Source organism: Caldiplasma sukawensis (assembly GCF_052315375.1).
Classification (GTDB): Archaea; Thermoplasmatota; Thermoplasmata; order Thermoplasmatales; family Thermoplasmataceae; genus Cuniculiplasma.
In genome coordinates this window covers 1-115,065 of the sequence record NZ_JBLSDG010000002.1, presented here as the reverse complement: position 1 = coordinate 115,065, position 115,065 = coordinate 1, and the positions used below count along the sequence as shown (strand labels likewise).

119 protein-coding genes, 4 tRNA genes and 1 other RNA gene (1 of these 124 only partly in view) are annotated in these 115,065 nt (G+C 36.8%); 60 read left to right on the top strand and 64 right to left on the bottom strand.

Annotated features, from left to right (window positions below; all coding sequences use genetic code 11):
• On the bottom strand, positions 1 to 581 hold the beginning of the coding sequence (locus ACNF4Z_RS01860) for a DEAD/DEAH box helicase (RefSeq protein WP_458327540.1). Its footprint begins 1,474 nt before the window's first position; the window shows 581 of its 2,055 coding nt (coding positions 1–581); its start codon is at positions 579 to 581; the stop codon falls past the left edge of the window.
• A gap of 75 nt (positions 582 to 656) precedes the next feature.
• On the opposite strand from ACNF4Z_RS01860, the gene ACNF4Z_RS01855 reads away from it, so the two are divergent.
• The 4 genes from ACNF4Z_RS01855 to ACNF4Z_RS01840 all read left to right on the top strand — a co-directional run bounded on the left by ACNF4Z_RS01855 (position 657) and on the right by ACNF4Z_RS01840 (position 4,077).
• Positions 657 to 1,103: an HPP family protein gene (locus tag ACNF4Z_RS01855; protein ID WP_458327539.1), complete on the top strand. Its 447-nt coding sequence runs from the start codon at positions 657 to 659 to the stop codon at positions 1,101 to 1,103.
• A gap of 96 nt (positions 1,104 to 1,199) precedes the next feature.
• On the top strand, positions 1,200 to 2,180 hold the full coding sequence (locus ACNF4Z_RS01850; RefSeq protein ID WP_458327538.1) for a sulfite exporter TauE/SafE family protein: 981 nt from the start codon (positions 1,200 to 1,202) through the stop codon (positions 2,178 to 2,180).
• Positions 2,155 to 2,574 (top strand): DUF1634 domain-containing protein, encoded by a 420-nt coding sequence (locus tag ACNF4Z_RS01845; RefSeq protein WP_458327537.1) that lies wholly within the window; start codon positions 2,155 to 2,157, stop codon positions 2,572 to 2,574. The genes ACNF4Z_RS01850 and ACNF4Z_RS01845 overlap by 26 nt, the downstream gene beginning before the upstream one ends.
• A 48-nt stretch (positions 2,575 to 2,622) precedes the next feature.
• Positions 2,623 to 4,077: an NAD(P)-dependent oxidoreductase gene (locus tag ACNF4Z_RS01840; protein WP_458327536.1), complete on the top strand. Its 1,455-nt coding sequence runs from the start codon at positions 2,623 to 2,625 to the stop codon at positions 4,075 to 4,077.
• Between the two features lie 3 nt (positions 4,078 to 4,080).
• Here the strand turns inward: ACNF4Z_RS01840 and serS are convergent, their stop codons facing one another.
• From serS to ACNF4Z_RS01795, 9 genes are all read right to left on the bottom strand, one after another.
• Positions 4,081 to 5,397, bottom strand: a complete 1,317-nt coding sequence (gene serS, locus ACNF4Z_RS01835; RefSeq protein ID WP_458327535.1) for a serine--tRNA ligase — start codon at positions 5,395 to 5,397, stop codon at positions 4,081 to 4,083.
• A gap of 39 nt (positions 5,398 to 5,436) precedes the next feature.
• Entirely contained in the window at positions 5,437 to 6,093 is a 657-nt protein-coding gene (locus tag ACNF4Z_RS01830) for a hypothetical protein (RefSeq protein ID WP_458327534.1), read from the bottom strand.
• Between the two features lie 101 nt (positions 6,094 to 6,194).
• Positions 6,195 to 7,412 carry a 2,3-bisphosphoglycerate-independent phosphoglycerate mutase gene (gene apgM / locus ACNF4Z_RS01825; RefSeq protein WP_458327533.1) on the bottom strand — a complete coding sequence of 406 codons (1,218 nt, stop codon included), beginning with the start codon at positions 7,410 to 7,412 and terminating at the stop codon, positions 6,195 to 6,197.
• The gene (locus tag ACNF4Z_RS01820) at positions 7,412 to 8,641 is read right to left on the bottom strand and encodes an adenosylhomocysteinase (RefSeq protein WP_458327532.1); all 1,230 of its coding nucleotides are present in this window, start codon (positions 8,639 to 8,641) and stop codon (positions 7,412 to 7,414) included. The genes apgM and ACNF4Z_RS01820 overlap by 1 nt, the downstream gene beginning before the upstream one ends.
• A gap of 4 nt (positions 8,642 to 8,645) precedes the next feature.
• Positions 8,646 to 9,257, bottom strand: a complete 612-nt coding sequence (locus tag ACNF4Z_RS01815; RefSeq protein ID WP_458327531.1) for a RibD family protein — start codon at positions 9,255 to 9,257, stop codon at positions 8,646 to 8,648.
• Positions 9,258 to 9,280: 23 nt separating this feature from the next.
• Positions 9,281 to 10,195 (bottom strand): ABC transporter ATP-binding protein, encoded by a 915-nt coding sequence (locus ACNF4Z_RS01810; protein WP_458327530.1) that lies wholly within the window; start codon positions 10,193 to 10,195, stop codon positions 9,281 to 9,283.
• Entirely contained in the window at positions 10,192 to 11,040 is an 849-nt protein-coding gene (locus tag ACNF4Z_RS01805; protein WP_458327529.1) for an ABC transporter permease, read from the bottom strand. Before ACNF4Z_RS01805 ends, ACNF4Z_RS01810 begins: the two co-directional genes overlap by 4 nt.
• 45 nt (positions 11,041 to 11,085) lie before the next feature.
• Positions 11,086 to 12,645 (bottom strand): ABC1 kinase family protein, encoded by a 1,560-nt coding sequence (locus ACNF4Z_RS01800; protein WP_458327528.1) that lies wholly within the window; start codon positions 12,643 to 12,645, stop codon positions 11,086 to 11,088.
• A 40-nt stretch (positions 12,646 to 12,685) separates the two neighbouring features.
• Positions 12,686 to 13,180 carry a hypothetical protein gene (locus ACNF4Z_RS01795; RefSeq protein WP_458327527.1) on the bottom strand — a complete coding sequence of 165 codons (495 nt, stop codon included), beginning with the start codon at positions 13,178 to 13,180 and terminating at the stop codon, positions 12,686 to 12,688.
• Between the two features lie 211 nt (positions 13,181 to 13,391).
• Between ACNF4Z_RS01795 and ACNF4Z_RS01790 the strand changes: the two genes are divergently transcribed.
• Positions 13,392 to 13,931 carry a cob(I)yrinic acid a,c-diamide adenosyltransferase gene (locus tag ACNF4Z_RS01790; protein WP_458327526.1) on the top strand — a complete coding sequence of 180 codons (540 nt, stop codon included), beginning with the start codon at positions 13,392 to 13,394 and terminating at the stop codon, positions 13,929 to 13,931.
• On the opposite strand, the gene ACNF4Z_RS01785 is transcribed toward ACNF4Z_RS01790, so the two are convergent.
• On the bottom strand, positions 13,920 to 14,594 hold the full coding sequence (locus ACNF4Z_RS01785) for an MBL fold metallo-hydrolase (protein ID WP_458327525.1): 675 nt from the start codon (positions 14,592 to 14,594) through the stop codon (positions 13,920 to 13,922). The two genes, ACNF4Z_RS01790 and ACNF4Z_RS01785, sit on opposite strands and share 12 nt — an antisense overlap.
• 101 nt (positions 14,595 to 14,695) lie before the next feature.
• On the opposite strand from ACNF4Z_RS01785, the gene pdo reads away from it, so the two are divergent.
• From pdo to ACNF4Z_RS01765, 4 genes are all read left to right on the top strand, one after another.
• Positions 14,696 to 15,388 (top strand): protein disulfide oxidoreductase, encoded by a 693-nt coding sequence (gene pdo / locus ACNF4Z_RS01780; RefSeq protein WP_458327524.1) that lies wholly within the window; start codon positions 14,696 to 14,698, stop codon positions 15,386 to 15,388.
• 72 nt (positions 15,389 to 15,460) lie between these two features.
• Positions 15,461 to 15,796 carry an SCP2 sterol-binding domain-containing protein gene (locus ACNF4Z_RS01775; RefSeq protein WP_458327523.1) on the top strand — a complete coding sequence of 112 codons (336 nt, stop codon included), beginning with the start codon at positions 15,461 to 15,463 and terminating at the stop codon, positions 15,794 to 15,796.
• Positions 15,797 to 17,797 (top strand): 3-hydroxyacyl-CoA dehydrogenase NAD-binding domain-containing protein, encoded by a 2,001-nt coding sequence (locus ACNF4Z_RS01770; RefSeq protein WP_458327522.1) that lies wholly within the window; start codon positions 15,797 to 15,799, stop codon positions 17,795 to 17,797.
• Positions 17,798 to 17,838: 41 nt separating this feature from the next.
• Positions 17,839 to 19,128, top strand: a complete 1,290-nt coding sequence (locus tag ACNF4Z_RS01765) for an APC family permease (RefSeq protein WP_458327521.1) — start codon at positions 17,839 to 17,841, stop codon at positions 19,126 to 19,128.
• Position 19,129: 1 nt separating this feature from the next.
• Here ACNF4Z_RS01765 and ACNF4Z_RS01760 read toward each other — a convergent pair whose 3' ends face one another.
• Genes ACNF4Z_RS01760 through ACNF4Z_RS01730 form a run of 7 tightly spaced genes read right to left on the bottom strand, consistent with a single transcriptional unit; the run spans position 19,130 to position 25,998 of the window.
• Positions 19,130 to 20,293 carry a PLP-dependent transferase gene (locus ACNF4Z_RS01760; RefSeq protein ID WP_458327520.1) on the bottom strand — a complete coding sequence of 388 codons (1,164 nt, stop codon included), beginning with the start codon at positions 20,291 to 20,293 and terminating at the stop codon, positions 19,130 to 19,132.
• A 48-nt stretch (positions 20,294 to 20,341) separates the two neighbouring features.
• Positions 20,342 to 21,787 (bottom strand): FAD-dependent oxidoreductase, encoded by a 1,446-nt coding sequence (locus tag ACNF4Z_RS01755; protein ID WP_458327519.1) that lies wholly within the window; start codon positions 21,785 to 21,787, stop codon positions 20,342 to 20,344.
• A gap of 15 nt (positions 21,788 to 21,802) precedes the next feature.
• Positions 21,803 to 22,141, bottom strand: coding sequence for a divalent-cation tolerance protein CutA (gene cutA, locus ACNF4Z_RS01750; protein WP_458327518.1), 339 nt, complete (start codon positions 22,139 to 22,141; stop codon positions 21,803 to 21,805).
• On the bottom strand, positions 22,138 to 22,434 hold the full coding sequence (locus ACNF4Z_RS01745) for a hypothetical protein (protein WP_458327517.1): 297 nt from the start codon (positions 22,432 to 22,434) through the stop codon (positions 22,138 to 22,140). Before ACNF4Z_RS01745 ends, cutA begins: the two co-directional genes overlap by 4 nt.
• 48 nt (positions 22,435 to 22,482) lie before the next feature.
• Positions 22,483 to 23,424 carry a deoxyhypusine synthase gene (locus tag ACNF4Z_RS01740; protein ID WP_458327516.1) on the bottom strand — a complete coding sequence of 314 codons (942 nt, stop codon included), beginning with the start codon at positions 23,422 to 23,424 and terminating at the stop codon, positions 22,483 to 22,485.
• A gap of 33 nt (positions 23,425 to 23,457) precedes the next feature.
• Entirely contained in the window at positions 23,458 to 24,588 is a 1,131-nt protein-coding gene (locus ACNF4Z_RS01735) for an amidohydrolase family protein (RefSeq protein WP_458327515.1), read from the bottom strand.
• 30 nt (positions 24,589 to 24,618) lie between these two features.
• A complete protein-coding gene (locus ACNF4Z_RS01730) occupies positions 24,619 to 25,998 on the bottom strand; it encodes an aspartate ammonia-lyase (protein WP_458327514.1) in 1,380 nt (459 codons plus the stop codon).
• 149 nt (positions 25,999 to 26,147) lie between these two features.
• On the opposite strand from ACNF4Z_RS01730, the gene ACNF4Z_RS01725 reads away from it, so the two are divergent.
• The 3 genes from ACNF4Z_RS01725 to ACNF4Z_RS01715 are packed head-to-tail and all read left to right on the top strand — an operon-like array spanning position 26,148 to position 30,047.
• Positions 26,148 to 27,884, top strand: a complete 1,737-nt coding sequence (locus ACNF4Z_RS01725) for a 2-oxoacid:acceptor oxidoreductase subunit alpha (RefSeq protein ID WP_458327513.1) — start codon at positions 26,148 to 26,150, stop codon at positions 27,882 to 27,884.
• Positions 27,885 to 27,889: 5 nt separating this feature from the next.
• Positions 27,890 to 28,741, top strand: a complete 852-nt coding sequence (locus ACNF4Z_RS01720; protein ID WP_458327512.1) for a thiamine pyrophosphate-dependent enzyme — start codon at positions 27,890 to 27,892, stop codon at positions 28,739 to 28,741.
• A gap of 52 nt (positions 28,742 to 28,793) precedes the next feature.
• Positions 28,794 to 30,047 carry a hypothetical protein gene (locus tag ACNF4Z_RS01715; protein ID WP_458327511.1) on the top strand — a complete coding sequence of 418 codons (1,254 nt, stop codon included), beginning with the start codon at positions 28,794 to 28,796 and terminating at the stop codon, positions 30,045 to 30,047.
• A gap of 4 nt (positions 30,048 to 30,051) precedes the next feature.
• Here ACNF4Z_RS01715 and ACNF4Z_RS01710 read toward each other — a convergent pair whose 3' ends face one another.
• Positions 30,052 to 31,299: an MFS transporter gene (locus tag ACNF4Z_RS01710; RefSeq protein ID WP_458327658.1), complete on the bottom strand. Its 1,248-nt coding sequence runs from the start codon at positions 31,297 to 31,299 to the stop codon at positions 30,052 to 30,054.
• A gap of 139 nt (positions 31,300 to 31,438) precedes the next feature.
• Between ACNF4Z_RS01710 and ACNF4Z_RS01705 the strand changes: the two genes are divergently transcribed.
• Both ACNF4Z_RS01705 and ACNF4Z_RS01700 read left to right on the top strand, forming a co-directional pair.
• A complete protein-coding gene (locus ACNF4Z_RS01705; protein WP_458327510.1) occupies positions 31,439 to 31,867 on the top strand; it encodes a 30S ribosomal protein S12 in 429 nt (142 codons plus the stop codon).
• Positions 31,867 to 32,430, top strand: a complete 564-nt coding sequence (locus tag ACNF4Z_RS01700; RefSeq protein WP_458327509.1) for a 30S ribosomal protein S7 — start codon at positions 31,867 to 31,869, stop codon at positions 32,428 to 32,430. The genes ACNF4Z_RS01705 and ACNF4Z_RS01700 overlap by 1 nt, the downstream gene beginning before the upstream one ends.
• 46 nt (positions 32,431 to 32,476) lie before the next feature.
• On the opposite strand, the gene ACNF4Z_RS01695 is transcribed toward ACNF4Z_RS01700, so the two are convergent.
• From ACNF4Z_RS01695 to ACNF4Z_RS01680, 4 genes are read right to left on the bottom strand one after another with little or no spacing between them, the layout of a single operon-like run.
• A complete protein-coding gene (locus ACNF4Z_RS01695; protein WP_458327508.1) occupies positions 32,477 to 32,971 on the bottom strand; it encodes a CopD family protein in 495 nt (164 codons plus the stop codon).
• Positions 32,972 to 32,985: 14 nt separating this feature from the next.
• Positions 32,986 to 33,483 carry a PadR family transcriptional regulator gene (locus tag ACNF4Z_RS01690; RefSeq protein WP_458327507.1) on the bottom strand — a complete coding sequence of 166 codons (498 nt, stop codon included), beginning with the start codon at positions 33,481 to 33,483 and terminating at the stop codon, positions 32,986 to 32,988.
• A gap of 38 nt (positions 33,484 to 33,521) precedes the next feature.
• Positions 33,522 to 34,964: a hypothetical protein gene (locus ACNF4Z_RS01685; protein ID WP_458327506.1), complete on the bottom strand. Its 1,443-nt coding sequence runs from the start codon at positions 34,962 to 34,964 to the stop codon at positions 33,522 to 33,524.
• Positions 34,954 to 35,685, bottom strand: coding sequence for an ABC transporter ATP-binding protein (locus ACNF4Z_RS01680; RefSeq protein WP_458327505.1), 732 nt, complete (start codon positions 35,683 to 35,685; stop codon positions 34,954 to 34,956). The genes ACNF4Z_RS01685 and ACNF4Z_RS01680 overlap by 11 nt, the downstream gene beginning before the upstream one ends.
• A 187-nt stretch (positions 35,686 to 35,872) precedes the next feature.
• Here ACNF4Z_RS01680 and ACNF4Z_RS01675 point away from each other — a divergent pair, with 187 nt between their 5' ends.
• From ACNF4Z_RS01675 to ACNF4Z_RS01660, 4 genes are all read left to right on the top strand, one after another.
• A complete protein-coding gene (locus ACNF4Z_RS01675) occupies positions 35,873 to 37,081 on the top strand; it encodes an aminotransferase-like domain-containing protein (protein WP_458327504.1) in 1,209 nt (402 codons plus the stop codon).
• Positions 37,082 to 37,086: 5 nt separating this feature from the next.
• Positions 37,087 to 37,986: a phosphopantetheine adenylyltransferase gene (locus tag ACNF4Z_RS01670; RefSeq protein WP_458327657.1), complete on the top strand. Its 900-nt coding sequence runs from the start codon at positions 37,087 to 37,089 to the stop codon at positions 37,984 to 37,986.
• Between the two features lie 37 nt (positions 37,987 to 38,023).
• Complete coding sequence (locus ACNF4Z_RS01665) at positions 38,024 to 38,332, top strand: metal-sulfur cluster assembly factor (RefSeq protein ID WP_458327503.1); 309 nt, start codon at positions 38,024 to 38,026, stop codon at positions 38,330 to 38,332.
• Between the two features lie 69 nt (positions 38,333 to 38,401).
• Positions 38,402 to 38,956, top strand: coding sequence for a TATA-box-binding protein (locus ACNF4Z_RS01660; RefSeq protein WP_458327502.1), 555 nt, complete (start codon positions 38,402 to 38,404; stop codon positions 38,954 to 38,956).
• On the opposite strand, the gene truD is transcribed toward ACNF4Z_RS01660, so the two are convergent.
• The 4 genes from truD to ACNF4Z_RS01640 all read right to left on the bottom strand — a co-directional run bounded on the left by truD (position 38,949) and on the right by ACNF4Z_RS01640 (position 43,210).
• Positions 38,949 to 40,127: a tRNA pseudouridine(13) synthase TruD gene (gene truD / locus ACNF4Z_RS01655; protein WP_458327501.1), complete on the bottom strand. Its 1,179-nt coding sequence runs from the start codon at positions 40,125 to 40,127 to the stop codon at positions 38,949 to 38,951. The genes ACNF4Z_RS01660 and truD overlap by 8 nt on opposite strands.
• 1 nt (position 40,128) lies before the next feature.
• On the bottom strand, positions 40,129 to 41,235 hold the full coding sequence (mqnC, locus tag ACNF4Z_RS01650) for a cyclic dehypoxanthinyl futalosine synthase (protein WP_458327500.1): 1,107 nt from the start codon (positions 41,233 to 41,235) through the stop codon (positions 40,129 to 40,131).
• A 54-nt stretch (positions 41,236 to 41,289) separates the two neighbouring features.
• Positions 41,290 to 42,381, bottom strand: a complete 1,092-nt coding sequence (locus ACNF4Z_RS01645) for a site-2 protease family protein (protein WP_458327499.1) — start codon at positions 42,379 to 42,381, stop codon at positions 41,290 to 41,292.
• Positions 42,382 to 42,604: 223 nt separating this feature from the next.
• Positions 42,605 to 43,210 carry a HemK2/MTQ2 family protein methyltransferase gene (locus ACNF4Z_RS01640; RefSeq protein ID WP_458327498.1) on the bottom strand — a complete coding sequence of 202 codons (606 nt, stop codon included), beginning with the start codon at positions 43,208 to 43,210 and terminating at the stop codon, positions 42,605 to 42,607.
• An 88-nt stretch (positions 43,211 to 43,298) separates the two neighbouring features.
• On the opposite strand from ACNF4Z_RS01640, the gene ACNF4Z_RS01635 reads away from it, so the two are divergent.
• The 9 genes from ACNF4Z_RS01635 to ACNF4Z_RS01595 are packed head-to-tail and all read left to right on the top strand — an operon-like array spanning position 43,299 to position 54,434.
• On the top strand, positions 43,299 to 45,278 hold the full coding sequence (locus tag ACNF4Z_RS01635; RefSeq protein ID WP_458327497.1) for a heterodisulfide reductase-related iron-sulfur binding cluster: 1,980 nt from the start codon (positions 43,299 to 43,301) through the stop codon (positions 45,276 to 45,278).
• Between the two features lie 36 nt (positions 45,279 to 45,314).
• A complete protein-coding gene (locus ACNF4Z_RS01630; RefSeq protein WP_458327496.1) occupies positions 45,315 to 46,214 on the top strand; it encodes an ornithine cyclodeaminase in 900 nt (299 codons plus the stop codon).
• Positions 46,211 to 47,497, top strand: coding sequence for a tryptophan--tRNA ligase (locus tag ACNF4Z_RS01625; protein WP_458327495.1), 1,287 nt, complete (start codon positions 46,211 to 46,213; stop codon positions 47,495 to 47,497). The genes ACNF4Z_RS01630 and ACNF4Z_RS01625 overlap by 4 nt, the downstream gene beginning before the upstream one ends.
• Positions 47,498 to 47,503: 6 nt before the next feature.
• Positions 47,504 to 48,436 (top strand): TIGR00269 family protein, encoded by a 933-nt coding sequence (locus tag ACNF4Z_RS01620; protein WP_458327494.1) that lies wholly within the window; start codon positions 47,504 to 47,506, stop codon positions 48,434 to 48,436.
• A 36-nt stretch (positions 48,437 to 48,472) separates the two neighbouring features.
• A complete protein-coding gene (locus ACNF4Z_RS01615) occupies positions 48,473 to 49,501 on the top strand; it encodes an ABC transporter permease subunit (RefSeq protein WP_458327493.1) in 1,029 nt (342 codons plus the stop codon).
• Positions 49,502 to 49,510: 9 nt separating this feature from the next.
• Positions 49,511 to 50,509, top strand: a complete 999-nt coding sequence (locus tag ACNF4Z_RS01610) for an ABC transporter permease (RefSeq protein ID WP_458327492.1) — start codon at positions 49,511 to 49,513, stop codon at positions 50,507 to 50,509.
• 1 nt (position 50,510) lies between these two features.
• Positions 50,511 to 52,076, top strand: coding sequence for an oligopeptide/dipeptide ABC transporter ATP-binding protein (locus ACNF4Z_RS01605; RefSeq protein WP_458327491.1), 1,566 nt, complete (start codon positions 50,511 to 50,513; stop codon positions 52,074 to 52,076).
• Positions 52,077 to 52,080: 4 nt separating this feature from the next.
• Entirely contained in the window at positions 52,081 to 53,484 is a 1,404-nt protein-coding gene (locus ACNF4Z_RS01600; RefSeq protein ID WP_458327490.1) for an oligopeptide/dipeptide ABC transporter ATP-binding protein, read from the top strand.
• 41 nt (positions 53,485 to 53,525) lie between these two features.
• Complete coding sequence (locus tag ACNF4Z_RS01595) at positions 53,526 to 54,434, top strand: hypothetical protein (protein ID WP_458327489.1); 909 nt, start codon at positions 53,526 to 53,528, stop codon at positions 54,432 to 54,434.
• Here ACNF4Z_RS01595 and ACNF4Z_RS01590 read toward each other — a convergent pair.
• The 4 genes from ACNF4Z_RS01590 to ACNF4Z_RS01575 form a co-directional block, all read right to left on the bottom strand.
• Complete coding sequence (locus ACNF4Z_RS01590) at positions 54,411 to 56,372, bottom strand: 4Fe-4S binding protein (RefSeq protein WP_458327488.1); 1,962 nt, start codon at positions 56,370 to 56,372, stop codon at positions 54,411 to 54,413. The two genes, ACNF4Z_RS01595 and ACNF4Z_RS01590, sit on opposite strands and share 24 nt — an antisense overlap.
• A 33-nt stretch (positions 56,373 to 56,405) precedes the next feature.
• Positions 56,406 to 57,698 (bottom strand): ArsB/NhaD family transporter, encoded by a 1,293-nt coding sequence (locus tag ACNF4Z_RS01585; RefSeq protein WP_458327487.1) that lies wholly within the window; start codon positions 57,696 to 57,698, stop codon positions 56,406 to 56,408.
• Positions 57,682 to 58,080 carry an arsenate reductase/protein-tyrosine-phosphatase family protein gene (locus tag ACNF4Z_RS01580; protein ID WP_458327486.1) on the bottom strand — a complete coding sequence of 133 codons (399 nt, stop codon included), beginning with the start codon at positions 58,078 to 58,080 and terminating at the stop codon, positions 57,682 to 57,684. The genes ACNF4Z_RS01585 and ACNF4Z_RS01580 overlap by 17 nt, the downstream gene beginning before the upstream one ends.
• A gap of 105 nt (positions 58,081 to 58,185) precedes the next feature.
• Positions 58,186 to 58,268 (bottom strand) — tRNA-Ser (locus ACNF4Z_RS01575).
• Between the two features lie 111 nt (positions 58,269 to 58,379).
• Here ACNF4Z_RS01575 and ACNF4Z_RS01570 point away from each other — a divergent pair.
• The gene (locus tag ACNF4Z_RS01570) at positions 58,380 to 58,832 is read left to right on the top strand and encodes a universal stress protein (RefSeq protein WP_458327656.1); all 453 of its coding nucleotides are present in this window, start codon (positions 58,380 to 58,382) and stop codon (positions 58,830 to 58,832) included.
• Between the two features lie 5 nt (positions 58,833 to 58,837).
• On the opposite strand, the gene ACNF4Z_RS01565 is transcribed toward ACNF4Z_RS01570, so the two are convergent.
• The 3 genes from ACNF4Z_RS01565 to psmA form a co-directional block, all read right to left on the bottom strand.
• Positions 58,838 to 58,920: transfer RNA gene (locus ACNF4Z_RS01565), tRNA-Ser, on the bottom strand.
• Positions 58,906 to 59,310: a CoA-binding protein gene (locus tag ACNF4Z_RS01560; protein WP_458327485.1), complete on the bottom strand. Its 405-nt coding sequence runs from the start codon at positions 59,308 to 59,310 to the stop codon at positions 58,906 to 58,908. Before ACNF4Z_RS01560 ends, ACNF4Z_RS01565 begins: the two co-directional genes overlap by 15 nt.
• Positions 59,311 to 59,337: 27 nt before the next feature.
• A complete protein-coding gene (psmA, locus tag ACNF4Z_RS01555; RefSeq protein ID WP_458327484.1) occupies positions 59,338 to 60,042 on the bottom strand; it encodes an archaeal proteasome endopeptidase complex subunit alpha in 705 nt (234 codons plus the stop codon).
• Between the two features lie 141 nt (positions 60,043 to 60,183).
• On the opposite strand from psmA, the gene ACNF4Z_RS01550 reads away from it, so the two are divergent.
• Both ACNF4Z_RS01550 and ACNF4Z_RS01545 read left to right on the top strand, forming a co-directional pair.
• On the top strand, positions 60,184 to 60,999 hold the full coding sequence (locus tag ACNF4Z_RS01550; RefSeq protein ID WP_458327483.1) for a TatD family hydrolase: 816 nt from the start codon (positions 60,184 to 60,186) through the stop codon (positions 60,997 to 60,999).
• Positions 61,000 to 61,040: 41 nt separating this feature from the next.
• A complete protein-coding gene (locus ACNF4Z_RS01545; protein ID WP_458327482.1) occupies positions 61,041 to 61,670 on the top strand; it encodes a hypothetical protein in 630 nt (209 codons plus the stop codon).
• 14 nt (positions 61,671 to 61,684) lie between these two features.
• Here the strand turns inward: ACNF4Z_RS01545 and ACNF4Z_RS01540 are convergent, their stop codons facing one another.
• On the bottom strand, positions 61,685 to 63,496 hold the full coding sequence (locus ACNF4Z_RS01540; RefSeq protein WP_458327481.1) for a hypothetical protein: 1,812 nt from the start codon (positions 63,494 to 63,496) through the stop codon (positions 61,685 to 61,687).
• Between the two features lie 100 nt (positions 63,497 to 63,596).
• Here ACNF4Z_RS01540 and rnpB point away from each other — a divergent pair.
• The 3 genes from rnpB to ACNF4Z_RS01525 all read left to right on the top strand — a co-directional run bounded on the left by rnpB (position 63,597) and on the right by ACNF4Z_RS01525 (position 64,933).
• Positions 63,597 to 63,907: RNase P RNA component (rnpB, locus tag ACNF4Z_RS01535), an RNA gene on the top strand.
• A gap of 40 nt (positions 63,908 to 63,947) precedes the next feature.
• Positions 63,948 to 64,139: a hypothetical protein gene (locus tag ACNF4Z_RS01530; protein WP_458327480.1), complete on the top strand. Its 192-nt coding sequence runs from the start codon at positions 63,948 to 63,950 to the stop codon at positions 64,137 to 64,139.
• Positions 64,064 to 64,933, top strand: a complete 870-nt coding sequence (locus tag ACNF4Z_RS01525; RefSeq protein ID WP_458327479.1) for a glycosyltransferase — start codon at positions 64,064 to 64,066, stop codon at positions 64,931 to 64,933. Before ACNF4Z_RS01530 ends, ACNF4Z_RS01525 begins: the two co-directional genes overlap by 76 nt.
• Here ACNF4Z_RS01525 and guaB read toward each other — a convergent pair.
• From guaB to ACNF4Z_RS01510, 3 genes are read right to left on the bottom strand one after another with little or no spacing between them, the layout of a single operon-like run.
• Entirely contained in the window at positions 64,930 to 66,384 is a 1,455-nt protein-coding gene (guaB, locus tag ACNF4Z_RS01520) for an IMP dehydrogenase (protein ID WP_458327478.1), read from the bottom strand. The genes ACNF4Z_RS01525 and guaB overlap by 4 nt on opposite strands.
• 30 nt (positions 66,385 to 66,414) lie before the next feature.
• A complete protein-coding gene (locus ACNF4Z_RS01515; protein WP_458327477.1) occupies positions 66,415 to 67,101 on the bottom strand; it encodes an MqnA/MqnD/SBP family protein in 687 nt (228 codons plus the stop codon).
• 38 nt (positions 67,102 to 67,139) lie between these two features.
• Positions 67,140 to 68,249, bottom strand: coding sequence for a CofH family radical SAM protein (locus tag ACNF4Z_RS01510; RefSeq protein ID WP_458327476.1), 1,110 nt, complete (start codon positions 68,247 to 68,249; stop codon positions 67,140 to 67,142).
• Between the two features lie 85 nt (positions 68,250 to 68,334).
• Here ACNF4Z_RS01510 and ACNF4Z_RS01505 point away from each other — a divergent pair, with 85 nt between their 5' ends.
• The 14 genes from ACNF4Z_RS01505 to ACNF4Z_RS01440 all read left to right on the top strand — a co-directional run bounded on the left by ACNF4Z_RS01505 (position 68,335) and on the right by ACNF4Z_RS01440 (position 79,992).
• Complete coding sequence (locus tag ACNF4Z_RS01505; protein ID WP_458327475.1) at positions 68,335 to 69,033, top strand: DNA/RNA nuclease SfsA; 699 nt, start codon at positions 68,335 to 68,337, stop codon at positions 69,031 to 69,033.
• A gap of 104 nt (positions 69,034 to 69,137) precedes the next feature.
• Positions 69,138 to 70,733 (top strand): ABC transporter permease, encoded by a 1,596-nt coding sequence (locus tag ACNF4Z_RS01500; protein WP_458327474.1) that lies wholly within the window; start codon positions 69,138 to 69,140, stop codon positions 70,731 to 70,733.
• Between the two features lie 83 nt (positions 70,734 to 70,816).
• Positions 70,817 to 71,566 carry a proteasome assembly chaperone family protein gene (locus tag ACNF4Z_RS01495; protein ID WP_458327473.1) on the top strand — a complete coding sequence of 250 codons (750 nt, stop codon included), beginning with the start codon at positions 70,817 to 70,819 and terminating at the stop codon, positions 71,564 to 71,566.
• Between the two features lie 5 nt (positions 71,567 to 71,571).
• Complete coding sequence (locus ACNF4Z_RS01490) at positions 71,572 to 72,585, top strand: type II glyceraldehyde-3-phosphate dehydrogenase (RefSeq protein WP_458327472.1); 1,014 nt, start codon at positions 71,572 to 71,574, stop codon at positions 72,583 to 72,585.
• The gene (radA, locus tag ACNF4Z_RS01485; RefSeq protein ID WP_458327471.1) at positions 72,585 to 73,544 is read left to right on the top strand and encodes a DNA repair and recombination protein RadA; all 960 of its coding nucleotides are present in this window, start codon (positions 72,585 to 72,587) and stop codon (positions 73,542 to 73,544) included. The genes ACNF4Z_RS01490 and radA overlap by 1 nt, the downstream gene beginning before the upstream one ends.
• Before the next feature lie 8 nt (positions 73,545 to 73,552).
• A complete protein-coding gene (locus ACNF4Z_RS01480) occupies positions 73,553 to 74,071 on the top strand; it encodes a regulator (RefSeq protein WP_458327470.1) in 519 nt (172 codons plus the stop codon).
• Between the two features lie 14 nt (positions 74,072 to 74,085).
• Positions 74,086 to 74,433 (top strand): hypothetical protein, encoded by a 348-nt coding sequence (locus ACNF4Z_RS01475; RefSeq protein WP_458327469.1) that lies wholly within the window; start codon positions 74,086 to 74,088, stop codon positions 74,431 to 74,433.
• A 103-nt stretch (positions 74,434 to 74,536) separates the two neighbouring features.
• Positions 74,537 to 75,907: a DNA primase DnaG gene (gene dnaG / locus ACNF4Z_RS01470; protein ID WP_458327468.1), complete on the top strand. Its 1,371-nt coding sequence runs from the start codon at positions 74,537 to 74,539 to the stop codon at positions 75,905 to 75,907.
• 3 nt (positions 75,908 to 75,910) lie between these two features.
• On the top strand, positions 75,911 to 77,389 hold the full coding sequence (locus ACNF4Z_RS01465) for an ATP-binding protein (protein ID WP_458327467.1): 1,479 nt from the start codon (positions 75,911 to 75,913) through the stop codon (positions 77,387 to 77,389).
• Positions 77,390 to 77,481: 92 nt separating this feature from the next.
• Positions 77,482 to 78,093: a peroxiredoxin gene (locus ACNF4Z_RS01460; protein WP_458327466.1), complete on the top strand. Its 612-nt coding sequence runs from the start codon at positions 77,482 to 77,484 to the stop codon at positions 78,091 to 78,093.
• A 6-nt stretch (positions 78,094 to 78,099) separates the two neighbouring features.
• A complete protein-coding gene (locus tag ACNF4Z_RS01455; RefSeq protein ID WP_458327465.1) occupies positions 78,100 to 78,432 on the top strand; it encodes a TA0956 family protein in 333 nt (110 codons plus the stop codon).
• A gap of 41 nt (positions 78,433 to 78,473) precedes the next feature.
• Positions 78,474 to 78,839 carry a heavy metal-binding domain-containing protein gene (locus ACNF4Z_RS01450; protein ID WP_458327464.1) on the top strand — a complete coding sequence of 122 codons (366 nt, stop codon included), beginning with the start codon at positions 78,474 to 78,476 and terminating at the stop codon, positions 78,837 to 78,839.
• 38 nt (positions 78,840 to 78,877) lie between these two features.
• Positions 78,878 to 79,177: a twin-arginine translocase TatA/TatE family subunit gene (locus tag ACNF4Z_RS01445; RefSeq protein WP_458327463.1), complete on the top strand. Its 300-nt coding sequence runs from the start codon at positions 78,878 to 78,880 to the stop codon at positions 79,175 to 79,177.
• Complete coding sequence (locus tag ACNF4Z_RS01440; RefSeq protein ID WP_458327462.1) at positions 79,174 to 79,992, top strand: twin-arginine translocase subunit TatC; 819 nt, start codon at positions 79,174 to 79,176, stop codon at positions 79,990 to 79,992. Before ACNF4Z_RS01445 ends, ACNF4Z_RS01440 begins: the two co-directional genes overlap by 4 nt.
• On the opposite strand, the gene ACNF4Z_RS01435 is transcribed toward ACNF4Z_RS01440, so the two are convergent.
• Genes ACNF4Z_RS01435 through ACNF4Z_RS01345 form a run of 19 tightly spaced genes read right to left on the bottom strand, consistent with a single transcriptional unit; the run spans position 79,964 to position 95,800 of the window.
• Complete coding sequence (locus tag ACNF4Z_RS01435) at positions 79,964 to 80,632, bottom strand: enoyl-CoA hydratase/isomerase family protein (protein ID WP_458327655.1); 669 nt, start codon at positions 80,630 to 80,632, stop codon at positions 79,964 to 79,966. The genes ACNF4Z_RS01440 and ACNF4Z_RS01435 overlap by 29 nt on opposite strands.
• Before the next feature lie 44 nt (positions 80,633 to 80,676).
• Entirely contained in the window at positions 80,677 to 80,952 is a 276-nt protein-coding gene (locus ACNF4Z_RS01430) for a hypothetical protein (RefSeq protein ID WP_458327461.1), read from the bottom strand.
• Positions 80,949 to 81,308 carry a hypothetical protein gene (locus tag ACNF4Z_RS01425; RefSeq protein WP_458327460.1) on the bottom strand — a complete coding sequence of 120 codons (360 nt, stop codon included), beginning with the start codon at positions 81,306 to 81,308 and terminating at the stop codon, positions 80,949 to 80,951. The genes ACNF4Z_RS01430 and ACNF4Z_RS01425 overlap by 4 nt, the downstream gene beginning before the upstream one ends.
• Before the next feature lies 1 nt (position 81,309).
• Positions 81,310 to 82,734 carry an NADH-quinone oxidoreductase subunit NuoN gene (gene nuoN, locus ACNF4Z_RS01420; protein ID WP_458327459.1) on the bottom strand — a complete coding sequence of 475 codons (1,425 nt, stop codon included), beginning with the start codon at positions 82,732 to 82,734 and terminating at the stop codon, positions 81,310 to 81,312.
• Complete coding sequence (locus ACNF4Z_RS01415) at positions 82,731 to 84,221, bottom strand: complex I subunit 4 family protein (protein ID WP_458327458.1); 1,491 nt, start codon at positions 84,219 to 84,221, stop codon at positions 82,731 to 82,733. Before ACNF4Z_RS01415 ends, nuoN begins: the two co-directional genes overlap by 4 nt.
• Before the next feature lie 2 nt (positions 84,222 to 84,223).
• On the bottom strand, positions 84,224 to 86,116 hold the full coding sequence (locus tag ACNF4Z_RS01410; RefSeq protein WP_458327457.1) for an NADH-quinone oxidoreductase subunit 5 family protein: 1,893 nt from the start codon (positions 86,114 to 86,116) through the stop codon (positions 84,224 to 84,226).
• 4 nt (positions 86,117 to 86,120) lie between these two features.
• Positions 86,121 to 86,420: an NADH-quinone oxidoreductase subunit NuoK gene (gene nuoK / locus ACNF4Z_RS01405; RefSeq protein ID WP_458327456.1), complete on the bottom strand. Its 300-nt coding sequence runs from the start codon at positions 86,418 to 86,420 to the stop codon at positions 86,121 to 86,123.
• Positions 86,421 to 86,639, bottom strand: coding sequence for a hypothetical protein (locus ACNF4Z_RS01400; RefSeq protein ID WP_458327455.1), 219 nt, complete (start codon positions 86,637 to 86,639; stop codon positions 86,421 to 86,423).
• On the bottom strand, positions 86,632 to 86,880 hold the full coding sequence (locus ACNF4Z_RS01395) for an NADH-quinone oxidoreductase subunit J (RefSeq protein ID WP_458327454.1): 249 nt from the start codon (positions 86,878 to 86,880) through the stop codon (positions 86,632 to 86,634). Before ACNF4Z_RS01395 ends, ACNF4Z_RS01400 begins: the two co-directional genes overlap by 8 nt.
• Entirely contained in the window at positions 86,877 to 87,317 is a 441-nt protein-coding gene (gene nuoI / locus ACNF4Z_RS01390; RefSeq protein WP_458327453.1) for an NADH-quinone oxidoreductase subunit NuoI, read from the bottom strand. Before nuoI ends, ACNF4Z_RS01395 begins: the two co-directional genes overlap by 4 nt.
• Positions 87,314 to 88,354 carry an NADH-quinone oxidoreductase subunit NuoH gene (gene nuoH, locus ACNF4Z_RS01385; RefSeq protein WP_458327452.1) on the bottom strand — a complete coding sequence of 347 codons (1,041 nt, stop codon included), beginning with the start codon at positions 88,352 to 88,354 and terminating at the stop codon, positions 87,314 to 87,316. Before nuoH ends, nuoI begins: the two co-directional genes overlap by 4 nt.
• A complete protein-coding gene (locus ACNF4Z_RS01380; protein ID WP_458327451.1) occupies positions 88,351 to 89,472 on the bottom strand; it encodes an NADH-quinone oxidoreductase subunit D in 1,122 nt (373 codons plus the stop codon). Before ACNF4Z_RS01380 ends, nuoH begins: the two co-directional genes overlap by 4 nt.
• The gene (locus ACNF4Z_RS01375; RefSeq protein ID WP_458327450.1) at positions 89,472 to 89,930 is read right to left on the bottom strand and encodes an NADH-quinone oxidoreductase subunit C; all 459 of its coding nucleotides are present in this window, start codon (positions 89,928 to 89,930) and stop codon (positions 89,472 to 89,474) included. Before ACNF4Z_RS01375 ends, ACNF4Z_RS01380 begins: the two co-directional genes overlap by 1 nt.
• Positions 89,931 to 89,935: 5 nt before the next feature.
• The gene (locus ACNF4Z_RS01370) at positions 89,936 to 90,400 is read right to left on the bottom strand and encodes an NADH-quinone oxidoreductase subunit B (RefSeq protein ID WP_458327449.1); all 465 of its coding nucleotides are present in this window, start codon (positions 90,398 to 90,400) and stop codon (positions 89,936 to 89,938) included.
• Positions 90,397 to 90,837 carry an NADH-quinone oxidoreductase subunit A gene (ndhC, locus tag ACNF4Z_RS01365; RefSeq protein WP_458327448.1) on the bottom strand — a complete coding sequence of 147 codons (441 nt, stop codon included), beginning with the start codon at positions 90,835 to 90,837 and terminating at the stop codon, positions 90,397 to 90,399. The genes ACNF4Z_RS01370 and ndhC overlap by 4 nt, the downstream gene beginning before the upstream one ends.
• A gap of 44 nt (positions 90,838 to 90,881) precedes the next feature.
• Positions 90,882 to 92,663, bottom strand: coding sequence for a Glu-tRNA(Gln) amidotransferase subunit GatE (gene gatE / locus ACNF4Z_RS01360; protein WP_458327447.1), 1,782 nt, complete (start codon positions 92,661 to 92,663; stop codon positions 90,882 to 90,884).
• On the bottom strand, positions 92,663 to 93,886 hold the full coding sequence (gatD, locus tag ACNF4Z_RS01355) for a Glu-tRNA(Gln) amidotransferase subunit GatD (protein ID WP_458327446.1): 1,224 nt from the start codon (positions 93,884 to 93,886) through the stop codon (positions 92,663 to 92,665). Before gatD ends, gatE begins: the two co-directional genes overlap by 1 nt.
• Before the next feature lie 35 nt (positions 93,887 to 93,921).
• Positions 93,922 to 95,067 (bottom strand): acyl-CoA dehydrogenase family protein, encoded by a 1,146-nt coding sequence (locus ACNF4Z_RS01350; RefSeq protein WP_458327445.1) that lies wholly within the window; start codon positions 95,065 to 95,067, stop codon positions 93,922 to 93,924.
• Between the two features lie 43 nt (positions 95,068 to 95,110).
• Positions 95,111 to 95,800 (bottom strand): ribosome assembly factor SBDS, encoded by a 690-nt coding sequence (locus ACNF4Z_RS01345; protein ID WP_458327444.1) that lies wholly within the window; start codon positions 95,798 to 95,800, stop codon positions 95,111 to 95,113.
• 126 nt (positions 95,801 to 95,926) lie between these two features.
• Between ACNF4Z_RS01345 and ACNF4Z_RS01340 the strand changes: the two genes are divergently transcribed.
• Positions 95,927 to 96,011, top strand: a tRNA-Leu gene (locus ACNF4Z_RS01340).
• A 519-nt stretch (positions 96,012 to 96,530) separates the two neighbouring features.
• Here ACNF4Z_RS01340 and ACNF4Z_RS01335 read toward each other — a convergent pair.
• A complete protein-coding gene (locus tag ACNF4Z_RS01335; RefSeq protein ID WP_458327443.1) occupies positions 96,531 to 97,511 on the bottom strand; it encodes an alpha/beta hydrolase family protein in 981 nt (326 codons plus the stop codon).
• 265 nt (positions 97,512 to 97,776) lie between these two features.
• Between ACNF4Z_RS01335 and ACNF4Z_RS01330 the strand changes: the two genes are divergently transcribed.
• From ACNF4Z_RS01330 to ACNF4Z_RS01320, 3 genes are all read left to right on the top strand, one after another.
• Positions 97,777 to 99,024, top strand: a complete 1,248-nt coding sequence (locus ACNF4Z_RS01330; RefSeq protein WP_458327442.1) for a divalent metal cation transporter — start codon at positions 97,777 to 97,779, stop codon at positions 99,022 to 99,024.
• 90 nt (positions 99,025 to 99,114) lie between these two features.
• Entirely contained in the window at positions 99,115 to 99,426 is a 312-nt protein-coding gene (locus tag ACNF4Z_RS01325) for a transcription factor S (RefSeq protein ID WP_458327441.1), read from the top strand.
• Between the two features lie 3 nt (positions 99,427 to 99,429).
• A complete protein-coding gene (locus ACNF4Z_RS01320) occupies positions 99,430 to 100,797 on the top strand; it encodes a signal recognition particle protein Srp54 (protein WP_458327440.1) in 1,368 nt (455 codons plus the stop codon).
• Here the strand turns inward: ACNF4Z_RS01320 and ACNF4Z_RS01315 are convergent.
• Positions 100,791 to 101,690 (bottom strand): NAD(P)-binding protein, encoded by a 900-nt coding sequence (locus ACNF4Z_RS01315; protein WP_458327439.1) that lies wholly within the window; start codon positions 101,688 to 101,690, stop codon positions 100,791 to 100,793. The two genes, ACNF4Z_RS01320 and ACNF4Z_RS01315, sit on opposite strands and share 7 nt — an antisense overlap.
• A gap of 53 nt (positions 101,691 to 101,743) precedes the next feature.
• Between ACNF4Z_RS01315 and ACNF4Z_RS01310 the strand changes: the two genes are divergently transcribed.
• Together ACNF4Z_RS01310 and ACNF4Z_RS01305 are read left to right on the top strand one after the other, a co-directional pair.
• Entirely contained in the window at positions 101,744 to 102,382 is a 639-nt protein-coding gene (locus ACNF4Z_RS01310) for an endonuclease III domain-containing protein (protein ID WP_458327438.1), read from the top strand.
• Positions 102,383 to 102,411: 29 nt separating this feature from the next.
• On the top strand, positions 102,412 to 103,344 hold the full coding sequence (locus tag ACNF4Z_RS01305) for an NAD-dependent epimerase/dehydratase family protein (protein WP_458327437.1): 933 nt from the start codon (positions 102,412 to 102,414) through the stop codon (positions 103,342 to 103,344).
• Positions 103,345 to 103,347: 3 nt separating this feature from the next.
• Here ACNF4Z_RS01305 and ACNF4Z_RS01300 read toward each other — a convergent pair whose 3' ends face one another.
• Positions 103,348 to 104,004, bottom strand: a complete 657-nt coding sequence (locus tag ACNF4Z_RS01300; RefSeq protein WP_458327436.1) for a helix-turn-helix transcriptional regulator — start codon at positions 104,002 to 104,004, stop codon at positions 103,348 to 103,350.
• 83 nt (positions 104,005 to 104,087) lie between these two features.
• On the opposite strand from ACNF4Z_RS01300, the gene sufC reads away from it, so the two are divergent.
• From sufC to ACNF4Z_RS01270, 6 genes are read left to right on the top strand one after another with little or no spacing between them, the layout of a single operon-like run.
• A complete protein-coding gene (gene sufC, locus ACNF4Z_RS01295; protein WP_458327435.1) occupies positions 104,088 to 104,825 on the top strand; it encodes a Fe-S cluster assembly ATPase SufC in 738 nt (245 codons plus the stop codon).
• 44 nt (positions 104,826 to 104,869) lie between these two features.
• Complete coding sequence (gene sufB / locus ACNF4Z_RS01290) at positions 104,870 to 106,270, top strand: Fe-S cluster assembly protein SufB (RefSeq protein ID WP_458327654.1); 1,401 nt, start codon at positions 104,870 to 104,872, stop codon at positions 106,268 to 106,270.
• On the top strand, positions 106,254 to 107,480 hold the full coding sequence (locus tag ACNF4Z_RS01285) for a SufD family Fe-S cluster assembly protein (protein ID WP_458327434.1): 1,227 nt from the start codon (positions 106,254 to 106,256) through the stop codon (positions 107,478 to 107,480). The genes sufB and ACNF4Z_RS01285 overlap by 17 nt, the downstream gene beginning before the upstream one ends.
• A 4-nt stretch (positions 107,481 to 107,484) precedes the next feature.
• Entirely contained in the window at positions 107,485 to 108,729 is a 1,245-nt protein-coding gene (locus ACNF4Z_RS01280; RefSeq protein ID WP_458327433.1) for a cysteine desulfurase, read from the top strand.
• Entirely contained in the window at positions 108,726 to 109,103 is a 378-nt protein-coding gene (locus ACNF4Z_RS01275) for an iron-sulfur cluster assembly scaffold protein (protein ID WP_458327432.1), read from the top strand. Before ACNF4Z_RS01280 ends, ACNF4Z_RS01275 begins: the two co-directional genes overlap by 4 nt.
• Before the next feature lie 24 nt (positions 109,104 to 109,127).
• Positions 109,128 to 109,424 carry an MTH1187 family thiamine-binding protein gene (locus ACNF4Z_RS01270; protein WP_458327431.1) on the top strand — a complete coding sequence of 99 codons (297 nt, stop codon included), beginning with the start codon at positions 109,128 to 109,130 and terminating at the stop codon, positions 109,422 to 109,424.
• On the opposite strand, the gene gcvPB is transcribed toward ACNF4Z_RS01270, so the two are convergent.
• Complete coding sequence (gene gcvPB, locus ACNF4Z_RS01265) at positions 109,415 to 110,836, bottom strand: aminomethyl-transferring glycine dehydrogenase subunit GcvPB (RefSeq protein WP_458327430.1); 1,422 nt, start codon at positions 110,834 to 110,836, stop codon at positions 109,415 to 109,417. The genes ACNF4Z_RS01270 and gcvPB overlap by 10 nt on opposite strands.
• Positions 110,837 to 112,153, bottom strand: a complete 1,317-nt coding sequence (gene gcvPA, locus ACNF4Z_RS01260; RefSeq protein WP_458327429.1) for an aminomethyl-transferring glycine dehydrogenase subunit GcvPA — start codon at positions 112,151 to 112,153, stop codon at positions 110,837 to 110,839.
• Between the two features lie 135 nt (positions 112,154 to 112,288).
• Between gcvPA and ACNF4Z_RS01255 the strand changes: the two genes are divergently transcribed.
• Positions 112,289 to 113,017, top strand: a complete 729-nt coding sequence (locus tag ACNF4Z_RS01255) for a DNA polymerase sliding clamp (protein ID WP_458327428.1) — start codon at positions 112,289 to 112,291, stop codon at positions 113,015 to 113,017.
• Positions 113,018 to 113,027: 10 nt separating this feature from the next.
• Here the strand turns inward: ACNF4Z_RS01255 and ACNF4Z_RS01250 are convergent.
• Together ACNF4Z_RS01250 and ACNF4Z_RS01245 are read right to left on the bottom strand one after the other, a co-directional pair.
• Positions 113,028 to 113,102: transfer RNA gene (locus tag ACNF4Z_RS01250), tRNA-Arg, on the bottom strand.
• 48 nt (positions 113,103 to 113,150) lie between these two features.
• Positions 113,151 to 114,827, bottom strand: coding sequence for a long-chain-fatty-acid--CoA ligase (locus ACNF4Z_RS01245; protein ID WP_458327427.1), 1,677 nt, complete (start codon positions 114,825 to 114,827; stop codon positions 113,151 to 113,153).
• Between the last annotated feature and the right edge of the window lie 238 nt (positions 114,828 to 115,065).

Sequence of the window (115,065 nt, the reverse complement as noted above, 5' to 3'; positions counted from 1 at the left end):
ACCACAAAAGCATTGAGCCATTCTCCTATTTCCTTATGGTTCTTTATGGTGGCTGAAAGTCCAACTATCTGAATTTCAGGGTTTACTGTCCTGATTGCAGAAACAAGCATTTCAATGATGGGGCCTCTTAGAGGATCGCCAAGGCTATGAATTTCATCAAACACAACTATGCCAACATTTATAAAAAAATCTGGGTCATTGTGAATAATGGAATCTGCCTTTTCATTTGTCATTACAATGACCTGAGAATTCCTAAGATGTTCATCCCTGACAGAAAGATCCCCTGTACTTATTGAAACTTTGTAACGATCTCCACATAATTTCAATAGTTCTTCATATTTTTCACGGGAAAGAGATTTAAGTGGGCAACAGTAAACTGCCCTGTATCCCCTTTCCAGTGTTTTAAGAATTCCATAATATGCTATGAGAGATTTACCTGACGCTGTGGGAACTGATACCAGAATATTTTTCCCATCCTCCAGGGCATCTATTGATATCTCTTGGTGCTCATATAGCCTCACTTCTCTAGAATTTAAATACCTGTCCTTCAGCAGGTTCATTAATCTGTTTCCACTTTCCATTTGCTTATTCCATATCCTCTCTTTATATAATATGATTTTAACGGAATAAATAAATCCATACTGCAATAATGTAAGGTGGACAGATCTGTAAAGCTTCTAAAATACACTGAATTTGCAATAATATTGTTAATTATTGTTTACCTGAATTACAGATTCAGTTATTCACTTTTGCTTTCACCTCCTTTTGCTGTGACAGCTTATCTATCAATCTTTAAAAATAAGGAAAGTTATTCGAAAGCATCCTCAATCATAATTTCATATGTAATTGTTGTACTTTCTACAGAATTGTTCCATATTACCCTTGGTCTTGGCTATCTCTCTCTTACCTTCAATGTTCTGCTCATATCATTTTTTATCACATTCACAGAATTTAACCATCCGCCAGCTATTGCACTGACAATATTTTCTTATATCTCACATTCCCCTGAAAAATTTGTCATTTCATCAATTTCAATCGCACTACTCATTATTGTATGGAAATACATATGCGATTACATCAATGAAAAGAGGGCCATTGATTAGATATGTTTATAAATGTTAGAAGAGATTAAATAGTAAAAATTATAGGTATAAAAATTTTTTCCGTAAATCTCTTTATTTATAATTTAATTCCCTCCCATGTTTGATAATAATGCCCTTCTGGCATTCATTTTAATTGTGGCCGGAGGGTTGATAGCTGGAATTATAGGATCACTTACAGGCCTTGGGGGTGGCTCTGTTCTCGTTCCTGTTTTAACTCTTTTCTATAGTGTTCCAATTGAATTTGCAACAGGGGCAAGTCTTATTTCTACCATAGCAACATCAGCAGGTTCTGCAAGCACATACACCAAAAAAAGGATTGCAAACATAAAGATTGGAGTAGGTCTTGAAGTGGCTACAACACTGGGGGCAATAGTTGGGGCACTAACATTCGATTTCGTAATAAAGGCTCATCTTCAATGGATCCTTTTCACGCTGTTTGGCCTTGTTATACTGATATCAATATTTCCCACTGCAACAAGGGGAAGATATGAGTATCCACCTGAGAGAAAACCTGACTTCACAAGCAGGTTTTTTCAGTTATCAAGCAGATACCATGACGATCATTCAAAGCAGGATGTCAGCTATACAGGTGTGAGATGGTGGCTTGGTGAAATAATCATGTTCTTCGCAGGTCTCCTTTCTGGACTTCTCGGAATAGGCAGTGGAGCCTTGAAAGTTCTTGGAATGGACTGGGCCATGAATCTACCAATGAAGGTAACAACAACCACAAGCAACTTCATGATAGGTATTACGGCTGCAACTGGTAGCAGTATTTACTGGTATGAGGGATATATTAATTTCTTCCTGGCTGCAGCAACAGCAATTGGAGTGCTTGCAGGATCCAGGATAGGTTCTGCAATACTTCTGAGGGTGAGTAACAAAAATATAAGATGGGTGTTCTTTGCCATTCTTTCTTTCCTTGGAGTGGACATGCTTTTCAAAGGTGCAAATTTACTTAACCCTGCAATAAGCCTTGCAACTGGATTTTACATATCAATAGGGGTAGCTGTGGTGCTCATAGCACTTCTTTTCCTGTTCCTCAGAATGGGGGGTGAGAAATCTGGAACAACAGGATAAAATGCAGGATAAACTAGTGGGCATAGTCAGTGAAATTCTAAAATACGCAGTTCTGCTGAGTCTTATATTTATTGTGGTTGGGGTAGGGCTTCTTTTTGCTCACTCTGGTGGAGATGGAGTCTCAATTCAGGATATTTCAAATTACAGGAATGTGAGTTCATTCAACTCATCATCGTTCAATCCATCACAGATGTTTTCAGGTATTATACATCTGGATGGAATAGGATTTATATCATTCGGTCTTTGGGTTCTTATATTCACTCCGGTGACTGTTCTCTTTGCATCACTTGTTGAATATCTTTATGTAAAAAACCATTTATACATTCTTCTCACATTCATTGTTCTCTTCAATCTATTCGTTGCCATATTCCTGAGTCCAATTGCACTGAAGTGAAACTACAAAAACATTAATTATCAATTATAAATTGAGAGATGGTAATAGATGCAGAAGTATGAGAGGGTTCCCATAAGGGAAGAAGATCCGGAAATCAGGAAGTCAACTTTCGGAGTCGAACCTGTAAAGGGATATACCGATGAAGAGGCCACAATAGAGGCGTCAAGATGCCTTGGATGTAACATGTGTTCAAAGGCATGCCCTGCAAGTCTTGATATCGGTGCCTACATAAACAGTACTGCAACGGGGGATCCCGGTCAGACAGTCAGAATCATTTTTGAAACCTTACCATTGCCTGCAATCATTGGGAGAGTATGTACACATAATTGCGAGGATATCTGCGTTATGTATGATACAGGAGGCCCACTGGCAATACGGCATCTTAAGAGATATGCAGCAGATAAGTTTGATGATTATCATGACGTCATAAATGTAAAAAAGAGGAGATTCATTGGCAAAAAGGTGGCTGTAATTGGAGCAGGACCTGCAGGTGTAACAGTGGCATATTATCTTGCAGTCCAGGGTGTACGTGTCACAATATATGAGGCACTTCCTGTTACTGGGGGATTCATGAGGGTTGGCATACCAAGATACAGACTCCCGGATGATGTCATAGATAAAGAGATAGGTTTCATACAAAGTATGGGGGTAAAGATATACCTGAACACAAAAGTTGGCAGAGATATACAGTTCGAAGATATAATGAAAAATTATGATGCAGTTTTTCTTGGGGTGGGTAACCACAAACCGAGGACAACAGGAACACCCGGAAGTGATGCTGAGAATTTCATGCATGCCACTGAATTTCTTAGGAGAGTGGCTCTCGGAGAAAAAATTCCGGTTGGAAAGAGAGTGGCAATCATAGGGGGCGGTTTTACGGCAAATGATGCTGCAAGGTCTTCACTCCGGCTTGGAGCGGAAGATATAAGAATACTTTACAGGAGAAGGGAGATTGACAGACCAGGATATCCATCAATGAATGCTGACGAGGAAATGAGAGAGTCCCTTGACGAATCAGTGAAATACATGTGGGAAATTACTCCATTTGAGTACGAGAAGGAGGGTAACAGAATAGTTAGATTGAAATACTGGCAGAACAAGATGGTGGACGATGGAGGTGGAAGGGCAAAACCAATACCGCAAAAGGAGAAAACTCTACATTTGGACGTTGATTTTGTTATAGAAGCTACAGGGCAGGAAACTGATTATTCATTCCTTGGGGAGAAGTATATGAGAATGCTGCGGTTAAATCCACATGGACAGATAATTGTTGATGAGCATGGAATGACGAGCATACCAGGAGTTTTTTCAGGTGGTGATTCCACAAATTCAACAAGGGATCTGATTTCAGCTGTAAGAGATGGAGACATTGCAACTCTTGGGATAGTGAACTACCTGAATCTTGGAGATCAGGTTACAGAGGAATATCTTCCAAGACTGGACAGATACAAGGATTTTTCTACTACTGCAATAAGGGAAGCTTATGCAGACAGAATAATTTAAAAATTATTTTATTGTGTCAAAACCAGTATAGGGTACAAGAACCTTAGGTATCTTTATTTCATCGTTTTCGTAAAAGTTTTCAATTATTGCTGCAAGTGTCCTTGATGTTGGAATAGCTGTACCATTAAGTGTGTGTACAAATTTTCGTCCATCTGGGCCATTGTATTTTATGTTCAGTGATCTAGCCTGATAATCAGTATCGTTGGAGATGGAGGCAAGTTCCCTGAACGTTCCCTGATTAGGCATCCAGACCTCAATGTCATATTTTTTTGCAGCCAGTGAGCCCAGTTCACCTGAACACACATTTACAACCCTGTAAGCAAATCCAAGGCTTGAGAATAATTTTTCAGTGTTTTCCCTCAACTCCTCAAGAAAATCCCATGAATCCTCCTGCCTGCAGAAAATGAATTGTTCCACCTTTTTGAAATAATGTACCCTGAAAATCCCTTTTGTATCCTTTCCATGGGAACCCGCCTCCTTTCTGAAGCAGGGTGAAAAACCACCAACCCTTATTGGCAATTCTTTTTCCTCTATGTATTCATCTGATAGCATGGCTGCAATGGGGTGCTCAGAGGTTGAAATCAAGTACAGATCCTCACCATCAATTCTGTAAATGGCATCCTGAAAAGTCCCCTCATCTGTGGCCTTCCATACATACTCTCCAGTTATCATTGGTGGGGGTTCCACAACAGAGAAACCTCTTTCAGAGAGAAAATCCACAGCATAATTGATCAATGCCAGTTCAAGCTTTAGGAGTCTGTTCTTGGTTATATAAAATCTTGCTCCTGCTATTTTTGCGGCCCTTTCCATATCAACAAGGTCGTGTTTTTCTATTATGTCGCTATGGCTGTAAGTTTTCTCCACAATCCTGTATTTTCCCTTGTTATTTGTCAATTTAAGAAAATTTTCCAAATCTTCTTTTCTAACCCTGGCCTCACCGGAAAAAGACACAAAAAGATTGTTCTCATCACCCTTTGCAATTGGCACATCTTCATAAAGCAAATTTGGAATGTTTGATACTATTTTATTTCTCTTATCCTCTATTTCCCTGAGTTCGTTCTGAATAATCTTAATCTCTTCGTTTATCTCCCTAACCTTTGATTTCAGTTCTTCAGTTTCATTCTCATCTAAATCTGCCTTTCCAATTATGGCACTAACCTTATTTCTCTCGGATCTCAATCCGTTTACCTTTGAAGTTTTATTTCTCCACTCTGAATCCAGTTCAAGGAATTGATCTACCAGTTCAGGGTTCATAAATCTTTTCTTCATTGTTTCCCTGAACAGTTCTGGGTTTTCTCTCAGGTCCTTTATATCTATCATTGAAAATCCGTATACCTAACTATTTATTAATACTCTCACTCAATCAGTCAGTTCGTCTATATCTTCATCATTGCCTTCCTTGTATATCTGTCCTCCAGAGTATATCCCTATTGTCTGAACACCAGGAACTGTGTTTTGTAATCTTGTACCTTTCTTACTAGGGGCTGCAGCCCTATTATTAATGACACTGTTGAGATCCACCTTGTTTTCAAACTTTCTTGAACTCTCCCTGTCAAGTTGACTCTTGGCCCCTCCAAGGAAACAGCTTGAAAAATAAGTGGTGAGATTGCTTGGAAGTATGACCATCATAGAAATTATAAACCCATAATATGTGTCTGTGTAGAAAAGTATGTTAGATGATGAGACAAATGGTTCCTTTGTAAACGCTACAATTCCGTTTCTTATGTAATCTGCAAGAAATGATGTGGTTTGAAGTTGCATATTTGTAAGCATAAGGAATGCAACAATCATGGTAAATGAGAAGCCTGCTGCAAGTATCAGTGCGTTTTTGATGTTTCCGGAAGCTCTCCCAGAAAGATAACCGGTCATGAATGGACCCACAACGGGAATAAACCATAGAAATATGAGTCCAATAATAGATATGCCTGCTGCCTTCTTCATATCACTGAAGAGTTTTTTCTTATCTCCTGCGTCTTCAGTGTTAATAAGTTTAAGACTCCTGTCTTTAGCAGACATGAATAGCATACGTATTGATGCTATTTAAACATTTTTGTCATACAAATTGAGACAATATATTAAATATTTAAAAATTTTAAAAATTTATTTTCTTCAAGAGCCTATGCTCCATATTTTTCAAGTCTGTCTGTTAATTGTCTGCTGTAATTCATTACATTTCCACTCATTATTGAAAATCCAGTTTTGGATATCCACTTCTCTGTAAATGATTCAGATGGTATTTTATTTGCACCTTCAGTAAAGAACATTATGGGTACAGGATCACCTGTATGTTCTCCGGACACTGAGGAAGTGGAATGATCACCTGTGATTACTATTAGGGCATCATTACCCCTTGATACCAATGGCTCCATGGCCATGTCTATTTTCTCAAGAACTTCTGCTTTCATCTCTGGATTCCTGTCGTGTGCGGCAGCATCAGTTCCCTTGATGTTGCACAAAATGAAATCGTAATCCCCTATGTTCCTGTCAATTGCCTCTATCTTGTTTTTAAAATTAGAATTAACAGATCCAGTAATTCCATTAACCTTGATCTCCTGCATTTTAAGTAACCTTGCCAGGCCCTTTATCATGGGTATTGCAATTACAAATGCAGATGACATTCCATACTTCTCACTGAATGGTTCCATATACGGCATTTTTCCTGGGCCTCTCAGCAGAATCTCATTTGCGGGTAGTTTACCCTCTTCAGATCTCTTTCTGTTAAATGGATGCTGATCAAGAATTTCCCTTGATCTTCTTATAAATTCGTTAAGTATTCTTGAGGTTTCTTCTGCCTCTGGTTTTAAAGGTTTAGAAAATAAAGCATCACCATTTTCATGGTGAGGATCTGTATCAGAGACTGCATCTGAGAGGTTCTCTCCATGCATGACAAGAGCTGCCCTGTGCTCCACACCTGATTTAACCTTAAATGTGACACCATCAATTTCAACACTTAACGCCTCACTTAAAGCCTGGGTATTCTCTTCAATTCTTCCCGCTCTCCTGTCCACAATTTTTCCATCTCTTCTAGTACCATAATTTGCCCTGAAAGCAATGTCCCCAGGATTAACATCCATTCCAAGTCCCAAAGCTTCAAATGGGCCTCTCCCTGTATAGTATCTGGATGGGTCATATCCCAGTAAGGACATATGGGATGTATCTGAACCACATACAAGACCCTGAGATACGGGATAACAAAGACCACTGATGGAATTTCTGGCCATTCTGTTTAAATTTGGGTGGTAGGAAAATTCCAGGGGAGTTCTGTTTCCAAGATTTGGTGATGGCCTGTCTCCTAAGCCATCCATTACAATCAACACTATTGTCTTTTTATTCATTATGTACCCTCCTTCCAGGAATTTTTATACAGTTTCTGCTCCTCCGTCTCACTGTCGATCTCAATTCCTAAAGATTTTAGCCTCAAGCTGGCAACTTCTCTATCAACATCCTCAGGAACGCTGTACACTTTGTTTTCCAATTCCTTATGGTTTTTAACAAGATACTCTGCTGTAAGTGCCTGGATTGAGAAACTCATATCCATAATTTCCACTGGATGGCCTTGTCCAGAAGCTAGATTCACAAGTCTCCCATCACTTATTACATGGACCGTTTTTCCATTTTTAAGTTTGTACATCTTTACCATATCTCGAATCTGCTTTTTTTCTAAACAGTTATTTTCTAGACCCTTTACATCTATTTCGTTATCAAAATGTCCTGCATTTGAAAGTATTATCCCATCCTTTGCATTTAAAATATCCTCATATTTTACAATTCCCTTTACGCCTGTAACTGTCACAACCATGTCTGAAATTTTAAGAGCCTCTGACATTTTCATAACAGAGTGTCCTTCCATAAGGGCTTCATTTGCCTTTACCGGATCTATTTCTGTTACAATGGTTCTTGCCCCCATTCCTTTCATTCTTAATGCAACGCCCTTTCCACAATATCCGTATCCTCCAACAGTCACAGTCTTTCCTGCTATCAATATGTTTGTTGCGGCCATGATGCCGTCCAGTACACTCTGTCCAGTACCATACCTGTTATCAAAAAGATGCTTCATGCTTGCATCATTCACATCAAACATTGGAAATTCAAGGGCTTTTTCTCTTTCCATAACCCTTAGTCTGTTAACACCAGTTGTGGTCTCTTCATTTCCTCCAATTATATTGTCCAGAAGGTCTCTTCTTTCAGTGTGAACTATTTTTACAAGATCTCCACCATCATCGATAATAATGTTGGGTTTTATGTCAAGAACCCTGTTCAGATTCTCATAGTATTCCTTCTCAGTCTCTCCTTTTTTCGCAAACGTTTTTAAACCATGGTCTTTATTGAGTGATTCTGACACGCTGTCATCAGTGCTAAGTGGATTGCACGAAGCCAGCCTTATATCCGCACCCCCCTCTTTTAGCAAAAGTGCAAATATTCCTGTTTTAGCCTCAACGTGTAACGCCATGGATATCCTTAAACCTTTGAAAGGTTGTTCCCTGAGAAATCTCTCTCTTATTTTTCCACTCACAGGCATATTCATTTTTGCCCATTCAAGTCTTAAAAATCCCTTATTTTCCAAATAATCACCTCAGTTTTTCTGGATAAAGCTCTAACAAAACTCCACCCTCAATAAACTTTCTTGTTTTTATAACATTTTTAATTTCATTTTTGAATGATAATCCCCTCACCCCTCCATCAGGAAGCATTATATCTCCAATAAAAAGGTAAAATTTGTCCACTAGCCCCTTTTCAATAAATCCTCTTACTGTTTCGCTACCACCCTCTACCAGTATATTTGAATATCCCACTTCCTTTAAGTTCATAAGTAGAATATCAAGATTGAAAGGTGAACCACAGTTCAATCTCCTTACCTTTGCCCTATTGACATTTATAACATCATTGAATTTTGAATTGCCTATGATCACTTCTCTCACAGTTTTAAAAATATTGAGATTTTCATTCACATCTCCGGAAGGGTCAATAACGCACACAGGCACGTTTTTTTCTGACTGAATGAATGGGTTATCATTAATAAGTGTTCGTTTTCCTATTATTACCACATCTGAATCTTCCCTGAGAGAAAGGAGTCTGCTTCTGTCCTCATCTGATGATATGAATGCCCTTTTTCCACCAGGCAAGGAAATATAGCCATTTATGCTCTGGGCCATATTTACCGTAATGTGAAGACCATCCATTTTTTATCTCTTCCCTTAATATTTTATTCCTTTAACAGGGAAATGAAAGCATCCTCAAGGGACGATCCATGATCCTGGAAAGCATATATCTTTCCTATCCTCAAGGCTTTTTCAAGGATTTCTGCCCTCACCTCAATTTCTCCATTGTAAGAGCAAAGATATGTATTACCCTCAATGTGCTCCACATTTGAAACCAGCTCTCCAAGCTCTCTTTTAAGCTCTGCCTCATCAATTTCCTTGAGGAATTTTATCTCTACTTCTTTGTTTCCGAACTTTGACTGTATATTTTTGGTTGTATCCCTCAGTACCAGCTTTCCATGGTTAAGCATGATGACTTCATCACAAGTTTCTGTAACCTCCGGAAGAAGATGAGAGCTGAGAAAAATAAGTCTTTCTTTTTTCTGTTCCAGTATCACATCCGTAATAATTCTCCTCTCAACAGGATCCATTCCGTTCGTTGGTTCATCAAGGAAAACTATACTTGGATCTCCAAGAAATGCTGCAGCCATCACAACCCTGGCTCTCTGTCCCCTTGACAATTCCTTAATTTTCCTGTCATATGGGGGCATTCTTATTCTTTTCCCAAAGGTTTCCATATGATCAACAACATCTTTTTTGCTTATGTTTTTTAGAATTCCAACTGATAGCATGGCATCTTCAACTGTAAATGCAGGGTAGGGCTCAGGGGTTTCAATCATTGAACCAACCTGAAGAAGGGCTTTAACCCTCTCCTTTCTTATGTCATAATTGTTTATCCTAACCGATCCGCTGGTGGCATTTATCAATCCGGTCATAATTTTGAAGGATGTGGATTTCCCTGCCCCATTTGGGCCAAGATATCCAACAGCCATCATTCCATCAAGCTCAAATGAAATGTTGTCAACAGCTAAAAATTTACCATATTTTTTAGTTATGGAATTTACCTTAAGGTTGTTCACTGAGGACTCACCTCTTTTCTCAGAAAGATTATTGCACTAAGTACCAACCCTATAATTGTATACCCTAGAAGTATAAATGCCGCCTCATGTGGATATGCATTGAATGTTGTTATGGTAATACCTGTATGTCCAATGGCTCTTACACTGACATGAGTGATTGGTTCAAATATATTGGATATAATCTGTAAACCATAAGATATTGAAAACCATGGTTCTATGCTAGTTAAAGATAATGAACCGTCGATAATGGGAAAAACTAGGAGAAGAACTATTATGGATACTATGAGTCCAAGTAAAGGACTTTTTACAAGTGAGCCAAGGAAAAACGAAAAGGCAATTGTTGCAGCAAGTCCAAGAACTGCAAATCCAAAAGATTCAAGTGCCAGAGAGGTTATGTTTCCGTAGAGATACTGTGATAGACCTGCTCCAGTTATATATAATATTGAGATTGAGACAGTCCCAAGTATGAGGGCTGCTATGAACCTTCCAATCAGCATGCTGATTTTATTTACAGGGGTTGTCATCATGAAATAGCCTGCATTTGTTCCTGTATCTAGGCTTACCGCATCCCCCCCGTAAAGTGCTCCTATTAGTGGAACAATCAGAATGGGTAAATTCGAAACAATGGAACTAAAAAGTCCATTGGAATTTACACTTGAAATTTTTATTGTATTCAGGCCTGTATAAAAATCCAAGCCCAAAACTATTGCATCCACCAAAAGGGTTATGATTAATATAAACAGGAATCTAACTGTTCTAACATAATATAGAAGTTGAATTCTTGTCATCTTTTGGATACCTGAAAATACTCCGTATCCTCTATTTTCAATGGCACTCTGATTCATCAGTGGTGTATGATATATTTTCTATTAATCTTTTTTAAATAATTTCTAAATGAGGGAATACACTGAAATTATAAAACCTGCAATAAGCATTATTCCTGATAATAGATCAGGTTTAATTCCGTATTCATAAATACCGCTGAAGATAAGAACGCCTCCAAAAACAGAAAAAGGTGTTTTTTGCCTCTTCTGCCTAATAGGTGCTGTTTCAGTTTCACCCTCAAGTTTCCTCTTAATCAATGGAATCAGTTCAAAAGCATACTGAAATGAATTTATTGCATCTTCCTGAAATTTTTCTATCTGACCTTTGTAAAGTTCCTTGAGCAACCCTTCTTCTTCAAATAATTTTCTTAGCACTCGTACAAATCTGAAATCAGGGTCTAGGGAAAGGCATATGCCCTCCAGAAGGGAACTCATTCTCATATAAAGAACAAGTGAAGTGGGAAGTCTAAATGGAAATTCAAAAACAACACCGTTTGCTATTTCCAAAAGTTCTCTCATTTCGCTGTCGTCTGCCCTTTTAACAGAGAGTCCTGACATGGCCACCTCAATACTTTTCCTTATTACACCTCTGTTTGCTGCCGGAGATAGGGCCTCCATTGCAATCAGGGAATCTATTATTCCCTCTATATCTCTCCTTGTCAGGGAATCATAGAATGATAACAGATTGAATCTTGTTTTTTTGTCAAGGTCACCTACCATTCCAAAATCGTATAGTATTATGGAACCGTCTTCTGCTATGGATATATTTCCAGGATGTGGATCAGCATGAAACATGTCATCCCTGAGCAGCATTCTTAAAAATGATGTATCCACATCATAAGCTATCCTGCTAAGATCCAATTTTTTTTCCCTTAATTTTTCAACATCACTTATCTTGATACCTGGCAGATATTCCATTGTCAGGACACTTCGTGATGACAATTCCCGAATGATACCAGGAATTAGGATTTTTTCCCTTCCCTTTATGTTCTTTCTGATATGCTCTGCATTGTAAGCCTCCTTTCTGTAATCCAGTTCATCAAAAACCCTTTTCCTGAAATCTTTCAAAATATTTTCAATACTTATGTAAAGGAAGTTTTCTATCCTCCCCTTAGCCAGATTCAGAATTCTGGTAAGAATTTCAATATCTTTTTTCAATATCTTTTCTGCATTTGGTCTGTTAACCTTTACAACCACATCCTTACCCTTGTATTTTGCAAGATATACCTGTCCAAGGGATGCTCCAGATATTGCATTTGTGTTAAAATCTTCAAATATATCCTCTATTTTTCCTATCTCCTTCTCAATAATTGGTTTTACTTCTTCAAATGGGGCAGGAGGCACCTGGTCCTGCAACAATTCAAATGCCTTGATATATTCTTTTGGTAGTATATCCGACCTTGCAGACAATATCTGCCCTAGCTTGATAAAAGTGGGGCCTAATTCAATAAATTTCTGAACTGCTATGTATCCATTTCTCTCTCTTTTGTAACTCCATTCCTTCTCGGCAGAATTTTTTGCCTCTCTTCTGTCCTTAAGAAATCTTCTAAAAGAAGGATAAAGAGAAAAAAAAACATGAATTTCTCTTCTTCTTATGCCAGAGAGGTAATCTTCCCACTCTTCCATTGTTGGTTATGCTTTTACTATCAATAAAGATTACCGGATTCTACCATGAATCTCCGTTAATCAATTCCTCATAAATTTCTGTAATTCTGTTTTTTCTTTTCTTTTCGCTTTCCGCCAGATTTTTTAAAAGATCAGAGACATTCTTATCCTCATATTCCTGTGCCATAAGAAGTTCCATTTTGTAAAGGTAGTCTGAAATGGAAATTCTCCATGAAAGGATACTTCTTGGATCGTCAGCCTTAGGTTTTTCTTCTGAATTAATAATATGATCAAGCATCCTGTAATCCTCTTCCCTCCCTTTTCTCTGTGAATACATAATTTCCGGTTTAATTTCTGTTTCACTCAAAATTCTAATGTCATTCGTCTCCATGTTTATGAGATCATCAACTATTTTTATGGAATGATCCATTTTGCTTTTTTCTCTTATCTTTTTATAATCTTCAATGATTGATTTTTTGATCGAAATCAATTTGTTAATAATTTTCTCCATTATTTCCCTTGATTCTTCGTTAATTTCTTCCGATCTGTCTGTCATAAATTAACATGATAATATTTATATTTAAATTATTCGTTTATAAAAATAGTATATCAATTTTAAGGTTTATTTACAATAAATTTTAATTTCACATTTTGAAAAAGTGATACAATTCTGAGGTCATTTCATTTTTTAATGGATATATAATATGAGAAAAAATTTTTAATAATGATGAAAAAAACTTTTTATCCTGTTTAAATTTCCTCAATCCATGTATACCAGAAAAGGGGACACAGGTGAAACGGATACTGGGATGGGTGTCAGGATAAGCAAGGGATCATCAATAATAGATGCTGAGGGCGGTTTTGATGAGTTGAATTCCTTTGTAGGTCATGCAAGGGTGCTTTCAAAATATGATGACATTAAGGAAGATCTTTTGGAGATTCAGAAAGATATATTCACATGTGGAGAACATATTACAGCACAGGGAAAGAGAAGGGTTATAACGGAAGAGAGGGTAAAATGGCTTGAGGATAGAATTACAGTATACAGGAAAGAATTTGGAAAAATTTACCTTTTTGTAATTCCTGGTGGAACTGAGGCCTCAACTTCTCTTCATATCGCAAGAACTGTTTGCAGAAGAGTAGAGAGGAGCCTTGTAAGTGCAAAGAATGAGGGTTTTGATGTGAGTCCAGTGGTTGAACAATATGTGAATAGGCTATCATCAATGTTGTTCTTTCTATCACTGGTTTCAAACAAAAGGGAGGGAATAGAGGAGAAAATATGGCCATTGAGAGAATCACAGGGTTGATTTATATTTTACAAATTTTAAAATAAGATCCCTATCCTTTAAAAAACTATTATTCAGAATTTCGTACCTTACATCTGTGCTATCTCCATGACCCGGATATATCTTTGTATTCTTGTCCAGGTTGGTGTAAAATTTAATGGATGATACAAGTTTTTCAGGATCTCCACCCAGATCGAATCTACCAACAGATAATCTAAATATTGTGTCTCCGGAAAAAATAAAACCATCGCCTTTTATTGATATACTTCCAGGCGTATGTCCTGGAGTTTCAATTATTTCAAGCTTATGCCCTCCTATATCTATGTTTTTAAAATCAATAGGCCTGAATTCATCAGGGATTGAGGTATTGGAATAATTTTTAAGTTGATCCCTGAAACCTTCGTATAATTTTTTATTCTCAAGCAAAACCATTTGATCCAATTTTGACATATAAAAGGGAATTTCATATTTCCTGGATAGATAATCCATACCCATTACATGATCAAAGTGCCCATGGGTGGATATTAACAGTTTAGGCCTTACCTCAAGATTTTCTATTTCTTTTTCAATCTTATCTGTTTCTCCACCAGAGTCAATTATAATACCTTCACCATCACAGTGAACAATGTATGTGTTTGTCATTATGACTCCGTTGATCACTTTTCTTATTTGAAGCGGCCTCATATATGAAATGATAAAATAATAACTATTAAACATTCTTAAAATTGAGATATCACTTCTTGAAAAAATCAATTTTTTAATATACCATTCATAGATAATCAACCATGACTCAAGAGAATTTAAAATCAGAAAAAAATAGGGAAGAAAAGCCAATCATAAACGATGAAATTGCAAAACAGATCAAGGAGAGATTCAATAAAACCTTAAAAAATCCTGTTTACATAGATTTTTATTATGATGAGAGAGATGAATCAGAATACATCCCTGAAATAAAGAAATTATTGAGGGAGATGTCAGAAATAGAGGAGAAAATAAAGGTAAGTGAGCATAATGTTGCAAATGAAAAAGACATTACTGATATAAAAGAAACACCATTGTTAATACTGACATCTGATGATCACAAAGCAAGGAATGTAAGATTCAGGGGGGCACCATTATATTATGAGTTTGCTTCATTCTTAGAATCAATTGAGGCATTGTCAACAGGGAACACAGGTTTAAAAGAAAGCACTGTAAATGCTTTGAAGAATCTGGATGAAGAGGTAGATGTGAAAATATATACCACACTTGAGTGCAAATGGTGCCCAATAGCAGTTGGAACTTTTCACAGATTCGCAGTCGTCTCAGAGAAGATAAGATCAGAGATGGTTGATTCAATAGAATTTCTTGAAGAGGCAGACAGAGTTGGTGTCAACGGAGTTCCACACACAGTTATTAACGGTAAAATTGAACTTGTAGGTGCAAAAAGCGAGGATGAATTCCTGGAAAATGTAATAATGGCTTCAACAAAAGAATGATTTTTCTTTCTTTATATACAAAACGTTATAAAAATACCAATAAGATTTTAACCATTGTTTTACTGAATGTTTATGAGTTCATTCGACACTTTAAATGGAATGATACAGAAGTACGGGGAAAAGGATGTTGTAAAGAAGGAGATCTCAGGTATGAATAACGTCTTCCAGTTTATACCGGAGGATGGAGAACCTTATTTTGTTTCAATTTCCCAGGGTAAAATTGAGATGAAAACTGGTAAAAATGAAAAACCCACCACCACAATAAAGGGTACAGATGAGGTTTTGGAACAGTTGATGACGGGTAAGTTGGATCCGGTTATGGCCTTTATGAGCAGAAAGATATCAGTTAGTGGGGATATTATGAGTGCCACTAAAATAACGGGTGTTATGAAAAAATTAAAGGAGTGAGTGCTTTTGGAAATTAAAAAAATTGCTGTTGTTGGTGCGGGACTAATGGGAAGCGGAATAGCTCAGGTTGTGGCAACAGCTGGTTTTAGTGTTTCTGTTTTTGACAGCTATGAGGAGGCACTGCCAAAAGCAAAGGATATGATAACTCAGAGTCTTGAAAGATTTGTAAAGGCAGGAAGAATAAAAAGTGACGATCTTCAAAAGATAATGGGAAGAATAGAGTTCAGCAAGGACATGAAAAAAGCACTTGATGATAAAGACATTGTAATTGAGGCAGTACCGGAGATACCTGAATTAAAATCTGATGTTTTTAAAAAGATAGAGGATCTTAGCAGGAAGGACACCATATTTGCATCCAATACATCTAACATAAGAATAAGTGAGATTGGAAAATCCTTAAAGGATCCATCACGACTTGTAGGTATGCATTTCTTTAATCCTGCTCAGATTATGAAACTGGTTGAGGTCATCAGAGGAGAAAAAACATCTGATGAAGTTTTTGAAACAGTATTCAATTTTTCAAAATCTATTGGTAAGATTCCTGTAAAAGTTTTGAAAGATAGTGCAGGATTTATTGTGAACAGAATAAGCGCACCTGAATCGCTTTTCTTTGCAGTTCTACTGGATCACAAGGTTGACAAGCCTGAGGCTATAGACGCCTTCGCAAAGAGTCAGGGGTTACCAATGGGGCCATATGAGCTCATGGATTATGTAGGGGTGGACACTGTTTACCACTCCCTGGAATACTATTCAAAGACACTTTCACCGGATTATGGTAAGGAGAAAACAATAAAAGAAATGGTAGAGAAAAATCAGCTTGGAAGAAAAACGGGAAAAGGTTTCTATCAATGGAAAGATGGAAAGGCCATAATCCCAAAATCAGAACCTTCTTCTAAAGTTGATCTCATGGACATCCTATCACTCGAGATAAATGAGGCTGTAAAATTAATTGAAGAAGGTGTTGCATCTCCGGACGATATAGAGGTTGCATTTGTAAACGGCATGAACAGACCATTCGGCCCTATTTCAGCAGCAAAGGGTCTGTCAAATTCTGAAGTCAAGTCAAAGCTTGAAAAAATACACGAAAAGTATGGCCTGAGTGTTTTTGAGCCAGCCAAATCCATAAAAGAAGGAAAGCTAAAGGAAATGATAAATAAAAAGTTGGACCAATCTGATTCAAAGGATAAAAAGTCTGCAATGGAAGTTCAGGGAGAACATCCTTCTTTTAATGGTCAATTTATAGGAATATCTTACAATGAACATGTTGCAATAATGGAGATTGAGAACGGAAGGCACAATCTACTGAACAACAAAGTACTTGAGGAACTGGATAGGGCACTTGACCTGCTTCGTGAAGACAGGGAGTCATACGTTATAATAATAAGAGGGAAGAATGGTGAATTCTCAGCCGGTGCAGAATTAACTCAATTCATACCAGATCATCTTGCATTTATAGAACAATCAAGAATGGGAGAAAGAATATTCAAAAAGATTACTGAAATGCCCCAGATAGTTATTGCGGAAATGTCAAAATATGTACTTGGTGGTGGTTTTGAGTTTTCACTAAACTGTGATATCAGGATATCGCATAGAGAGTGTGTTATAGGTTTTCCAGAGGTAACAATAGGCCTCCTTCCTGGATGGAGTGGATCTCAGAGGCTTTCAAGACTTATAGGTCTCTCCATGGCATCATATCTTGTTCTTACAGGTGAGAGAATTACAGGCGAGGCAGCTCATGAGCTAGGAATAGTTCAGAAGATATTTGAACAGGATAAGCTGAGGGAGGATACATTCAATTTTGCAAGAGATCTTTCTCAAAAGGTTTCTCCTGTTTCAATATCACTAACAAAAAGACTTCTTAACAAGGGTTTTGACATTTCATACGATGCTGGCCTCGAAATGGAATCAATTGCAATGGGTAGCATATATGCATCAAAGGACTTTATGGAAGGAATCTCTGCCTTTGTCCAGAAAAGAAAACCTGAGTTCAGAAACAGATAATAATTAAAACATTTTTTATAAATAAATCCTCTTACATGTTTATGCTCACCAAATGGCAGGCAATATTTATTGGACTTGGAAATATTATTGGTGCAGGCATATTTGTGCTTGCAGGATCTGCAATAAGTGATGCCGGCCCAGGGGCAATAATAGCATTCATAATAACTGCGATTCTTGCACTTACAATTTCACTTAACAGTGCTGAACTCTCTTCAAAAATAATTTCACACGGTGGTCTTTATTCATTTACAAGGGAAACAATGGGAGATGGAGCAGGTTTTATAATGGGGTGGATGCGTTCCATATCCTACGGAATAGCTGCTTCTGCAGTGAGCATTGGTTTCGGATCATACATTTCCGCGTTTATAAAAATACCATACTTTCTAATATTATTCATTGCAGCAATACTCATAGCACTTGGTACTGCCATAGATTACGGGAAGATAAACACGGTGGCTAAAATAGAACATATACTTGTTTACATAACGGTTTCAGGGCTGGTTCTATTTCTCCTAGCTTCTGTATTTTACGGAAAGTGGGTTCCAGCAAGATTTGAGCCATTTCAATTTCACGGATTTACAGGAATCCTGGAAGCAGCTTCCCTGTCATTTTTTGCATATTCCGGTTTCAACACAATTGCTACACTTGGGCCGGAAGTAGAGAATCCTTCAAAAAATCTCCCTGCTGCCATAATCTCAGCTCTGGCAATAAGTACATCACTTTATATGCTAATAGTGCTTGGAATGCTTGCCCTAATGCCATATCAGCTCTATGGGATAAACGGAAATCCAATGTCCATAGCCCTGGAGTATGCACATGTACCTCAATTCATTTCATATTCAGTTGATTTTGTTGCCATTATAGCAACATTTACTGTTACCCTCTCACTTATAGTTGCTGGATCTAGAACACTTCTACAGATGAGTGAAGATAGGCTTCTACCAAAGTTTATACAGGGTAGGCAAAAGGATTCACCTAAGAGAGCAACCATCATAATCGGAGCAGTGGCAGTGGCTTTCCTTTTTGCCGGTAATGTTCAGCTGATTGCATTGGTTTCAAATTTTGGCGTAATCGTTTCCTACGCAGTTACAGGTATTTCAGTTATGATTCTTAGAAAAAGAAAGGTTAAGGGTGATTTCCAGTCTCCTCTATATCCCTACGTTCAGATAGTTTCTGTTATCCTCTCAGCCCTTATCATGCTTACCTTGGGAGTGAAGGCTTTTTACACAGGAACAATCACCATATTCATAGGTGGTATTCTTTATCTTTACGAAAAGGAAAGGAAGAGAGGTTCAAACAGGGATGGCCCTGTTTCATCTCAACCAACCTGAATCAAATCTTACTCAGTGCGTTGTCTATATCTTCTATAAGGTCTTCTGCATCCTCTATTCCCACTGATAATCTAACCAAATCAGGATGAACATCCATTAATTTTCTGGCATTTTCATCAGTGCTTGAATGTGATGTATCAACAGGGAGTGTGGCCAGTGATTCCACCCCTCCCAGGCTGGGGGCAGGGGAAATTATTTTCAAACTTTTCATGAATCTTCTGGCACCCTCCATTCCGCCCTTGACCCTGAAACTTAGCATACCGCCAAACCCCTTGAGATTTCTCTTACCTATGCTGTGGTAACCGTTGCTCTCAAGACCGGGATAGTTGACCTTTATAACATTTTTGTGCTGTTCAAGAAACTTTGCAATTTCCATTCCATTCTTGTTGTGTCTTTCCATTCTCAAACCAAGGGTTTTCATCCCCCTGGCAATTAGATATGCCTGAAATGCATCAAGATTTCCTCCCAGATTCTTTCTCATGTCAAAGGCGGATGAAAGTTCATGATCAGAGCCCAAAAATCCGGACATTGTATCGGAATGGCCATTCAGGTATTTTGTTCCACTGTGGAGTACAAAATCTGCTCCCATTTCAACCGGTCTCTGATTATAGGGTGTGCAAAATGTGGCATCAACAATGAGAAGTTTTTCATTTTCTCTAGAGATCTTACTCAATTGTTCAATGTCTGCCACTTTGATTGAAGGATTTGTAACGCTTTCACAGTAGATTGCGTCAAAATCCTTTATTTTAAAGTCCAATGAATTGAGTTTATCAGTTGTTATGAAATCAACTTCAATCCCATAATTTGGGGCCTTATTTTTAAGAAAACTAAGAGTCTGGCCATATAGATCAATTACAGACAGTATCCTTTTTTTTCCAAGTGAAAGGAGAAGTGAAGTGATAGCGGCCATACCCGTTGAAAATGAAAGTGAATATCTGACATTTTCAAGTGCTGCATATTTTTTTTCAAGAAATGTGACAGTTGTATTTCCCCATCTTGAGTAAATGTAAGAATCTGAGGTGTTTGGATCATTAAGATGATCATTCTCAAAATTAGGATACACATAAGTGGCATTCTCAAATATTGGTGTCACCACATTTCCATATTTTGGATCCTTCAGTTCCCCCTCTCCCACTGCTTTTGTATTGAATCCCTTTTTATTCATGAAGTCCTGAGGGAAAAATATAAGATAAATGTTTCAAGTCTTTAAAAATTAAATTGGGGAGGGGGGGAATCTCTTTTTTATGCTTTCGATCTCCTCCACAACCCTCTTTTTGAAATGTTCGAAATTTTTTGGGTCCTTTGGATAATTCTGATAAAGTTCATTGAATTCTTTCATTTTCTTCACTGTAAAAACAAGGTTACTGAAAGCGTTTACATTTTTAAGACCCTTTATGATCATTTTAGCCTTTTCTGTAAGTGAAAGTTCAGGTATGACACCTAAAGTAAGATCGGATGCCTCTTTTCTGGTCAGAAAAGTTTTCATACCATAATTAAGAATATCGTTGTTCAGGGATTGCAAATAGATTCTGAACGCTTCCATACCTGCCATTTTTGAACCGTAGGCATCATTGAAATCCAGATTGTATTGCCAAAGCCCTTTTACTGAAAAATCTCCATTTTTCACTGCTTTTGCGGCATTTAAACCTGCCAGTGTGCCACCTACAAGGGCAGGCCCTATTCCACCTGCGCTTATGGGGTTGGGCATGGTCATACTGTCCCCAGCACCCATATAACCATTAAACACAAGACTTTCCATCTGCCTTCTCACTGGTACGGACCAAACCCCCTGTCCGTTGTTATCCTGAGGATCAATTTTCAAATTCTTGAATACCGGAAGCCATTTTACATATTGATCAATGAGTTTCTGCAGGTTGTCATTCTTGCCAAGCTTCTTGTTTCTAAGTTCTAAGCTCTTTTTCTGAACACCAAGGCCAATGTTCACCCTGTTTTCACTTTTTGGGAAAACCCATCCGTAGCCTCCTGGTGCAAGCTCATTGTTAAGGTGAATTAGTGCATATTTTTCATCATAGAAATTTTCATCTTCGTGATCCAGTTCAAACTGGTAAATATATCTCCCTGTACCCTCTATATCATCAATATCTACCATCCTGTCTATGAAAATATTTTCAGGCAGTTTTCTTCTTATAATTGTTGAGACTCCAAGTGAATCCACAAGTATCTTTGATCTGTATTCCACCTTCTTGCCATCCATATCCTTTCCAACGATTCCTTTAACAAAATTTTCCTCAACAATAGGGCTTTCCACTTCAAATTTGTACTGATAATCTACACCGGCAGAAAGTGCAAAATCAAGTAGTTTTCTCTCAAATTTCGGTCTGTCAAGAGAATATCCCTCACCATCAAAAGGATATTTTGTGGAGAGATCAGGGGAAAGTGCCATTACTCCATCAACTTTCAGGTCCAGTTCTGGTTTGCCGAAGGTGGTGTTTAGATATTTTTCTATGAATCTTATATGTGATGCTGCCACAGCGTCTCCGCAGGTCCAGCCCCACGCAGTTTTTCTTCCAACATTTATCTTGTCGTTCCTATCCACAAGGAGCACTGATGCCCCTCCCTTTGCAGCCATTGTAGCAGCAAGCATTCCAGCCAAGCCTGAACCTGCCACAATAACATCATAATCTGTCTTACTGCTCATACAGTACTGTATTATTCATGTATTTAAAGAGTTTCTATTTTCACCCCTGTATGTCTCTTCAAGGAACCATTTTGAATATGGTTCATCAAGTATGTTACCTTCAATCTCCAATATTTCTGGAATCTCATAATTGCTGTATTTCTTTATAAGATCAACTATTTTTTCCTTCCCTTCATCAACAGTCTTTATTAGGAGGAGAAATTCATCCTGAACCTCTATTTTGCCCTTCCATCTATAAATGCTGGTGTTGTTTTTTATTATGTTTACACAGGGGGAGTTCCCAATCTCTATGCATTTCTCTGCAATGTTTTTTGCTATTTCTTCCCTGTCCGTTGTTGTTATTATTATTTTCATATGTATTCAAGCCATAACATCACTGGATCATCTTTTCCCTCAAGTTCAGTTTCAGTCTCACCAAAGGCACTGATTGTCCGAAACTTCAGAAAATATATCCTTCCGTCCTGCTTTATACCTGTCATTATATGTTCAACCGGCCTGCCTTCAGGAAAGTGTGATATTGCTTCAGGCATTTCTGGAAAAAAATGAAGCTCTATATTTTCATCGTCTGTCTCGTAAAGCGAATATGACCTGTTATGTACCACATATTCCTTTAGCTTTTTATATTCAATAGATGGCTTGTCCATCATATATGATTATTGAATCATTAATTATACGTTTTTTTAAAAAATTTATTTTTATTTGAAAAAGGGCCCAAGAAGAATTGGAAGTATAACTGTGGCATCTCCATAAACATTGACAAACTTGGCATCTGGTTTAACCTTCTTCCATGATATTGCCTCCTCAAGTTTTGCCCCGGAAAGTGATCCATCATATTCCTGAGCCGTTGTTATATAAACAGAATAATCGAGCCCTCCTCTGAACTGGTTCCACCAGATGGTGTGATGCTTTGAAATTCCACCTCCTATCATAAGTGAACCAGCTTTCTTTGCATCAAAGATAATATCAGATAGCAAATGCTGATCCTTTAGTATATCTATATTGAAGTCTCTTTTCATCTCCCAGAATGACCATAATTGGGATCCGAAGGATCCATCCACTATTCCAGGTACAAAAATTTTTATTCCATTTTTTGCTGCATTATAAATTATGGAATCTTCATTTTTCACCATCAGTCCTATTTCCCTTATAAGGTCTGAGGGTGCCCATACTTTTTCTCTTTCATAGAGTAATTGAAGTTTTTCCATCATGAACTTTTCCATTATTTCTCCATAACTTTCGTCAGGTATTACCACGCTTCCCAATCTATTAATGGAGAGTTCCTTTAATTCTCTGTCATTATAGTCAAAAGATCCACAATAATATTTTTTGAAACTTCTGGCTATATCATGGTCAAGTGTTCCTGTGGTTGTAATTATTACATCCACAAGTTTTCTCTTAACAAGTTCATTTATGACCCCTCTTGTTCCAGTTGATATTATGTCTGCTGGAAAGGAAAGAAATGTAGTATTGTTTTCAGTAAACATTCTTTTTAAAATCTCGTATGCTGTGGCTATTTTTGATGTTGTGAAACCCCCTGAATTTGAAAAGCTTTCCATCAGATCTGAAAGTGTGGTCTTTTCATTTATATTAAGGTCTTCAACAGGTTTTTTTAGAAGGTCCTCCCTTTTTAACGACATAAAAAGGTATTTTGTTTTAATACCTATTCTTTTTCATTCTTCAACTAGAAATTTTCCTTCGCCAACAACAACTTTTGGATAAGAATCAAGCAGGAATGGATCCTTATTCCATATTGAAAAAGATGCAAGTTTTCCTGTTTCTATACTGCCAAGATTATTCAGTCCAAGTATTTCTGCAGGTCTTGATGTGAGGTAAGATATACACTGCTCCTTTGAAGCACCGTATCTCATAAAATGCCTAGTTGTGAGGAAAAGTGTTCTCTGTAGGATCACAGGATGATCACTTATTAATGCAAACTTTATCTTTGATTTTTGAAGTTTTTCCACATTCTTGTAACTCTCATGTTTAAGTTCAACTTTGTATGGATGAGAATCCAGTGGTCCAAAAACCATAGGTACATTTTCTTTCTCAATCTCTCTGTAAATTGTATCCTGATAATAGTCACAGCCATGGTTGATAACAACGTCAAGACCGTAGGTTCTTCTCAGGTCAAGTAGAAACAGTGTGTCATCTTCCTTGTGAACATGGCACATTATTCTTATCTTTCCGCTTATTATATCAATGATTTTCTCAGTTTCTGGATCAACCTCCTCCATTGTCTTCTTGCCAGTTTCGATGAGTTTTTTTGTTTTTGCAGCTTCCATAAATTTCTTTCTAATTAGTGCATAAACTCCCATTCTGGTGGTTGGCCTTGTCCCCTTCCATTCCGTAGTGCTCCTCGGGTTGTATCCAAGAGCCATCTTCATCCCTATATCTTTTATGTATGCCTCCTTTATATTTATACCAAAATTTCTTATAAGTGACCCCATCCCACCCATTATATTTCCACTGCCCGGAAGAACCACAGAATATAGAACATTGTTCTCCACTGATTCCCTGAATGCTGTATCATCCATGTATACTCCATCAACTGCCCTTCCAAGAGGAATAAAAGAATCTAGGCGGTCATTTGCCTCACTCTCCATTCCGGGCTCTCCAGCCCTGTCAAGACCAATATGACTGTGCGGATCTATGAACGCAGGCGTTATTATACCCTCGCCTATGGATTCCCCCTCTGGCTTTTTCTCTCCAACATATGTTATTTTTTCATTTTCAAAACCTATATATACGTTTCTTTTGCTCCCTACACCGTCGTACAATATTTCAGCTTTCGCGTACTTCATCGAACGTAATAAAAAAAAATGGATATAATTTTATTCTTCTTTTTTAAGGTCTCCACTCATTATTTTGTTATACTGATCCTCTGTTAACTTTCCAGTCTTCATTACCAGTTCCTTTATTGATTTGTGTGTTTCCAGAGCCTCTCTTACTATTTTGGCAACTGTATCATAACCAAGATAAGGATTAAGGAGGGCGGCGGATCCAAAGCTCTTTGAAAGGTGTTCTCTGCAGGACTCTTCATTGGCTTTTATCCCATCTATAAGAAGTTCCCTGAACATTCTCATTCCATTTGTCATTATGTCAAGGGACCTTGATAGTTCAAAGTCTATGTTTGGCATCATAACATTCAATTCAAATTGGCCTGCCTGAACTGACATATTGAGGGCCTGCTGTGCCCCAATTGTTGAATGGCAGATCATGTTCATTGCCTCTGCTATTGAAGGGTTTATCTTTCCTGGCATTATTGATGATCCCTGCTGTACGGCCGGAATTATAATTTCATGAAGACCGGTTCCTGGGCCGGAGTACATAAGTCTTATGTCGTTTGAAATTTTGTTTATATCAAGTGCGTTGGCAACAACGGCATTTATGAGCCTGGCAAAATCTGAATTGAACTCCATTATTCCAGGTAAATTATCACTTGGCCTGAACGCAAATCCAGTGAATTCCTTTATTTGGTTTACAACTTCCTTCTGATATCCCTTAGGGGTATTGATTCCTGTTCCCGTGGCAGTCCCACCTATGTTCAGTTCCATAATAAAATCTAATGCGTTCTCGAATTCTTTTAGATTCTTTTTTAATGTGTATGCATATGCAGAAAATTCCATCCCAAGAGTTACAGGTGCGGCATCTTGAAGATGAGTTCTACCTGGTTTTTTAACATTCTTAAATTCTGAAGCCTTATTTTCAAGGGAGATTATTAGTTTTTTAAGTTCATCTATGTACCTCATTGCCTTGTATACTGCCGTTATTCTCATCTGTGTTGGATATGTGTCGTTGGTTGACTGACTCATGTTTACATGATCGTTTGGATGTATGAATGAGTAGTCACCCTTCTTTTTTCCTGATAATTCGTTAGCAAGATTTGCTATAACTTCATTTACATTCATGTTAAATGATGTACCTGCGCCGGCCTGGTAAACATCAATTACAAACTGATCCTTTAATTCACCATTTATTATCCTGTCGCAAGCCTTTACAATATACTCTGCTCTTTTTTCATCAAGGGCACCAAGTTTGTTGTTTGCTATGGCTGCCGATCTTTTTACTATTGTCATTGATTTTACATGATCAAAATCCTCAACTATTCCAGAGATCCTGAAATTTTGCATTGCACGATAAGTGTTGATCCCGTAATATTTATCATCTGATATTTCCACTTCCCCTATTACATCCTTCTCTATCCTTGACATACAGGTGTATTTCTAAAACTTATAAATAATGTTATGAATTTTATTTTCCTTATTTATGTTTTTTAATATGTTGCTATCAGATATTATTTAAGAGGACAGAAATTCTGTTTAAAAAATTTATAGTCATAAGGAATATACATTGGATATTCATGGATAATGAGGAAGCCATAATAAGAGTTGGCGGAGCTGCTGGAGACGGAGTTCAGTCAGCAGGTCTAATAATCGGAAAAGTGTTTTCAAGGAACGGTCTGTACGTTTCAACTTATAATTATTACCAGAGTATAATTAGAGGCGGACAGAGCTGGTATCAGATCCGTGCATCCCATAAAAAGGTTAAAAATCAGGGAGATGGTCTGGACGTTCTGATTGCTCTGAACAAGGATGCACTAGAGCGACATACAAATCCTGAAATAAATGAGGGAGGAGCATCTCCTCTCGAAGGTGTGGCCATTTATGATAAGGGAATAACAGGTTTCAAGAAATTCGACAAGGTTAAATATTGTGAGATGCCCTTAAATGAGATTGCCCAAAAATACAGTAAAAATACACTTCTAAAAAACACAGTGGCAATAGGAGCTATGGTAGGTTATCTGAATTTGAGTTTTGACATACTGGCTGATGTTATTAGGGATCAATTCGGTAACAAAGGGGACATAGCAGAACAGAATGTGAAGGCCGCTAAAGATGGATATGACTACTTTGTAGAAAAATATGGAAAATCATCAAAATCTCTTAAACCACAAAAAAGAAAGTTATATTTGGTATCTGGAGGAGAAATTGCTGGACTCGGCGCAGCAAATGCGGGTTTGAAAGCATATTTCGGTTATCCAATGACCCCTGCATCCTCAATTATACACTATCTGGCATCCCACAGCAAGGAACTGGGAATTTTTGTGAAAATTACAGAGGATGAAATATCAGCAATTAATATGGCTATTGGTGCAAATTATGCCGGCATCAGGGCTATGACAGGTTCATCTGGAGGCGGTTTTGCACTGATGACAGAGGCCGTTGGAATGGCTGGTATGATGGAAGCGCCAGTTGTAATATATGAGGCACAGAGAGCAGGGCCATCAACAGGATTGCCTACAAAAACAGAACAGGGCGATCTATTTCAGGTAATAGGTGCCTCTCAGGGGGATTTCCCAAAGGCTGTATTGGCACCAAGAAACGTTGAAGAAGCATTCTATATGATTGGTGAAGCATTAAACCTGGCGGAAAAGTACCAGATGCCTGTTTTCTTCATGACTGATCTTTATCTGGCAGAACATTATGAAACAATTGAAAATCTAAAATTTGAATATAAGATGGAAAGAGGAAAAATACTTGAAAAAGCAGATGGAGAGTATAAAAGATACGAATTCACGAAAGACGGTATATCATTCAGGGCTTTACCTGGTACACCTGGTCTGATGCATAATGAGGACTCTGATGAACATGATGAAAAGGGTGATGTGGTAAGCGATGCTGTCACTGATCCTGAGATAAGGAAGAAGATTATGGAAAAAAGAATGAGAAAGATGGAGACTCTTATGAAATCACTTCCAAAAACTGAAACATACAGATTCGACGATGCTGAATATGCAGTTATACAGTGGGGTTCAACTCAGGGAGCCGTGGAAGAGGCCATAGATATCTTAAGAGAAAAAGGAATAAAAGTGGGAGCAATAGAAATAAACAGGCCCTATCCTGTAAACCCTGATATTAAGGAACTTGTAAAAGGAAAGAAGAAAATAATATTCGTTGAAAACAATTATACCGGTCAGTTAAGAAGACTTATTTCTTCTGAAATACAGGTCACAGGAGATCTAGTGAGAAAATACGACGGTGAATCTTTTTACCCGGGAAAACTAGCGCAGGAAATAATGGAGAAAATTAAGGAGTGATGAAAATGGTTACAGTAAATGATTATAAGGGAACAGTGAGACCAGACTGGTGTCCAGGCTGTGGAAATTTTGCACAGCTGACTGCCATAACTGGAGCTCTAGTTGAGCTTGGAATAGAACCACATAATGCAGTGGTAGTGTCAGGAATTGGATGCTCAAGTAATTTACCGGAATACATAAGGGCATACGGTTTTCACGGCATTCATGGAAGACTTCTTCCAGTTGCACAGGCAATAAAATGGGCAAACCCAAAGCTTACAGTTATTGGGTATGGTGGAGACGGAGACGGTTTCAATGAGGGAACACAGCATTTCTATCACGTTGCAAGGAGAAATCCTGATATAACATATGTTGTTTCAGATAACCAGATATTTGGGTTAACAACAGGGCAGGCCTCTCCAACATCAATGATAGGCATGAAGACAAAAACAACTCCAGATGGAAACATTGAACCACCACTTAACCCTGTTACAATGGCTCTTGCAGCCGGGGCAACATTTGTTGCAAGGGAATTTTCCGGTGACGTCAGACATATGCAGGAAACAATAAAAAAAGGCATACAGCATAAGGGTTTTGCATTCATAGATGTGTTCAGTCCTTGTGTAACATATAACAAAGATAACACATATGACTTTTTTAGGAAAAGGGTTTACAAACTTGAAGAATCAGGTCACAAAACTGACGATCTTTACGAGGCAATGAAAAAATCAAAGGAATGGGGAGATAAGATACCCATTGGAATATTCTATGAGGGAAAGGAAATAACATATGACGAGAGAGATCCTGTTCTTAAAGAACCATTAATTGAGCAAAAATCAAAAAAGATAACGGAGGAATTTCTAAAAGAATTTTACTGAAATTTTTTTCATATTAAGTAAAGTTTTTTTAACAAAATATATACAGTAATTGTTGTTAAACAAAAACATCTTTTTTCAATCTATTTCATCGGTAGGACCTGCTCTAAATTATTTTGCCCTTTTGCCTGTGATGGCACTTTTTTCTGGTAGATCCCTCCCAACGGCGGTCCTTGTTTCCTTCATTATCTCTTTTGTATCTTTTCTGCCGATCATTATTTTTTCATCCAGAACGAAGGATGAGAGAGGATATTCTGCCTATGCCGAAATTGCCGCCAACAGGATTGTATCAAACTGGGTAGGTTTTAATTACATATGTTATTCAATCTTAGTTCTTCCCAACATAATACTTTTTTCAGTTTCTTTCCTCAATGGAATTTTTGGTTTTTCAAGATCTCTCTACATACCAATTTCGCTATTGCTATTTTTATTGGTAATAGTACCAGTCTGGAAGGGAAAAAGTATACCGATCAAAATAATATTGATACTTTCAGCGCTGGAGATAGGGGGCATTTTATTAATTTCCTTTTCTTTCCTTTTTTTTGGAACCTCAAAATATTCATTCCTGAATGAAAATGGCTTTTGGACATCAGTTCTCATTGGTATTTTGATGTTTTCTGGGTCCGGAAGCGGAATATTTCTTTCAGGGGAAAGCAAAAATCAAATGGAATTACAGACATCTTTAACTCTCTCATACCTGATTTCTGGCATTCTCATGATACTTGCCTCAATTGGCATCGTTCTCTTTCTGCCAAATCTTGCCGATTATTCATCAAATCCATCATATCTCATATTAAATATCAATGCCAAATTTGGAATATATCTTTCTATTTTCATGCTTATCTTATTCTTGTTCAGTGCCTACAATCTTTCTCTCTCATACTATAATGCTTTGAACCACATGAGAGAATCTTTTTTCAAAAAAAATATGCAATTATTAAAAAATCAATCCCTTTATTTCTTTACATTAATTATTTTTGTAAATCTAATAATATTCTTTGCAGGTATGATAACAGGCTATTATCTCCTATTCACATATCTCATAGAATTGGTTAGCCTTCTTTATATAAGTGTCCATTTGATCACAATATATTCATTTCTATTCTATAAACAAAGATCAATCACACTGTTGACTACTTCAATAATATCATTAATAATTTTAGGAATAGTTGCCTATGAGAATTTAATCAGTAATGGTACATATTTTATCTCCCTAGTTATTTGTCTATTCATAATCACCTTTAATTTTCTTCTTTCTCTTTACCTAAATGGTAAAAATAAAAATTATGCTGAAATTTCAGTTTCATAAATATTCATCTCATCTTTATTGTTCCACCTGAGGGGTTTCCAGGTAATTTCTCCCTGTACAGAAGTGATATTATGGGAACCTGTTTTCTTTTCTTCTCTCCAGGCTCTTTCAATTTCAGAAAAAGAAGGGAGGAAATGAATCTTCCTGAAAAAACTATTATATAGGAATATTCAAGAGCTGTTTGAAGTGGAAAATAGGACTGAAAAATTGAGAGCATGTATCCCCCTGTGAGAGCCCCGCATAAATATGCCAGCCCATTAAATCCATTAATTATTGATATGTATTTGGCCCTTCCTCTATTTGGTATGATATCCAGAAGGTAAGCGTTCATCACAACATTTTGTAGCGCCCCCAAAAATCCAGAATAAACTTCAATTATAATGAATAATAAAAAACTGTGAAAGAATCCATAGAAAAGGGGTATTAAGCTCAACATTATTCTATTTAATACGATTAATGGAGGTCTCTCTGTTTTATCCACCATTCTTCCCAATAGATATTGAATCAGTATGGATACGCTAATGGATACCAGGGAGAGAATGTCCACCTGGGTTAGGCTGAAGTTCATTATGGAAACAATTGTGATTGGAAACATTGGCCAGGCCATGGACCAGAAAAATCCCTGCACATTCATAGCCTTAAAATATGGTGAAAACGCTTCATTCTTCAAACTCTCTTTAAACGTTTTAAGTAAAGAATCCCTGAAAACAGGAGTATTCTTCCCCTCATCAAGAAAGAGAAGAAAAACGCTCGAAATAATATAAGTGAGTGCGGCTGTGAAAAATGGGATCTCAATGTCCTTATCCACATTGTTCCCAAAAACAAGAACCATTATGGTAAGCGATATTAGTGTGCCTATTGAGCTCATAATGTTTACAAAAGATAGAAATTTGCCCCTGACACTTGAATCAGAGAGGTTGGCAATGAGTGAGAACCAGTTTACCGTTATGAGGGAACCAAATAATGAGATCAAGGAATAAATTATTATTAAATTTACAGGATTAGAAGAATACGGCATTAGATACCAGAGAAACCCAAGGATCAGACTCCCGGCAACAAGGAATATTTTTTTTCTGCCATGGCTATCACTTAATTTTCCCCAAAGTATCTGAGCACCATTTGTTATGGCATTGGAGCTGGACTGCAACCATCCCATTTCGACTGAGGTTGCACCTATAATTACTGCATAAACTCCAACAAATGTTGATGCAGCAGTGGCACCAAAAGAAGATAAAAAGGATCTTAATGCAATTATGTAATTATTCTTGGTTTTCGTAGAGGGCGTATGCTTTACCCGGATTTAAGGAATTTTAAATGTACAATTCACATAGTTTATATTTCAAATAAGATTACCCATTAACTAAATTCACATCTATTTAACGGGTGATAAATTGGCAAATGGAGAAAATGCAGGATCAAAATTAAGCGAAGACAGATCAAAATACAGGTGGTCAAGTAGCAAATACAAAAGAAGAGTTCTTCAGTTGAAGAAGAAAAGTGATCCACTGGAAGGGGCACCTCAGGCAAGAGGGATAGTGATTGAAAAGGTTGGTATTGAGGCAAAACAGCCAAATTCAGCCATAAGAAAATGCGTGAAGGTTCAGTTAATCAAGAATGGAAGGCAGATAACTGCTTTCGCCCCAGGAGACGGTGCAATTAATTACATTGATGAACATGATGAAGTAACTGTGGAAGGAATTGGGGGAAGAAAAGGGAGAAGTAAAGGTGACATCCCTGGTGTGAGATATAAGGTAGTTGCTGTGAATGGCATATCTCTGAAAGAACTTGTAAAAGGTAAGAAGGAGAAAACGGTGAGATAATGGAACTGAAGATGTTTGGAAAATATGATGTAAATGGTGTGGAGGTACACGACATTGGCCTTTCAAAATACATCAACTTATCCTCTTACATAAATCTTCATACTGGCGGACGATTTTCAAACTATTCAGCGGGAAAGAAAAATATAAACACTGTAGAAAGACTGATTAACAAATTAATGAGAACGGAGAGGTACACGGGAAAGAAATACGGAGCATACAGAATTGTTATGGAAGCATTTACATTAATCGAGAACAAAACTAAACAGAATCCATTACAGATCCTTATAAATGCAATTGAAAATGCTGCCCCAAGAGAAGAAGTTACAAGGTTAAAATACGGAGGTATTGCAGTTCCAAAATCGGTGGATGTCTCCCCTTCAAGAAGGGTGGACATAGCGCTTAGAAATATTGCAATAGGTGCTACAGACGCATCTTATAAAAGCAAAAAACCCATAGAGAACTGTCTTGCTGACGAAATTATGGCTGCGGCAAGAGGAGACCAGAGCAGTCATGCAGTTAGCAGGAAAGAAGAAATTGAAAGAATTGCAGCATCTTCAAGATAATTTTAATAGAAAATTATTTAAACCAGCCTTATAAATATATTTTATTTTAAAAAAATTGTAAGGAAACAGCCAGGAATATTATTAGAACTTCAAGACCCAGTGTTATATATGATAGTAGATGTGAAAATCTTCTTAATCTCCTGAGTTCCTCCATTTTACCCTCCTTTGCAAGTTTCATTATTCTTTTACCATGATAAAGATTGTTACCATACATTATAACAAGCATTATTGCCACAACTATTATTTTTGCAAGAAGGATGTTTCCACCTGGTGTGGAAAAGAGTTCCATTATATTGTAATTCAGGTACCATGTGGCATTATATATTCCTGTCAGTATAAGTATGATAATCGATAAGTTTGTGAAAAATGCAAACCGTTTTCCTATAAGGCCTACAATTCTTGTCCTTAATTTCTCATCATCTGTAATTTTAAAAGATTCAGGATAAACAACAAGCCATATAAAAAGTGAACCTCCGATAAAAATTACAGCGAACAATACATGTATGGAAAGTATGATTGAGTTAAGCAATTCAATATTCATTTAACAATCCACCATCACTGTTGTTTAATTTTTCTCATTTCTTTTGCCTCTTTCATAGCCTTGTCAATCAATTCTATCAGGTAATCCAGGCCCTCAATATCTCCTTTTTTATACATTACAAATGCTATTTTTACCTCTTTTACAATAGTTTTAGCCATTTTTTCAATGGCCTCATTCAGTATTTTTGTGTCTCCAATGTCAGTAAGTATGTCTGGAAATAGTATCTCCCGGTTAAAGGAATAGGCAATCATTTTCTCTCTTATTGTCTCCTTAAATACCCTCAGATTGGATACATATCTTTCCCCTTTTTGAGTTAGTCTGTATACCTTGGCTCTACCCCTCATGTCAAAGGTAATGAAGCCGTTTTTTTCAAGAGATTTCAAAAGTGGTCTGATTGTACCGCCGGAGACCATTGTTCCATCCCATTTTAATTTTCTAGCCAGTTCATATCCACTCATTGGCTGAAGGGAAAGTATGAATAGGGCACTGTCTATGTACTCACCTGAATTCATATATCGATTTCGACATCATAAAATTATATTTAATGATTTCACACATAGCCATCTTCTATCATATCATATAATTTCTCATTCCAGTAATTTTTCATTGAAATCAGAACAATTAGAACTAAAAATATAACTGCAAAATCGTAAAAATCGTATTGGGTTAACAGTGTCTCAAATATTAGAACAAAAAGAACAACAAATGATGTTCCGAAGAAAAGGAACTGCCCCATACTATAAGGTCTAGGTAGTACATCCTCCGAGGTTATCTGAAAAGCCCTTTTATTTACGTTTAACAAAAGGACTAAAGCAGAAACCTCAGGAACAGATATGATAAAAATAAATGCCAGATAAAGGAAATATATCTTAGAAGTCAAAAAGTAAGCTGTCATATTCATTATGAAAATAGGCAAGGATCCAATCATTCCCTGCAGAAATTTTGCTGATGTACAGATCAATAAGTATCTCCTGAAGTCCATTGAGCTGAATCCGAGCCAGGCCCTCTCCCTTGAAATCAATCCTGATCCCATTGCCAGGCTTAAAGACCATGCAACGTAACTCTCCAAAAATCCCAATTCAAATAATGACAGATCACCCTTGGACGCCATTGAAAAATGAACAAAAGGTATCCTTCCAAATATTATCAAAAATAAAATGATGGATATGACGGAAGTGATCACTGGAACAATATAGAATTTGACCCGAGAAACTCTAATTCTTAAATTACCCTGAGTTGCAACTCTTGAGGATAGATCAATATATTTAAAATGAAAAAGAAAGACAGCCAAAGTTGAACTCTTCCCCCTGAAGGTCTTCTCGCTTTTGTAAACTTCCTTCATTTTTCTGATACGGATATCATTGAGCCTGAAGGGAAGTTCCTCAGACCTTGTTCTGTATGAACTGAAAGCCATTGAAATTATAAATACCGTTAACAGGAGGTAAATTGAAACTATTGAACCATTTGTTATAAAAGATATTGCACCGTATTTAAAATTGAAGAATGATGAACCAATCCATATTACTTCCAAAACTGCTGTAACAACTTTATATTTTAATGAAATATCATAATAATTTATACTCATTGATATTGGAAAGACAGAAAAAATTAGTATTCCTATTATGTCATAATAAATACTTGTAATGTTTTTTGCTGTTTCAATTATGCCGCCAAAGGAAGCTGCAATGAACAGTATGGATGTGTTAACTGCCTGTACTATGAAAAATGCTGGTATCAGGTCTCTGCTTTTTACCGGAGATGTAAGAAGAAAATTTCTGTCTGCGGAGGTTGTTGATATCCCACCAAACAGTGTTGCAGAAACTGTGAATAATCCAAAAATAAATGCGAGATAATACACTGAATAAAAAGAGTAGCCACCCTCTTCACCCACTGAACCAGTGATAATTGAATAGAAAAATACCAACAATATAATTGAGAGATAACCTTTTGTGTACCTTGATTTCAGAAGTAGTTTTAGAAGTTTAAGAAACATTTCTCATCAACTCTGATATTATGGATTCAACGGACTTCCCAAACCCCGCAGAGTCTTCAAGCTCTGAAACCATACCTTCCCAGATTTTTTTCCCTCTGGATATTATAATCACCTTTTGGGTCAGCCTCCTTGCAATGGAAAATATGTGAGTTGAAATTAGAAAAGAAGAATCCAGGGAGTTAAGGTATTCCATAACACGTTCTTGTGTAGGTATATCCAGATAATTGAGAGGTTCATCCATTATGGCAAGTTTTGGCCGGTGTATAATTGAAAGCGCAAGACATAGTTTCTGTCTGTTTCCTCTGGAAAGAGAAAGAGGTTTACTCTTCAGAAATTCTTTAAGTGAAAGTACAGTAACTAATTCATCTATTCTATCGTCAAGATTCTCTACGGATCTTATTGCTCCTATATACTCAAGATTTTCAATAACTGAAAGATTAAGGTATGGGCTTGCATCCTCCGGTAAATATCCTAATAATTTTCTAGCGTCATAGCTGCTTGGTAGATATCCAAAAATCCTTACCTTTCCGGTGTCTGGACGCAAAAGGCCTGAAGATATCTTAAGTGTAGTGCTTTTTCCCGCTCCATTTTCCCCTATGAGGGCAATCCTCTCACCTTCACGGATTTTAAATGTAATATCTTCAACTGCAATTTTTGACCCAAATCTTTTGGTTACATTCTCAAGTTCCAGGGCAACCATTGAATTTTCTTGAGGATCCATTTATCTCCACATATGAATCATTAAATTAATCTTTATGAGAATTATGAAGATCATAGAGCTATTTTGAATGTTTTCAATCTTCATTTAAGTTTGATCATCAGATATATCAAATATGATTTGAATCACTTGAATTTTTAAGGGTATAAATAAAAGGATATGCTTATTTTATAAATTCAAATACAGGGTTATGAAGTTTGATTTTTCAAAAAATGTTATGGGCATGTCTCCATCAGAGATAAGGGAGCTGAACAAAATGGCATCTACACCAGGACTGATCTCTCTTGGGGGAGGAATGCCCAGTCCTGAAACTTTTCCAGTAGAAGAACTTACTGAAATCATCAATTATATAATGAAAAACAAGTACGCACTTGCTCTCCAGTATGGAAACACTCTTGGAATCGAATCAACAAGAGAGGCAATTTCAGAGATGCTTAAAAAATCTGAAGGTATTGAAACAGGTAAGGAAAATATTGTTGTTAATTCAGGTTCCCAGCAGGGACTTTTTGAGGTGGGGAACATTTTCGCAAATCCTGGATCATCAATAATAACGGAAGAACCAACATATACCGGTGCTGTTTCAGCATTTAGCGCCGGTATGATCCACATGGAAGGCATAGACATGGAGAAGGATGGTCTAAACGTTGACATGGTGGAGGAAAAGATTAAAAAAATGAAAAAAGTAGGAAATGTTCCAAAATTCATATACACCATACCCAATTTTCAGAATCCGTCAGGAATCACAATGAGTCTGAAAAAAAGAGAAAAACTACTGGACATTTCAATAAATGAGGGGATACCAATTGTTGAGGACAACCCCTATGGTCAGCTCAGGTACAGGGGTCAAAATATAAAATCAATCAGAGCTCTCAATGGTGCGGAAGATGTTATTTATCTTGGAACCTTTTCAAAGGTTATGACACCAGGTCTCAGAATCGGATATACGGTAGCACCAAAGGAAGTTATGGAGAAGATAAATTTAATAAAACAGGCCTTAGATCTAGCCACAAATTCACTATCACAGTACATTGCCGAGGAATATATTGGTAGGGGAATAATTTATGAGCAGGTTAAAAAGAATATAAGCATATATTCCAAAAAGAGAGACAGGATGGTTAATGCACTTAATACATACATGTCAGAGGATGGAACATTTGTTGAACCTGATGGTGGAATGTTTGTTTGGTTCACACTTAATGAAAACATAAACACCAAGGAAATGATACCTGACGCAATAAGAAATGGTGTAGCCTATGTTTCTGGAAATGCTTTCACAACCAATGGTTCCCAGAAAAATTCAATGAGGTTAAACTTTACTTTTGGGTCTGAGAAAGATCTTGAAGAAGGTATAAAGAGACTAAAGAAGACAATAGATGAAAAAAAATTGAAAGCAAGGTGAATTAAATAGAGGAATATACAGTAGTAGCAGGAACTTTTTCAACACTGCACAGGGGACATAATAAACTTATAAATGCAGCCATTGAAACGGGGTTGCCAATTATTATAGGCTTGACCTCTGACAATTATTCCAGAAAGACTAAAACTTATCCTGCAGTATCTTTTGAGGAAAGAAAGAAAGTAATTGAAAAATATCTGAACGATAAAAATGTTAAATTCTCAATAAAAGAACTTGACAATAACACAGGAGATGCTGCCACAAATTCATTTTACAAAAACATAGTCGTTTCAAGGGAAACTGAAAAAAATGCAATGAAAATTAATGAAAAAAGGATTAATAATGGGTTACCCCCAATGAAAATTATAACAGTGGAATCAGAGATGGCACAGGATCATTTTCTTATTTCATCACGAAGGATAGTATCAGGTGAAATAGATTGCGATGGAAAAAGGTTAATACCAATAGAAGTTGCTGTATTCTGCAATTCAAAAATACGGGATATTGTGGAAAATAACATATTGAGATTTTTTTACAATTCACCCATATCATTTTCCAGGAAGGATTTCCATTATGAATACGTAAAGGATTATTCTGAATTTTACAGGGAAGCAATAATATCCATTGAGGACAAGGATTTTTCAATCTCAATCTCTCCAACAATCAACTATAATCCAATGTCAAAACTAAATGAGTTTTCATTTGCATCCTATGTATTAGACAGATACGGAAGAACGTTTTTTGGAAGAGGCTTTTCAGTACCTGTTGGATCAAATAACACTGAATATGCATTTAGTCACGTTAAAAAAGAAATAATAGATAAGATGGTTGAAAGCACCTTCACCTCGATTTCAACACAGATGGATAATTTTTGGGATTTTGGAAATTATTATCAAGATTTACCTTAAAGCATATTAACTCCTAAAACATATATTTTTGATTAATATGGTTACTAAAGAGCAAATTCTTGAAGAGTTAAAGGTTGTTGAGGATCCAGAAATAGGAATGGACGTTGTGAATCTTGGATTGATTTATGACATACAGATTGGAGAGATGCCTGAGGGGGCAAAGGTATATATAAAAATGACAATGACAGCTCCCACATGCCCTGTAACTCCATGGATACTTTCTGAGGTTCAAAAGATAGTGGAGAACATGGAGGGTGTTGAAATGGCAGATGTAGAACTTGTATGGGAGCCACCCTGGAATCCATCAATGATGTCAGAGGAGGCAAGGGAACAACTTAACATGTAGGAAATCTATTAAAATTTAAACGTTTATATAGCTATTTAAAATAAAGATTTTAATCGGTTGGTAATTTTTATGAGTGAGTCAGAAAAAATAAACATTGAAAATATTGTGGCTTCAACTTCTCTTGCTGAGCATCTTGATTTAAGCAAAATTGCACTTGCACTTGAAGGATCGGAGTACGAACCTGAACAGTTTCCAGGTTTGATTTACAGACTTCAAGAACCAAAGACCGCAGTTCTCATATTCAGAAGCGGAAAGGTCAATTGTACAGGAGCAAAAAATCTTGCAAATGTAAAGCTCACAATTGACACAATAATTTCTTCATTAAAAAAGGCAGGAATAGAGGTTTACGATGAACCTGAAATCATAGTACAGAACATAGTTGCTGTTTATGACCTTGAAACAGATCTAAATCTGACTCAAATAGCAATGTCACTTGGTCTTGAGAACGTGGAGTATGAACCTGAGCAGTTTCCAGGTCTTGTATATAGAGTTGAGGAACCAAAAGTTGTACTTTTGCTCTTTGGATCCGGAAAGGTTGTGTGTACAGGTGCCAAGGAAGAAAATGAGATAGAACAGGCCATAATAAAAGTTAGAAAAGAACTACAGAAAGTCGGACTTATCTGAATATCTGGTCAAGCAAAACAGTTGCATATGAACCTCTTCCAAGCTCAAAATGGAAAACTCCATTTTTCTCTGCTTTAAATTGAAGAGGTTTAAATCTGATTGATCGAAATGTCCCAAGAGATTTGGCATCATCAGAAGTGTTATTTTTGAACATATCTGGTTTAACCCCATTTTTTAATAGTACATCTGAAACAATTTCTCCGGGAACCCCCTTCTGATTTTTGTAATCTGAACCCACAAGTGGCATAACCACTACAACCTTGTCCTTTAAACTCATTTCATTTATTTTATTGAGATTGAATTCATTCACCTCTATTATTTTATTTTCATCTATGTTAAAATGGTCGTCTATGGGTGATACATAATCACCAGTAAATACCTGGTTTGCCTCTGACATTTCCGCACGTTTTTCAATGATTTCATTGAAAAGTTTTGACTGGTATGCATGTATAAACATCATCCTTAGGGATTGAGGGAGGCTTTTGAACGCTTTCTCATAATCACCACTTTTTATCATTTCATTGATGAGTGCATTTTCATATTGAAGTGTTTTTGGAAATTTTCCCGCCGCATTTTTAAAATTCCAATCTTCTGCAAGAGTTAGTCTGTATTCCTCAGTATCAATACCAGGTGAATAGAGATATTCCTTTACCGCCTCTTCATAACCATATTTGAGAAGTTTTTCTCCAACCTTATGCGTGTTATTTCTGAAAGCTCCAAATCTCTGAATCCCAAAATAATTCCAATACCCGCCACGCTCCACAATATGTGAATTTATCTGATTATATTGAGAGAAATCATCCACTCCCTCTGAATAGACCTTAATAATGAATTTATTACCCTTTAAATCACCAAGATCCAAACCTTTTCTTGTTCTGAAGCATTCAATTATGTCACAATCCTTGATTTTAATATTTTCAGGGCTAAAAGTCCCATAAATTGAAAAATACTGGGTTGTTATTGCCCTTTTATCCTTTGTCCCGGCAAACCCTATCCTTTTCCTGCTTATATGAAGAATATCTGAAAGGTGGGATACAAAATGATTGTTTTCCCAGTTTTTTAGCCTTATCTTCATTATTGTGTACTTTCCATTCTCATCCTTTTGAAATTCAATGGGTATCTCTTCAACCACAAAGTCCTCAGGATTATCCTTTATTCTGTATGTTTGCATTTCAATATACTTTTACAACTCTGTAAAGATTATCCCTCTCAACCGGTATCATTCCTATGTCCTTTATGGCCCTTATTATGGTCTCCTTTCTGAGATTACCAACCTGTTTCCCCGTTGCAGGTATAACTCTCTCATCGTAAATAGTACCGCCCCAGTCATTGGATCCAAATTCTATGGCCATCTGTCCCATCTCAACACCATTTGTAAGCCAGGAAGATTGTATCAGTGGTATGTGGTAATTCAGGGCTATTCTTGAAACCGCTATGTTTCTCAAAACCTCAATTCCTCCAACACGAGCTTTTACATAACCTTCCCTTTCAAGCTCAGTATTGCCTGGTTCAAAATTCCATGGAGTAAAGGAGAGAAAACCATGATATTTCTGTTGAAGTTCTACAAGCCTGTAAAGATGATCCGCCCTGTGATAACTGTTTTCAACATGACCGAACATCATTGTTGCACTTGATTTTATACCCATTTTGTGTGCAGTTTCCATGACATTGAGCCACTGTTCACCACTCCCTCTTGGTCTTCTAAGTATTTTTCTCACTTCATCGTCAAATATCTCTGCACCAGCACCAGGTATTGTTTCAAGTCCTGAATCCCTAAGTTCCCTTAAAACATCCTCAAGTTCCATATGCATTTTTTTTGAAATAAATGAAATTTCTGATGTTGAAAGTCCGTTTATACCTATTTCAGGCACCTTTCTCTTTATTTCCCTAAACATGGATTTATAAAAGTCAAGATCAAGTGATGGGTTGACCCCTCCCTGTATGAGAAGCTGTTTTATACCGTAAAGTTCCCAGAACTGCCTGGTCCTATCTGCCACCTCCTCCACTGTCATAGTGTATGCATCTTTTTCATCACCCTTACGGTAAAAAGCGCAGAATTTGCACCTCACATTGCAAATATTTGTGTAGTTCAAAATCATGTTTGATACGAAGCTTACCTGATTACCAGTTAAATTTTCAGTGATCTCTCTCGCAATCTTTCCAACAACCTTAATGTCAACATGATCATATAAGTAGGAAATCTCTTCCCTCGTCAATATCTCTCCGTCCAATGCCCTGTTTCTTATTTCATTAAGGCTGAGAGAATCTACCACATTCATAATAGGAAATGTCAGTTTTCTTAATAAATACTTGTTGAATTTTTTTTAATGGATTCAATTTGAGAATGGTATCGGTGTAAATGATATTATGAAGAGAACCAAGGCAAGTATGCCTATTATAATTTCTAGTTTACTAACAGGGCTGTCATCGTCAAGAGCAGGAGGATGCTGAACTCCAAGGAATAAAACAATCAAGGCAATTATTATCCACCCGAAGTAATAGTAACTAAGTATAAGCATACCAAAAACAACAACATAACTTATGTAAACTGCTTTTCTTCCAAGCAATCCTCTTGCAATATGTCCTCCATCCAATTGTCCCATTGGTAAAAGATTAAGTGCTGTGGCAAAAAATCCAACCCACACTGAAATTGTCATGGGAAAGATTGCCCCTGTTCCCACCATATGTATGTGAAATATATTGTAAATTAGAGGAAATTGTAGAGTATAGGGTGGAACCACATTATTAACTGGAACAAAGGTTTTTTGAAAGTAAGAGGCTATGAAAAGAAGTGGAATTGATGTTATAAATCCAGCCAAAGGACCTGCAGCTCCTATGTTTGTCATTACCTTTCTGTTTGGAAAAGGATCTCTCAAAGATATAAAGGCTCCAAGAGTTCCAATGTTAAAGCCAAATGGTATGAAAGGTATAAAGTATGGGAGTGATGCCCTTACATTATAATGTTTGGCAACAAAGTAGTGGCCAAGTTCATGTATACCAAGAATTGCCATCAGAGGAACAGTGAAAAAAAGTGCTCCATCTCCCAACATGATATATTGTGATAAGGGTCCAGGGGCAACATATGCCTGAGCAAACTCATAGCCTGCATATATTGTTGAACCAATGGTTAGCAACAGGAGTATAATATTTGCTTTGTTTGAATATTTCTCCTTTCGCTTAATTTTGAAAATGTCAATATAATGTTCATAGTTTTTTACCATCTGTGGTACATAACCTAAAACAAGAAGTTCCGAAGACAATTTGGAGAAATTCTTTCCAAGTTCTGGATTATCTACGTCAAGAAACTTAAATCTCAAATATACTGGAGTTACTTCTATCTCATAGGTGTTAATGTATTTATTAACTATCTCTGTAACCTTTTTTACATTTGGATCAATAATTTCTATTTTTTCTTCATTTTCCATTTTTTTCCCCCTATTAACGGGATTCATTCACATTTCCTGAATCCTCTGACCCTGGGGGACTTTTTCGCTCCCCGCTGATCAGAATTTAACAGCTGGAAATCTCCATAGCTCATTCAGAAGCCCATGGGAAAGCTATTTCTAGCCTCCAGTCGTCATGTATAGTCATAAAGTCATATACACTATTTTAGGAGGCGGTTTGTTATTGTTTTATTAAATTTAATACTTATCTCTTGGTAAATTCCATAAGTTTTATTGTTTCAAAGAAAAATTTCGTTTCACTTAGAACTCTGAATTTGTAAAGTTCACTCACATTTGTTAGCATTTTTACATATTCTGTTCTATCTGATACAATGGTTAAAATTTTTCCAACATCTGAAAGATGATTCATTGCCTCAATTAAAAACCGTAGTGTGGTATTATAACCGGTCTTTCCCCCACTCCACTGGAGCATTTCTGTACTTTTATTGTCATATTCATCCTCAGGAAGATAAGGTGGATTGAAAATTATTAGTTTGTATTGTTGTTTTACATTTTCAAAAAGGTCTGAACGAATTACATTCCCATTTATTTGGTTGAGACTAAAATTAATTTTTGTGCATTCAACTGCTCTTTTGTCAATATCCATTGATGTTACATCGAAACCATTAAGGGCAAGAAAAATTGATATAATACCACTACCACATCCAACCTCAATACATGGCCCCTTAAAAGAATCAATGTTGTTCTCCAGATATTCAATTATCATAAATGTATCCTCACTTGGAGGATAAACTTCTGAGCACTTCTTAATATTAATTGTAAAATTTTTTGTTCTATAATTAAGGATCATAACCATTTCCTCTTTCCACTTATTTGTTTTATTTTTAAAACATGAAATCAAAGGACAATATTAAATAAATATGCTATATTTCAATTCTATGTCGGTTATAACAAGCCCAACTCTGGTTTTTATACCTGAGTCAGAGCTGATTGCGGATTATGTCTTATCATTTGCCGTTGTGGCATTTATCATAGCTGCAATTTTATGGAGATATTGGAAGGCCAAAATCCCAATCATCCCATCCATCAAGTATATATTCAAAAATCTTAGAAGATTCATTGCACAAATTTTAAATTATGGTGCTCTGCACAGGAAGAATGTAAAAAATCCTTATGCTGGTTTGATGCATCTGATGATTTTTTACGGAACATTGATTCTTTTCATATGTACATCTCTTATTTTTCTTTCACATGATATACTAAAAAATGTTGTGGGTTATGGAATACTGGTTGGGGATTTCTACCTGAATTTTGAGGTATGGTCTAACATCGGTGGTCTTATACTGGTAATTGGTCTTGTGATGGCACTGTTCAGGCGTCTGAGAAAAAAAGTACCACTGGACACAATAACACAGGATTACATATTGCTTTCAGTGTACCTGCTTCTTGCTCTTGAAGGTTTCTTCCTTGGTGCACTGAAAATATATCTGTATAGGGAAAATTTTGATAATTACAGATTTATTGAATACTCTTTGAGCTATGTCTACAGCGGCCTAGGGACTTCTGCAGGAATATCATTTTACAGATTCTTTTGGATGTTCCATGTTATCACAGCTTTTGCTCTTGCTGCTTATCTCCCATTTTCAAAATTCTCCCACATTTTTTATTCTGCAATAGGTATCGGCGTTCATCCTGAGAAGAAAAGAGGTGAAATGTCAACACCTTTTGTTCTGTCTGAAGCCCTAGAATCAGGAAATTTTGATCTAAAACTGGGTGCAAAGCAGATAATAGATCTCTCTTATTTCCAGAGAACTGATGCAATAGCATGCACGGATTGTGGAAGGTGTGAAAGGGCATGCCCTGCTGTTGCATCTGGTACTGATCTGGATCCGCGTGTTGTTGTGCAGAATGTTCAAAGAGCTTTGTGGAACGGAAATTCTGAAATGGTACCTGGCATACTGACCGAAAATGCTGCATGGTCATGTACAACGTGCCAGGCATGCGTTGAAGAATGCCCTGTCTTAATAGATCCTCATTCATATGTAACGGAAACAAGAAGAAATCTTGTAATGGAGAGCAGAATAACAAAGGAAACATCAAATTACCTTAACAATCTAGGAAATACCTTTAATCCATTTGGACAGAACAACAGCGACAGGGATGCCATGCTTCAGTATGGCCCAAAGGCCTCACAGAATCAGGAGGTAATATACTGGGTTGGTTGTATGGGAGCTTTTGATCCAAGATACAATAAGGTTGCAAGGGATGTCATAACACTTCTGAAGAAAGCAAACGTAGACTTTGGTTTACTTGGTTCCGAAGAAAAATGCAATGGAGAGACAGCAAGGAGAATAGGGGAAGAGGGTAGATTTCAGGAGCTTGCACTTCAAAACATTGAAACATTCAATTCTCACAACGTGAAGGCAATAATAACATCGTGCCCACACTGTATGAACACTTTCAGGAATGAATATCCGAAGTTTGGTCTTAATGCTAAGGTATACCATCATTCAGAATATCTTGCTCAACTTCTGAAGGATGGCAAATTGAAGGTTAAAAATAACAAGGAGACTGTGACACTTCATGATCCATGTTATCTTGGAAGAATAAATGGTGAATATGAAAATACAAGGTTCATAGTTAGCAGCACGGGAAATCTCAAGGAAATGGAAAGGAGCAGGGAGAAGAGTATGTGCTGTGGTGGTGGTGGAGGAAATTACTGGTACAAGGTTAATAAGGAGAGATCCATCAGCCAGATAAGAATGGAACAGGCTCTTCGTACAAATTCTGAAAAACTGGCAGTGGCTTGCCCCTTTTGTACAGCAATGCTTGAAGATGCAGCAAGAACAATGAATGTTGAGGATAAGATTAAAATAAAGGACATTTCAGAACTTATTGTTGAAAATCTGGAAGAATAAAATCAATATTTTTTAATGACATTCAATTATCCTCTTATGATTTACATAACCGAGGAGATGGTGCAGAAGAACCTTGATTATAAGGAACTTTCAAATAGTTTAAGGTCAGCATTTACTGACGTTTCTTCACAGGAAGCCGGAATTTCACCAAGACACAGATTGTTTACGGGAGATGGGATTCTTAACACCATGCCTGGTCACTGGAGAAAAAAGGGTATCATGGGTCTTAAAACTTATGTGGCAACAGAGAGCGGTGTTCATTTTGTTGTCATAGTATTTTCTTCTGAAAAACCGGAAAATATGTTTGTAATAGAGGCAAATTTATTGGGTCAGAGAAGAACAGGTGCATTGCCAGCAATGGTCACTGAAATAATCAGAAATACTGGATTTTCTTATCTTATTATTGGGTCAGGTTTTCAGGCACAGTCACAGCTTGAAGCCATGTATGAAATATGCAAACCTTCAGAGGTGGCAGTGTTTTCAAGAAATTCCAATCATAGTGAAGAATTTGCAAAGAAATATTCTGAGAAATTAAAAACTAAAATTTCCGTTATAACTGATAAAAGGGATTTTTCAAGTTTTGATGTCATATCATCTGCAACAGATACACGTGATCCCATAATAACTGAAGATGTGCTTGGAAATTCATTTCATTTGAACCTTGTGGGGGCAAATCTTCTCAACAGAAGGGAAGCATCAAAAATGGTAATGGATTCTGCTGAAACTGTTATAGTTGAGGACATAAAACAGTGCCAATTGGAATCTGCTGAAATATCTGAGATGACTAACAAAAATAACATAGTGGAGTTGAGCGAATTTCTCAGAGATACCAATAAATTCAAAGGTAAAAGAACAATTTTGAAGACACTGGGGACAGGGTTAGAGGATATTGCGGCTGCATACGTTTTAATAAAAAAATTGGGGTACCAAATATGACTGAAAATCCAGACCCCTGGGGGAGCTCCCAGATAAAAGATTATGAAAAGATGAGAAAGGAATTCGGAATCGATAAATTTAATTTCAACCTGGGAGATCGTTTTTCATCCAGGAATCTAATAATCGGCCACAGGGATTTTGAAAAAGTTTACAGTAGAATATCAAAGGGTTCAAAATTTTATGCAATGACTGGCCTTATGCCCTCGGGCTACATGCATCTGGGTAATAAGACAATTATGGAGATGATGATTTACTTACAGAAGAAAGGGGGGCTTCTTCACATAGCGGTAGCAGACCTGGAGTCTCTGGCCACAAGGGGAATATCACTTGAAAAAGCGAGAAAAACCGCAATAGAAAATTTTCTCAAGAATTACATAGCAATGGGCCTGGAACCTTGTGTTTTTTATTTTCAGTCAAGCTATTTTCCCGTGTTGAAGAATGCATTTCAGATTGCAAACTTCGTAAATATGACTGAAATGAAGGACATATATGGTTTTCAGGACAGTAAAAAGCTTCTGGAGATAAATTCCCCAATAATACAGGCATCAGACATACTGACAACAATGATAGAAAATGAAATTCTTCCAACCGTGGTTCCTGTTGGAGCTGATCAGGATCCGCACATCAGATTGACAAGAGACATTTCAAACAGATCAAGGGCCATAAGAATAATTGAAGAAAATGGAAGTGAAAAGATTCTTTCCATAGGTGGTAATTTCAACATTGAAGATGCATTACAGATAATAGCAGGAATTGAGAATGATGGTCAGATTAAAATAAGGGATGTAAACAGAAATTACAGGCAGGTAAAGATAGAATCAACTTTATCAGCATACCACCTTGACATTCTGATTGCTGAAAAAGAGAGGGGAATAAATAGAATCTCTACCATAACTCCATCCTCCATCATAATGAGGTTAGAGAGTGGAATTAATGGGGGCAAAATGAGTAAATCTGTTCCTGATTCAACCATCTCATTAGAGGATAAGGATGAGGACATAAAAGGTAAAATAATGAGAGCTGTAACTGGAGGGAGGGAGACAGTGGAGGAGCAGAGGAAACTTGGTGGAGATCCTTTTCACTGTCCCGTGTTTGAGCTATATCTTTATCATATGGAAGATGGAAAGATGGTAAAACAGGTGGAAGATGAATGTATGAGTGGATCAAGACTTTGTGGAAATTGCAAGAAGGAGGCGGCAAATCTCATATCATCTGTCATATCTGATCTTAGGGAGAAAAAGACTTCTCTGGAACATAAAGTAAAGGAATTTGAAATCTTGTGATTAGAGATGAATTGTAGTTTCTGCAACAGGAAAGCGGTTTACAAAAATGAGGTCCAGGGAAGATATTATTGTGACACTCATTTTTCAAATTATGTGGAAGCCTCATTTAGAAAAGAATTAAGGGATCAGCTAGGGAGAACTCACGATCAATTAAAGATCGCAGTGGCAATATCCGGCGGAAAAGACAGTTCCACTCTGTTATATTTACTCTGGAAAACATTAAAGGAGAACAGAAAGGTTCATATTACTGCCTTTACAATAGATGAGGGTATAGAGGGATACAGGAATCTTGGTCTTGAATCTGCCAGAAAACTCTGCGGAGAACTTGGAATTGAACATATGGTTCTTTCTTTCAATGAAAGATTTGGAAAGGATATGGATACAATTGTGAAGAGTGGTATCAAACTTGAAGGTTCCCCTTGTAGTTACTGTGGTCCAATGAGGAGAGATCTGATGAACAGGGCATCAACAATGATAAATGCAGATTATGTTGCATTAGGAATAAACCTGGACGACTATGCCCAGAGCATAGCAATGAATTTTCTCAGGGGTGATTACGAAAGAATGATAAGGTTGGCCCCTCACAAAAGAAAACTGGATGGAATGGTAAGAAGAATAATACCACTAAGAAAATTGTCTGAAAAAGAAATTAAGCTATATGCAATATTGAATTCCATTGAGCATGATCAATCCTGGTGTCCTTTTTCACTGGATGCTCAAAGAAATAAGGCCAGGGATCTTTTAAATTCTCTTGAGGTGGAGAGACCGGGAACAAAGCTTGCAATAGTTTCTTTCCTCGATTCCCTGAAGGAAAATAATAAACAGGATAACTTATCTATTGGAAAATGCAAAAAATGTGGGAATCCTGCAAATGGCCAATACTGTTCCTCATGTATAAAATCTGGTTTTGATAAAGAGGAAGAAAGCTTTCAATCATAGTATAAATTATATATTAAATTACATTCTTATTTTTGCATGCGTCTCTCTTATTACATACTGGTCAGGATAGTTTCAATAATCCCAACAGTGTTTGTTTTACTTTTTCTGTCATTTGTATTTCTGAAATATCTTCCAGACAATAGTAATTTGCCGATATATTCAGGCGGTTCAAACATTTTCCTTCAATTTTTAGACTATTTTGAGGGAGTTCTTCATGGCAACCTTGGCAATATTACTACAAATGTGTATAGTGGTTCTGTATCTCAGGCCATTTTATATTATATGCCAGAAACAATATTTCTAGGTGCTGTGTCTTTCATCATATCTTATGCGATCGCTCTTCCCCTTTCTGATTTTTCAGCAAAGAGAATAAAGGCACCAGGTGACTTTACAGCAAGGATAGTATCATTGGCAATCTATTCACTTCCATTGATATTTCTGTCCCTATTGATGATATTTTATTTTCCTATTCCAAAGGGTGTTAATTCATTCTCATTGGGAGGTTCCGCAGGAAATCCATCACTTTCTGGCTCCCAGAACCTTATTTCAGCACCGTGGATATCCAACGGTATTTCGTTTCCAACTCACATACTATTTATTGATGCCATCATTCATGGTAATTATTCATTTGCGCTGACTGCTTTTGAAAGTCAGATTTTACCAATCATCTCAATTGTGGCTTTGGTAACACCAATTCTTTTCATAATTCTGAGAAGCGGAATTTACGACTCATCAAGTCTGAGGCACATAAAACTTTTCCGTTCCATGGGGGTATCTGCCAGAACACTTTCAAAAAAACACATAAGAAGAAATGGAATCACTCCGTCAATAACAATATCTGGACTTATTATAGCTTACCTGTTCGGCGGGGTATTGATCGTGGAAAAGATATTCAACATAGATGGTCTCGGCTTTCTTAAATTTCAGCTTTTATTCACTGCATCAGGTAGCACTCAGGTATATGGACTTCTCGCAGTGATTCTCATATTTGGAATAGTTGTGATGGTTGTTAATATTATTGTTGACGTAATTTACAGGTTGATAAACCCTGAATACAAATATTGAGGTGTATGAATGAAATCTACTGTTAGCATTTTCAGAAAACCAAGTCAGTTAAGAAACAGAAATGTCATTGCGGAGAGATTTAAGGATTTTTTTTCCTATATGAGAAGAAACAGGATGGTTTTTGCCGGTTTCATTATTACAATGTTTTTTCTCATAATTTCATTGCTTGACCAAGTGGTTCCATGGTACCTGGGGGAGGGATATTACGCAAGAAATAATCTATCATACTTCATAAATCCAAATATTGCGGTGACAGCTTCTATTGGTCCAACATTTTCACACGGTATTTACTACATTCTTGGCACAACCTATCATGGCATTGCACTTTTTCCGGCTTTGCTAGATTCATTCAGAATTGATGTTGCCTCATCCCTATTCATAGTAATTTTGGGTGGAGTAATAGGATTAATCATTGGTTCAATTTCAGGTTACTTTGGAGGAGTTTTGGATGAAATTCTCATGAGAATAACAGATATATTTTACAGTATACCTGTATTTATAATGATATTACTATTTGCTCTTGCCATTTCAATAGATTTCAGATCACACGGTATCTATCTGAACGGAGTGGAATTAGTAAGTTTTGCCCTTCTTACAATATGGTGGCCAAGATATGCAAGACTTGCAAGGTCAAAGGCTATTGAGGTGAAAAACAGCAGATACGTAGAGTCTGCTAAGGTCTCAGGAATGCCTGGCTTAAGTGTTGTCTGGAATCATGTAATACCAAATGCCATATCTCCGGTCATATCACTGATCGGTCTTGATTTCGGTCTAATTGTACCAATTTTTACAGTCATAGAGTTTATAGGGGAAGGGACAAAAATTTTGCAAATCTCACAATATACACCTGAAATTGGCCAATTGATTTACGGTGGATTAACATTCATACCAAAGGGAATTGTGCTTCCATCCTTGATCCCTGTTATTTTTCTGTCAATTTTCATTATTGGAATAAATCTTTTTGCCGAGGGGCTGAGAGAATTTCTGAATCCAGAACGGAGGAGATAAAATGATTACAGAGGAAAAATTATCAATAGTTAATGAGAAGAGTAATGAGCCATATCTTAAGGTAAAAAGTCTTGTTACTCATTTTTTCACAAGAAGGGGGATCGTCAAAGCAATTGATAAAGTCTCATTTGAAGTATATCCTGGGGAAATATACGGACTCATTGGCGAGAGCGGCTGTGGAAAAACTGTAACTTGTGAATCAATTCTTGATCTCATGGATGGAACCACTGGATGGGTTATTCAGGGAAGTGTTGAAATTAAGGGATACGATTTGCTTTCCGATCTTAAGAATCTGGCATCTGTTAAAATACTCAGTGACACTGATGTGAGAATCAAAAAGAACAGAAAAGCAATCAATCTCCATGAGAAAACCATGAACGGGATAAGAGGAACAATGGCCGTCATGACATTTCAGGAATCAATGATGGATCTTAATCCATCAATGAAGGTTGAGGATCAAATAATTGCTACAGTGTTGGAAAAGAGGGCAGATGAAATATTGAAAGAATTGATCAACAGATATGATATGAACGAAAAAGACATCAGATCACTTATTGAAAAGTTGAATAAATCTCAGACAATTTTTGAGTCAAACAGGTTAAAAAGGAAGTTCATAAGAGATTATGCACTTTCAGAATTTCATGATGTTATAATGAATATTTTTGAAAATTCAGATGAAATCACAATAATCAATTCAATCTTGGAACTGGCCAGAAAAAAAAGTGAAAATATGAACATAAAAGCCCTTGAATTTTACAGGCAAAAATTCTCAAAGATGAAGACAATCAACTTCATTAAGTTCAATATTGAGAATTCCAAAAGAAATGAGGATAAATATTCGGTTAAAAAATTCAGGAATGAACTAAAAAACCTTAAAAGGTCAAAAGGGTATGGAACCTTATCTGAATCCTTAAAATATTCTTTCAGCAGTGGTAAAATAATGAATGAGGTCATGAATGAGATCAGATTTCAGACCATATTCCTGTTAAGTCAGTTGAATGTTTCAGGACCTGAACTGGTTTTGAGGCAGTACCCAGATGAGCTTTCCAATGGGGTTAAACAAAGGGTTGTTATTGCAATGGCTATCCAGATAAACCCAGGAATGCTCATAGCGGATGAACCAACAGCTCTGCTGGATGTTTACAACCAGTCGCAGATAATAGAGGTGCTGAAGGAGTATAATCAAAATACTGGAGCTCCAATTATTTTTGTAACCCATGATCTGTCAATAGTTTCAACACTTTGCCAGAGAATAGGTATAATGTATTCAGGAAATATTGTGGAAGAATCAACAATAGAGGAGATTTTCAATGATCCGAAGCATCCTTACACTGTGGGACTCATAAGCACAATACCAAGGGCTGATGAAAAGAAGGATAGAAATGAAAAGCTTCCAACAATAATAGGTGCAGTGCCAAATCTTGTTTCACCCCCAAGTGGATGCAGATTCCATCCCAGATGTAAATTTGCCATGGATATATGCTCATTAAAAAAACCTAAGATGGTTGAAATTTCAAAGGGACACAGGGTTGCTTGTTTCCTCTACTCTGATGAATCGGAGGTGTGAATTAATGGTAAATGAAAATAAGGTTATACTTATTGTAAGGAATCTGAGTAAAAAATTTTCAAACGAATCACACTCAGGAAAGGATGAAATCTCAGCAATAAATAATGTCAACCTTATACTTTATCAGGGGGAAACATTGGGCATTATAGGAGACTCTGGATCTGGAAAGAGTACACTTATGAGGTCAATTCTATTGAGCATCAAACCGGAAAGTGGTGAAATATTCATAAATCCTCCCGAAGACATTTCAGATGAGATTCAGGAAATTTTCAGAAGAATGGAACGTTTGGAAAGGTCAAGCAGTGATGATTTAGAGGAAGAACCGGAATACCAGGAATTGATTGAAAGGTATGAAGAGATAAAGAAGGAATATTCTGCAACCATGTTTAGGGGTAAAAAACTAAAAGAATTCAGGAAGAATATACAGGCAGTTTTACAGGATTCTTCTTCCTCATTTGATCCAAAGCGTATAATAAGGGATTCTCTTGGAGAACCACTCATATATATAGATAAAGTAAAGAAAAGTCAAATTATAGACAGGGAGATCACACTTGTATCAGAGGTCGGTTTGAGGGAGGATCATCTATTCAGATATCCATACGAGATGAGCGGGGGACAATTACAGAGGCTTGCAATCGCAAAGGCGCTTTCTGTAAAACCTAAACTAATAGTTCTGGACGAACCAACTTCATCTCTTGACGTTTCAATTCAGGGACAGATATTGAACCTCCTTAAGGATATGCAGTCTGAATCGGGAATTTCATACATACTTGTTAGTCACAATCTTGGAGTAATAAGAGTGATGGCAAACAGGGTCGCAGTAATGTTCCTGGGAGAAATTATAGAGATGGGGGAAACGGAAATAATTTTTACTGAACCACTTCATCCATATACTCAGGCATTAATGTCTGCAATACCTATACCGGAGCCAAAGATGATAAAGGAGAAAATACCACTTAAGAATAGTCTTCCTGATCCATCTTCACCTCCAAAGGGCTGCAGATTCCATACCAGGTGCCCTGTGGCAATGAAAACCTGTGGATGGTCCCCAAATGATATGATGGAACAGATGTCACACATACTGAATAAACACAGGCATCCTGAGGCCGAAAAAATACCAGAGGTGGTAAAAATGAATGTTCTTGAGGAGGAGAGAAGTCTGGAACTGGTTTTCGGAAAGGATACTGAAATTAACTCAGATGAAATCACTGGAGCTTTGAACGAAATTATAAATAGGGAAAAACGGGGTAAAATGTCCGTATTGTATGACGCAGTGGAAGATGTTGGAGTAACTGAGGAAAAATCTGTTTACATAAGAATGATCGAACCTGAAAAACTACAGATGTGGGAAAAATCACCGGGTCATAGTGTGGCATGTCTTTTATATAAATCAGAAGAAAATAACTAAAGATTCCTTCCTTTTTAAATATGTTTTTTAAATTACCTAACGTGCAAAACATACCTTACATTGTTGCAACTGAGATTCTGATGACTCCAATAATCATTTATTTTGTACTATACATAATAAAGAATTTATCAACAATCACTTATAAACAAGGCTCAATAGTACTGTTTCTCCTTGCAATGATGTCTGGAATGCTAAATACAGTCAATTACTACATCATACTCCCAAACGGTTTCCTGAACAATGTTATAGCCTTTAACATAAGCATGTTCGAGATGTCAGTGATCATATCTTACATTCTTCTAACGGCATTCAACAACAGAATTAATCACCTGATAGACAACAGAATGTCAAGGTGGATAGGAGTAATGGTGGTATGGAACGAAATTTCCATGGGTTTACTTCTCATATCTCTTGCTGTGGGTTTCAACACATCAAACATATACAATGGCTCAATTCTTACTGAAAGGCTTATTTCTATTTTTTCTGATTCCATTACAAGTTATCTATTCGTAATACCAATGGCAACTGAGATGGTAACGGCATATGTTTTGAAGCATTCTTCCGACAAGTTTCTTATGAAAATAAGCCTCTTAATAATTTTAATGCAGATTAGTGATCCTGCCATTGACGGGAATATTCTCGTAATTCCATTCTCTGTTATTTTTTCCATTATAATGGCTATTTCCATTTATTACATTATATCATACTTTTTAAAAAATAGAGATGAAATGAAAAATTACAGAATTACAATTTCCAAATTATTTCTAGCATATCTGCTTTTTTCTGCCTTTGGCCTTATTATGGAACCTGTTATTCCAGGTTCATTTGGACTAAGGTGGAGCATCTTCTCAGCAAGCATGGTATTCGCAATGATTCTGTATTTTTTGATGGCTTTCAGAGGGTTCAAATCATTTTATCCTGATGCTTCACCTGTCTCTTCCCCTTCCTAATTTCTCCTTTAACCATCCCCTGACATCGTAGAACATTATATTCTGGTAGGGACAGGCCTCAACACATTCACCAACGCCTACGCATCTTACATCTTTAAATTCACCCTTTGATATAAAACTTCCCGGTTGATATGTTATACCAACAGGGCATGCCTGAGTACACTCCTTTGTTTTACATGTACGACAAATATCAGAACTCTTAACCTTTAATTTAAAGAATCCAAATTTTGAAATAAATCTGTTGAAATTTCCCCAGTGGCAATAACCTGTATTTATGCATCCATATGATCCAGCATATGGCATCAACACGAATATAACATACCATATTATGCCAAACAATATTATGTATGTTAGTGAGAGTATGCCTGTCCCATAAACTCTTATATTATATCCAAAATACTGGTTAAGTATGGATGCAATTCCTCCAATGGCAATTACGGAATAAACTGCCAGGGAAACTAATCTGTAAATTTTATTCCTCTGCTGAGTTCTGTTAACTTTGGATGCTTTTCCTTTCCTGTTAAAATTTTTGAAGGAATCATAAAACGTTCCCTGGTACATTAAGGGTGCGGTACAGAATACGCTGCAAAGCTGCCTTGAACCAAAGAGGAATGATAGAGTTCCACTTATGGCGTAGGTTAAAAGCATTGGAATTGCCAGTGATACGGCAAGGCCTCCTGATGTTCCTATGCCCATTGACCAGCCAAGAAATGGAATTTTTGAGTTATTTGGAAATACAAAAGACGGGAAAACTATTGAATAGAGCCCATATGCGCATATCATAAGAACCATTCTTATCCTGTTTTCAACATTTTTGCTCTCTTTAATTTTAAAGACAACCAGTGCGCCCATCTCAAAACCCATCATTATTAGATAGAATGGTGAAAGAGCAACCCCTCCGAAAAATACTGTAAAATTATATAAAAACGGAATAACATTCATAAAAATGTTATTACTGTATGGGGCAAGTGATAGAGCCCCCAAGAAAACTTGAACTCCATAAAACTGAAAATCAAAGGTTAAACCCATGAAAAATTCTGAAGAAAATATAAGTGCGAGTAGTGCAGTGCTGTATCTTGACTCCCCCATCCATTGTATCTTTCTACCGCCTTCAAATCTTCTATAGTCTAAAATATATGTAAAATAGAGAATCATTTCTGTAACAACGGAAAGGCCAAGCAAGTAAGCATCTCCATACTCCTGATATATGGAAACTCCTGCCATCATAAGTGTGTATATGAAAAATAGAAGGAGAAAATATCTTCCTGTACCAGCCAAAACGTACTTTTTTCTGTAATGAATTTCAAAAATTACGATGAAAAGAGCCGTCATCAATGTTCCTGAAATATATACTGATAATGGAACCCATAACCCGCTGAATTCTGAGGGTATAAAAATCATAGCCGAGGCCTGTAATAAAAGGGCTAGATAAATGGAAGGTCTCAGCTTCTTTCTTGATAAATTCACAGTCAAAAACATTTCAAGAGCCATTGGAAGTATAAACCAGTAACCGTATAGTGGAGATATGAAGCTCAGGGGAAAGTTTTTTTCAACAAATGAAATTGCATTTGTATCTTTCTGAATCAAAGTGAATAGAAGCCCCATCAGATATTCATCCAATATTGTAAGTGTTATGACTACACCTTTATTCACTGGATTTTCATTTTTATTAACAGAGAAAAGTGAGAAAACAGGAATAATCATTTCAAATGCCATTATTCCTGCTGTCAACACATAAGCATCCTGAACTGAAATGCTAATTATGCCAGAATAATAGATCAAAGGGCCAATAAGCATTCCATTCATCATAAGAAGTACAATGTAAATAAGCAGGTTTCTTCCTTTTGTTTTACTTTCCTGTGAAAGAAAAACAACAATTGCCATTGTAATTCCCATTAAGATAGCAAAAGCAATCAAAATTGCAATTTCTGGTAGCATGATTCATTATGTGTATAGATTAGAAATAATTTCTTAAAAAATATTAAGAATTGCCCAGTATGAAATAAGGGAGAGAATAAGGGATGGAATACCTGCAGTGAGTCCTATTTTGACATATTCATAAGTGTTAATTGAAATGTTTGACTTCTTTTTTAGCATATAGATCCAAACCAATGTAGCCAGGGAACCAATTGGGGAAAACTTTGGGCCTATGTCATTTCCAATGGCATTAATGAGTACTGGATAACCTGATATGCCTGTTGATTTCAGTAGGAGGTCCCCCAGCAATACTGATGGAAGGTTATTCATAATTGATGAAAGCAATGCAAAAAATGACCCAAGTCCTATGAAATTCAATCCATCCGGTAGCTTATAAATATTGATGATTAATGGGTTCAAAATTGATATCAGCCCATTATTGGCCATGGAAAAAACAACAATGTACATTCCAAGTGAGAATAATACTATCTGCCATGGCGCATCTTTTATGGGAATTTTCCAGTCAATTTTTCCGTTCTTTATGGCAACAAATATTAGAATTATGGAGGCTGGTAATGCGATAAGTGAGATTGGTATAGAAAAAAAGCCTCCTATGGAATATACTATTATAATTGTAATGATAAATGGGAAAAATATCCTGAAAAGATTTCTGTCAACTATATCTTCCTCAGGGTTTTCTATGCTTACACTGTAATTTATGTTTATTTCCTTTCTGTAAATAAAATAGAGAATAGAGCTACCTACAACCACACTAACAATATCCGGTACTATCATTACAACCATATACTGAAAAAATTGAATTCCAAAATAGGTCGCTGCTATTATATTCACAAGATTACTTATGAGTAGAGGTAGACTTGCAGCATCTGCCAAAAATCCTATTATCATAACATAAGCCATTATGCCATTCTTATTCACATTTAACCTGTAAAGAAGGGCCACAACAATAGGAGTGAGCTCAATGGCTGTACCGTCATTTGCAAAAACAGTTGAAATAAATGTGGCCAAGATTACAAAATAAAGAAATATTTTCTTTCCGGAACCTTTGGACATTATGATTATTTTTGCCGCAAGATATTTGAAAACCCCCGCCTCATCAAATATGAGAGAAAAAATAATAATGGCGACAAAAGTAAGGGTGGGATTCCACACTATATCACCAACCTCTATAATGTTCTGTAAGGATACAAGACCTAGAATAAACGCAATCAATGCTCCTAAAAGTGCTGAATACCCTATATCTATGCCTTTCGGTTTTAAAATAACAAAAGTCAGGGTTAATGCGAATAGAATTATTGAGACTGTAAGATCAACTGGATTGTACAAGTTTTTCGATTCTCTCCTTGATCAAATCCCGAATTTCCCTCACCTTATTAATATCCTTCCCTTTTGGATCCTCAAGATTCCAGTCAGTCATTTTGCCCTTCATTTCTCTGTAAAGTATTGCTGGGCATTTTTCTTCAATTGAACAGCCCATTAAAATTACATTTGTGGCCTTTTTTAATATTTTTTCATCAATAAGCTTTGGAACATGATTTGAAACATCTATACCTATTTCTTTCATAACATTGATGACATTTTCATTTGGCCGATCTGAGGGTTCAGTCCCTCCACTTGCACAATTCAATCCGTATTTTTTTCCAATGTACTCAGCCATTACGCTTCTGCCAGCATTTTCTACACAAATGAAGTAATAGAAACGTTCCATTTCAATTGTATATACCAATATATATTAACAGTTTGCTATCTATAATAAATACTCTATATATCACAATATAAACTTCAAATTAGAATTTTCCCATTTAGAAAAAAGCGCTGGGAGGGAGATTTGAACTCCCGAGCTACGAGAGCACAGGCTTTCCAGACCTGCGCCTTACCAGGCTAGGCTACCCCAGCATCATAAAGGGAAATTAAAAATTGTATTTATGATTTTAGTTATGATAACAATTAAATTTACATATTAAGTAATAATAATATATTTACTAAGACATTACCTTTTTGATTAATATGGACGATATTTCGAAAATAAAGAGAGTACTTGTACCTGTTGATTTTTCAGATGAGTCTATTAAAGCTGCTGAGACAGCAGTTTCTCTGATGAAGTTTGTACCCGGTGCAGAAGTCATAATACTTAATGTTGTTAAACCAATACCTGTTCCAATCGGAGATCTTTCTGTTTCAGGAATATATGAGGGTGATACAGATGAGGATAACCTTAAAAATGCAAAAATTAACGTTGATAATTATGTTAAAAGCCTAAAAACAGATGGTCTTAAAATTGTTGGAGAATCTGTTCTTGGTGAACCTGTGGAAGCCATCCTGGAATACAGTGAAAAAAATGGAATAGATCTGGTAGTGATGGGGAACAGGAAACATGGATTTAAAAGAGGAATATTTATGGGCTCTGTTTCAGAAAGGGTTTCTGCAAACTCTCATTGTTCTGTAATGATAGTTAGATAAAATAACGCCGGGGGGGAGATTCGAACTCCCGAGCTACAAGAGCAATAGATCTCGAGTCTATCGCCTTACCAGGCTAGGCTACCCCGACAATTTTTTTGTGTTCCTGCATAATGCATTTATCCATAATAACTGTGATTCCATTCTTTTCTGCCAGTTCCTTTCCCTTTTCACTGGCAACTCCAAGTTGCATCCAGATCACCTTTGGCCTTACACTCAGACTCTCCTGGACAATTTCAGGAACTGCCTCAGGTTTTCTGAATATGTCAACAATATCAATACTATTCTCCTTTGCGGCCTCTTCAAGATTTTTATAAGACTTTCTACCATTCCAGTAATCAATTTTTGGATTAATGGGAATTACATTGTAGCCATGTTTTACCAGATATTCTGAAACCATATAGCTATCTCTTTCCTTATTTTCACTTATACCCACCACAGCTATATTCTTGTAATCTTCCAGAATTTTCTTTATTTCCATGATTGACAAATAAAAAAAAAATATAAATTATTTGCTCAGGTTTTCAACTTCTTCCTTTGATAGTATTCTGAATTTTCCACCCTGAGTAACAGTTGCAACTTCCGGAGGTCTAAATTCAGATTGATCCTCAATGGATGATTTAAGGGCCTGAATACCCATTTTTATTGCATCTGTCTCATCAACATCCTCCTTATAATTCTTCTCAAGGTAATTGATGACCTGATCTCTTCCAGCCCCTATCGCTGTGGCCTTGTATTCATTTATGACTCCAGAGGGATCTGTATCAAAAAGTCTCGGGCCAACCTGATCCATTCCTGCGAATATAATAGCGACACCGTAGGGTCTTACTCCTCCATACTGAGTGTACTGCTGCATCTGATCCGCAACCTTTTTCACAAGGTTCTCAATATTAACAAGAGATCCATAGGTTACCTTTTCCTGCTGATTTACAATCCTTGCGAAATCAATCAGAACTCTTGCATCTGCTCCGAGGCCAGAAGTGACACAACCCACATTATCATCAATAAGTTGTATCTTTTCCAATGAATTTGATTCAACCAGTCGGCTCCTGGGTCTCTTCTCGGAAATTATTGCTACACCGTTCCTGAATTTCAGACCAAGAGCTGTGGAACCTCTTTTAACAGCCTCTCTTGCATACTCAACCTGAAACAGCCTCCCATCAGGTGAGAAGACTGTAATTGCTCTATCATAAGCCATCTGTGCCTGTTGCATTATTTCACCGTAGTCCCTTAACCCGTTTAAATAATAAATCTTTTCTAATTTTTACATTATTTCTTCATATGAGTAAAAACAATTAATTTTAAGTATTATACGTGATCAAATGTTTATAACTACTTTGTAATTTTGATAATGATGAGAATTTTTGACAATCATTTTCACCTTAATTATAAAAGTAATTACATTGAGCCAGTGAAAATTTTTTCTAAAGCAGGGGGAACATCAATTAATCTCATAAATCTTCCTCCGGAGGATGGGAGTTCCTTTGAAAAAACGTATGAAGAAACTATCCGGATTGGAGAAATCATCAGGGAAAGATTCAACCTTGATGTCATTATCACAATAGGTCCGTATCCTGTAAATTATATGTGGATGGAAAAAGAAAAAAGAGATACAGAATATAGGAAAGCAATAGACAGGGCAATAAATCTTATAAGGGATCAGAAAGCACAAGCTCTTGGTGAAATTGGAAGAATACACTTTGAGGAAGGATTCCACTTAAATTCAAGTCTCAACAATTTGATGGAATACGCTTTTCAATCAGCTGCAGATATTGATTGTCCAGTAATTATACATAGTGAAGACCTTGATGAGAAAAGTCTCAGGGAACTTGAAAATATGTGCTACAAAAATGGAATTCCTGTCAACAAGGTTGTGAAGCATCATGCAAACTATGAAATTTTAAAATATAGCACCAAGATAACACTGTCAATTCCTGCAGCAAGGCCTTCTGTGGCAATGGCAGTTGAATCAGGGGCGTCGGTAATGCTGGAAACCGATTTCATAAATGAACCTGGAAACCTGAATAAATTTCTACCGCCTGATTCAGTACCATTAAGGGCAAAGTATATTATTAACAGATATGGGGAGAATGGAAATAAATTTCTTGAGCGCTCTTTCCATGTATTGCCGGAAATGGTTTATGGGGAGGATAATTTTCATACTATATAATCAATAAAATTATTACTCTTTAAAGCATATGTGAGGGGATAATGTCAATATCAAAGGCTGAGATAGAAAGACTTAGTAAGGACATCAGAACATATTTCAGGCAGGAGATGAAGAGCATACTCATACAGCCAATAAGACCAACATTCTACTCAGAAGTTCGGAAATTACTTCTTGATATTGACGAACTATCAAGAGAATATGTAAATAATAACGATCTTGAGAATCTTAGGCAGTTGATGAACAAAAAAGATGTGATCACAAAAAATCTAAGAAATTTTCTCACTAAAAGGTACGAAAAAATAATGAGAGATTCTTTAATGGAACTGGATTCAAAACTAATGAGCAATCTCACTGACGAGGAGAAATATTTCATTACAGAAATGCACCAGAAGATTGAGCGCCACTTTGATAGTGTTCTGAGACCAGGACAGGAAGCGCCTTCTGATGAAAAACTAACCATACAGGAGGAAGTCACGGATTTAGAGGAGGAGGAAAAACAAGAGCAGGATGTAAAGGAAGATTATGTCCTTGTTATGATAAAAGCGAACGATCTGTCATTTTCAGACAGGGAAAGGGATTACTATCTTTACAAAAACGATTTTGTTTTTCTACCAAGGGCATCTGCAAACATTATAATTGAAAAAAATCATGGAAAAAAAATAGAATTTTAAAAAATTATTAATTTTTACTTTCTTCTAACAACCATAGCAACAAGCACTGCTACTATGACTACCACTACTACTCCAAGTATAATGTATGTATACATGTTGTTGTTTGATGATGAGGTCACTGTTGCTGTTGACGGCTGAATTGTAATGGTGTGGTTTGAGAAGTGAGGTATGTGAATTATAAAAAGAACTCCTCCGCTCTCCTTAACAAAGGAGAAGTATGCTGATGTTGAGCTGGAAACGTTTACAACTCCATTGAAATCTGTGAATGTTGCTACTGAACCATCAAATGTCACGGTGAAATTCCCATTGTCTTTCATAACTGAGTTGGATATGAATATTGCAATGTTAGTTCCAGTGTGATTTCCAGGTGTTGCGGATACATCTATTGTGACCTTTCCACTGTTCTCTGATGAAACAGTCTCCCTGACACTAGCATTGAATTGAACTTCAAGAGAGCCATTTGAATATGTGGTGTTCACAACTATTTCAGTGGCTATCTTTCCATGTTCAAGTCCATAGTTAAACACACCTCTGTATTTTCCAAGGTGGCTCAATCCAGGTGGTGAAAGAATATTGATCATTGCTATTCCTGAGGTTGATACAGTTATTGTCTCACCGTTCTCTGAGACCATTCCATTACCTACACTCATCAGTATGACCCTACCGTTGCTTTCACTAACTTTTATTGCTGTTTTTCCTACTCCAAATCTACCAGAAATTCCAAATTCCGTTTTCAACTGAAATCCTGGATTGGACACAGCCAGAGAGCCATTTGCTGTGATATTGGTGTCATGTGTTTGGAAGATTGTAATGTTGCTTCCCGATGGGAATGTTATTGTGAATGATCCATTTGAAAGCAGAACTGAGGATTCAATTGCCCTGTTGTCATGAATTGATGCTATGTAGCTGCTGTTAAGGTAGAGGAACAGGGATCCAACTGTTATTGGGGTGTTGAAGGGAAGATTTATTATTGCACTGTTCTGAAGTGAACCGTTGCCCTTCATTGACATACTGTTTATTATTTCTGTTGAACCGTTGTTTGTATTCACAGCAATGTTTGAGTAAACATTATCTGTTGAGTTGAATTTGAAAGAAACAAATTTGCCGGTCACATTTCCAGTTGTGTTGTTGTATGTGAATTTCTCAGATATTTTGTTTTCCAATATCTGTGAAAGCCTTTTTTCCAGGTTTCCATTTGTAGCAAATGAAACAAATAGAGGCTGTGCTATTCCTGAAATTGATGGTGCTTTCAGTTTCATTGTCATTCCGTTGTTTGATGTTGTCACATAACCATTGGTAACTATTACACCAAGGTATCCTGAGTTCTGAATTGCATATACCTTAATCCCCAGTCCAGTCATCTTAAAAGCTTCAACTATTGTGCTCTTTGCATATATGTTTGAGTTGTCTGTAAGTTTAATCGCTTTTTCACTGAGCATCAATGTCATGTTTGCAGCCACTGAACCAGTTGCTGTCAATTTACTCTGCGTAAGGAATGTGACAGAGTCTGGATATTGTGATCCCAAAACCAAAACTGCATTGTTGTCAAAACTCAAGTTGTATGTTAGGGAAGATATTGATCCCGAACTGAAATTGCTTCCATTTATGTAAATGCTGTTCACCAGAATACCAGAAGAGCTGCCATTCGCCACAAGTGAAAGGTTCGCTATATAGCCAGACGTTTCATTGTACTGGAAGTTGTATCCGTATACATCCGCAGTTGAAAGGCTCATTTGAGTTCCTGTGGATGCAGGGGATATCCCTCCAGCAACAACCGTTCCCGTTATTAAGAGAACGCCTAAAATTGCCAGTATGAATTTCTCCATATGTTTGTATTTTGATAGTATTTAAAGGTATATTGGTACAAAGGAATAGTACTTTAACTCTTTAAATGTAAATAATAGAAATTCATTATGTAATTGATGGGAAAGCCAGAGGGCAGCTGACGCCTCTAAGGTGAGGAAAGTCCCCCCTCCTCTGCATGGGCCAGCCATCATTGGTTTCCCGAGAGGGAAGGCTACAGCAATAGAAACAGAACCTGTCGGGGTAAACAGTGTGATTTCAAAAAGAATGACGTTCCCCCGAACATGTTGGAAGAGCTGCCCTGGCCGGAGAAAGTCCAAAAGTGCCCGTTGAGGGATGCAGTGAGGGCAAGGTAGGACGAAAGTGATCATAGGATCCAAGTCGAATGCTGCCAGCCTTTTTGGTGAACAGAAGGGGGCTTACTCCTGGCATTCCCATTGTAAAAATATATTATTCAATTTTCATTACACACATATGTCAGATAAAATATGTGATGTTGTGAATTGTAATGAGACTAGTGTTAAAACCGTTGGTTCAGACCTTGCATCAAAAGTTTTCACATTTAAATCAAACTCAACCAAGGTTCATCTATGCAGGGAGCACTACAAAAAATACAAGAAAGATACAAAGAAAGAGAGGGATGCAGAGAGAGCCGGCTGGGTATGATACTTAAGGCTGACGTAGTAATAACAGTATTGAATGAGGAAAAAAACATATCAAGGCTCCTTGAAGCCCTTTTGCCACAGGAGGCTATAAACAGAATAATTATAGTTGATTCCATGAGTGAGGACAGAACTGCTGAAATTGTAAAATCATTCAAGAATCATAAAATATTTTTCCATCAGGCAAAATGCTCAAGAGGACAGGGTAGAAATATAGGTGCTGGTTTTTCCGATGCAGATGTATTACTTTTCACGGACGGAGATGCAATTCCACATAAAAATTGGGTAAACGAAATACTGAAATGTATGAAAGATGCGGATGTTGTGGCAGGAAGTACAGTGCAGGTTGGAAAAAAAACATATTCATCTCTTGAAAGAGTAAAACTCTATGTGGATAATTTCGAGGTCACACTTCCATCAATGAATCTGGCATATCGTAGAGATTTATTTATTAGAATTGGAGGTTTTGATCCTTACCTGATTACGGCAGAGGATATTGACCTGAACATAAGGGCTAAAATTTCTGGTGCAAGGACAATATTATGCAGAGATGCAATCATCTACCACAACGTAAGGGAGAATTTCAGAGCACTTGGAAGACAGGCTTTCTGGAATGGCTATGGAAGATATCAATTAAGGGCTAAATATGGAAAAAAATTCAGTATTGTTAAAAAGGATAAGATTAGCCTTAAATCAATATCATTTATATGGATGATCAGAAATATGATTGGAATTGTTGGATATCTTGAGTCATTTTTCAGGATCAAATCAAAGATACAGAAAATAAAAAAAATTTAGTTTGAATACATCTGATAGTTGGGCGGTTCTGATATTACTCTTATGTCATGAGGATGACTCTCTCTAAGTCCGCTATTTGTTATCTTTATGAATTCTGTGTTTTCCCTTAGTTCTTTAATATTTCTGCATCCAGCATACCCCATACCAGCCTTTATTCCACCTGATAGCTGATACATCATATCCTCAACCTTTCCCTTATATGGAACCGCTGCTTCAACTCCCTCAGCAACAAATTTGCTCCCCGGAAATTTTCCGTACCTATCAGATCCTTTTGACATTGCACCTATGGAACCCATTCCTCTGTACGCTTTGTACTTCCTCCCGTTTATTATCATCTCCTGCCCTGGACTCTCATCTGTTCCTGCCAACAGAGACCCAATCATCACACATTCGGCTCCTGCACATATTGCCTTTACAATATCACCTGAAAATCTTATTCCTCCGTCAGCAATCACCGGCACATCATTTTTCATTGCAACGTCGGCAGCATCCACAATGGCAGTGATCTGAGGAACACCTATTCCTGCAATGACTCTTGTAGTGCATATTGAACCTGGCCCTATACCGACCTTTATTCCATCAATATCGCATGATATGAGATCCTCAGCAGCCGTTTTCGTTGCTATGTTCCCAACAACAATGTCTATGTCAATTTCCTTTCTCATTTTCTTCACAGCAGAAATCACATTATCATTATGTGCATGTGCAGTATCAATTACTATTGCATCAGCACCCTCTTTCTCCATAAGTTTTGCTCTGTCAAGATCGAATGGCCCAACGGCCGCTCCTATGACAAGCTGACCCTCTTCATCCCTTGTTGCATGTGGATAATTCTGTCTTGTGGTGATATCTTTGGATGTTATGAGGCCAACCACTCTCCCATCTTTATCTACGAGAGGCAGTTTCTCAATTCTGTTTTTGTAAAGGATCTTCATTGCATCAGATATTGTTATATTTTCTTCTGCAGATATAACATCTACAGTCATTATATCCTTGACATATTTTTTATTTTCAAAATTTGACTCAATATCCCTTCTGGTAACAATTCCCACAAGTTTATTTCCCTTTACAACAGGAAATCCTGCTATATTTTTTTCGTTCATTATCTGTTTGGCTACCTCAACAGGTGTTTCTGGATCAAGGGTATGAACATTTCTTATTATTACTGATTCGGCCCTTTTCACATTTCTTACCATTGTGGCCTCCTCGTTTCTCGCCATGTTCCTGTGGATGATACCTATGCCACCGGACCTTGCCATGGCTATCCCCATCTCCCACTCTGTTACCGTATCCATTGGGGAACTTGCTATTGGAACATTAAGTTTAATGTGTCTTGAAAACCTGGATTTTATTTCTGCCTCCCTGGGCTCAATGGGAGATCTTCTGGGAATTATGAGAACATCATCAAATGTAAGTCCCTCTTTCATTTTCGATATTTTATCTGAAAACATAGTAAATAAGGGAAAATCCATATTTAAATGTTATCTAATAATTCTATTTTTTTCAAGATAAATATTCCTGAAAAATCTTACAGCTTGTTCCGTACTTCTATTGTATTCATATGAAATTGATCTGTAGTAATAATCCATGAGATTTCTTTCATTCTCATTAAAGTTGCATATTACATCCCTGTAAATATGAGCATCCACATTCCACATCCTTTCATCCAATCCTCCTCCACTTCTTGTTGCAGTAACAGCATAAACTGGAGGAATTTCATAGATTTTTGTGATCATGTATGAAATATCCATTAAAATAGTGTAGTTTGACCTGTAAACCGATAGTGCATTATCTCCAATAACAAGTGCAAAATCGCTCTCCTGAAGAAGTTTATCCGGGTTCTCCGTGTTACAAATTATCATTTTTGAGTCAGGAAAGTACTTATCCAGGATAAGTGAAAGATAAAATGATGTGGTGTCTGTTTCAGAAGTAACCGCTATTTGCATACCATTGTACATTTTCTGCCCATTTGAAATCAGAAGATTTGACATGGAATGAATTTTTCCTGTTATGGTGGGCCCTTTAACTATTTTCAAATCGTCACCCTCGGCAAACATTTTCACAAGGGCCACCATGCCATAATCCAACTGTCCATTCTTTAATTTTTCAAGGTTTGTTCTTGGTCCGTTGGCCTCAACTTCAAAGTGTTCTGACAATGAAACTTTCAAGGGAATGCTGTGTTTTAAATTTATAATTCCAAAGGATTTCAGAAATATCCCTTTATCCTGTAAAAGGTGTCTCTTTTTGCAGGAACCTTTCCCACTTCTGTGATCATTCTGCTTAGTTCCTCAACTGTGGTTACTTCATGTCTGTTTGTAGCACCAAATATCTTTTCGCTGATAGCAGTTCCCACAAGGTCATTCCCCCCACCAGTCAGTGCAGTCTGTCCAATCCCCTTACCCAATGAAACCCAGTAGACGCTGATATTTTTCATCCACTGTCCCATTATCATTCTCGCCATGGATATTACCTCTAGATCTTTAACACCAGAAGCAGGACCTTTTACCTTACCCATCTTTAAAAGGGGCGTATTTTCTGGGGAAAACTTGAGTGGGATAAATGAAAGAAATCCAGGCTGTTCTATCTGATTTTCCCTGAGTTTTATCATGTGATCAAATATATTTTCCCAGTTCTCTACATGACCATAGGTCATGGTTGAGTTCCCCATCAGACCCATAGAATGAATTAACTTTGCATCTTCAAGATATTTTTCACCAGATATTTTCTCAGGAGTTGTTATAACCTTTCTCACTTCCGGATCAAAAATTTCTGCCCCTCCTCCTGTGTGTGCTTCCATCCCTGCCTCTCTGAACCTTTCCACCAGATCTTTTATGGATACCTTATTTATCCTGGCAATGAAATCTATTTCAGGTATTGTGAGAGCTTTGAGAGTTGCAGCTGGCATGTACTTTTTGACAGTTCTGAATATTTCCTCATAATACTCAATGGGAAGATAAGGGTTGAATCCTCCAACTATGTGTATCTCTGTGGGGTTGTATGGTTCAGCATTCTTTAATTCTTTTTTAACATCCTCTACTGAAAGTTCATAACCTTTGTCTGTTTTACTCTTTATCTTTGCAGGTACGTAAAAAGCGCATATTGGACAGCTTGCTGCACAGTAATTGCTGTAATTTATGTTGTAGGAAACCGCAAATGTAACAGTATTCCCAATTTGGATATCAGTGAGTTTGTCTGCAATTTCCATTTTTTCATGGATTGTTAATGTGTTATGTATCTCTAAAGCTTCAGTTAAATTCAGTTTGTATCCATCTTTCAGAAGGTCAAACCAGTAATCTTTTTCATAAATTGTTCTCATACTACATAATATTACAGGAGATTGTATTAATGTTTTTAAAAAAAAACCTTAAAACAGATTATATACTGTGCATATTAGGATTGAAATGATGAAGTTCAGAAAGCCTGAAAGCGGCACATCACTTTTAAAAATAGATGGTGATATGTTAAGAGGAAAGGTGGTGAAACGTTTAAACAGATTTGCTGTTTCTGTTGAGACAGAGATGGGGGAAATCCTATGCCATCTTCACGATCCAGGAAGACTGAAGGAACTTATTTTCCCAGGCTCTGATGTCATAATCAGAAGGAAAGAGGGCGAAAAGACATCCTATTCAATCACATACGCAGTAATTTCAGATGAACTTGTACTGATAGACAAAAGATTTGATAACAAGATAGCTGAAAATTTTATGGAAATGCCATTTTTCAGGGAGGTCTCTTACAGGGATAGCAGGTTTGATTTTTCAAAAGACAGTAATTTTGTGGAGGTGAAAGGATGTTCAATGAAGGTAAACAGTAATACTGTTGTGTTTCCTGATGCTCCATCGAAAAGGGCATCAAAGCATATCAGTCAACTCACTGAAATGAAAAAGGAGGGAAAATCTCCAGGCATAATTTTTTTAATATTCAGGGAGGCAGATTTTTTCTATCCCAACTTTTTAACAGATAGTGAATTTTCAAAAAATTTCTTTTCAGCTGTAAATGCAGGTATGGATATGCTATTCCCGGTTCTCAAAATAAAGCAAAATTCAGTAATACTCAGTAAATACGCTTCAGTTGGAAAAAATCCATTCACAGTAAAATAAATGTATTTTAATATCATGAAGATTGGATTTAATTGTTGAAGGATATCAAAAGATTAGTGAAAAGCAATTCCATAGTTTTGAAAACCATTTCAGGAATTTTGGTGATGATAATTACTGGCCTGTTGCTTACAGTTCCTTTGACTGGAATAAATGAATTAGCAGGCACTGAGCCAAGTCCTGATTTTGTCTACGCAGCTATTTTAGAAAACAATTCTATTATATGTCAAAATTCCAATTCAATCCCTATTTTTGCTTATAACGAAAGTATTGAACCTTCACTTTCAGTTAATTTTTACATGCTCTTTCTAAATTCCTATGATAAACCAATTATAAATACAACTTTTGAAATGTGTATCTGTGAATACTATTCCGATAATGAGGGTTCATATTCATATTCAATAATAGTTTCCAACGAAACAAATAATCATGGGATTTCTGTATTTCATTTCACAACATTACCAGATTATTATGGCAAAGCTATATTCATTCAAAATTTGGAGATGGGGGGTAAAAAGAATTTCCAATTTTTAATAGAAAAGCCCTCTTACACATCAAATAATCTAACTGACAATGATCTGGGAAATCGTGAAATTAAAAATTATACTGAAATATTCCAATTTCAGAATTTGGGAATGGGTATGATCGGTTATCAGCCCCTGATATATTCATACAACAAAAATAGTTCATGGGAATCATACAATCTTTCGGTGAGTTCAGAAATAAAAACAGATAATGGCAAATCCATATTCAAAAATTTTACACTTGAAGGCATATCTTACAATTCACCTTACCTCATTACATCACAGAATGAATATATATTGATGAATGAGGCAGAAAACAGATTTTTTAACAGTTCACTTGGAATAAACACCACAATTCTATTTGATAACAAGGAAATATGCAATAACTTTCTGACTTCAAATTATATTTTTCCATTTGACCAAAACACAAATTGTTACTCTTTGAATTTAACAGCATTTACCTTAACAGTATCCAATCTATCACCAGTAGCCAGTGGTCTCTTCATACTGGTATCAGTTATCCTTTCTATTTACTGTTTTGGATTTTTTCTCAAGAGCCCAAATACAGAAAATATAATAAGAGGCCCATTCAAAAGAAGGGACATAGTCTTGGGTACATATTTAACCTACCTGCTTTCAGGTATTATTACATTTGCTGTTGGAATACTATTATCCTTTGTGATCATAACAATTCTAAATTTCGATACAATTTTACAGGTTGGAATCATACCTATATCATATGCTATTTCATTTCTGATTTACTTCATAACACTAATGACTGTAGGTGCAATATCAATATTTTTCGCTACTATGTCTAGAAAGGGGATAATGTATGCAATAATGCCACTGATATTGTATTTCATAATTAACATTTCTTTGATTTCTTTTGTTTCTGGTTATTATTCTCCTGCAAATTCCACATTTTTCCCAGATTTCATTAACATAAATTATAATTCGCTTCCAAAATTGAGAGATTACTCCATAATATATGGGGCAGATCCTTTCCAGTCCCAGACTGCATTATTTTACTATATCTTCAGAACATATCCTCTGGGTGGCTTTGCATACAATCATCTCTCAAGCATCCTTTACTTTTCACCGGCAATAATTATTTCTGTTTCTGTATCTCTCTCACTCCTTTTACTTTTCATTTCAATAAAGTTATATGACAGGGATTGAATTCAAAAATGTTTTTAGAATAACAAATAAAAGAAAATTTTATATTTTTAAATTTTTCAATAATGTTAAAATATTAATTCAGTATGTGTATATTTGTGCTGAATAATAATTTTAAAGGAGAAATAATAGAAGTACTGAAGCATGAATATAATTCTCCATTGATTATATGCGGTTTTTCAGGAAAGACAAACATAGGTCTTATGATCACAGGATACCTCATAGAACAGATGCATATGCATGAAGTGGCAATGGTAAAATCACGAGACATTCCACCGGTTACAGTATTCGTGGGTGGAAAGATGAGAAGCCCATTTAGAATATATTCAGATGATTCTGGTAAAATCCTTGTGGTACAGTCAGAAGTGCCAATAGGGAATGAGGGTCTTTACAATCTATCGGAGGTTCTTGTGTCATTTTTCAAAAAGATTTCATCAAAGGAGGTCGTGGTGATGGAAGGTGTCCCGTATGAAGGTATACCTGAAGACACAAAATCATATATTGTTGCATCTCCAGAGAGAATTAAAAGTCTTGAGGGTAAAATTGATCCTGCAGAAGCAGCAATAATATCCGGTATGGGCGGTGCAATCATAAACCAGTGCATTATGGAAAATATTGAAAGTGTGGCAATTCTAACACCAATGTCAATAAGTTTACCTGATCCGGTTGCGTTGCTTGCATCCATTAATGCTCTTAATGATATCTATAACCTCAATATTAACGAGGACATAATAGAGGAAAATGTTAAGAAAATGCATGAGGAAATAGATAAAATAAAGAATGAATATTATGCGAAAAATAAGGATTCTGAAACACAGGATTCAATGTACAGGTAATTGATATGATAAGAGTAGGTATTAATGGATACGGAACAATAGGAAGAAGAGTTGCAGATGCCATAAGGTTGCAGAAAGATATGACAGTAACAGGCATAGTAAAGGTAACGCCTGATTATGTGGCAAAAACTGCAATGGAAAATTATACAATTTACACGTCAACGAAAGAAAACATGGAAAAATTCAAAGCCGCAGACATTCAAGTTGAAGGAACAATTGAAGATTTAATAGAGGCTTCTGATATTATAGTTGACGCATCTCCCGAAGGACAGGGAGAAAAGAACATGGAGATGTACAGGAAAAAAAGGGTTAAGGCAATAGTACAAGGGGGAGAAAGCGAGAAGATAGTGGAATCAAGTTTCAATGCTTATAGTAACTTTATGGACTCATGGGGAAAAGATTTTGTTAGGGTTGTGTCATGCAATACCACAGGTCTAGCCAGAACCCTTTCATCAGTCAATGAAATGTTTGGTATAAGGAAGGTGGAAGCAACACTGGTTAGAAGAGCAACAGATCCTAATGACAGTAAAAAAGGGCCTATAAATGGAGTGGAGCCCTCATTAAAATTCCCCTCACATCATGGTCCTGATCTTAAGACAGTTTTGAATGTTCCAGTGGCCAACACAGTGGCAATCAAAGTTCCCACCACACTCATGCATGTACATACTGTTATGGTTGAGACTGAAAAAAACCCAGACTCAGAAACATTTTTGGCAGGCATTAAGAATAAAAACAGAATAATTGTAATAAATGGAAAATCTGGGCTCATTTCCACTGCACAGGTTATGGACATGGCAAGGGAAATGGGAAGGAAAAGAGGAGATCTTTTTGAGATTGCTCTATGGAAGGAATCAATCTATGCTGGAGGCAATACCTTTAGATACATTCAGGCTGTACATCAGGAAAGTGATGTTGTACCTGAAAACGTTGATGCCATAAGAGCAATGATGCAAGAAGCTGAGAAAGAAAAATCCATTGAAATGACTGATAAGGCAATGGAAATGGGTAAGGTGAAGTGATGGAGAATTCGGATCAGGAAGAAAAAAGGATAGAGGACATACCTGGAGTGGGAGAAGCAACAGCAGAAAAGCTCAGGGAGAACGGTTATAATGACATAATGTCAATAGCAGTAGCTTCCCCAAAGGATTTATCAGAAAGCACAGGAATTGGGGAGGGCTCTGCAATTAAGATTATAGCAGCTGCCCGGAAGATGGCAGACATCGGAAATTTTGAAACAGGGGAAGAGATATTTCAGAAAAGAAGGGATGTTAAAAAACTTACGACAGGAAGCAAAAACCTTGACGGACTTCTCGGTGGTGGACTTGAGACACAGGCAATAACTGAATTCTTTGGAGAATTCGGATCTGGAAAAACACAGGTTATGCATCAGATCGCGGTTAATGCCACAATGTCTGTTGAAAAGGGTGGATTTGATTCAGACGTTCTTATAATAGATACGGAAAATACCTTCAGACCTGAAAGAATTATACAGATGTCAAGAGCAAAGGATCTTGATCCAGATGAGGTACTTAAGAGGATACACGTGGCGAGAGCATACAATTCTCACCATCAGATACTTCTGGGAGAAAAGGCAGGAGAGATGGCAAAGGATTATCATGCAAAATTACTCATAGTGGATTCTCTAACTGCCCATTTCAGATCGGAGTACATGGGAAGGGGCTCTCTTTCTGAGAGACAGCAATTATTAAACAGGCACATGCATGATCTTTTGAAATTCGGAACATTAAATAATGCTGTGATAGCGGTAACAAACCAGGTTGCTGCAAGACCAGATGTATTCTTCGGAGACCCAACAGCTCCCGTGGGTGGAAATGTTGTTGGTCATACGGCAACTTTTAGGATATACCTGAGAAAGGGGAAAGCCGGAAAACGAATAGCAAGGCTCATAGATTCCCCTTACCTTCCAGAAGGGGAGGCTGTAATATCTGTAACTGAAGACGGAATACTTGATGGATAGGTGAAAATATGTGGAAGTTATTAAATGATGAGTTTGGAAAATACAGCTCCCAAATGAAGGTTGTAAAATTTATGATTGAGTATGGTTTTTCAGTGAAGGAAAAATTTGATAATGAGTACTCAATGTTTTCAGGACCAGTAGAGGTCAGGCCAAGTGCACTTGCAATTGCAATAAATGTAGACAAGAGAGTGGTTAATGAGGTCATGAAAAAAATACTTTCAAAAAAGAACCTCTTTGAATTCTTTCAGAAGCTCCAACCCATAGCAGATGTAAGCAGTGCAAGTTCAAAGATGATGGGCTACGGTGTCATAGAGATAATACCTGAAGACGCCACAAAATCAGGAATTATTTCTGGCGTAATATCATCAATATCCAAAAGAGATATAGGAATAAGACAAGTTATCGTTCAGGATCCTGAAATACATGATGATCCAAGGGCAAGAATTGTAACAGATTCACAACTTCCTCCTGAACTAATTATGGAAATAAAAAACCTGAAAGGGGTAAAGGGTGTACTTGTTCTATAGAACGGGGATATTTTATGATAGGTGGCAAAAGAAAGCAGAAGGATGAAAAGGTTGAAAGGGAAAGAAGGATAAATTATGTTGATCTTGACAGATATGAAATAAACATAGAGCCTTCTATGCAGGTATTTTATGTAGAATTGAAGAATCTTGATAATATGGATGTTTACGAGGAAGCCATTAAATCAGGAAACATTATAATATTCAACGCAAAGTTTGCAACAATAGATGAAATGAGGAAAAAAACTGTTGAAAGTGCGATCAATCAGCTAAAGAAAAACTGTAATGCCCAGGCAAAGAAATTTGAATCTTACTTTTACATAGTGGCACCTCCTGGAGTGGACGTGGGTAGAAACATTCTGTAAACAATAAGGAATGATTAAATACGATTGAGTGATTGTTTTTTTGTGATGAATGAGATTCAAAACTTAACAGATATCATTCATTTCTCAAATAAGGGTGATATATATGAATGTAGATCCAAATTTAACAAAGTATATGATAAAGATAAAATTGACTACGGACGGTGTGGTTGAAAAGCCCGATGTTGTTGGGGCAATTTTTGGTCAGACAGAGGGTCTTCTAGGTGAGGAATTAGATCTGAGGGACCTTCAGAAGAGCGGGAAAATAGGTAGAATAGAAGTTGATATTGATAGCAAAAAAGGAAAAACAGAGGGTACTGCGCTTATACCTTCAGGTCTGGATCAGGTGGAGACTTCAATACTTGCAGCATCACTTGAGACAATTGACAGGATAGGTCCCTGCAAAGCAAAAGTTGAGGTCGTTGAAATTGAGGATGTTAGGGAAGCAAAGAGAAAGAAGATTGTTGAGAGGGCCGAAGAACTTTACAAGAAGATGAACACCAGTGGAAGATCCGTAAGTGAAAATCTTGTGAAGGAAGTCAGGGAAGAGGTTGAGAGATCAGAAATAATAACATACGGAGAAGAAAAGCTTCCTGCAGGTCCAGCAATCAAAGATTCAGATTCAATCATAGTTGTTGAGGGTAGAAATGACGTTCTTAATCTCCTTAGATATGGAATAAAGAATACAATAGCAGTCCAGGGAACGAACATTCCACAGACGGTTGCAAAGCTATCCAGGGAAAAGACAGTTACGGTTTTTTTGGACGGAGACAGAGGCGGGGACCTCATTCTAAAAGAAATGCTTCAGGTGGCCGAGGTGGATTTTGTTGCTAGAGCACCACCAGGTACAGAGGTTGAAGAACTTACTTACAAACAGGTATACAAGGCATTGAGGTACAAAACACCTCTGGAGCAGTATCTTTCAAGCAGAAACATGGGTAATGAGCTTAAGAATTACAGGGAAAAAACTCATCCTGAAGCGGCAGATCAGATCACGGTGGAAACCACAGAGAATAATAAACCATCTGAAAATTCTCATGAAAAAGATCAGAGAAGAAATGAAAAAACAGAGAAAGAAAATGAAAAAAGGAATGAACAGATTGAAGTCATTCATAATGATAAAAAGAACGATCACAATCATGAAAAAACAGTCGTAGAGGTGCAGAGTCAAAAGAAAGAATTATCGGTTAATGATCCCGATGGACTTAAAAAAAGGATAAATGAACTCAATGAAAAGAAAATGACTGAGATTTACATTAATGATAAGGAGAAGCCATTTGAAGTATCTGTGGTTGAGGCACCAGATGAAATGGATAAACTTAATTCGGTAAATAAGGTGATAACTGGCGGTGTAATCTCCCAGAGACTCATAGACATTGCACAGAAGAAGGGTGCAGAAGTTATTTATGGTTACAGAAAAGGAAACATTACAAAAATACCGGCAAGTTTAAGAATAGTATCTCTGATGGATGAATGAAATATGCAGGAATTTGAAGATATAAAAACAACAGAGGATGTTCAAATACCAGAGAACCCTCTGGAAAGGGTCATAGGGCAAAAAGAGGCAGTCAATATAGCAAGAATTTCCGCAAGACAGAGAAGGCATTTGCTTCTTGTGGGGCCACCTGGCGTTGGAAAATCCATGATAGCCCAGGCAATATCTTTTCTGATTGAAAAACCTGAAACGGAAGTAAGAGTTATTCACAACCCAAGATATCCTGAGAGGCCTTTTATAGAAATAAAAAAGAGACAGGAGGTAGAACAGGAAAGCGAAGAGATGTCAGGAGCTGAAGGATATCTTATGGATCCATCAGAAATACCACAGGATGTGGCAGTAAAACTCGGATACAGATGTGGAAATTGTGGATACATATCATCTTATTCTGAAACAAGATGTCCAAGGTGTGGAAGCATAAAGTTTGAAAAGAGTGGTGAAACTCCATTTGGTGATATGTTTACCGCTTTGAATGCAGCCCTGGGGGTACAGAATAACCAGGAAAGAGTATCCTCAACCAGAAGAATAGGCGATAAACAGGAAGTCATAGTATATGAGAGGGCAAACGAAAAGGTCAGGGTACTAGATGAGAGAACCTTGGAAAGAAGAAGAAAACTGGATAAAAAAAGTCCCAGCAAGGTTATAGTTCCACTGAACAGGAATACCTTTGTTATGGCAACTGGAGCCTCAGACACAGAACTTCTGGGGGATGTCAGGCATGACCCTTATGGTGGGCATCCGCAGCTAGGAACAATGCCATACGAGAGAGTAATTGCTGGTGCAATACATGAGGCACATGAAGGGGTTCTTTTCGTTGATGAAATAACACATCTTGGCGATCTTCAAAGAAGTATATTTACAGCAATGCAGGAGAAGAAATTTCCAATTGTGGGAAGAAACCCTCAGAGTGCAGGGGCAAGCGTGAGGGTTGATGGGGTTCCCACTGATTTCATTTTGGTTGCCGCTTGCAATATACAGGACCTTCCAAGAATTTTAAGCCCCTTGAGATCAAGAATCGCAGGGAATGGATATGAAGTACTTATGGAAGTTTCCATGCCATACAATGAGGATTCAAAAATGAAATATTTACAGTTCATTGCACAGGAAATAGCATATGACAGAAAGATTCCACATATGACACTTGAAGGTGCCAAAATAATAATAGGAGAAGGAAAGAGAAGAGCAAAGATAATCGACAGAAAGGAGAATGCATTAACACTTAGATTAAGGGAACTGGGAGGTCTCATAAGAGCGGCAGGGGATCTGGCAGTTCTGGAAGGCTCATCATATATTGACAAGGAACACGTATTGCAGGCATTAAAGATATATTCTCCAGTGGAGGAAAAGATAAACCGTGTGTATGGTAATATGGGAAATGCAATAGATAGCGAAAATACAGCTTCCCAGAAAAACAATTATTATTATGCAGACCCATCAGTATATTCCGATAACCTTTACAGGTAAATATTTAAAACGTTTTTTTAATTAAATTAAAACATTTTGAAATTTACAGTTAAAGTTAATAAAGTTAATTTAATCATCTCTAAGGTGATAATATGGCAGTAAGTTTAGGAGAAAAGGCACCAGATTTTTTGGTAAACACCACGAAAGGCCCAATGAGTTTTTCAACCCTAAAGGGGAAATGGGTTCTTCTGTTTTCTCATCCGGCAGATTTTACACCGGTATGCACAACTGAATTTCTCGCTTTCACAGAAAACTACGAGCAGTTCAAAAAATTAAATGTTGAACTAATCGGCCTAAGTATAGACAGCATATACAGTCATATAGCCTGGACAAGAGATATAAAGGAGAAATACGGTGTTGAGGTACCATTTCCAATAATAGCTGATATAAACAAGGAAGTAGCAAGCAAGTTCAATATAATTAACCCTGACGATGGAATGACAGTAAGGGGGGTTTTCATAATAGATCCAAATCAGAAGGTTAGATGGATTGCTTATTATCCAGCAGAGGTTGGAAGAAGCATTCCTGAACTCATTAGGGTTATCAAGGCATTGCAATTCAACTGGGAGAACAAACTTGCAACACCTGCCAACTGGAAGGAGGGTGAACCAGGGGTTTTGGGAGCACCTGCCACTCTTGAAGAAAGTTACAAGAGAGAGAAAGATGGTGCTGAAAGATGGTACCTTAAAAGATTCAAACCATGATGTATTATGGTACTTTGTGCAATGTTTAACATCACAGGGATGGATTCACACCCCTCCACCTTATGTGTTGAGGAAAAAAATTTTTTTGAATCAATCTCCTTTTTTTCCGATATTGATCTGAATTATGCTGATGAATATCTTGGGGATTTTATTGAAAAATTTGCCAGGAAAGACGAAATTATGCCTGAGGATAAAACAGTGGGCTTTGTCGTGATTAATCTACCTAAGAAAACTACCATTCTGGCATTTCAGAAAAAGTATGCGGAGAATTTCAACGTAAAAAAAGCAGCCCAGGAGATGGAAAAAAAAGGGTTCAGGGTTGAATTGGAAATAGAATAATAAAATAATAAAATTAATATGTTATAATATATTAGTCTCTTATGCAATCAGAAAAAGTCATACTGGTATCGACAAATTACATAGCTGGGTATAAAATAGTGAAGGTCATTGGAACAATATGGGGAACAACAGTAAGAAGCCGTGGAATAGGAGGCAATGTTATGGCAAATCTTAGGGCCTTGAGAGGTGGTGAGATAAAGGAGTATGTACAGCTTCTTAATGAATCTAGGAATATGGCATTGCAGAGACTAATGGAGGAGGCTAAAACTGTTGGTGCAAATGCAGTTATAGACATAAAATTTGATTCTGCCGATTTTGCTCAGACAATGACTGAAATAGTGGCATATGGCACAGCGGTGGTTGTAGAACCATCCACAGAAAACAGGGAGGCTGTTTCATTACAGTGATTAAATAATCTTAATATATTCTTTTTTAATGATCTATTATGATAGACGCCATATGGGAATGGGTAATTGTATTAGCTGTTATTTTGATATTATTTGGAAATGCAAAAAAAATCCCTGAGTTTGCCAGAAATTTGGGTAGGGCAAGTGGAGAATTCAAAAAGGGCCAGGCAGAAATTCAGAATGAAATAACAAAGATGACAAATCCTGAAAACAATGTAAACAACCCAGATTTAAACAGCAGAATAATGGAGACTGCCAGTTCTATGGGAATAGATACTAGAAACAAATCTATTGATCAGGTTAAAAAGGAACTATCTGAGAAGTTGAAGACTGAATGATATCAAATAATGGCTTTTTTAAGGTCATTACAGAGAATATAGAAGACCTTAGAAGGGCATTATTGAGAATTTTGTACCCATTTCTGGCCGTCTTTGTAATCTTCTTAATGTTTGATTTAAGAAATGTTAATTTTTTCAATTTTAAATTGTATTTCATATACCCTGATCCATATAAAAACATGGGAGCACAGTTTCTTTCACTTCTTATTAGTCATACAATAAGCAAGAAATTTGAGCTTCTTGCAATTAAACCCACAGATGGTGTGGTTGCTGATCTCTATTCCTGTCTTTTTCTTTCATTCATGTTCACATCGCCTAACATATCTTATCAGATAGGATCATTCATAGGTCCCGCATTGAAAAAGGAAGAGAAACAGGTAGTTAAAAAGGTATTTTATCCTGGCCTATCCCTTTTCATTTTTGGTTCTTTCATCGGTGTATATTTCATTTCACCACTTCTCTTTGACATACTTTACGATTTTGACCTGGGCGTGGGTGCCGTACCATCAATGAGCATTACCAGTTTTGTATCCTTTTTTCTCATCTATGTGATTTCATTTGGCCTTGCCTTTGAGACGCCTGTGATCATGTTTGGTCTCTCAAGCATAGGTATAGTTGATAAATATTACTGGAGGAGAAACTGGAGATATGCTGTGGTGGCAGCTCTTATATTCGGAGTTATCTTCTCACCTGGTGTAACCGGTTTTACCATGATGCTTCTTGCTATTCCCATAATAGCGCTATACTTTGGAGGAATGCTTATAACTGAAAAATATGCAGGCAATTTTAGAAAGAATCAAAATGATCAGACCTGAATTTTTCCAACTCTTTTAGTTTGATCTCATCTTTATTCATATGAAATACGGATTCCAGATAATGATCAATCTCATTTTTTTTCATCTGTCTCCTATATTTGATCCTTTTGAAATAAAATTTATCAAGGCTCCTTGCCTCTTCAACGGCACGCTCAAATCCACCACGAACCAGTGGTGTTGAAGAGTACATCGCATATTCTTTTGTTGTGAAGAAATCTCCACTGAGAACAAGGGAAATATTTCTGAAATTATCATACATGTATTCAGGAGTTGTCAATATTAATGGAAAATTAAACCGGCTTTCAGGAAATCCAAATAAAGTGTCATTTTCGCAAACAATAGCATCACAGAGAAGTGAAAGTTCAAAACCTGCTCCTAAACAATTTCTATTTATTTGAAGAACAACAGGGGCAGGGTACTCTCTTATAAGTTCTCCAACTGTCAGGCCAAGATTAACTAGATCCATTACAAATCTGTCATCCCTGATAAGAACGCAGGAACAGTCATACCCTGATATGCTTCCGCTCTCAGTTCTTATTATTATTGGTTGTTTTTTCTCATTGGATGAAACACTTACAATTACTTGAATTAGATCTTGCAGTGTTTCAACATCAATTATGGATGATGAAGGCTCCTTTATTAGAATTTCAAAATATTTTTCCTTTTCAAAGGCATTTACTTTCTTTAATACATGGTCAGGTTGTATCTTTCATCTGCCTCCTCATAGCTTTTTCTATCATGAATTCCAAGGATCTCACTTGTTCTCTTCATCACATCCTCATATTTTGAAGGCAACCCATGCTCAATGGAATCCCACTCCCTGGATAGTATTAGGCGACCTTTCCTTTCATAAAAAAAGATCTGTTCACCGGTCTTCTTAATTTCATGAAGAATTTCTGCCACTCTTTCTGGTGATTCCTCCTTAGAAAGCTCATCAATGTAATTAGAAGCATCTATCATTTATCATCACACCTCTTTCCATTAAATGATGGGAGATTAACATTGTATCTATCCCTGCAGTACTCACAGGTATAGGAAAGCCTTTTAGCAAGCTCCAATTTTTCCTTCTCCCCAAGCCATTCTCCTGACAAGCCCTGGAATATTTCAGTTTCCAATTTTTCATGATCAATTTCATTGCTGAAGAATGATAATATTGATTGTAGAATTCTCACTCTGTTTTTTAAAAGGCCCTTTCTATCATATTTTACCTGCCTATCCATAACTTTTAACCTTTTTTTTATGAAGTTCATCATATCGTCCATTTCACCTGAGAGCATTGCACTTTCTATAAGATATATGTCACCTAAATCTCTCATTTTATATCCCTCCAAATCCTGTTGTGAATCCTGCAAGTGTAGGTTCGTAGAATATTATCAGGGAGAATAAAAACATCAATATGGCTGAAATCACAACTGGAACTACCACTGAACTGGGAAGCTTTTCATCTGTTGTACCATTATTCCTGAACATAACCACTATCACTCTAAGATAATAGAAAACAGATATGGCGCTATTCAAAATTCCTATAACGGCCAAATACCAGAGATTTGCACTTATTAGTGATAAGAAGAGGTAATATTTTGCAAAAAATCCTGCTACAGGAGGAATCCCTGCCAGTGACAGCATTAATACTGAGAGGGAAATTGCGAAGGAGGGAGATCTTTTTCCCATTCCAGACAGGTCTTCAATCATTACTTTTTCTTTCTTTACAGCATCAGCAGCAAGGAATGACCCTCCCTTCATGAAGATGTAAACTAGTGAATAATACATTGCTGAGAATAATGCTATTGTGAACACAAATGATGATGATGAGTAAGATACAGCAGATATTACCAGAATGAGATAACCTGCCTGAGCTATGCTTGAATAGGCAAGCATTCTTTTGAAATTATTTTCTGAAAGTGCTGCAAAATTACCGTAGGTCATTGTGATTATGGATATTATTGTAAACAGTATGAAAACATCACCCTTAATGGATTCAAATCCAATGAGAAAAACTCTCAGCAAAAGAAGGTAGGCAAGAGTCTTGGTTCCACTTGCAAGAAATGCTGAAACAGAGTTTTCTGTTCCGTCATATGCATCTACAGCCCACTGATGCATTGGTACTATTGCTAGCTTGAAACCAAGTCCAACAAATAGAAGTATCAGAGCTATAAGCATAGAGTGATTATCTATGGAAAGAGGAACGAGGTTGAAAGTTCCAGTGGAAAGATAATAGTATGATGAACCGAGAACGATAAAACCGGTGGCAATAATTCCAGTGAAGAAATATTTGGCAGATGCTTCTAGATTTCTTTTTGTTCTTCCAAAAGCTGCCAGTATGTATGTACCTATGCTGATACCTTCAAATGATATGAAGATGAATATCAAGTTAAGGCTGAAAGCTGCTATTATAATTGCAACATTTACGAAAAGAAGCACAGAGAAAAAAATCTCCGGATTGTGGTTTATTTTCTTTCCTGCAGAATATGATATGTAGGCAGAAGAGGCAAGAGATATAAGAGCAAAAAATATGCCAAAATTATTTATAAGGAAGGCATTTTCATAAAAAGATGTTGATACTCCTGTGTCGTAAAGAAGTATTAGAAGAGCTGTTATTGTAAACACACCTATGCTGAATAATGAGTATATAGTGGAATCCCCACTTCTTTTAATTTTACCACTTGCCAGAAATACAAAACCCATCAAACCAAGAAATATTACCGGAATCATTGTTTCAAATTGACTATTATAAAATATCATAAAACTGCCTCCACATATTTAAGAATAATGGAATAAAATGCGTTTGGATAAACTCCAAGAAGAAGTATAATGAGGAAAAGGAATGCGAGAATACCTATTTCAAATGTATTGCCGTCCCTGAGTTCACCTAAGTTCTCATTGTACGGGCCATTCAAAGTTCTCTGAGCAACCCATATATGGTAGGATGCAGTTATTATCATACCAAATATGATGAGGAAAATAATAACTCCAATTTCATAATATGAACTTAGAACAACCGATGCCTCTGCAATGAAGCCTGCCAATCCTGGAAGACCGAGAGACGCCATCAATCCGCCTAGCATGAATGATGAGAGCACGGGCATATTCTTAAATAGACCGGACATTCCTGTTGCATAATCTGTTTTTGTTCTTTTCATTATGAAAAAGAGGGAACCAAACAACAGAGCCATTATCAGTCCGTGAGCAAGTATTTGATATATTCCACCTGCAACTGCCAGTGTCACATCAGATGAATTTCCTGAACCTATTATTGCAATTCCTAGTGAAACATTTATGAAACCCATTGATGCTGCGCTGGCATATGATAACATCCTTTTAATATTGGGCTGAAACATTGCTGTGAATGCAAAATATATGAGACTGATTATTCCAAGGGTTATTATTAACCATCCAAGATTGCTACCAAGAACAGAAGAAATTGGTAAAAGGACATCAAAAAATCCATATCCTCCCATAAGTGATATGCCTCCAGCCAGCACTATTGTTACAGGGTAGGGTGCAGAAGTATAGGCGTCCGGAAGCCATGAATGCAATGGGAAGGACGGCATTTTCACAAGGAAGGCGAATAAAAATCCAAAGTAAACAAAATAGGCCCAGAATGGCTGTACATTCAAAATATAAGTGGAAATAAAAGAAGGGGAAAGAAGTTTCAGCATGTTAAGTGTAAATACATGGTAATTGTTATAATAAAATGAGAAAAGCGTCAGTATTGAAAGTAATAGGAAAACTGATCCAATCTGAGTGTAAACGAAGAACTTTAATGAAGCCTTCTCCTTTCTCTGATCACCATATATTGCAATCAGAAGAAATACCGGAATTATTACTGCCTCCCAGAAAATGTAGAAGAAGATAAAATTTCTTGAATATAGAAGGCCAAAAAGCCCAAGCTCAGTGGTCATCAACAAACCGTAAAATCTTGAATCAAATTTTTCTCTCCCAGAAACATACACTGCAGTAAAAATCACTATTGAAGATAGAAAAATGAGTGTAATGGAAAGTGGAGTTACTGAACCAAGGAAAGAAATTCCTATTGACTTATCGATTGGATAGTTTACAGAGATGGCCAATGCATTACTTTTGGAAAATGTTCTTGTTATTCCATATATGGTAACAAGAACCGCCAGAACTGTACTCTCGGTAAGAGCAACCTCCCATGAATACTTCTTTGTAAGAAAAGGGATAATTGCAAATATTATTGTAAGCAGGAATATAATTAGAAAGAACATTCTTACAGACCTCCAAATATTTCAAGTACGATGAATATTAAAGCTATGCTCCCTATAAGGAAAAGGAAATAATACTCTATTATACCATTTTGTATCTTCCTTAAAACTGAACCAAAGGATAATGAAGCTTCACCAGTCTTCTCAACCCCAATTGAGTAGTAATTTTCAAACGTTGCAATGGCCGATGATATTGGTAGAATAACTCTTTCTGCTATTATTCGAGTGTAAAGATAATCAAGGAAATATTTCCATTTAAGTATTTTATATCCTTTATTCTTTGAAATATCAATCTTCTGCCAGTAACCTGTCAGGTATATGGATGCTGTTATCACTATTCCTAAGGCAACCAATATAAGGGGTGTGAAGGAAATTAGCTCAGGTACCACTGGATGGATTGTATTTGGTGTTATAAAATCGTAGAATCTGTACTGTATGATCCCAAGCCCAAGAGAGAGGGCTGCCAGTATCATTAGTGGTATCAGCGCAATTTTGTTTGGATCCTTGGCCTCCTCAGCAAGCTTCGACCTTGGTTTACCAAGTGCAACCAGGAAAAACATTCTAAAAGTATATAGTGAGGTCATGAAAGCACCTATTGTTAGAAATATCCACGGAATTAGATTAATGGGATTATTGCCAAAATAATTAAAATAAACGTAAGCAGCATCTATTATGGTATCCTTCGAGAAGTATGCAGCCGTAGGAGGAATTGCAGCTAATGTTATGGAACCAATGAACATAAGAGTTATAGTTACTGGCATCCTCCGCCATAAGCCGCCCATTTTTTTAACATCTCTAAGTTCCATTAATGCAAGAAGTATTGCTCCTGCAGTCATGAAAAGAAGGGCCTTGAATACAGCATGCACCACAAGATGAAACATGGAATATCCTACAACGTTGTTTCCAAGGGCGGTAACCAGTCCAAGGGCTGCAGTCATATATCCTATCTGGCTTATTGTGGAATACGCAAGTATTCTCTTTAGATCATTAACTACAATTCCAATTGTACCTGCAAAAACTGCGGTAAATGATCCAATATAGAGTACTGTTTCAGGTGCAATTGAATAAGCACTTGAAAATATAGGAAGGACTCTGGCAACCAGATAAACACCTGCTGTTACCATTGTTGCTGCATGGATAAGTGCAGAAACCGTTGTAGGACCTTCCATTGCATCTGGAATCCACACATGCAATGGGAATTGTGCTGATTTACCAATCGCACCACCAAATAGAAGCAATGCAATCACTGTCAGATTCCATCTTCCAATTTCAGAGGCAATTGCATTTGCATTTGTTATTATATATGGGATGCTCAGTGGAGAGTTTGGATAATAAGCACTTAGGAGAGAATACAGGATGCCCATACCAATAAGAAATAGAAGATCCCCAACTCTTGTTACTATGAAGGCTTTTTTTGCTGCGGAGGCAGCATTAGGTTTGAAGAACCAGAATCCTACGAGAAGATAGGAACAAAGTCCAACAAGCTCCCAGAAAAGGAAGAATTCAAGTAAATTGGACGAAATAACAAGTCCAAGCATCCCTCCAGTGAAGAGTGCAGTTTCAGCAAAGTAAACGTTTTTTCTTGGGTCGTCTTTCATGTAATAAATGGCAAAAAGGTGAATCATCAATGAAACAAATGAAACCATTAATGCCATTATAATTGCAAGATGATCTATGTAAATACCAAAGTCAATGTTTGCAAACCATTCATAGTGTTGGTATATTGGTGTTGAAGAGTTCCTTATACTTAAGAATCCCAATATTGAAATTATAAGACTTATCAATATTGAAATAGAGGAGAGAGGGCCAGACAACCTCTTGTACTTTATTCCTGAAATCAGTATTATTGGGGAGAAAATAATTGGAGTAAGAAATATGAACCAGTATTGATCTAACAATTATTCACCACCTTATGCTCTGAAGGAGCGATATGTCTATCTTACCATATCTCCTGTAAATGGCAACAAGAATGCTTATTCCAGTTGCAGACTCAACGGCAGCAATTGCAATTGTAAATAGACCCATGATTAAAGGAGATGTTGAACCTGTACCAATTGCTGTAGATACAAGACTTAATATTGCTCCGTTAAGTAGCAATTCCACTGATATTAGCATCTTAATCCCAAGTTTTGACACCATTATTCCATAAAGACCTATTGAAAATATTGCTAGTGCAACCAACTGTACAAAAAACTGGTACATCTACTCATCATCCTCCGCATTATGAAACATACCTATTATACCGGCTACCAGTACCACTGAAAGCAATTCAAATGGTATAAGGTATATGTTGAATAACTCATCAGAAATGCTTTTGATAGATTGCTGAACAGGTATGTACGTCCCACCTATAAACAGCACCTCAAGCATAATCACTATGAAAAAAAGTATTGAGGCAATTGCAGCAGGAATTCTATTCAATTTCCTTACCTCCTGTTAACATCATTGTGAATACTAGAAGTGAGGATACTGCTCCAACGTAAACAAGAAGTTCTATGGCACCAAGAAGTGTTGCCCCAATAAATATGAAATCAGCACCAAGAACAAATAAAAACATCATCAGATATATTATTGATCTAACAACATCCCTCTGATGGACCGCCGACATAGCCAGAGCAAGAAGTATTACTGTAAAAATTATTTCAATTATCAGGTATATCATTTCTTGACCTCTTTCTCAGGTTTTTCAAGTTCAAGTGGATCATAAAAGAATATGTTCTTGGTTCTTGCTGTTTCGAATTCATCCGTTAAATATATTGCATCTGTTGGGCATATTTCTTCGCAGTTTCTGCACACTGTACAAGTTCCAAAATTGACTGAAGGGTATATCTTTCTCTTGTTTCTTGGATTATCCTTATCAAGATGAACCATTGTAATTGTAAGGTTGGGGCAAACCTGCTCACAGAGGGTGCATCCTACACAATCATCCGTGCTCAGGTTAATTCTGAATCTGAACCTGTCCCTGATAATGCCTTTTTCCTCAGGATATTGAACAGTTACCGGCTTCTCGAAAGCATGCTTGAAAACGTTTCCCATCCCTCTTAGCATACCGGCAAATGGAATATGTTTCGGTTCCTCTACTTCTTTTACTTTAATCATATAATCCCTCCTAGTACGAGTATCCCTGCTAGTACAAGATTTATAAAAGATATTGGAAGAAGGTATTTCCATCCGAAATTCACAAACTTATCTATTCTTACTCTTGGCATAGAAAGCCAAACTGTCATGGATATCACCACTATAATTATTGTTTTTACTAGAAGCCATATGAAACCTATGTAACTCTCATAAGGCCCGTTATAGCCTCCAAGGTAGATGGTACTTATGAGCATAGAGCCCAAGAAAATTGTACCAAAAAGACCAAGATAAAACATTCCGAATCTCATACCTGAATATTCTGTTGTATTTCCCGTAACAAGTTCACTATCGCTTTCCCCCATATCAAAGGGAGAATATGAGGCTCTTGCAATCATTGCCACAAAAAACACAAAAAAGCCCAGCGGTTCCAGTATTGCATATGGTATAATTTGTGTTGTCACCACCTGGGTTAATGATGTCGGCACTTCTGTCCTTGCTGAAGCCATAACTATTACAGCAAGTATGGACAGCATCATTGGCACTTCAAAGGAAATATCCTTAGCCACACCCCTTAGGGCCCCAAGAACCGCATACTTATTATTAGAACTTATTCCAGAAAGCACTTCACCAATTGGCATTATTGCCAGAAGTGCAAAAATTATTATGAGACCTATGTCCGAGTGAGTAACTGTGAGATTACCAAACCATGCAAGTGGCCCATAAGGGATGAAAATAAACCCCATCATCAGACCAACAAAAACAAGAAGAGGTGCTACTTTATAAGGAAGATCATTTCTCCCTTGAGGAAGTACTGACTCCTTTTGTATAAGTTTAAGTCCGTCTGCCATAACCTGTAAAATCCCAAATTTACCAACTCTATTTGGACCTCTTCTTATTTGCACCCTTGCCATATATTTTCTGAAAAAGTATACCATCCCTGCCACAACAACCGTGGCGAAAACAAGAACTATTATTGTCTCAATGAGATATGCAAGAATATATGCAGGATAATGAGTCAGTGGAGACAATATATCAGCTATCCTTGTAAGGAGATTCATCTGTCAACCTCCCCGAACACTAAATCTATGGATCCGGATATTGCAATCAGATCTGCTATCAATACATCCTTTGCAAGATATGGCAAAACTGACAGATTTTTAAAAGCAGGACTTCTTACATGAACTCTGTAAGGTTTGACCCCTCCGTCACCCACAAGATAAACTCCAAACTCTCCCTTTGGTGCTTCAGTTCTGGCATATACATCCCCTTCGCCTCTAAGCCTTATCATAAGTGATTTCTTTGCCTTAGGGTTAAAATAAGGTCCATCTGGTATCTTGTCAATGGCCTGTTCCACTATCTTTATTGATTGTCTCATCTCTTCAAATCTTACAAGGAATCTGCCATAAACATCTTTCCTTTTTGATATTGGTATGTCAAAGTTCAACTTATCATACATTAGGTAAGGTTCATCCTTCCTAACATCGTATGGTATTCCCGAAGCTCTTAACATTGGACCAGTCACACCATAACTTATTGCAACATCAGGTTCCAGAATTCCAACATTTTTTGTACGGGAAAGAAAAATATCATTTTTAACAAACAGATTGAATATTTCATCCAGTTTTTTAGGGAATTCTTTTGCGTATTCCTTAATTTCGTAAATAATCTTATCGTTAAAATCCTGATAAACGCCACCTATGCTCATGTAGTTGGTCTGCTGCCTTGAACCAGATATTTCTGCAAAAAGATCAAGTATTTTTTCCCTGAGTTCGAAAACATAGAAGAATGGTGTCAACATTCCAAGGTCCAGGCCAAAAGCTCCTGCCCATACAAGATGTCCTGCTATCCTGCTCAATTCACACATAACAGTTCTTATCCACTTTGCTCTCTCTGGAACATCTATTCCCAGCAATTTTTCCGCAGCTTCCAGATAGCCAGCCTCCATATTCATGGCAGAAACATAGTCCATTCTGTCAAAATATATCAATGAATCGCAGTAGTAGTCCAGTTCACATATTTTTTCTGCATTCCTGTGAAGGTAACCAATGACAGGTTCCACCTTTTTCACAGTCTCCCCGTCAAGTGTGAGTTTTAATCTTAATACACCATGTGTTGAGGGATGCTGTGGACCCATGTTCAGTTCTATTAGTCTGTTTTTCAGCGCCCCTTCCTGCATTACCACCCATCCCCCGGATCAAAACTAACATAATCTTCTCCATTCTCATCCATGTTTACATACTGAACTTTGCTCATATCATAATCCTTTCTTAAGGGATAACCGTTCCAACCCTCAGGAAGTAATATTCTCCTCAAATCGGGATGCCCTTCAAATATTATGCCCATCATATCATACTGCTCTCTCTCATCCCAGTTTGCGCTGTCATAAAGTGATGTGAGACTCGGAACCCGTGAGTTTGTAGTTGAAGTTTTTACCACAATCATGGAATTGTCCGCCATTCTTTCAAGGTGATAAACAACTTCAATTCTATCTCTGAAGTCAACACCCGTTATCAATGACAGATGATCAAAGCCCTTTTCCTTCAGGTCTCTGATGAGCTCAACGAGATGCTCTTTTTCAACCCTGAGCACCTTTCTTCCTTTTTTATCCAACTCTTCCTTAACTTCATATGACATAATATTCACCTGTCAGCTTCATTTCTTATTTTCTTCTGAAGAAGCATAATTCCATAAGTCAGAGCTTCCGGTGTTGGAGGACAGCCTGGTACATACACATCTACGGGTACAACCCTGTCAACTCCAAGAACAACAGAATATCCCTGATTGTATGGGCCACCCTGAGTGACGCACGCTCCCATTGCTATGACATATTTTGGATATGGCATTTCATCATATAGTCTCCTTAACCTTGGAGCCATTTTTTTCGTCACGGTTCCTGAAACTATCATAAGATCTGACTGTCTTGGGGAATTCCTGAAAACCTCGCTTCCAAATCTTGATATGTCAAGTCTGGACGCCTGAACTGCCATCATCTCAATGGCGCAGCAGGCAAGCCCAAAAGTTAATGGCCATATGGAATTGCTTCTGCTCCATTCCATAGCCTTTTCCAGCGTAGTAGTCAGGAAACCTGCATCTCCGGTCTTCATCTTAACCACCTCATATAACCCTTCCTGAATGCATAATATACAGAAAATATGGGCATCAGGATAAATATTATTGTTTCAATAAATGGAAACAAGCCAAGATTTTTGAAATCATAGGCCCATGGAATCAACAGGGCCATATCAACGTCGAAAAGTATGAAAAGCAACACGATAACATAATATTGGACTCTCACTAACCCATTGTATTCACCCCTTGCAACTTCTCCAGATTCATATGGCTCTGTATACCTTGAATTTGGATCTGGTGAACCTTCCCTGGAGAGATTCTTTATAACATCTGAGACTTTTAATTCTGGTCTGAATGGGCCTTTTTTAAGTCTAGAGTGACTTAAGGATGGAAGTACTGTAAACAGAAGAAACATGCCCAGTGCAAGTAAAACCAGGGCAATCAATGGAGGTATATATCCGTAAAGTGACACGATGAGATATTTTAGGAAAATATTTAAGTGTTGTTTTGAAAATATTATTTTTTCAGTCTTTTTATTATACCAAGAAGAATGGATGGATCAACGGGTCTGAGAAATTTTTCCCTTAGTTCACTCAATAATGCCCCTAGATTTTTTTGTTCATTAAAATCAGATGAATTGATTGCCTCTTCTATTTCTTTTTCAGAGAGTGGAATGAGATTTCCTCCATCCTTTATTTCATCGAATTTTTTCCCAGATGAAATAAGTTCAAGGGCGAATTCATATGATATCCTTGGAAGATTCATATCTCTGCAATACTCCACTATCCTTTGAACATCCATAATATGGAACCTGATACCCCTTTTCTTCTCAATTTCAGGAATTGTCTGTATTAAGAGTCTTGCCAATATCTTACCATTGTTTTCGTCTCCAAACTTTTCAACAAAAGAAAATTGACCTGTTTTAATTAAGGTCTCTGCATCCTGTGGAGAAATTTTAAGATTAGTGGTCATTCTTGAAATCCTTTCCTCCTTTAGCAAAATATCATACCTTTTTTTCACTTTAGATGAAACTATTGCTTCAACATCTGTTTCAGGATACATTCTTGATGATCCTGAAAGTGGTCTCATATACCTTGTATTTCCCTCATCATCAGCAGCTCTGGTCTCTGAAAAATCCAAACTCAGTATCTTCTCACTTCTTTCATTTATTATATTCTCCAAGATTTGAAATTTTTCCATTTCTGCCCCTATGAGAAGAAAAGCATCATTTTCTTTTCCATCCAAATATTCCATAATTTTTTTGCTATCAATATCCGTTAAACCGTATGCTGGGATTTCGTCGCTGTGGATCATACCCATGATTCCAAACTGTTTCAAGGCATCAGCAATCTCACGTCCAATTCTAAATTCGCCTTTTTTAAGCAAACCACTTGCATTTTTTAACAGTCCTCCAAAAATTCTCTCACCCTTTTCTAGATGCCTTAGGAGAACTCTGGAATTTGTGGTAACGAAAAGATTGGTAACATCTATCAATTCCAATTTGCTGTAGCCACCCCTTTCCTTCCATATTTTTACAGCCTCTGCAAGTTTTTTCTCCCTTGATATTTCCCTCTCAATTACATCACCTATGAGGGACAGCTTACTGACACCTTTTATCTCAACCCTTCCATATCCCAAAGAAACGTTAACGTCCTGTCTTATGGCATCGGCCCCTTTCCTTAATAGACCTGAGGATAATATCATATCTCCGATAAATTCAGCAACTCTTATGGCCTCTTTCGCATTTTCAATATCTGGAGCTGTAGATATTTCAATCAAAGGTATTCCCAACCTTTCCAGAGAATATTCGACAGTCTCTTCATTTTCTCCAATTTTTCTGCAGGCATCTTCTTCTAAGCATACTGTTTGTATTCCAATTCTTCTACTATCAATATCTATCCAGCCTCCCATGCCAATAAGTCCAGTCCTCTGAAATCCAGAAGTATTGGAGCCATCCACCACAACTTTCCTCATGAATATAATCTTATCCGGCACATCAGAATGAACTTTCTCTGCCACAGATAATGCAGCGGATAGGGCATTCTCTGAAGGTGAATCAGGTGGTTTTTCATCAGCCTCAACAAGGCATGAATTTGTTGTCACCCTGTATGAATATTTCTTTCCCCTTGAAATTTCATATTCAGTTGATATATCAGTTGTCCCCGTTTCACCCTTTGAAACGTGTAAATTTCTTTCGAATTTTCTTTCTTTTTCTATACCTTCATTTTCACATCTACAGAAGAGTTTCCCTGTATTCAGCTGAAGATGAACTTCCAGCCCTATTTTCAATTTCTCCATCATATCCCCTCTCTCTGAACTATCTCTCCGGAAATGTTGGTTCTCATAATTTCTTCAAATTTCTCCTCTTTGTAGTTTCCAAGAACGTACATTGCCTTCACGTATGCAGTTTCAGGAAGAATATCTCCAAGGTAAATTACCCCGGATTTTTTTAATTCTCTCCCTGTTCTGTATACCAGAGGATCAACCTCACCATAAATACACTGAGTGGTCATAACTATTTTTTTCCCTGAGTCAGTCAGCCTTTTAAAAACAGGTATTAGATTTTCATTAACATTTCCAAGACCTGTTCCCATTATTATTGTTGCCTTTTCCTTTTCAATAAAAGTTTCCACAGCCTCTGGTTCGATTCCCGGATAAAAGTAAAGAATTCCTACCCTACTTTCCAGTTTTTGGTCATATTCATTTGATTCATCTGGGGGCCTAAGGCCATCTGACATCTCTTTCAATCCGTCCATATAGTAACCTAATGGTTCTGCACCAATGCTCTTGAATGCATCCCTCCTTGTTGAATGCATTTTTCTTGTTCTCACACCTCTTGTTAGTTGTATCCTCCTATCCGATATGGATTCATGCATTGAAATTCCAATCTCTGAATTTTTTTCAATGGAAAATGAAAGGGCAGCTTCTAGATTTAAATAGGAATCACTGCTTGGTCTGTCCGAACTTCTCTGTGAACCAGTAAAAACAATTGATCCTTTCCTCTTTTTTATTAAAAATGAAAGCGCTGCTGCTGAATATGACATTGTATCTGTTCCGTGGGAAATCACAACACCAGTATTTTCATTAAGTTTTTCTGAAACCGTTTTTGCCATTCTTATCCAGTGTTCCGGTTGAATATTTTCGCTAAGAATACTTGAAAAATCATAAACTTCTATTGAGTAATTTTTTTTAATGTATGGATTGCTCTCTGCGATTTCTCTTATATCCATGGATGGAAAAACTGCTCCTGACGAATAGTCAACTCTGCTCGTTATGGTCCCGCCAGTTGATATGATGCAAACAGGTTCACCTGAACCATACCTCTCTGGTGATTTAGCCCTTACACCATTTTTTAATATTTTTTCCTCTCTTAAAATTTTTTCAGGTTTTACAATAATGTTGTAGCCATTCTTTAGTTTGACATTCAAAAGTTCTCCTTCCTGTGAAATCTTTAACCCTGTTATTTCTTTTCCTTTCCATATGAATGTGATGATCTCCTGAACTTCAGATATTTCATTCATGGTTTCCGGATTGTGGATTAAAATAAATTGTTTTATTAAATTTTAAGGTTTTTCAATATTTCTTTTGCAATTATGACTCTCTGTATTTGATTGGTTCCTTCATATATCTGAGTTATTTTAGCATCCCTAAAGTGCCTCTCAGCATCCAGATCAGTTGTGTATCCATATCCACCAAATAATTGAAGACTCTTTTCGGCCACTTCCAAAGCCACATCTGATGCATACATCTTTGCCATTGACGACTCCATAATACAGGCTTGATGTTTATCCCACATCTCTGCACTTTCATATGTCAGAAGTGTTGCAGCTTTCAATTTTGTTGCCATATCTGCTATCATAAATTGAATTCCCTGAAAATCTGAAATGGGTTTTCCAAACTGCTTCCTCTCCTTTATGTAGTTTATGGCCTCTTCAAAAGCTGCTTTTCCTATACCTAGGGCTTGGGCAGCAATTCCTATCCTTCCTGCATCCAGGGTCTCCATAACAACCTTAAAACCCTCATTCATTTTTCCAACTAGGTTCTCCTCAGGAACTATTGCATTTTCAAAAACAAGTTCAACAGTGGAAGATCCCCTAAGTCCCATTTTTTTTATGTCTTTGCTAATCCTGAATCCTGGGGTATTAGCATCCACAACTATTGTGCTGATGCCCTTATGCCCTTTACCTGGGTCAGTTACAACATCAACAACAAAGAATTTTGCAAGCCTCCCATTAGAAATAAATATCTTTGAACCATTTATTATAAATTCTCCATTCTTAAGTTCTGCCCTTGTTTTTATTGCAGCAGCATCGCTTCCAGCTCCTGGTTCAGTTAATGCCAGACCTCCAACAGCTCCTTTTGCCACCTCAGTCAGGTATTTTTTCTTAAGGTTTTCTGATCCAAACATCAATATAGGTTCAGCAAAAAGTGTTAAAGCTCCATCCAGAACAAGAGAGGTACTTGGACAGGCCTTTGAAAGTTCCTCTATCACATGCATCAGAAAACTGAAGCTCATTCCTATTCCTCCATATTCTTTAGGAATGTATGATGCAAAAAGACCAAGTTCTCTCATTCTGTTTATTATCTTTTCCGGCACTTCCTCTTTCAGATCTATTTCCCTTGCAAGTGGTTTAACTTCTTCATTTGCAAATCTTTTTACATATTCAAGAACATCTCTTTCCTCTTCATTCAACTCGTGCATAAATGGTAATTCTCTATAAATACAAATATTTAAGTAATAAGGTTTAGATTTTTTTGATCTCTATACCATCTTTTGCTCTTCTTGAAATTTCTGATAAAATTTCTCCATACATCCCAGATGGAATCTCTAAAACGCAAATCCATTTTCCATCATTTGACCATTCTTCTTTCAATATGTTTCCAAGTCTGTTTATCTCGCCATATAATTTCCCATATAATTCTCCTTCAATTCTGATAGCTATTTTTGTCTTCTCCATTCTTATTGGTATCAAAGGCTTTATCTCTTTCAAAACATAATTTAGCTGTTCATTTATTGGTTTAAAAGGATCTATATGAACCTTTGCCTCTTCCATTGCAGCCTCAATTCTTGAGGGTGGATTCGGTGCATTTGTCTGAGGGTTGAAACCCTCCTTTGCAATGATGTTTATTATTGCTTTTCTCTTGCTCTCCTGCATACGATGCCTCTGCTCCGTCGTAAGCTGGATCTGTCCTTTTTTCACAATTTCGAAAACAATCTCTTCCAGTTTATCAGTCTTGAAGACTTCCTTTATTGAATCCTCTCCAGCCCTCTCACCCTTTTTTGCATCTTTAAATACAGTTTCACTTGCAATATCCTTTTCAAGGTCCAGCTTTCCCTCTCTTATTTTCTCTATGGCATCAGGATCAACCAGAATTTCAAATTTGTGACCAGCATGCTCGTATCTTGCAATAATGGCATCATCCAGCTTAACCATAACATGTTAATGTATGCAATAAGATAATTTTTAGTATTTTTAATTTAAAAAATTTTGACTACAAAAATTAAATATTTGTGCCATAAGGTCATATTATTATATGGAAATACAATAACCAGAGCAGTTGCGGAGGTTGTCGAGTCAGGTTAAAGGCGATGGATTTAGGGTCCATTCCCGCAGGGGTTCGCCGGTTCGAATCCGGCCCTCCGCATTTTTAAATAAGTCTATTTGTCCTGAAATTAAAAATTGAATTTTTAATTACTTTCAAAAATCATAAATGGTGAGCTTTTTATTTGGATGAATATGAGAATCATAGATAGAAAGAAAAACCTGTTAAAAATTAGGGATCTCAAGATCTATCTTATCCTAAAACGTTTGAACAATATCATAAGGATGATTTAGGAAGAAATAGGTCAAAGGAGTTCTTCAGGAATCACATTTATGTGTTTCTAAATTTTTAAGTGCATATGAGTAGATAACAAATTTTAACCATCCTAATTTCCAAAATCTTGTGAATAAAATTCTCTGAGAAATAATAATATTGTTTGATATCAAAAGATAAGCAAATATATTACATATTTAAATGTTAAAAACATCCAATATGGTTACAAGCATAATTTGAAATTGAACTAACCGGCTCTATCTTTTAATTATTTTAAAATTGAAAAAGTTATAACTTCACTTTGACCATTAAATTAAGAAATTAAATAATAAATTCTCTTCTTACATTTTAATGTGTTTTAAGCCATTCTGTAATAATATTCACAGCCTCACTGTCCAGCTGCGTTTTATCAGAATTATATTGAGAGGCCGCAATTTCTGCAGAAATATTCTCTACGTTAAATTCAACGTGTTTCAAAACATGATCAGCATTTTCCGGGTATTCAAATTCAACTGTACCTTTATGAGAAAGTGCTGTTTCAAGCAATTTTCCATCTTGTTTCCAGTTTACCTGAATGTCCTTCTTTCCTATTACTATTAACACAGATTCTTTAATTTTTTTTAATTGTTTTATCAAAGAATAGTTCCAGAGCTCTCTTGAGAACGGTAAATTGTAAGGATTTTCAAGGGAGTAGAGCATAAGTTTTACATTTTTCGGTAATGAATTTTTTATTTCCATCTTTTTTCCTTTTAAAAATTGATCTATAGCACTATCATAATCTTTCATAATTTCATTAGGATCTTTAAGTGATTTGATCTGTGAAAGTAACTGGCTTCTTGCAACATCTGCAATAGATTTTCCAGATACTCCTATTAACACCAAAGCTTTAAATTTTGGGCTAAATTTACTAAGCTGGTAGTTAACCGCATGAATACCGCCCTCACTGTTAGCCACTGCGTATATCCTTTCTTCTATAACATTTGCATGTGATATAATGGATGTCATTGCTCCCGCTATCTCTTCTACATGAGTTTCCATACTTAATTTTCCTGCAAACTTTGAAAGATTTTCCTTTAAATGAGGACCAGAAGTCATTTTATCATATCTGAGTGTTACAAAGCCTTCCTCAGCAAGTTTTTGCGCCAAAAGCTTTCCACTTCCGTTTTTGCCAGACAAAAGGGGTGAGCACCAATCCCTATCAGTTGGTCCACTGCCAGCAATTAAAATAATCCCAGGATGATATAGATTGTCATCTGGATACAAAAGACTTCCAAAGATTTCAATGCCTCGAACCTCCCAACATACTTCTTTGGAAACTATTTTATTCATAGACATAACGTATTAATATAAATCATATAGTAATAATTTTTCTTATTAAAAAAGGATTATTTTGATTTCACTTTATAATTATTTATTAAGAACTAAATTTTAAATAAAAATCTTAGCTGGTTAATGAATCTTAAAAAATTTTTTCCATTTTATGATTAAAAACGAATTATAAAAAAGATTGATTTTGAAGTATTTTTCATAAAAATGAAAAAAACTTTAATACACTTCTCTGATTTCAGTCTGATCTTTCTTAAAATGATTATGGGTGATACTGATCAATACAGCAAAAATAATCAAAAAACTTATGGAAAACAAAACTGTACTTTTTTTTGGGCCCGCCTGGCTTGCCATGATGTCAGATATGGATGTTTCATCATATATAGGTGCGGCACAAACAGGGGCATTGTTTGGTTATGGATTAATATGGTATTTAATTCTTCTTATCATCCCTCTGTATATTGTACAGGAGCTTGCAGGAAAAATCAGCATAATAGGAAAAGGAGGGCTTGGTACAATTCTTAGAATAAATTATGGAAAGAAAATAGCATCATTAGCATCCTTTCCCATGGCATTAACTGATATGGTTACATATATAATAGAATATCTTGGAATGGCGGTGGGTTTGGAAATTATTGGTATCCCAATAATCGTTTCAATTCCAATTATTTATGCAATTCACATATTGATTGTAACAGGAAGGAACTATAGGGAGTCTGAGAAGATCCTCATAATGATATCAATAATTTTATCTATTGCACTTTGTTCATCCCTTTTTCTTAGAGGTTTAATGCCATTAAATAGTAAGAATGGAAACCCACTTCTTTTTGAAAACACATCATCCTATTTTCTTATTTTTGCTGCAGATCTTGGTGCTGTAATAATGCCTTTTATGTTATTCTTCCAGGCATCTGCCACAGGGAAAAAACTAAATGATCTTAAATTAAAAAACATAGAAATTTCAACAGATAGAGCATTAAAGATGATGAAAAGGGAAACACTGATTGGTGCAATGGTTACAGAGATGTTAATGGTGGTTGCAGAGATGGCATTCACAGGAATTTCAAGTGCATCCAGATTATCGCTCTTCTCCAATCCTTATTATCTTGGAAAGGTTTTAACTCCAGTAGCGGGAAAACTTTCCCCTTATATTCTTAGCATTGGATTAATTTCTACAGGTTTCCTTGCATTGATCACAATTTCACTTGGAAGCGCATGGGGTGTAGGAGAAGCCCTTGATTTGCCCCAAAAATATTACTGGATCATCTATACAGTTGAGAGTTTACCTGCTATTATTATAGTGATCTCTATAAATCCATCTCTTCTGATAAATTATGTTTTGTATCTTCTCGTATTCTTTGTTTTTGCTCTTATTACTCCAATGGTAATGATGTTTTATATAGGGAAAAATGAAAATATAATGGGAGCATATTCGATGAAAAAATGGGAACAATTTTTATATATTTTCATACTAGTGGCAATTATTTCAATGGGAATCCTGGGTGTAATCCTCTGATTTTAATTTCGATGATAAAAATCTAAAATAATTTTATTTAACAATTTCCTCATAATTAGTATAATATACCAGATTTAAATATTAAATATTATGTTTTGTTCAAAATGTGGTTCCCTGATAAATAAAAACGCAGACGGAAAATTTGTGTGCCCTAACTGTGGTAATGAAGAGAAGAAAAAGAAAAACACATCTCAAAATAAAATAGTGACACAAACAACTGTAAAGGAAGTTCTTGTTATAAAATCCGATGATCATGTTGAGCCCCTGGATTCAGAAGCAGTATGTCCTAAATGCAACCATGTTGGAGCATATTATGTGCTGAAACAGACAAGGGCTGCTGATGAACCAGAGACCGCCATTTACACGTGTGAGGCTTGCGGACACAGATGGAGGGAATACTGAAACATGGTTCTTGAAAACCTTGGAAGTTCATTGAGAGAAGCACTGAGAAAGATAAGTGGTGCAGGATACATAGATGAAGATGTATTAAAAGAAGTTTTGAAGGACATACAGCGTGCTCTTCTTAAGGCTGATGTAAATGTTAGATTAACATTAAATTTATCGAGAAAAATTCAGGAAAGAGCAAAGAATGAAAAACCACCTGCTGGAATGTCTCCTCAGGATTACATCCTGAAAATTGTTTACGAGGAGCTTCTTTCAATTTTAGGTCAGGAATCAAGATTAAAAATATCACCACAGACAATAATGCTGGTAGGTCTTTACGGACAGGGAAAAACAACAACCGCAGGGAAACTGGCCAGGTTTTTTCAAAAAAAAGGATTGTCCACATTACTGATTGCCTGTGATGTCCACAGACCTGCTGCTTATGAGCAGTTGAAAACTGTTGCAGAGCAGAGTGAGGCTATTTTTTTCGGAATTAAAGGAGAAAAAAATCCGCTGAAAATATACAGGGAGGCAATTAAAGAACATGGTGATGTTCCGGTTAAGATTGTTGATACAAGTGGAAGGGATTCCCTGAGTGAAGATCTCTTAAAGGAAATAAGGGATTTAAAAAGCGAAGTTAACCCTGATGAAACATTGCTCATTATGGATGCAACAGTTGGTCAGCAGGCGGGACCTCAGGCAGAGGCCATTAACAAATCCACAAAAATTTCTGGAGTTATAATCACAAAGATGGATGGTACCGGAAAAGGAGGGGGTGCGCTGAGTGCTGTTGCTGAGGTTGGAGCACCCGTCTACATGATAGGAACTGGTGAACATCTGGATGATTTTGAAATATTTAATCCGAAGAAATTCCTGCAGAGACTTCTGGGAATGGGTGATCCAGAGGCATTGCTTGAACTTGCAAAGGACATTGAAGTGGACGAAAAGAAAACAGAGGAAACACTTTCAAAAATAATGACAGGAAAATTCAATTTGATGGACATGTATGATATCTGGGAAAAATTCTCCAAACCATCCATCATTAAAAAGCTTTTCAGCGCATTACCTGTGGCAAAGCTTCCCGGGAATGCAGCCTCGGCACTTGATCCAGAAAAAGCTCAGGAAAAAATTTCCAGGTACCGTGTTATAATGGACTCAATGACATATTATGAGATGGAAAATCCTGATGAAATAAATTCAAAGAGAATCAAGAGAATAGCAATGGGATCAGGAACATCAGAACAGGATGTGAGAAACCTACTTAAAGAATATAGGGCAATGAGAGATAATGCAAAAATGATGTCAAGCAACAGGGCATTGAAAAAAATGCTCAAAAATCAGATGGCTGGAAAGGATATAATGAAAGATCTTGAAAATTTAAGTCAATAAATTGGTATTTTTTTTAATATTGCCTCGAACGGATCAGAATTTTCAATACCTTTAATATAATCAGTATAAAGATTATGAAGTTCAGTCATATTTTTCAATCCTTTAATAGATTGAGATGTTGAGAGAATGGAAAAATCCATACAAAAAGCTGCAGAATTTCCAAGATAGTTTGTGGTTCCAACCATGTTACCTAAAATAAAAATGTTTTCAGATGTTTCTGGAATACAGGTGTGCAGATCTCTCCTGTAACCATAACTGTAAACGCAGTTGTCACAATTAATATATTGTGTTGACAATCTCACTATCTTACCATTTCCGTACCCTTCAACATTAATATGATCAGTCTGAAAATAAACCAAAATTTTTCTCTCTGAATTTTTAGATGGGCAGTAGCATATTTTTCCAGAAACAGTTTTTCTTTCGCATTTTTCATGGTGTTTGATGTATTCAGAGTAGGGATTTCCATCACCAATCAAAACAAAATCGTAACCTCCATATACGGAGTTGTTTGTCTGAAGTTTTATCCTACCCTCACCCTCTATTATTTTTTCAATTTTTGTCTTTGTATAGAATTTTGAAAACTTCATCCTTGCCCATTGATTTCTCAAAAACTTTTCCCTATCTATTATGTAAATTGGATCATCCTCAGGAATCCTGTAACTGTACATTTGATTATCCACAACCAATTCAATATCATTTACAATTGATATTAAATCATTTTTGGGATCAAATCTTTCTGAAATTTGACTTTTCCTTATAAATAGAGTGCTCTCGGGGGGATACGCAAGATCCTGGGATTTTTCAAAAATATCGAATGGCACACCATTTTTAGAAAGTTCATAAGCCGCTGCAAGAGAGCTGATTCCTGAACCTATAATTGCAGTTTTTCTCACTGAAATGTGATGCAATATTTATTTATAATCATGAATGTTTTCACAATGGCAGTATGAAAAAAGATGACGCAGTTTTCATAGTAAAAAAGATCGAAGAAGTTGCTCCCGATCATCATTTTGAATTTAGGGAACCATTCTGGGTGATGATCAACACAATGCTTTCTCACAGAACTAAGGACGAGGTAACAGACAATGCAGGCAGGGCTCTTTATGAAAAATACAGGGATGCAAAGGGACTGTCAAAGGCAAATTATGATGACGTTTTAAAAATAATAGATAAGGTAGGTTTCAAAACTGTGAAAGCAGCAAGAATTATTGAGGCTGCAAAAATAATTATTGAAAAGTTTGGGGGGGAGGTTCCAAAATATAGGGAACAACTTATGGAGATACCTGGTATAGGAAGAAAGACAGCAAACGTTGTGCTTGCTGACGGTTTTGGAATACCGGCAATCGCTGTTGACACACATGTGATGAGAATAAGTATAAGAACAGGATTGAGCAAAAATAAAGATCCGGACATGATTGAGCAGGACCTCATGAAACTTATTCCTGAGGATTTATGGCTTCAATTAAACACAAGATTTGTTGAGTTTGGAAAGTCCGTCTGCAGACCGGTTGGGCCAAAATGTAATGAGTGTCCTGTATCCTTTAAATGTAATTATGGTAGAAAGCACACAGGAAATAAAGGTTAGTTTTTTTAATACGGGAAGAATTGAGCCCCATGACTTTAACACTCATAACCGGTGCTTTTGGGCAGGTTGGAACTGAAATTCTGGATTATCTTCTGGCATCAATTGATACAGATATTATTGCAACGGACATTAATGTGAAGGGAAAGAATTTTGAAAATGAAAGGGTGACTGTGGATTATCTTGATGTGAAAGACAGGGTTGCAGTGAATACCGTAATGAAAAAATACAAACCGGATTATGTTTTTCATCTTGCTGCAATATTGTCGGCATCAGGAGAAAAAAATCCAATTCTTGCATATGACGTAAATCTAACTGGCACATTGAATGTACTTAACGGTGCCGCGGAATTAAATACCAGACGTGTTTTTGTCCCCTCCACTATTGGTATTTACGGCCCTGAAATAAGAAAGGATAAGGCTCCTCAGGAGAACTGCTCAATTCCAAGGACAATGTACGGCATAACAAAATACTCTTCAGAAATGCTTTTCCTCTATTTTGCAGAAAAGTTTTCACTTGATGTGAGAAGCATTAGATACCCCGGACTGATAAGTTACAAAACGCCCCCAACTGCTGGAACCACAGATTATGCCGTTGATATGATAATGCATGCTGCAAGGGGAGAAAATTACAAATGTTATTTGAAAGGTGATACAAGGCTTCCCATGATGTATATGGAAGACGCAATGTCATCAACAATGAAACTATTCTTTTCAAATTCAGAAAAAATTAAAAAAGGGTACAGCTACAATATAATGTCATATTCAATAACTCCAAAGGAACTTCAGGATGAACTTCGTGAAATTTTCCCCAATTTTAAGGTTGAATATGAGCCTGATTACAGGCAACAAATCGCAGAAAGCTGGCCCGAATCAATTGATATACGGCAGGCAGAAAATGACTGGGGTTTTAAGCCTCAATACGATCTAAAGAAAACTGTCAGAGACTTTATTTCTAATGTTTAGGCATTATCTGTTTACCAGCGATAATTCCACTACGCATCTGTTTGTTCCCTCTGAAAACTTTTCCTTTATCACAATGTTATCCTCGCCCACCTTCTTGATTATGTCACGATCGAGAACGCCACAGATTATATCTCCCCTGTTCTTTGCTAACTCATAAAATATACAATTATATCTGATGATCCTCGCAATATCCCCTTCAACTTCAATCTTTGCATGATAACCAAGATTGTTAAGTATTTCTATAAAATTTTGAAGTTTTCTTATTTTATCATCTCTTGTATCAGCAGGGCCAATTGTTTCAGCGTTAATTAGTCTGTCAGCTATCTTTGAAAGCATCATATTCATGCCTGTGTCCCCATAATCCTTAATGAACTGATCAAGGAAGAGTGAAAGTAGTTCTGCATATTTTTTTGGGAAAAGCTGCATACCCTTTACTGTAATCTCATACTGTTTTGTGGGCCTTCCTGCCTTCTCTTTTTGAAAGAAAGCCCTCACATATCCGTTTTTCTCCAGTGAATTAAGATGCTGGATTATTGCCGTTTTGTTAAGTTGAAATTTTTCAGAAAGATAACCTACACTCTTCGGTCCATCCGCAAGTTCTTCTATTATTTTAGTTCTTGCTTCACCCAGAAGTGGTGAGACTGTTATACTTTCTTCCATGATCCATTATAATCAGGAACTATATTAATTTGTTCAATTTAGACATAAAAAAATGTTTAAATAAGTTAAAAGTATTAACCTCTATGCCATTACTTGAAATAAAGAATCTTTCAGCAAACGTGGGAGAAAAGAAAATACTGAATGGTGTAGATCTCACGGTAAGGGGTGGAGAAATACATGCATTGATGGGACCAAACGGGGCTGGTAAAAGTACACTGGGAAATGTTCTGATAGGCCATCCCAACTATACAATTGAGGGTGGTAAAATCATCCTGGATGGAATCGATCTTACCGATAAAACACCTGAGGAAAGAGCAAGAGCCGGGTTGTTCCTGGCATTTCAGAGTCCAATTGCAATACCAGGTGTAAAAATATCAACATTTTTGAGGAGTGCTTACAAACAGCTACACCCTGAAGATAAGAGAACAATAACACAATTTTATGATGATGTCAAGAAACATCTTAAAAAAGTTGGGCTGGACGAATCCTTCCTTTCAAGGTCTGTAAATGATGGTTTTTCCGGTGGAGAGAGAAAGAGATTTGAAATATTGCAGATGGCAATATTCCAGCCAAAGATTGTTGTACTTGACGAAATAGATTCCGGACTTGATGTTGATGCATTGAAACTTGTTGCTGACGAAATAAGGGATTATTTTGGTGAGCAGGTAGGTTTCATAATAATAACACACTATCAGAGAATATTGAAAAATATAGATCCTCATTTCGTTCACGTACTGGTGAATGGAAAGATCGTGAAAAATGGTGACAAATCTCTTGCGCTTAAGATTGAAGATGAAGGATATGATTGGATAAAGGAGTGATGAAAATGCAAAATGTAACTAAGGAAGAGGAAATAGAAAAGCTTCTGGATAGCTTAAAGAATGTGAATAGCTCTGACTGGGAATTCAGGGACAGCTTCAACCCTGTTTATTCAACAGGCAGGGGTCTGACCAGGCAGGTGGTAGAGGAGATTTCAGAAATTAAGAAAGAACCTGACTGGATGAGAAGATTAAGATTGAAAGCACTGGAAGTTTTCCAGTCAAAGCCCATGCCAAATTGGGGGCCTGACTTATCAGGCATAGACTGGGAAAACACCACATATTATAACAAACCTGATGACAGGAAATCGAACAATTGGGATGACGTTCCCGATCAGATAAAGGATACTTTCAAGAAACTGGGTATCCCTGAAATGGAACAGAAATATCTTGCCGGATCAGTTGCACAGTATGAAAGTGAAGGAGTTTATCATTCACTGAAGAAAGTGTGGGAAGATAAAGGAGTTCTTTTCATGGATCTTGATTCAGCCGTAAAGAAATATCCTGATCTTGTTAAGAATTATTTCTGTAAGGCTGTTCCTTTTACAGACAACAAATTTGCTGCTCTTAATGGTGCAGTATGGAGCGGTGGCTCATTCCTTTATGTTCCAAAGGGAGTTCATATTGATCTCCCATTGCAGACATATTTCAGAATGAATAATGAAAGCACAGGTCAGTTTGAACACACAATTGTGGTTGGAGATGAAGGTTCATCCCTACACTACATTGAAGGATGCACTGCTCCAAGATGGGACAAGGATTCATTGCACAGTGCAATTGTTGAGATCTATGCACATAAGAATTCAAATGTAAGATATACAAGTGTTCAGAACTGGTCAAAGAGTGTTTACAACATGCCTACAAAGAGGGCATGGGTTGACGAAAACGCAAGGATGGAGTGGGTCGGTGGGTCACTCGGTTCAAAGGTTACAATGATCTACCCGTCTTCATATCTAAGAGGACCTTACGCTTCAACCTCAAATCTTAACATTTCTCTTGCAAGCCCAGGCACAATAAAGGACACAGGTGCTAAGGCAATTCACATGGCACCGCACACAACATCAAAAATAATTGCAAAGAGCATAAGCATTGAGGATGGAAAGGCTATTTACAGGGGACTTCTAAGAATGAACAAAGGTGCAACAGACGCAAAATCAAAGGTTCAGTGCGATGCGCTTCTAATAAATTCTGAATCCCAGTCTTATACATTCCCATACGATGAAATATACGAACCAACAGCAACATTCTCACATGAGGCAAGTGTTGGAAAAATAGGTACAGAGGAACTTACATATCTGAGATCAAGGGGTCTTTCTGAGGATGAGGCAAGTTCAATGATAGTTCTTGGCTTCATGGATGATGTGATGAAGGAGATACCCATGGAGTTTGCAATTGAGATGAACAGGCTTGTCAAACTTGAGATGGGAAAACTTGGGGCAGTCGGATGATAAAATGGAAGAATTTCATGACATTTTAAAAAGTAAATTGAATGATCCTGCTTACGATTTCAGGCAGGAATCATACCTTTCATTTCTCAAAATACCTCCAAGGAATTACAGGGAAAGTCCAACCACAAAGGACTACATAGACATAAATGAAAATGACATTCTGAAAATGTCATCATCAATTTATGAGGACAATATAATGGACCATCAAGAAGGATATGACATCATTATACACAATGGATTCATAAAAATTAACGCCACCAATGGAGTATCTGTAAGAAATCTTCAGGATGCATATAAGGAAAGAATGAACCCTGTACTTTACAAAATTGGAAAGTCAAGAGAGGAAATGCTAATAAATGCATCATGGACTTCAGGCTCATATGTATGTATTCCGGAAAATTACTCAGGAAATCTCAGATTACTTTTAGAAAATGATTCTAAGGCTTCAGGAGCTGAAAAGCATGTAATAAACATAGGAAAATTCAGCAATGTCAACATAGAGATGACAGTTTTGAGCAACGGAGCCTCTGATGAAAACTCAATTCAGGGAAAGTCAATTTATATCAACATGGAGAGAGGATCAACAATGGAATTCAATTATCTTCAGGATAAGGGAAAAAACATTTCTGATTTAACATATGTGAGAACATATATGGAAGATGATTGCACAGCAAAATTGTTTCACATAAATCATGGAGGAAGATCCGTAATATTTCAAACTGATTCCGAGCAATATGGAATCAATTCAGATTACAGGGTATTTGGTGCAAGTTTCAGTTCAGGGACTCAGAGGATAGATATAAGGGACAGCAGTTTGCAGATAGGGAGGTCAACATCAGCAGATATTCAGGTAAGGGGCGTGGTCACAGGTAAAAGTCTTACAATTCACAGAGGCAACGTTGAGATAGAATTTGAAAGTCAGGAATCAACAGGTTTTTACGATTCAAAAATTCTCCTTCTTTCAAAAGAGGGATATGCAAATTCAAAGCCAGGTCTGATGATAAAAAACAGCAACACAAGGTCAAAACATGGATCAGCCATTAGCAGTGTTGATGAGGATCAACTTGTTTACCTTGAGAGCAGAGGTATAGAAAGAAAAGAGGCAATGAAAATGATAACTTCAGGTTTCATAGAATCACTTCTTGAAAAAAGCAGAAATCAGAAGTTCAAAGAAATTGTAACAAATTATGCCGAGTCTTTAGAAGTATGATAGAATGTTGAAAACTGAAGAAATAAAACAACATTTTCCAATTTTTGAAAAGTTTGAGAAAGAAGGTATAATTTACCTTGATAGTGCAGCAACGGCACAGAAACCGAAAGAGGTTATTGAGGAGATAGAAAGATTTTATACAGATTACTGCAGCAATGTACACAGGGGCGTTTACAGAATAGGGGAAATTGCAACTGATAAATATAACAAGGCAAGAGAGAAGGTTTCCAGATTCATAAACGCATCCAGTGAATCGGAAATAATTTTTACAAGAAATACGACGGAAGCCATAAATCTGATGGCAAATATAACAACTGAGAAAATGGGGAGAGATGATGAGGTTCTGATCTCATCAATGGAACATCATTCAAACATTGTTCCCTGGCAGATACTACAATCAAAGGGGAGATGCAGAATTAAAATACTGGAAAAAAAACATGATCAAATAATAAGGGCTGATGACATACTAAATAATATAAATGAAAAGACGAGGATAGTTTCATTAACACATGTTTCTAACATTTTCGGCTCTATCAATGATCTAAATGAAGTTGGAAATGAACTTCATGACCGGGGTATACTATTCATGGTAGATGGAGCACAGTCTGTTCCTCACATGCCTGTAAACGTGAGAAAAATAAATTGCGATTTCCTTGCATTTTCCGGGCACAAGATGTGCGGGCCATCAGGAATAGGAGTTCTTTATGGTAAAAGGGAGTTACTTGAAGAATTACCTCCCTATATGGGAGGGGGTGAGATGATTAGGGAGGTCTACGACGATCATTTCACAGCTGCGGATATACCTGAAAAATATGAAGCAGGAACTCCAAACATAGAGGGTGCAATAGGTCTGGGAGCTGCAGTTGATTTCCTGTCAAAAATTGGAATGGATAACATAAGGGAACATGAAAAGGAAATAGTGCGGTATTTTATAAAAAGATTGGATGAATTGAGAGAAAATTCCCTTGAGGTATACGGTCCGAGAGATTCTGAAATAAAGGGGGCAGTTTTCACATTCACCATAGGGAGAAAGGGTGAAAGGGAGATCCATCCACATGATATTTCATATATGATGGATAAGATATCAGGAATAGAAATAAGATCAGGTCATCACTGTGCTATGCCTGCAACCATAAGGTTGGGAAAGTATGCTACGGCAAGAGCATCATTCTATATCTACAATGACAGAAACGATGTTGATAAACTGTTTGAAACAATTGAGGATATGAAGGTGAGGGTGAGAATTTGAAGGACGATTTTCTTTACAGTGAGATAATTGATATGCATTACAGAGAACCGCAGAATGTAGGGAGAATAGAGAATCCAGACAGTGAAATATTTGAAACAAACCCGACTTGCGGAGATACAATAGTTATTGACCTTGTCATAAGGAATGGAAGGATAGAGGACATCAAGTATGTGGCGGAAGGATGCATGATATCTGTTGCCTCTGCCTCAATTCTTTCCGAAAAGGTAAAGGGAGAAAAGATTGATGAAATCCTCAGAATGAAAAAGAGCGATGTACTTGGCTGGTTGGGAATAAGGTTGGGTCCAGCAAGAGAAAAATGTGCACTCATCAGTTATGATGCCTTAATTAAGGCTATTAAAAAACAGAATAAATAAAATAATTTTGAACAATTACAATCCATGATACTTGGTGAATTTACTTATTATCCAATAGGGAATGGTACATCAGCTGCACCCTATATTAAAAAGGCGATTGAGAAAATAAGAAGTCTTGGATACAGAATTTATCCCGGTAGCATGTCAACAGTGATAGAATGTGAGACCATTGACGATATATTTAAGGCGGTAAAAGCTGGTGAGGAGGAAATCATTTCAATGGGAATAGGCAGGGTTGAGACTATCCTTAAAATTGATCACAGGCTTGACGAGGAAAATTCTGTAAGAAAAAAACTGGAGAAAATAGGTATTCACCAGTGAACCTTTAATTGTTTTGAAGCCCTTACATCGTCAGCCCTTTTTATGCTAAGGTTTACTGGAAGTTTTTCCAATTCTTCCTCAGGGGTATTTATGGCGCTTTTTATGAGGTCAGCAAATTGATCCAGATCTTCCTTGCTTGCATCCTCTGTTGGTTCAATCATCATAGCCTCTTTTATGATTAAGGGGAAATAAATTGTTGGGGAATGAACACCATGATCTATGAGATATTTTGCAATATTCAATGCCTTTCTTCCAGTATTTTTTGTGGATGCAACAAACTCATGTTTTTTCAGTCCATTTTTAATTTCCAGATCTTTTTCAAGAAGTTTTGCCAGATAGTTTGAATTTACTACTGCTCGAAGAGTGTTATCAAGAAGTCCATTTTCCCCCTTCACTTTAATGTATGCCCAGGCCCTCATAAGATTTACAAATGTTCCATAAAAACCTGAAACCCTCCCAATACTCTTGGGATAATTTTCTCTGACAATGTATTTTTCATTCTCTTTCTCTATTCTTGGGCTTGGTAAATAAGGAGAAAGGAAGGATCTGACTGCTATTGGGCCTGATCCTGGACCTCCACCTCCGTGGGGGGTTGCAAACGTTTTATGAAGATTAAAGTGAACCATATCGAATCCCATCTTTCCTGGATTTGTTACTCCAAGAATGGCATTGAAATTCGCACCATCATAATAAAGAAGGGCACCTGCCTTATGAACCATCTCTGATATTTTATCTATGCTCTTTTCAAATATACCGATGGTGTTCGGATTTGTTATCATAAAGACAGCTGTTCTATCACTAAGTGCGTATTTTAAAGCATCAAGATTCACTGTCCCATCTTCATTTGACTCTATCTCAGTGACATCAAATCCTGCCATGGCAGCTGAGGCCGGATTGGTTCCATGTGCTGAATCTGGAACTATAACCTCCTTTCTGTTCATCTTCCCAGTATCCTCTAGATATTTTCTGGCAACAAGAAGTGCAGTATACTCACCCTGTGCACCTGCCATAGGTTGAAGGCTTACATCATCCATTCCAGAAATTTTCATGAGTAGCTGTTTAAGTTCGTAAAGTATCATTAGATTACCTTGTGTACTGTTCCAGTGAGAAAGGGGGTGAAATCCAACAAGACCACTATCACGGCTCAACTCATCAGCATATTTTGGATTATATTTCATTGTACATGATCCAAGTGGGTAGAAACCGGTATCAACACCAAAATTCATCTGGGATAGTCTAACATAATGCCTCACAACATCATTCTCACTTATATCTGGAAGTTTAAGATTTTCTCTTTTCAGTTCTTCATCAATTTTTATATTGAGATCTTCAAGATCAGGGGCATAAAATGTATTCCCAGAATTATACTCATTTAGATTTTTTTCATCATATGTTGCCTGATGATAGGACATTCAAATCACCTCAAGTGCTTTTTTCAATTTTTCCATCTCATCTTCCGTATTTTTTTCTGTACAGGCAAAAAAGGAATTTCCTCTTTCTTTATTTCCGATGGCATATTCTGCAGGGTATCCGCCAAGGATCCCATTTTCATTGAGTTTTTCAAAGACTTTCCAGCAATCATTTTCACTCTTCAATATAAAATCCGAGAAGAAGAGTTTGCTATCATATAATTCCTTAAATTTCCCATCTTTAATCATAGTATTGATGGCAGATCTAACATTATTAATGCTTTTTTCCGCAACATATTTCAATCCTTTTACACCCACTGTTCCCAAATAAACTGATGCACCCAATGCAAGTAAAGCCTGATTTGTGCATATATTGCTCATTGCCTTATCTCTCCTTATGTGCTGTTCCCTGGTCTGAAGAGTCATTACATATGCTCTTTTTCCATCACGGTCAAGAGTTTCACCAATTAGTCTTCCAGGGGATTTTCTAACATAATCATTCTTGAAAGAAAAAAGTCCGATGGTTGGACCACCAAAGTTCATTGGAAGCCCAAGTGACTGACCTTCCCCCACTGCTATATCAGCATTATATTCACCGGGAGCCTTAATAATTGAAAGGGAGACAGGATCATAGTAGGCAATGTGTATTGCATCCTTTTTTATTTCCCTCACCTTGAATACATTCTTGTCCATGAGGCCATAGCAGTTCGGATTGTAAGTCAATATTGCACAGGTTTTTTCTCCTACAAGTGAGTTCAACATATCCATATCCAGAAGGCCATCCGGTCCAAGAGGATATTTAATTATTTTTAAGGGCAATCCTGTTATGTATGTGTTGAGGACGTCAAGATGATTCTTCCATATATTTTCCGGGACGAGTATCTCTTCCTTTCCATTTATCCTGTAAGCCATTCTGCAAGCTTCACCTATTGCTGAAGGGCCATCATACATTGAAGAATTGGTAACATCCATTGAGGTTAGATCACATATAAGGCTCTGAAATTCAAAAAGTGTTCTCAACATGCCCTGTGATATTTCTGCCTGATATGGAGTATAGGAGGTTATGAATTCATTTCTGTAAATTATGTTCATTACAGAGGCTGGAACATTTCTGTTGTATATGCCAAGGCCTAAAAATATTGATAATTTTCTGTTTTTTTCCTTAATTTTATCAATAAGTGAATATATCCCGAATTCTCCAATTCCTTTACCTATTCCCAAAGCATTTAGCAAAAATTTGTCAGGGATATCTTTAAACAAATCCATTGGGTCTTTTAATCCAAGAATATTAAGTTCCTTCTCAAGGTCTGCGTTATGCATCAATGTGTCAGTCAATATGACTATTTAAGGAATTTTCATAATTCTTTTTTCATAAAGGCGGTTATTGATCAATATATGATAACATAATATTAGCAACTTTGAAAACATTTAATTTCATATTTATGTTTTCATATTATGAAGGTCATAATACAAAATTCCAGTTTAAAGGAAATATGTGACGCAGTGGAGAGTATAACAAATGAGGCACGATTTGATTTTGATAAAGATGGACTTTATATAAAAGCGATAGACAGTGCTAGAATAGCACTTGTTGACCTTAAAGTTGACAAGGAGTATTTTGTAATGTATGATGTTAACGAACGAAAGGAAATAGCTATGGATGTATCAAAGCTGAAGGGCATACTAAGGCTGGGATCATCCACTGAAAATCTTACACTTTCAACGGGAAACGATGAACAATTAAAGAAATTGATCGTGACAATAGGAAAGATTGAGAGGGAGATGAGTCTTCTGGATTCTGTGGTGCCACCGTCAAAATTGCCATCAATCACTGCTGAAAATTATGTGAATATAAAGAAGTCTGACTTTGAGAGGATATTAAGGGCGGCGAACGATGTGAGGGATGCAATTAAACTCCATATAACTTTCAACAAATTCCTTGCTGAAGCGGAATCAAGTTCCGACAAGGTAAGATATGAAGAAAAAGCACCGGACATAGAAATATCATCTTCAGGAGAGGCAGTTAGTAGTTATCCACTAGATTACCTGGTAAAGATAATCAGATCAATTAGTGGTACAGAAAGAGTAAAAATATCATTTAATTCAAACTATCCTGCAATAATAGAATTTCCTGAAAAGGAACATTGGTCAATAAAATACTATTTGGCTCCAAGAATGGAGTAAAGCATCATAACGGGCGCGAGGGGATTCGGACCCCTGATCTACAGCTTAGGAGGCTGTTGCCATATCCAGACTAGGCCACGCGCCCTCTAATACTACATATCAAATTTGTTATTTACTTTTTTTATAAATGAATTTACCTGTTTTCCTCACGAAGTTCTCTCTTTAGTACTTTACCAACAATATTCCTTGGGAGGCTGTCACGAAACTCTATTATTCTCGGCACCTTATATACCGCCAATCTCTGTGCACAGAAAGACTTAATTTCATCCTCTGACATTTTAACTCCCTGCTTCAAAACTATTACGGCCTTAACTGTCTCACCCCTGTGTATATCTTTTACTCCAACTACTGCAACATCGTCTACCTTTGGATGCTGGAATATTACCTCTTCTACCTCCCTGGGATATATGTTATATCCACCTGCAATTATAAGATCTTTTGTCCTATCCACAATGTGTACGTACCCATCCTTATCTATGAGTGCAACGTCTCCTGTGTGCAGCCATCCATCCTCCATCACCAGCTTGGTCTCATCTACACTGTTAAGATATCCGAGCATTACCTGTGGACCTTTAACGATTAGTTCTCCAGGCTTATCTATTCCCAATTCTTCTCCAGTTTCAATATCAACAATTTTCAGATGAGTTGAAGGGATTGGAAATCCCACTGTACCTTTTCTTCTTGATTTAGGGTCCACAGGTGTAGCACAAACAACAGGAGATGCCTCGGTTAATCCATAACCCTCCAGAATACTCGCGTTTGACCTCGAGGTAAATTCAGTTTCAATTTCCTCTGGCAATGGAGCTGCTCCAGACAGCAACAAGGAAACGCCCTTCAGACTGTTCTGTTTTAGATGCTTGCTTTTTAACATAGAATGGTACATGGTAGGAATTCCGGGAAAAACTATATTTTTGTGTTTTTCAATTGATTTTAGAACCCTCTCTGAATCCCTGGGGTCAGGCAAAATTATCATGGTTGTTCCGTAAAATAATGGCATCAAAAAGGCCGTCATCATACCGTAAACGTGGAAAAATGGTATTGCAGATAAAAAAATGAGTTTCCCCTTTATATTTTCTGGTAGCCAGCTATCCAGTTGATAAACATTAGATACGAGATTGTAGTGGGAAAGGAGGGCACCCTTTGGTTTTCCAGTGGTTCCGCCGGTATACTGTATTACGGCAGGTGTTACCCTTGGTTTTATTATTGCCTCTTTAGTCTCTTTTCCTTCATATTTGTCAAGATCCAGTTTTACCACATTATTATTTTCGCTTATCTTATAACTTTGACCTTTTATTTTCCTGGATAATGAAAAAATAGAGCCCACAAATCCAGGTAGAAAATCCTGTATTCTTGTAAATATTATCTTTTTAATTGTTATTGGGTATAATGTACTAATCTTTTCATAAAAGTCTTCCAAAATTATTAAAACGTTGCATCCAGAGTCTTCCATTTCATATTTTACTTCATAGGATGTATATAGGGGGTTGACTTGAACCACAATTGCCCCAATTTTCATAGCAGCCATAAACAGTATAACATATTGAGGAGAATTTGGGAGCATAATTCCAATTCTATCTCCCTCTTTTACATTGTTATCAATAAGAAATGCAGCTGCCTTATTCACATACCTGTTAAGTTCGTCGTAATTAATTTTTTTACCTATGAAGTTTATTGCAACATTTTTTTCTGATTTTTCCAAGGTTTTCTTAAAAAGTTGGTATAATGATATCTCCGGTATTTCCAATTCTCTTTTTACATATTCTGGATAATTTTTTTCCCATAACCTTTCAAAATTATTTTCATTTTCCATATAACATGAGTTATAACGTATATTAAAATAAATTTATTTGATTTGTTTGTTATATATAAAATAAGAATGAATGAAATTTTGCATTACTAAAAAATTTTATGATAGTATCCCAAATCTTGTGTAAGAACAAATGAAATAACTCCATCAACAATGGATAAATTTCATGAAACATAAAAGGATGCCTCCTAAGAACAACCCAAGGAGGCAATGAATAATGGAAGAGTTTGATAAAAAGATA

What these genes read in the sequence shown, in the direction of transcription:
- ACNF4Z_RS01850 (WP_458327538.1), top strand. Translation starts at nt 1,200, where the DNA reads ATGTTTGATAATAATGCCCTTCTGGCATTCATTTTAATTGTGGCCGGA.
- ACNF4Z_RS01840 (WP_458327536.1), top strand. Translation starts at nt 2,623, where the DNA reads ATGCAGAAGTATGAGAGGGTTCCCATAAGGGAAGAAGATCCGGAAATC.
- serS (WP_458327535.1), bottom strand. Translation starts at nt 5,397, where the DNA reads ATGATAGATATAAAGGACCTGAGAGAAAACCCAGAACTGTTCAGGGAA.
- ACNF4Z_RS01830 (WP_458327534.1), bottom strand. Translation starts at nt 6,093, where the DNA reads ATGTCTGCTAAAGACAGGAGTCTTAAACTTATTAACACTGAAGACGCA.
- apgM (WP_458327533.1), bottom strand. Translation starts at nt 7,412, where the DNA reads ATGAATAAAAAGACAATAGTGTTGATTGTAATGGATGGCTTAGGAGAC.
- ACNF4Z_RS01815 (WP_458327531.1), bottom strand. Translation starts at nt 9,257, where the DNA reads ATGGATGGTCTTCACATTACGGTAAATATGGCCCAGAGCATAAATGGC.
- ACNF4Z_RS01805 (WP_458327529.1), bottom strand. Translation starts at nt 11,040, where the DNA reads ATGAATCAGAGTGCCATTGAAAATAGAGGATACGGAGTATTTTCAGGT.
- ACNF4Z_RS01800 (WP_458327528.1), bottom strand. Translation starts at nt 12,645, where the DNA reads ATGGAAGAGTGGGAAGATTACCTCTCTGGCATAAGAAGAAGAGAAATT.
- ACNF4Z_RS01795 (WP_458327527.1), bottom strand. Translation starts at nt 13,180, where the DNA reads ATGACAGACAGATCGGAAGAAATTAACGAAGAATCAAGGGAAATAATG.
- ACNF4Z_RS01790 (WP_458327526.1), top strand. Translation starts at nt 13,392, where the DNA reads ATGTATACCAGAAAAGGGGACACAGGTGAAACGGATACTGGGATGGGT.
- ACNF4Z_RS01785 (WP_458327525.1), bottom strand. Translation starts at nt 14,594, where the DNA reads ATGAGGCCGCTTCAAATAAGAAAAGTGATCAACGGAGTCATAATGACA.
- pdo (WP_458327524.1), top strand. Translation starts at nt 14,696, where the DNA reads ATGACTCAAGAGAATTTAAAATCAGAAAAAAATAGGGAAGAAAAGCCA.
- ACNF4Z_RS01775 (WP_458327523.1), top strand. Translation starts at nt 15,461, where the DNA reads ATGAGTTCATTCGACACTTTAAATGGAATGATACAGAAGTACGGGGAA.
- ACNF4Z_RS01765 (WP_458327521.1), top strand. Translation starts at nt 17,839, where the DNA reads ATGCTCACCAAATGGCAGGCAATATTTATTGGACTTGGAAATATTATT.
- ACNF4Z_RS01760 (WP_458327520.1), bottom strand. Translation starts at nt 20,293, where the DNA reads ATGAATAAAAAGGGATTCAATACAAAAGCAGTGGGAGAGGGGGAACTG.
- ACNF4Z_RS01755 (WP_458327519.1), bottom strand. Translation starts at nt 21,787, where the DNA reads ATGAGCAGTAAGACAGATTATGATGTTATTGTGGCAGGTTCAGGCTTG.
- cutA (WP_458327518.1), bottom strand. Translation starts at nt 22,141, where the DNA reads ATGAAAATAATAATAACAACAACGGACAGGGAAGAAATAGCAAAAAAC.
- ACNF4Z_RS01745 (WP_458327517.1), bottom strand. Translation starts at nt 22,434, where the DNA reads ATGATGGACAAGCCATCTATTGAATATAAAAAGCTAAAGGAATATGTG.
- ACNF4Z_RS01740 (WP_458327516.1), bottom strand. Translation starts at nt 23,424, where the DNA reads ATGTCGTTAAAAAGGGAGGACCTTCTAAAAAAACCTGTTGAAGACCTT.
- ACNF4Z_RS01735 (WP_458327515.1), bottom strand. Translation starts at nt 24,588, where the DNA reads ATGAAGTACGCGAAAGCTGAAATATTGTACGACGGTGTAGGGAGCAAA.
- ACNF4Z_RS01730 (WP_458327514.1), bottom strand. Translation starts at nt 25,998, where the DNA reads ATGTCAAGGATAGAGAAGGATGTAATAGGGGAAGTGGAAATATCAGAT.
- ACNF4Z_RS01725 (WP_458327513.1), top strand. Translation starts at nt 26,148, where the DNA reads ATGGATAATGAGGAAGCCATAATAAGAGTTGGCGGAGCTGCTGGAGAC.
- ACNF4Z_RS01720 (WP_458327512.1), top strand. Translation starts at nt 27,890, where the DNA reads ATGGTTACAGTAAATGATTATAAGGGAACAGTGAGACCAGACTGGTGT.
- ACNF4Z_RS01700 (WP_458327509.1), top strand. Translation starts at nt 31,867, where the DNA reads ATGGAACTGAAGATGTTTGGAAAATATGATGTAAATGGTGTGGAGGTA.
- ACNF4Z_RS01695 (WP_458327508.1), bottom strand. Translation starts at nt 32,971, where the DNA reads ATGAATATTGAATTGCTTAACTCAATCATACTTTCCATACATGTATTG.
- ACNF4Z_RS01690 (WP_458327507.1), bottom strand. Translation starts at nt 33,483, where the DNA reads ATGAATTCAGGTGAGTACATAGACAGTGCCCTATTCATACTTTCCCTT.
- ACNF4Z_RS01685 (WP_458327506.1), bottom strand. Translation starts at nt 34,964, where the DNA reads ATGTTTCTTAAACTTCTAAAACTACTTCTGAAATCAAGGTACACAAAA.
- ACNF4Z_RS01680 (WP_458327505.1), bottom strand. Translation starts at nt 35,685, where the DNA reads ATGGATCCTCAAGAAAATTCAATGGTTGCCCTGGAACTTGAGAATGTA.
- ACNF4Z_RS01675 (WP_458327504.1), top strand. Translation starts at nt 35,873, where the DNA reads ATGAAGTTTGATTTTTCAAAAAATGTTATGGGCATGTCTCCATCAGAG.
- ACNF4Z_RS01665 (WP_458327503.1), top strand. Translation starts at nt 38,024, where the DNA reads ATGGTTACTAAAGAGCAAATTCTTGAAGAGTTAAAGGTTGTTGAGGAT.
- ACNF4Z_RS01660 (WP_458327502.1), top strand. Translation starts at nt 38,402, where the DNA reads ATGAGTGAGTCAGAAAAAATAAACATTGAAAATATTGTGGCTTCAACT.
- truD (WP_458327501.1), bottom strand. Translation starts at nt 40,127, where the DNA reads ATGCAAACATACAGAATAAAGGATAATCCTGAGGACTTTGTGGTTGAA.
- mqnC (WP_458327500.1), bottom strand. Translation starts at nt 41,235, where the DNA reads ATGAATGTGGTAGATTCTCTCAGCCTTAATGAAATAAGAAACAGGGCA.
- ACNF4Z_RS01645 (WP_458327499.1), bottom strand. Translation starts at nt 42,381, where the DNA reads ATGGAAAATGAAGAAAAAATAGAAATTATTGATCCAAATGTAAAAAAG.
- ACNF4Z_RS01640 (WP_458327498.1), bottom strand. Translation starts at nt 43,210, where the DNA reads ATGATCCTTAATTATAGAACAAAAAATTTTACAATTAATATTAAGAAG.
- ACNF4Z_RS01635 (WP_458327497.1), top strand. Translation starts at nt 43,299, where the DNA reads ATGTCGGTTATAACAAGCCCAACTCTGGTTTTTATACCTGAGTCAGAG.
- ACNF4Z_RS01630 (WP_458327496.1), top strand. Translation starts at nt 45,315, where the DNA reads ATGATTTACATAACCGAGGAGATGGTGCAGAAGAACCTTGATTATAAG.
- ACNF4Z_RS01625 (WP_458327495.1), top strand. Translation starts at nt 46,211, where the DNA reads ATGACTGAAAATCCAGACCCCTGGGGGAGCTCCCAGATAAAAGATTAT.
- ACNF4Z_RS01620 (WP_458327494.1), top strand. Translation starts at nt 47,504, where the DNA reads ATGAATTGTAGTTTCTGCAACAGGAAAGCGGTTTACAAAAATGAGGTC.
- ACNF4Z_RS01615 (WP_458327493.1), top strand. Translation starts at nt 48,473, where the DNA reads ATGCGTCTCTCTTATTACATACTGGTCAGGATAGTTTCAATAATCCCA.
- ACNF4Z_RS01610 (WP_458327492.1), top strand. Translation starts at nt 49,511, where the DNA reads ATGAAATCTACTGTTAGCATTTTCAGAAAACCAAGTCAGTTAAGAAAC.
- ACNF4Z_RS01605 (WP_458327491.1), top strand. Translation starts at nt 50,511, where the DNA reads ATGATTACAGAGGAAAAATTATCAATAGTTAATGAGAAGAGTAATGAG.
- ACNF4Z_RS01600 (WP_458327490.1), top strand. Translation starts at nt 52,081, where the DNA reads ATGGTAAATGAAAATAAGGTTATACTTATTGTAAGGAATCTGAGTAAA.
- ACNF4Z_RS01590 (WP_458327488.1), bottom strand. Translation starts at nt 56,372, where the DNA reads ATGCTACCAGAAATTGCAATTTTGATTGCTTTTGCTATCTTAATGGGA.
- ACNF4Z_RS01580 (WP_458327486.1), bottom strand. Translation starts at nt 58,080, where the DNA reads ATGGAACGTTTCTATTACTTCATTTGTGTAGAAAATGCTGGCAGAAGC.
- ACNF4Z_RS01570 (WP_458327656.1), top strand. Translation starts at nt 58,380, where the DNA reads ATGGACGATATTTCGAAAATAAAGAGAGTACTTGTACCTGTTGATTTT.
- ACNF4Z_RS01560 (WP_458327485.1), bottom strand. Translation starts at nt 59,310, where the DNA reads ATGGAAATAAAGAAAATTCTGGAAGATTACAAGAATATAGCTGTGGTG.
- psmA (WP_458327484.1), bottom strand. Translation starts at nt 60,042, where the DNA reads ATGCAACAGGCACAGATGGCTTATGATAGAGCAATTACAGTCTTCTCA.
- ACNF4Z_RS01550 (WP_458327483.1), top strand. Translation starts at nt 60,184, where the DNA reads ATGAGAATTTTTGACAATCATTTTCACCTTAATTATAAAAGTAATTAC.
- ACNF4Z_RS01545 (WP_458327482.1), top strand. Translation starts at nt 61,041, where the DNA reads ATGTCAATATCAAAGGCTGAGATAGAAAGACTTAGTAAGGACATCAGA.
- ACNF4Z_RS01540 (WP_458327481.1), bottom strand. Translation starts at nt 63,496, where the DNA reads ATGGAGAAATTCATACTGGCAATTTTAGGCGTTCTCTTAATAACGGGA.
- ACNF4Z_RS01530 (WP_458327480.1), top strand. Translation starts at nt 63,948, where the DNA reads ATGTCAGATAAAATATGTGATGTTGTGAATTGTAATGAGACTAGTGTT.
- ACNF4Z_RS01525 (WP_458327479.1), top strand. Translation starts at nt 64,064, where the DNA reads ATGCAGGGAGCACTACAAAAAATACAAGAAAGATACAAAGAAAGAGAG.
- guaB (WP_458327478.1), bottom strand. Translation starts at nt 66,384, where the DNA reads ATGTTTTCAGATAAAATATCGAAAATGAAAGAGGGACTTACATTTGAT.
- ACNF4Z_RS01510 (WP_458327476.1), bottom strand. Translation starts at nt 68,249, where the DNA reads ATGAGAACAATTTATGAAAAAGATTACTGGTTTGACCTTCTGAAAGAT.
- ACNF4Z_RS01505 (WP_458327475.1), top strand. Translation starts at nt 68,335, where the DNA reads ATGATGAAGTTCAGAAAGCCTGAAAGCGGCACATCACTTTTAAAAATA.
- ACNF4Z_RS01500 (WP_458327474.1), top strand. Translation starts at nt 69,138, where the DNA reads ATGATAATTACTGGCCTGTTGCTTACAGTTCCTTTGACTGGAATAAAT.
- ACNF4Z_RS01495 (WP_458327473.1), top strand. Translation starts at nt 70,817, where the DNA reads ATGTGTATATTTGTGCTGAATAATAATTTTAAAGGAGAAATAATAGAA.
- ACNF4Z_RS01490 (WP_458327472.1), top strand. Translation starts at nt 71,572, where the DNA reads ATGATAAGAGTAGGTATTAATGGATACGGAACAATAGGAAGAAGAGTT.
- radA (WP_458327471.1), top strand. Translation starts at nt 72,585, where the DNA reads ATGGAGAATTCGGATCAGGAAGAAAAAAGGATAGAGGACATACCTGGA.
- ACNF4Z_RS01480 (WP_458327470.1), top strand. Translation starts at nt 73,553, where the DNA reads ATGTGGAAGTTATTAAATGATGAGTTTGGAAAATACAGCTCCCAAATG.
- ACNF4Z_RS01475 (WP_458327469.1), top strand. Translation starts at nt 74,086, where the DNA reads ATGATAGGTGGCAAAAGAAAGCAGAAGGATGAAAAGGTTGAAAGGGAA.
- dnaG (WP_458327468.1), top strand. Translation starts at nt 74,537, where the DNA reads ATGAATGTAGATCCAAATTTAACAAAGTATATGATAAAGATAAAATTG.
- ACNF4Z_RS01465 (WP_458327467.1), top strand. Translation starts at nt 75,911, where the DNA reads ATGCAGGAATTTGAAGATATAAAAACAACAGAGGATGTTCAAATACCA.
- ACNF4Z_RS01460 (WP_458327466.1), top strand. Translation starts at nt 77,482, where the DNA reads ATGGCAGTAAGTTTAGGAGAAAAGGCACCAGATTTTTTGGTAAACACC.
- ACNF4Z_RS01455 (WP_458327465.1), top strand. Translation starts at nt 78,100, where the DNA reads ATGGTACTTTGTGCAATGTTTAACATCACAGGGATGGATTCACACCCC.
- ACNF4Z_RS01450 (WP_458327464.1), top strand. Translation starts at nt 78,474, where the DNA reads ATGCAATCAGAAAAAGTCATACTGGTATCGACAAATTACATAGCTGGG.
- ACNF4Z_RS01445 (WP_458327463.1), top strand. Translation starts at nt 78,878, where the DNA reads ATGATAGACGCCATATGGGAATGGGTAATTGTATTAGCTGTTATTTTG.
- ACNF4Z_RS01440 (WP_458327462.1), top strand. Translation starts at nt 79,174, where the DNA reads ATGATATCAAATAATGGCTTTTTTAAGGTCATTACAGAGAATATAGAA.
- ACNF4Z_RS01430 (WP_458327461.1), bottom strand. Translation starts at nt 80,952, where the DNA reads ATGATAGATGCTTCTAATTACATTGATGAGCTTTCTAAGGAGGAATCA.
- ACNF4Z_RS01425 (WP_458327460.1), bottom strand. Translation starts at nt 81,308, where the DNA reads ATGAGAGATTTAGGTGACATATATCTTATAGAAAGTGCAATGCTCTCA.
- nuoN (WP_458327459.1), bottom strand. Translation starts at nt 82,734, where the DNA reads ATGATATTTTATAATAGTCAATTTGAAACAATGATTCCGGTAATATTT.
- ACNF4Z_RS01415 (WP_458327458.1), bottom strand. Translation starts at nt 84,221, where the DNA reads ATGTTCTTTCTAATTATATTCCTGCTTACAATAATATTTGCAATTATC.
- nuoK (WP_458327456.1), bottom strand. Translation starts at nt 86,420, where the DNA reads ATGTACCAGTTTTTTGTACAGTTGGTTGCACTAGCAATATTTTCAATA.
- ACNF4Z_RS01395 (WP_458327454.1), bottom strand. Translation starts at nt 86,880, where the DNA reads ATGATATACCTGATAATTGAAATAATTTTTACAGTAATACTTCTTGCT.
- nuoI (WP_458327453.1), bottom strand. Translation starts at nt 87,317, where the DNA reads ATGATTAAAGTAAAAGAAGTAGAGGAACCGAAACATATTCCATTTGCC.
- nuoH (WP_458327452.1), bottom strand. Translation starts at nt 88,354, where the DNA reads ATGAATCTCCTTACAAGGATAGCTGATATATTGTCTCCACTGACTCAT.
- ACNF4Z_RS01380 (WP_458327451.1), bottom strand. Translation starts at nt 89,472, where the DNA reads ATGCAGGAAGGGGCGCTGAAAAACAGACTAATAGAACTGAACATGGGT.
- ACNF4Z_RS01375 (WP_458327450.1), bottom strand. Translation starts at nt 89,930, where the DNA reads ATGTCATATGAAGTTAAGGAAGAGTTGGATAAAAAAGGAAGAAAGGTG.
- ACNF4Z_RS01370 (WP_458327449.1), bottom strand. Translation starts at nt 90,400, where the DNA reads ATGAAGACCGGAGATGCAGGTTTCCTGACTACTACGCTGGAAAAGGCT.
- gatE (WP_458327447.1), bottom strand. Translation starts at nt 92,663, where the DNA reads ATGGAGAAATTGAAAATAGGGCTGGAAGTTCATCTTCAGCTGAATACA.
- gatD (WP_458327446.1), bottom strand. Translation starts at nt 93,886, where the DNA reads ATGAATGAAATATCTGAAGTTCAGGAGATCATCACATTCATATGGAAA.
- ACNF4Z_RS01350 (WP_458327445.1), bottom strand. Translation starts at nt 95,067, where the DNA reads ATGCACGAGTTGAATGAAGAGGAAAGAGATGTTCTTGAATATGTAAAA.
- ACNF4Z_RS01345 (WP_458327444.1), bottom strand. Translation starts at nt 95,800, where the DNA reads ATGGTTAAGCTGGATGATGCCATTATTGCAAGATACGAGCATGCTGGT.
- ACNF4Z_RS01335 (WP_458327443.1), bottom strand. Translation starts at nt 97,511, where the DNA reads ATGAATAAAATAGTTTCCAAAGAAGTATGTTGGGAGGTTCGAGGCATT.
- ACNF4Z_RS01325 (WP_458327441.1), top strand. Translation starts at nt 99,115, where the DNA reads ATGTTTTGTTCAAAATGTGGTTCCCTGATAAATAAAAACGCAGACGGA.
- ACNF4Z_RS01320 (WP_458327440.1), top strand. Translation starts at nt 99,430, where the DNA reads ATGGTTCTTGAAAACCTTGGAAGTTCATTGAGAGAAGCACTGAGAAAG.
- ACNF4Z_RS01310 (WP_458327438.1), top strand. Translation starts at nt 101,744, where the DNA reads ATGAAAAAAGATGACGCAGTTTTCATAGTAAAAAAGATCGAAGAAGTT.
- ACNF4Z_RS01305 (WP_458327437.1), top strand. Translation starts at nt 102,412, where the DNA reads ATGACTTTAACACTCATAACCGGTGCTTTTGGGCAGGTTGGAACTGAA.
- ACNF4Z_RS01300 (WP_458327436.1), bottom strand. Translation starts at nt 104,004, where the DNA reads ATGGAAGAAAGTATAACAGTCTCACCACTTCTGGGTGAAGCAAGAACT.
- sufC (WP_458327435.1), top strand. Translation starts at nt 104,088, where the DNA reads ATGCCATTACTTGAAATAAAGAATCTTTCAGCAAACGTGGGAGAAAAG.
- ACNF4Z_RS01280 (WP_458327433.1), top strand. Translation starts at nt 107,485, where the DNA reads ATGTTGAAAACTGAAGAAATAAAACAACATTTTCCAATTTTTGAAAAG.
- ACNF4Z_RS01270 (WP_458327431.1), top strand. Translation starts at nt 109,128, where the DNA reads ATGATACTTGGTGAATTTACTTATTATCCAATAGGGAATGGTACATCA.
- gcvPB (WP_458327430.1), bottom strand. Translation starts at nt 110,836, where the DNA reads ATGTCCTATCATCAGGCAACATATGATGAAAAAAATCTAAATGAGTAT.
- gcvPA (WP_458327429.1), bottom strand. Translation starts at nt 112,153, where the DNA reads ATGCATAACGCAGACCTTGAGAAGGAACTTAATATTCTTGGATTAAAA.
- ACNF4Z_RS01255 (WP_458327428.1), top strand. Translation starts at nt 112,289, where the DNA reads ATGAAGGTCATAATACAAAATTCCAGTTTAAAGGAAATATGTGACGCA.
- ACNF4Z_RS01245 (WP_458327427.1), bottom strand. Translation starts at nt 114,827, where the DNA reads ATGGAAAATGAAAATAATTTTGAAAGGTTATGGGAAAAAAATTATCCA.